The 115343-nt window shown below is 44.0% G+C and carries 97 protein-coding genes, 1 other RNA gene and 1 other annotated feature (1 of these 99 running past the window's edge); of the genes, 34 read left to right on the forward strand and 64 right to left on the reverse strand.

The window, feature by feature from the left end; genetic code table 11:
• Positions 1-96: 96 nt before the first annotated feature.
• The 3 genes from lysS to brnQ all read right to left on the reverse strand — a co-directional run bounded on the left by lysS (position 97) and on the right by brnQ (position 4266).
• Positions 97-1629, reverse strand: coding sequence for a lysine--tRNA ligase (gene lysS / locus ACRQQK_RS18615; RefSeq protein WP_042480297.1), 1533 nt, complete (start codon positions 1627-1629; stop codon positions 97-99).
• A 32-nt stretch (positions 1630-1661) separates the two neighbouring features.
• Positions 1662-2760, reverse strand: a protein-coding gene (gene prfB, locus ACRQQK_RS18620; protein ID WP_457513900.1) for a peptide chain release factor 2 whose coding sequence is annotated in 2 segments (ribosomal slippage) — positions 1662-2684 and positions 2686-2760 — 1098 coding nt in all. Because the reading frame shifts where the segments join, the coding sequence is not laid out codon by codon here.
• A 201-nt stretch (positions 2761-2961) separates the two neighbouring features.
• Entirely contained in the window at positions 2962-4266 is a 1305-nt protein-coding gene (brnQ, locus tag ACRQQK_RS18625) for a branched-chain amino acid transport system II carrier protein (protein ID WP_457513902.1), read from the reverse strand.
• A gap of 305 nt (positions 4267-4571) precedes the next feature.
• Between brnQ and ACRQQK_RS18630 the strand changes: the two genes are divergently transcribed.
• Both ACRQQK_RS18630 and srmB read left to right on the forward strand, forming a co-directional pair.
• On the forward strand, positions 4572-5309 hold the full coding sequence (locus ACRQQK_RS18630) for a tRNA1(Val) (adenine(37)-N6)-methyltransferase (RefSeq protein ID WP_457513904.1): 738 nt from the start codon (positions 4572-4574) through the stop codon (positions 5307-5309).
• Positions 5310-5426: 117 nt separating this feature from the next.
• On the forward strand, positions 5427-6680 hold the full coding sequence (gene srmB, locus ACRQQK_RS18635; RefSeq protein WP_457513906.1) for an ATP-dependent RNA helicase SrmB: 1254 nt from the start codon (positions 5427-5429) through the stop codon (positions 6678-6680).
• A gap of 214 nt (positions 6681-6894) precedes the next feature.
• On the opposite strand, the gene prfC is transcribed toward srmB, so the two are convergent.
• A complete protein-coding gene (gene prfC, locus ACRQQK_RS18640; protein ID WP_457513908.1) occupies positions 6895-8484 on the reverse strand; it encodes a peptide chain release factor 3 in 1590 nt (529 codons plus the stop codon).
• 480 nt (positions 8485-8964) lie between these two features.
• Here prfC and ACRQQK_RS18645 point away from each other — a divergent pair, with 480 nt between their 5' ends.
• Entirely contained in the window at positions 8965-11022 is a 2058-nt protein-coding gene (locus tag ACRQQK_RS18645; RefSeq protein ID WP_457513910.1) for a putative bifunctional diguanylate cyclase/phosphodiesterase, read from the forward strand.
• Between the two features lie 22 nt (positions 11023-11044).
• Here ACRQQK_RS18645 and rimI read toward each other — a convergent pair whose 3' ends face one another.
• From rimI to ubiT, 4 genes are all read right to left on the reverse strand, one after another.
• Complete coding sequence (gene rimI / locus ACRQQK_RS18650; RefSeq protein ID WP_457513912.1) at positions 11045-11494, reverse strand: ribosomal protein S18-alanine N-acetyltransferase; 450 nt, start codon at positions 11492-11494, stop codon at positions 11045-11047.
• Between the two features lie 4 nt (positions 11495-11498).
• Positions 11499-11903: a DNA polymerase III subunit psi gene (locus ACRQQK_RS18655; protein ID WP_457513914.1), complete on the reverse strand. Its 405-nt coding sequence runs from the start codon at positions 11901-11903 to the stop codon at positions 11499-11501.
• A 225-nt stretch (positions 11904-12128) separates the two neighbouring features.
• Positions 12129-12635 carry a GNAT family N-acetyltransferase gene (locus ACRQQK_RS18660; protein WP_457513916.1) on the reverse strand — a complete coding sequence of 169 codons (507 nt, stop codon included), beginning with the start codon at positions 12633-12635 and terminating at the stop codon, positions 12129-12131.
• Positions 12619-13146 carry a ubiquinone anaerobic biosynthesis accessory factor UbiT gene (gene ubiT / locus ACRQQK_RS18665; protein WP_457513918.1) on the reverse strand — a complete coding sequence of 176 codons (528 nt, stop codon included), beginning with the start codon at positions 13144-13146 and terminating at the stop codon, positions 12619-12621. Before ubiT ends, ACRQQK_RS18660 begins: the two co-directional genes overlap by 17 nt.
• 210 nt (positions 13147-13356) lie before the next feature.
• Between ubiT and ACRQQK_RS18670 the strand changes: the two genes are divergently transcribed.
• From ACRQQK_RS18670 to ACRQQK_RS18680, 3 genes are all read left to right on the forward strand, one after another.
• Positions 13357-15405 (forward strand): EAL domain-containing protein, encoded by a 2049-nt coding sequence (locus ACRQQK_RS18670; protein ID WP_457514167.1) that lies wholly within the window; start codon positions 13357-13359, stop codon positions 15403-15405.
• A 107-nt stretch (positions 15406-15512) separates the two neighbouring features.
• Positions 15513-16526, forward strand: a complete 1014-nt coding sequence (gene ubiU / locus ACRQQK_RS18675; protein ID WP_457513920.1) for a ubiquinone anaerobic biosynthesis protein UbiU — start codon at positions 15513-15515, stop codon at positions 16524-16526.
• 19 nt (positions 16527-16545) lie between these two features.
• Positions 16546-17424 carry a U32 family peptidase gene (locus tag ACRQQK_RS18680; protein WP_457513922.1) on the forward strand — a complete coding sequence of 293 codons (879 nt, stop codon included), beginning with the start codon at positions 16546-16548 and terminating at the stop codon, positions 17422-17424.
• A 70-nt stretch (positions 17425-17494) separates the two neighbouring features.
• On the opposite strand, the gene serB is transcribed toward ACRQQK_RS18680, so the two are convergent.
• Positions 17495-18478, reverse strand: coding sequence for a phosphoserine phosphatase (gene serB / locus ACRQQK_RS18685; protein WP_457513924.1), 984 nt, complete (start codon positions 18476-18478; stop codon positions 17495-17497).
• 91 nt (positions 18479-18569) lie between these two features.
• Here serB and ACRQQK_RS18690 point away from each other — a divergent pair, with 91 nt between their 5' ends.
• Positions 18570-19175 (forward strand): YtjB family periplasmic protein, encoded by a 606-nt coding sequence (locus ACRQQK_RS18690; RefSeq protein WP_042480329.1) that lies wholly within the window; start codon positions 18570-18572, stop codon positions 19173-19175.
• 108 nt (positions 19176-19283) lie between these two features.
• On the opposite strand, the gene deoD is transcribed toward ACRQQK_RS18690, so the two are convergent.
• From deoD to ACRQQK_RS18715, 5 genes are all read right to left on the reverse strand, one after another.
• Positions 19284-20009: a purine-nucleoside phosphorylase gene (gene deoD / locus ACRQQK_RS18695; RefSeq protein ID WP_102940435.1), complete on the reverse strand. Its 726-nt coding sequence runs from the start codon at positions 20007-20009 to the stop codon at positions 19284-19286.
• 108 nt (positions 20010-20117) lie between these two features.
• Entirely contained in the window at positions 20118-21338 is a 1221-nt protein-coding gene (locus ACRQQK_RS18700) for a phosphopentomutase (RefSeq protein ID WP_457513926.1), read from the reverse strand.
• A 32-nt stretch (positions 21339-21370) separates the two neighbouring features.
• Positions 21371-22699 (reverse strand): thymidine phosphorylase, encoded by a 1329-nt coding sequence (deoA, locus tag ACRQQK_RS18705; protein WP_457513928.1) that lies wholly within the window; start codon positions 22697-22699, stop codon positions 21371-21373.
• A 101-nt stretch (positions 22700-22800) separates the two neighbouring features.
• Complete coding sequence (deoC, locus tag ACRQQK_RS18710) at positions 22801-23580, reverse strand: deoxyribose-phosphate aldolase (protein WP_457513930.1); 780 nt, start codon at positions 23578-23580, stop codon at positions 22801-22803.
• Between the two features lie 579 nt (positions 23581-24159).
• Positions 24160-25434 (reverse strand): NupC/NupG family nucleoside CNT transporter, encoded by a 1275-nt coding sequence (locus ACRQQK_RS18715; RefSeq protein WP_457513932.1) that lies wholly within the window; start codon positions 25432-25434, stop codon positions 24160-24162.
• An 847-nt stretch (positions 25435-26281) separates the two neighbouring features.
• Between ACRQQK_RS18715 and ACRQQK_RS18720 the strand changes: the two genes are divergently transcribed.
• From ACRQQK_RS18720 to ACRQQK_RS18735, 4 genes are all read left to right on the forward strand, one after another.
• On the forward strand, positions 26282-27277 hold the full coding sequence (locus tag ACRQQK_RS18720; protein ID WP_457513934.1) for a BMP family lipoprotein: 996 nt from the start codon (positions 26282-26284) through the stop codon (positions 27275-27277).
• A gap of 116 nt (positions 27278-27393) precedes the next feature.
• On the forward strand, positions 27394-29007 hold the full coding sequence (locus tag ACRQQK_RS18725) for an ABC transporter ATP-binding protein (protein WP_457514169.1): 1614 nt from the start codon (positions 27394-27396) through the stop codon (positions 29005-29007).
• Positions 29004-30116 carry an ABC transporter permease gene (locus ACRQQK_RS18730; RefSeq protein ID WP_457513936.1) on the forward strand — a complete coding sequence of 371 codons (1113 nt, stop codon included), beginning with the start codon at positions 29004-29006 and terminating at the stop codon, positions 30114-30116. Before ACRQQK_RS18725 ends, ACRQQK_RS18730 begins: the two co-directional genes overlap by 4 nt.
• Positions 30117-30118: 2 nt before the next feature.
• Entirely contained in the window at positions 30119-31084 is a 966-nt protein-coding gene (locus ACRQQK_RS18735; protein ID WP_457513938.1) for an ABC transporter permease, read from the forward strand.
• Positions 31085-31148: 64 nt separating this feature from the next.
• Here the strand turns inward: ACRQQK_RS18735 and ACRQQK_RS18740 are convergent, their stop codons facing one another.
• The 4 genes from ACRQQK_RS18740 to ACRQQK_RS18755 form a co-directional block, all read right to left on the reverse strand.
• Complete coding sequence (locus tag ACRQQK_RS18740) at positions 31149-31946, reverse strand: TatD family hydrolase (RefSeq protein ID WP_457513940.1); 798 nt, start codon at positions 31944-31946, stop codon at positions 31149-31151.
• Complete coding sequence (locus ACRQQK_RS18745) at positions 31927-32094, reverse strand: DUF5363 family protein (protein ID WP_457513942.1); 168 nt, start codon at positions 32092-32094, stop codon at positions 31927-31929. The genes ACRQQK_RS18740 and ACRQQK_RS18745 overlap by 20 nt, the downstream gene beginning before the upstream one ends.
• 19 nt (positions 32095-32113) lie before the next feature.
• A complete protein-coding gene (gene yaaA / locus ACRQQK_RS18750) occupies positions 32114-32887 on the reverse strand; it encodes a peroxide stress protein YaaA (protein WP_457513944.1) in 774 nt (257 codons plus the stop codon).
• Positions 32888-33013: 126 nt separating this feature from the next.
• Entirely contained in the window at positions 33014-34453 is a 1440-nt protein-coding gene (locus ACRQQK_RS18755; protein WP_102954404.1) for an alanine/glycine:cation symporter family protein, read from the reverse strand.
• 676 nt (positions 34454-35129) lie between these two features.
• On the opposite strand from ACRQQK_RS18755, the gene ACRQQK_RS18760 reads away from it, so the two are divergent.
• Complete coding sequence (locus ACRQQK_RS18760) at positions 35130-35318, forward strand: DUF3545 family protein (protein WP_102954405.1); 189 nt, start codon at positions 35130-35132, stop codon at positions 35316-35318.
• A gap of 62 nt (positions 35319-35380) precedes the next feature.
• Here the strand turns inward: ACRQQK_RS18760 and ACRQQK_RS18765 are convergent, their stop codons facing one another.
• The 3 genes from ACRQQK_RS18765 to nfo form a co-directional block, all read right to left on the reverse strand.
• Positions 35381-35932 (reverse strand): hemerythrin domain-containing protein, encoded by a 552-nt coding sequence (locus ACRQQK_RS18765; RefSeq protein ID WP_102954406.1) that lies wholly within the window; start codon positions 35930-35932, stop codon positions 35381-35383.
• Positions 35933-36038: 106 nt separating this feature from the next.
• Positions 36039-36725 carry a uracil-DNA glycosylase gene (gene ung, locus ACRQQK_RS18770; protein WP_457513947.1) on the reverse strand — a complete coding sequence of 229 codons (687 nt, stop codon included), beginning with the start codon at positions 36723-36725 and terminating at the stop codon, positions 36039-36041.
• A 425-nt stretch (positions 36726-37150) separates the two neighbouring features.
• Positions 37151-38026: a deoxyribonuclease IV gene (gene nfo, locus ACRQQK_RS18775; protein ID WP_457513949.1), complete on the reverse strand. Its 876-nt coding sequence runs from the start codon at positions 38024-38026 to the stop codon at positions 37151-37153.
• Between the two features lie 338 nt (positions 38027-38364).
• Here nfo and grcA point away from each other — a divergent pair, with 338 nt between their 5' ends.
• The gene (gene grcA / locus ACRQQK_RS18780; RefSeq protein ID WP_457513951.1) at positions 38365-38742 is read left to right on the forward strand and encodes an autonomous glycyl radical cofactor GrcA; all 378 of its coding nucleotides are present in this window, start codon (positions 38365-38367) and stop codon (positions 38740-38742) included.
• Positions 38743-38846: 104 nt separating this feature from the next.
• Here the strand turns inward: grcA and thrC are convergent, their stop codons facing one another.
• Genes thrC through thrA form a run of 3 tightly spaced genes read right to left on the reverse strand, consistent with a single transcriptional unit; the run spans position 38847 to position 43564 of the window.
• A complete protein-coding gene (thrC, locus tag ACRQQK_RS18785; protein WP_457513953.1) occupies positions 38847-40133 on the reverse strand; it encodes a threonine synthase in 1287 nt (428 codons plus the stop codon).
• Positions 40130-41086, reverse strand: coding sequence for a homoserine kinase (gene thrB, locus ACRQQK_RS18790; protein ID WP_457514171.1), 957 nt, complete (start codon positions 41084-41086; stop codon positions 40130-40132). The genes thrC and thrB overlap by 4 nt, the downstream gene beginning before the upstream one ends.
• 18 nt (positions 41087-41104) lie before the next feature.
• Positions 41105-43564 carry a bifunctional aspartate kinase/homoserine dehydrogenase I gene (thrA, locus tag ACRQQK_RS18795; protein ID WP_457513954.1) on the reverse strand — a complete coding sequence of 820 codons (2460 nt, stop codon included), beginning with the start codon at positions 43562-43564 and terminating at the stop codon, positions 41105-41107.
• 31 nt (positions 43565-43595) lie between these two features.
• Positions 43596-43714, reverse strand: a sequence feature (Thr leader region).
• 287 nt (positions 43715-44001) lie between these two features.
• Here thrA and ACRQQK_RS18800 point away from each other — a divergent pair.
• Positions 44002-44472 (forward strand): DUF7840 domain-containing protein, encoded by a 471-nt coding sequence (locus tag ACRQQK_RS18800; protein WP_457513956.1) that lies wholly within the window; start codon positions 44002-44004, stop codon positions 44470-44472.
• Here the strand turns inward: ACRQQK_RS18800 and ACRQQK_RS18805 are convergent.
• Both ACRQQK_RS18805 and ACRQQK_RS18810 read right to left on the reverse strand, forming a co-directional pair.
• Positions 44469-44954: a putative 4-hydroxy-4-methyl-2-oxoglutarate aldolase gene (locus ACRQQK_RS18805; RefSeq protein WP_457513957.1), complete on the reverse strand. Its 486-nt coding sequence runs from the start codon at positions 44952-44954 to the stop codon at positions 44469-44471. The genes ACRQQK_RS18800 and ACRQQK_RS18805 overlap by 4 nt on opposite strands.
• Positions 44955-45026: 72 nt before the next feature.
• On the reverse strand, positions 45027-45413 hold the full coding sequence (locus ACRQQK_RS18810) for a DUF3293 domain-containing protein (RefSeq protein WP_457513959.1): 387 nt from the start codon (positions 45411-45413) through the stop codon (positions 45027-45029).
• 321 nt (positions 45414-45734) lie between these two features.
• On the opposite strand from ACRQQK_RS18810, the gene arcA reads away from it, so the two are divergent.
• Positions 45735-46451, forward strand: coding sequence for a two-component system response regulator ArcA (gene arcA, locus ACRQQK_RS18815; protein ID WP_042480376.1), 717 nt, complete (start codon positions 45735-45737; stop codon positions 46449-46451).
• A 141-nt stretch (positions 46452-46592) separates the two neighbouring features.
• Here arcA and ACRQQK_RS18820 read toward each other — a convergent pair whose 3' ends face one another.
• The 3 genes from ACRQQK_RS18820 to ACRQQK_RS18830 form a co-directional block, all read right to left on the reverse strand.
• The gene (locus tag ACRQQK_RS18820; protein ID WP_457513961.1) at positions 46593-47054 is read right to left on the reverse strand and encodes a hypothetical protein; all 462 of its coding nucleotides are present in this window, start codon (positions 47052-47054) and stop codon (positions 46593-46595) included.
• Position 47055: 1 nt separating this feature from the next.
• Complete coding sequence (arcB, locus tag ACRQQK_RS18825; RefSeq protein WP_457513963.1) at positions 47056-49401, reverse strand: aerobic respiration two-component sensor histidine kinase ArcB; 2346 nt, start codon at positions 49399-49401, stop codon at positions 47056-47058.
• A 146-nt stretch (positions 49402-49547) separates the two neighbouring features.
• Complete coding sequence (locus ACRQQK_RS18830; RefSeq protein ID WP_457513965.1) at positions 49548-50480, reverse strand: TIGR01212 family radical SAM protein; 933 nt, start codon at positions 50478-50480, stop codon at positions 49548-49550.
• Positions 50481-51014: 534 nt separating this feature from the next.
• Here ACRQQK_RS18830 and gltB (ACRQQK_RS18835) point away from each other — a divergent pair.
• From gltB (ACRQQK_RS18835) to ACRQQK_RS18875, 9 genes are all read left to right on the forward strand, one after another.
• On the forward strand, positions 51015-55553 hold the full coding sequence (gene gltB, locus ACRQQK_RS18835) for a glutamate synthase large subunit (RefSeq protein ID WP_457513967.1): 4539 nt from the start codon (positions 51015-51017) through the stop codon (positions 55551-55553).
• Positions 55553-57007: a glutamate synthase subunit beta gene (locus ACRQQK_RS18840; protein WP_457513969.1), complete on the forward strand. Its 1455-nt coding sequence runs from the start codon at positions 55553-55555 to the stop codon at positions 57005-57007. Before gltB (ACRQQK_RS18835) ends, ACRQQK_RS18840 begins: the two co-directional genes overlap by 1 nt.
• A 669-nt stretch (positions 57008-57676) precedes the next feature.
• Positions 57677-62140, forward strand: a complete 4464-nt coding sequence (gltB, locus tag ACRQQK_RS18845) for a glutamate synthase large subunit (RefSeq protein ID WP_457513971.1) — start codon at positions 57677-57679, stop codon at positions 62138-62140.
• Between the two features lie 18 nt (positions 62141-62158).
• Positions 62159-63571 (forward strand): FAD-dependent oxidoreductase, encoded by a 1413-nt coding sequence (locus ACRQQK_RS18850; RefSeq protein ID WP_457513972.1) that lies wholly within the window; start codon positions 62159-62161, stop codon positions 63569-63571.
• Positions 63572-63770: 199 nt separating this feature from the next.
• The gene (locus ACRQQK_RS18855) at positions 63771-64205 is read left to right on the forward strand and encodes a DUF1499 domain-containing protein (protein WP_457513974.1); all 435 of its coding nucleotides are present in this window, start codon (positions 63771-63773) and stop codon (positions 64203-64205) included.
• Positions 64206-64330: 125 nt separating this feature from the next.
• Complete coding sequence (gene mtnN / locus ACRQQK_RS18860; RefSeq protein ID WP_457513975.1) at positions 64331-65041, forward strand: 5'-methylthioadenosine/S-adenosylhomocysteine nucleosidase; 711 nt, start codon at positions 64331-64333, stop codon at positions 65039-65041.
• Positions 65042-65054: 13 nt separating this feature from the next.
• Entirely contained in the window at positions 65055-66008 is a 954-nt protein-coding gene (locus ACRQQK_RS18865) for a cobalamin biosynthesis family protein (RefSeq protein ID WP_457513977.1), read from the forward strand.
• On the forward strand, positions 66009-66833 hold the full coding sequence (gene btuF, locus ACRQQK_RS18870; RefSeq protein ID WP_457513979.1) for a vitamin B12 ABC transporter substrate-binding protein BtuF: 825 nt from the start codon (positions 66009-66011) through the stop codon (positions 66831-66833).
• Positions 66834-66899: 66 nt separating this feature from the next.
• On the forward strand, positions 66900-67520 hold the full coding sequence (locus ACRQQK_RS18875; RefSeq protein ID WP_457513980.1) for a TRIC cation channel family protein: 621 nt from the start codon (positions 66900-66902) through the stop codon (positions 67518-67520).
• Here ACRQQK_RS18875 and ACRQQK_RS18880 read toward each other — a convergent pair.
• From ACRQQK_RS18880 to secA, 6 genes are all read right to left on the reverse strand, one after another.
• Positions 67509-68291: a TSUP family transporter gene (locus tag ACRQQK_RS18880; RefSeq protein WP_457513982.1), complete on the reverse strand. Its 783-nt coding sequence runs from the start codon at positions 68289-68291 to the stop codon at positions 67509-67511. The two genes, ACRQQK_RS18875 and ACRQQK_RS18880, sit on opposite strands and share 12 nt — an antisense overlap.
• A gap of 153 nt (positions 68292-68444) precedes the next feature.
• Complete coding sequence (carB, locus tag ACRQQK_RS18885; RefSeq protein ID WP_457513984.1) at positions 68445-71675, reverse strand: carbamoyl-phosphate synthase large subunit; 3231 nt, start codon at positions 71673-71675, stop codon at positions 68445-68447.
• Positions 71676-71691: 16 nt separating this feature from the next.
• On the reverse strand, positions 71692-72831 hold the full coding sequence (gene carA, locus ACRQQK_RS18890) for a glutamine-hydrolyzing carbamoyl-phosphate synthase small subunit (protein WP_457513986.1): 1140 nt from the start codon (positions 72829-72831) through the stop codon (positions 71692-71694).
• A gap of 481 nt (positions 72832-73312) precedes the next feature.
• Positions 73313-74122 carry a 4-hydroxy-tetrahydrodipicolinate reductase gene (gene dapB / locus ACRQQK_RS18895; protein ID WP_457513987.1) on the reverse strand — a complete coding sequence of 270 codons (810 nt, stop codon included), beginning with the start codon at positions 74120-74122 and terminating at the stop codon, positions 73313-73315.
• A 99-nt stretch (positions 74123-74221) separates the two neighbouring features.
• The gene (gene mutT / locus ACRQQK_RS18900; RefSeq protein ID WP_457513989.1) at positions 74222-74620 is read right to left on the reverse strand and encodes an 8-oxo-dGTP diphosphatase MutT; all 399 of its coding nucleotides are present in this window, start codon (positions 74618-74620) and stop codon (positions 74222-74224) included.
• Between the two features lie 68 nt (positions 74621-74688).
• On the reverse strand, positions 74689-77382 hold the full coding sequence (gene secA, locus ACRQQK_RS18905; protein WP_457513991.1) for a preprotein translocase subunit SecA: 2694 nt from the start codon (positions 77380-77382) through the stop codon (positions 74689-74691).
• 332 nt (positions 77383-77714) lie between these two features.
• On the opposite strand from secA, the gene ACRQQK_RS18910 reads away from it, so the two are divergent.
• On the forward strand, positions 77715-78173 hold the full coding sequence (locus ACRQQK_RS18910; protein ID WP_457513993.1) for a DUF721 domain-containing protein: 459 nt from the start codon (positions 77715-77717) through the stop codon (positions 78171-78173).
• Between the two features lie 97 nt (positions 78174-78270).
• Here ACRQQK_RS18910 and lpxC read toward each other — a convergent pair whose 3' ends face one another.
• The 16 genes from lpxC to rsmI form a co-directional block, all read right to left on the reverse strand.
• The gene (lpxC, locus tag ACRQQK_RS18915) at positions 78271-79188 is read right to left on the reverse strand and encodes a UDP-3-O-acyl-N-acetylglucosamine deacetylase (RefSeq protein ID WP_102940466.1); all 918 of its coding nucleotides are present in this window, start codon (positions 79186-79188) and stop codon (positions 78271-78273) included.
• A 97-nt stretch (positions 79189-79285) separates the two neighbouring features.
• Positions 79286-80503: a cell division protein FtsZ gene (ftsZ, locus tag ACRQQK_RS18920; RefSeq protein ID WP_457513994.1), complete on the reverse strand. Its 1218-nt coding sequence runs from the start codon at positions 80501-80503 to the stop codon at positions 79286-79288.
• Positions 80504-80533: 30 nt separating this feature from the next.
• The gene (ftsA, locus tag ACRQQK_RS18925; protein ID WP_102940468.1) at positions 80534-81796 is read right to left on the reverse strand and encodes a cell division protein FtsA; all 1263 of its coding nucleotides are present in this window, start codon (positions 81794-81796) and stop codon (positions 80534-80536) included.
• Positions 81789-82538: a cell division protein FtsQ/DivIB gene (locus tag ACRQQK_RS18930; RefSeq protein WP_457513997.1), complete on the reverse strand. Its 750-nt coding sequence runs from the start codon at positions 82536-82538 to the stop codon at positions 81789-81791. Before ACRQQK_RS18930 ends, ftsA begins: the two co-directional genes overlap by 8 nt.
• 215 nt (positions 82539-82753) lie before the next feature.
• Entirely contained in the window at positions 82754-84214 is a 1461-nt protein-coding gene (gene murC, locus ACRQQK_RS18935) for a UDP-N-acetylmuramate--L-alanine ligase (protein WP_457513999.1), read from the reverse strand.
• Positions 84215-84224: 10 nt separating this feature from the next.
• The gene (gene murG, locus ACRQQK_RS18940) at positions 84225-85289 is read right to left on the reverse strand and encodes an undecaprenyldiphospho-muramoylpentapeptide beta-N-acetylglucosaminyltransferase (protein ID WP_457514001.1); all 1065 of its coding nucleotides are present in this window, start codon (positions 85287-85289) and stop codon (positions 84225-84227) included.
• Complete coding sequence (gene ftsW, locus ACRQQK_RS18945; RefSeq protein WP_457514002.1) at positions 85279-86469, reverse strand: cell division protein FtsW; 1191 nt, start codon at positions 86467-86469, stop codon at positions 85279-85281. Before ftsW ends, murG begins: the two co-directional genes overlap by 11 nt.
• A gap of 37 nt (positions 86470-86506) precedes the next feature.
• Positions 86507-87835, reverse strand: coding sequence for a UDP-N-acetylmuramoyl-L-alanine--D-glutamate ligase (murD, locus tag ACRQQK_RS18950; protein WP_457514004.1), 1329 nt, complete (start codon positions 87833-87835; stop codon positions 86507-86509).
• Positions 87836-87909: 74 nt separating this feature from the next.
• Positions 87910-88992, reverse strand: a complete 1083-nt coding sequence (gene mraY, locus ACRQQK_RS18955) for a phospho-N-acetylmuramoyl-pentapeptide-transferase (protein ID WP_042480455.1) — start codon at positions 88990-88992, stop codon at positions 87910-87912.
• Complete coding sequence (locus tag ACRQQK_RS18960) at positions 88989-90350, reverse strand: UDP-N-acetylmuramoyl-tripeptide--D-alanyl-D-alanine ligase (protein ID WP_457514006.1); 1362 nt, start codon at positions 90348-90350, stop codon at positions 88989-88991. The genes mraY and ACRQQK_RS18960 overlap by 4 nt, the downstream gene beginning before the upstream one ends.
• Complete coding sequence (murE, locus tag ACRQQK_RS18965; RefSeq protein WP_457514008.1) at positions 90347-91831, reverse strand: UDP-N-acetylmuramoyl-L-alanyl-D-glutamate--2,6-diaminopimelate ligase; 1485 nt, start codon at positions 91829-91831, stop codon at positions 90347-90349. Before murE ends, ACRQQK_RS18960 begins: the two co-directional genes overlap by 4 nt.
• Positions 91832-91851: 20 nt before the next feature.
• On the reverse strand, positions 91852-93609 hold the full coding sequence (locus tag ACRQQK_RS18970) for a penicillin-binding transpeptidase domain-containing protein (protein ID WP_457514010.1): 1758 nt from the start codon (positions 93607-93609) through the stop codon (positions 91852-91854).
• Positions 93606-93923, reverse strand: a complete 318-nt coding sequence (gene ftsL, locus ACRQQK_RS18975) for a cell division protein FtsL (RefSeq protein WP_457514012.1) — start codon at positions 93921-93923, stop codon at positions 93606-93608. The genes ACRQQK_RS18970 and ftsL overlap by 4 nt, the downstream gene beginning before the upstream one ends.
• Positions 93924-93930: 7 nt before the next feature.
• Positions 93931-94881 (reverse strand): 16S rRNA (cytosine(1402)-N(4))-methyltransferase RsmH, encoded by a 951-nt coding sequence (rsmH, locus tag ACRQQK_RS18980; protein ID WP_457514014.1) that lies wholly within the window; start codon positions 94879-94881, stop codon positions 93931-93933.
• Positions 94882-95067: 186 nt separating this feature from the next.
• Positions 95068-95497: RNase P RNA component class A (rnpB, locus tag ACRQQK_RS18985), an RNA gene on the reverse strand.
• Positions 95498-95588: 91 nt separating this feature from the next.
• Entirely contained in the window at positions 95589-96452 is an 864-nt protein-coding gene (rsmI, locus tag ACRQQK_RS18990) for a 16S rRNA (cytidine(1402)-2'-O)-methyltransferase (RefSeq protein ID WP_457514016.1), read from the reverse strand.
• A 70-nt stretch (positions 96453-96522) separates the two neighbouring features.
• Here rsmI and ACRQQK_RS18995 point away from each other — a divergent pair, with 70 nt between their 5' ends.
• Genes ACRQQK_RS18995 through ACRQQK_RS19010 form a run of 4 tightly spaced genes read left to right on the forward strand, consistent with a single transcriptional unit; the run spans position 96523 to position 99869 of the window.
• Positions 96523-98343 carry a penicillin-binding protein activator gene (locus ACRQQK_RS18995; protein WP_457514173.1) on the forward strand — a complete coding sequence of 607 codons (1821 nt, stop codon included), beginning with the start codon at positions 96523-96525 and terminating at the stop codon, positions 98341-98343.
• The gene (locus ACRQQK_RS19000; protein ID WP_457514018.1) at positions 98315-98686 is read left to right on the forward strand and encodes a YraN family protein; all 372 of its coding nucleotides are present in this window, start codon (positions 98315-98317) and stop codon (positions 98684-98686) included. Before ACRQQK_RS18995 ends, ACRQQK_RS19000 begins: the two co-directional genes overlap by 29 nt.
• Before the next feature lie 3 nt (positions 98687-98689).
• Positions 98690-99280, forward strand: coding sequence for a phosphoheptose isomerase (locus tag ACRQQK_RS19005; RefSeq protein WP_042480478.1), 591 nt, complete (start codon positions 98690-98692; stop codon positions 99278-99280).
• 16 nt (positions 99281-99296) lie between these two features.
• Entirely contained in the window at positions 99297-99869 is a 573-nt protein-coding gene (locus ACRQQK_RS19010; protein ID WP_457514020.1) for a BON domain-containing protein, read from the forward strand.
• Positions 99870-99938: 69 nt separating this feature from the next.
• Here ACRQQK_RS19010 and sspB read toward each other — a convergent pair whose 3' ends face one another.
• From sspB to zapE, 8 genes are all read right to left on the reverse strand, one after another.
• Entirely contained in the window at positions 99939-100409 is a 471-nt protein-coding gene (gene sspB, locus ACRQQK_RS19015; protein WP_457514022.1) for a ClpXP protease specificity-enhancing factor, read from the reverse strand.
• A gap of 12 nt (positions 100410-100421) precedes the next feature.
• A complete protein-coding gene (sspA, locus tag ACRQQK_RS19020; RefSeq protein WP_457514024.1) occupies positions 100422-101057 on the reverse strand; it encodes a stringent starvation protein SspA in 636 nt (211 codons plus the stop codon).
• 99 nt (positions 101058-101156) lie between these two features.
• Positions 101157-101894, reverse strand: a complete 738-nt coding sequence (locus ACRQQK_RS19025) for a cytochrome c1 (RefSeq protein WP_457514026.1) — start codon at positions 101892-101894, stop codon at positions 101157-101159.
• Entirely contained in the window at positions 101891-103156 is a 1266-nt protein-coding gene (locus ACRQQK_RS19030) for a cytochrome b (RefSeq protein ID WP_457514028.1), read from the reverse strand. The genes ACRQQK_RS19025 and ACRQQK_RS19030 overlap by 4 nt, the downstream gene beginning before the upstream one ends.
• The gene (gene petA, locus ACRQQK_RS19035) at positions 103156-103749 is read right to left on the reverse strand and encodes a ubiquinol-cytochrome c reductase iron-sulfur subunit (RefSeq protein WP_457514030.1); all 594 of its coding nucleotides are present in this window, start codon (positions 103747-103749) and stop codon (positions 103156-103158) included. The genes ACRQQK_RS19030 and petA overlap by 1 nt, the downstream gene beginning before the upstream one ends.
• A 332-nt stretch (positions 103750-104081) precedes the next feature.
• A complete protein-coding gene (gene rpsI / locus ACRQQK_RS19040; RefSeq protein WP_042480501.1) occupies positions 104082-104474 on the reverse strand; it encodes a 30S ribosomal protein S9 in 393 nt (130 codons plus the stop codon).
• A 15-nt stretch (positions 104475-104489) separates the two neighbouring features.
• The gene (gene rplM / locus ACRQQK_RS19045; RefSeq protein WP_042480504.1) at positions 104490-104918 is read right to left on the reverse strand and encodes a 50S ribosomal protein L13; all 429 of its coding nucleotides are present in this window, start codon (positions 104916-104918) and stop codon (positions 104490-104492) included.
• A gap of 212 nt (positions 104919-105130) precedes the next feature.
• Positions 105131-106234 (reverse strand): cell division protein ZapE, encoded by a 1104-nt coding sequence (gene zapE / locus ACRQQK_RS19050; RefSeq protein ID WP_457514032.1) that lies wholly within the window; start codon positions 106232-106234, stop codon positions 105131-105133.
• Positions 106235-106385: 151 nt separating this feature from the next.
• On the opposite strand from zapE, the gene zapG reads away from it, so the two are divergent.
• The 3 genes from zapG (at position 106386) to degS (ending at position 109706) form a co-directional block, all read left to right on the forward strand.
• Positions 106386-106826: a Z-ring associated protein ZapG gene (zapG, locus tag ACRQQK_RS19055; protein ID WP_457514034.1), complete on the forward strand. Its 441-nt coding sequence runs from the start codon at positions 106386-106388 to the stop codon at positions 106824-106826.
• A gap of 142 nt (positions 106827-106968) precedes the next feature.
• Positions 106969-108336 carry a Do family serine endopeptidase gene (locus ACRQQK_RS19060; protein WP_457514036.1) on the forward strand — a complete coding sequence of 456 codons (1368 nt, stop codon included), beginning with the start codon at positions 106969-106971 and terminating at the stop codon, positions 108334-108336.
• A 308-nt stretch (positions 108337-108644) separates the two neighbouring features.
• Positions 108645-109706, forward strand: a complete 1062-nt coding sequence (gene degS, locus ACRQQK_RS19065; RefSeq protein WP_457514038.1) for an outer membrane-stress sensor serine endopeptidase DegS — start codon at positions 108645-108647, stop codon at positions 109704-109706.
• Positions 109707-109800: 94 nt separating this feature from the next.
• Here the strand turns inward: degS and rplS are convergent, their stop codons facing one another.
• From rplS to ffh, 5 genes are all read right to left on the reverse strand, one after another.
• Complete coding sequence (rplS, locus tag ACRQQK_RS19070) at positions 109801-110154, reverse strand: 50S ribosomal protein L19 (protein WP_042480514.1); 354 nt, start codon at positions 110152-110154, stop codon at positions 109801-109803.
• A gap of 41 nt (positions 110155-110195) precedes the next feature.
• On the reverse strand, positions 110196-110942 hold the full coding sequence (trmD, locus tag ACRQQK_RS19075) for a tRNA (guanosine(37)-N1)-methyltransferase TrmD (RefSeq protein WP_457514040.1): 747 nt from the start codon (positions 110940-110942) through the stop codon (positions 110196-110198).
• Positions 110943-110967: 25 nt separating this feature from the next.
• Positions 110968-111522 carry a ribosome maturation factor RimM gene (rimM, locus tag ACRQQK_RS19080; protein ID WP_457514042.1) on the reverse strand — a complete coding sequence of 185 codons (555 nt, stop codon included), beginning with the start codon at positions 111520-111522 and terminating at the stop codon, positions 110968-110970.
• 27 nt (positions 111523-111549) lie between these two features.
• Positions 111550-111798, reverse strand: a complete 249-nt coding sequence (rpsP, locus tag ACRQQK_RS19085) for a 30S ribosomal protein S16 (RefSeq protein WP_042480523.1) — start codon at positions 111796-111798, stop codon at positions 111550-111552.
• A 252-nt stretch (positions 111799-112050) separates the two neighbouring features.
• Complete coding sequence (gene ffh, locus ACRQQK_RS19090) at positions 112051-113439, reverse strand: signal recognition particle protein (protein ID WP_457514044.1); 1389 nt, start codon at positions 113437-113439, stop codon at positions 112051-112053.
• 247 nt (positions 113440-113686) lie between these two features.
• Between ffh and ACRQQK_RS19095 the strand changes: the two genes are divergently transcribed.
• Together ACRQQK_RS19095 and ACRQQK_RS19100 are read left to right on the forward strand one after the other, a co-directional pair.
• On the forward strand, positions 113687-114481 hold the full coding sequence (locus ACRQQK_RS19095; RefSeq protein ID WP_457514046.1) for a cytochrome C assembly family protein: 795 nt from the start codon (positions 113687-113689) through the stop codon (positions 114479-114481).
• A gap of 100 nt (positions 114482-114581) precedes the next feature.
• Positions 114582-115343, forward strand: the 5' portion of a protein-coding gene (locus tag ACRQQK_RS19100; protein WP_457514048.1) for an HlyC/CorC family transporter. The gene runs 513 nt beyond the window's last position; the window shows 762 of its 1275 coding nt (coding positions 1-762); its start codon is at positions 114582-114584; the stop codon falls past the right edge of the window.

Here is a 115343-nt window from a genome sequence, read left to right on the forward strand (position 1 = left end):
CCTTAAAATACAAAACGCCCGATGAAGTACACCGAGCGTTTTAACTAAAATGTGTCAACCCATATCAGGACGGGTCAGACAATTGCAAGCAACAAATTATTGTTGCGGACGCATTGCTGGGAACAGAATGACGTCACGAATAGTGTGTGCGTTTGCAAACAGCATAGCTAAGCGGTCAATACCGATGCCTTGACCAGCTGTTGGTGGAAGACCGTGCTCAAGAGCAGTAATGTAGTCTGCATCGTAGAACATTGCTTCGTCGTCACCAGACTCTTTCGCATCAACCTGTGCTTTAAAGCGAGCATCTTGGTCTTCTGCATCGTTAAGCTCAGAGAAACCATTCGCAACTTCACGACCACCAATGAAGAACTCAAAACGGTCTGTAAAGAACGGGTTGCTATCACTACGACGAGCAAGTGGAGAGATATCCGCTGGGTAGCCAGTGATGAAAGTCGGCTGGATCAGTTTTGGTTCAGCCGTTTCACCAAAGATCTCTTCAAGAAGCTGACCACAAGTCCAGAAATCTTCTACTTCAACGTGAACTGATTTCGCGATAGAAATCATTAGGTCACGGTTTTGTAGATCTTCTTCAGTCAACGCTTGGATTTGAGCGTGGTTTGGATTGTAGTGCTTAATTGCTTCGAACATGCTCATGCGAGCGTATTTACCGCCGAACTCAACCATTTCGTCGCCATAAGGCATTGCTGTCGCACCAAGAACATTAATGGCTACGGTGCTTAACATCTCTTCAGTCAGATCCATTAAATCATTGTAGTCAGAGTACGCTTGGTAGAATTCCATCATAGTGAATTCTGGATTATGACGAGGAGAAAGACCTTCGTTACGGAAGTTACGGTTGATCTCAAACACACGATCAAAACCACCTACAACTAGGCGTTTTAGATATAGCTCAGGTGCAATACGTAGATACATATCGATATCTAATGCATTGTGGTGAGTCACGAACGGACGAGCTGTAGCGCCGCCTGGGATCACATGCATCATCGGAGTTTCAACTTCTAAGTAACCTTTAGAAGTCATGAAAGCACGAATTGCACTTACTAGCTTAGAACGGATGATAAACGTCTTACGTGAATCTTCGTTAACGATTAGGTCTACGTAACGCTGACGGTAACGCATCTCTTGGTCAGTCAGACCGTGGAATTTTTCTGGAAGTGGACGGAGCGCTTTAGTTAGCAACTCGTACTCATCCATGTTCACGTAAAGATCGCCTTTACCTGATTTGTGTAATGCACCTTTAACACCAATGATGTCGCCGATATCTAGACCTTGATATTTTTCTTTCAGCTCTTTTTGTACATCTTTAGATGCATAAGCTTGAATACGACCAGAAGTCTCCTGAATCACAAGGAAAGGACCACGTTTAGCCATTACACGACCTGCAATAGCAACGATATGGTTCAACTCTTCTAGCTCTTCTTTAGTCTTTTCACCGAACTCAGCTTGTAGATCACCAGCTAGGCTGTCACGACGGAAATCATTTGGATGACCATTCGCTTTGCAGCTCTTACGGATGTGCTCTAACTTGCTACGACGCTCTGCAATCAGCTTGTTTTCTTCTTGCGCGATTTGTTCTTGATTCATTTCGTTTTGAACAGCATCAGTCATTTTGCATGTACCCTGTATTGTCGGTAAAAAGCTTAAAGGCCAGATTTCAGGCTAGCTTCAATAAATTTGTCTAAGTCACCGTCTAAAACCGCTTGAGTATTACGGTTTTCAATGCCGGTGCGTAAATCTTTAATTCTAGAGTCATCTAGTACGTATGAACGAATTTGGCTACCCCAACCGATATCAGATTTCGCATCTTCATTCGCTTGTTTCTCAGCGTTTTGCTTCTGCAATTCAAGCTCAAACAGTTTCGCACGAAGCTGTTTCATCGCCTGATCTTTGTTTTTATGCTGAGAACGGTCATTCTGACACTGTACAACCGTATTGGTTGGAATGTGAGTAATACGTACCGCTGATTCGGTGGTGTTAACGTGCTGACCACCAGCACCCGATGCACGATATACGTCAATACGTAGATCAGCAGGGTTGATATCAATCGCAATGTTTTCATCCACTTCTGGATAGATAAACGCAGATGCAAACGAAGTATGACGACGACCGCCTGAATCGAATGGTGATTTACGAACTAAACGGTGAACGCCCGTTTCTGTACGTAACCAACCGTACGCGTAGTCACCAATGATGCGAACCGTTGCTGACTTAAGACCCGCGACTTCGCCTTCTGACACTTCAATCACTTCAGTTTTGAAGCCTTTCGCTTCAGCCCAACGCAAGTACATGCGTAGCATCATTGAAGTCCAGTCTTGCGCCTCTGTACCACCAGAACCAGATTGAAGGTCGATATAGCAGTCAGACGAATCGTGATCACCAGCAAACATGCGACGAAACTCAAGTTGCTCTAACTTAGTTTCTAATTCAGCTAATTCAGGACCGATTTCATCAAATGTCTCTTGATCTTCGGCTTCTACCGCCAGTTCAAGAAGTCCTTCAACATCATCGACACCTTGATCGAGTTGATTAATGGTTTCAACAACCAGTTCTAATGCTGAACGTTCTTTACCTAATGCTTGTGCACGCTCAGGTTCGTTCCATACATCTGGTTGTTCAAGTTCTGCGTTTACTTCTTCTAGACGCTCTTTCTTAGCGTCATAGTCAAAGGTACCCCCTCAGGATATTAGTGCGCTCAGACACATCCTGAATACGGTTTTTAATTGGATTGATTTCAAACATTTTTGCTTAAGCTTTATGAGTAGAATTTAACCGGAGAATTCTACTTAAAAATGTGATGAAGATACAGGAAAAATTGGGGATATTTTGATTAGAGGATGAGCTAAAAATTTGAGTTACGCCGAGCATTCAATGCTAATAAAAAAGAGGCGCTGACATCTGTTTAAAAACAGCATCAAGCGCCTCTTAAAAACAAAGTTAAAGCTATACCGTTTTTTGCTCTAACTCTGCTTTCGTTGAACCACCAACAAATGTCATTACGATCATCGCTGCAAATGTAGGTAGCAACCACCCCATACCAATTTCAAACAGTGGTAGGAAGTTGAAGAACGAAACGTCTAAACCAGACACTTTTGCTGCATCAATCAGAGCAAACAGTAGTGACACTAGAATCACCAAACGGTATGCCGCTTGAGGATTTGCCAACTTTGAGCGGATGAAAGTCAATGCAACCAACGCAATCGCTACTGGGTATAGTGCAAACAATACAGGAACAGAAAGAGCTATCAGTTGTGCCAGACCTACGTTTGCAACAACTGCACACGCAACACCGTTGAGAACTACCCAAGCTTTATATGAGATTGGCGTGTGTGTGCTGAAGAAATCAGAACAGGCAGAGATAAGACCAATTGCTGTAGTTAAACATGCAAGTAGTACAATCACAGATAATACTAACTGACCTTTATCACCAAACAGTGCGATAACGTATTGGCTTAGTACCACACCACCGTTGTCTGCATTGGCAGCAACAGAGGCACTGGTGGCACCCAGGTAGAACAGTGAAATGTAAACGAACGCCAAACCAGCTGCGGCAATTACAGCTGCACTGATAAGATATTTAGTTGTCGCTTTTTCTTCAGTGATACCTTTCGAGCGCAGAGCATCCACAATAAGGATACCGAACATCAGAGCCCCAAAGGTATCCATAGTGTTGTAGCCTTCTAGGAAGCCTTTTGTTAAGGGCTGTGTAGCATACTCGCCTTGCGCAGCAAGCATTTGTCCTTGTGGGTCGATGAAAACACCCAAAGCCAACACAATCAAACCAATGAATAACGCAGGAGTCAGTACTTTACCGATCACGTCGATTAGTTTGCCTTGCGACCATGAGAAGAACATCGCCACAGCAAAGAACAAAATTGAGAAAACCGTCAGGTTAAGATCAGCAAACAGTGGTTTTACCGCCATTTCATAAGCAACAAGACCTGTACGAGGTGCTGCAAATGCAGGGCCGATAATGATAAAGATAAGTGCTGCCATCACCAAAGACGCTTTCGCAGGTAGATGCTTGGTTAAGTGTTCCCAGCTACCACCTGAAATAGCAACGGCAATAATTGTCACTAACGGTAGACCTACCGCTGTTAAAAGGAAGCCACTCATTGCAGGAAGTAAATGATCACCCGCTAATTGACCTGCCAGAGGAGGAAAAATGATGTTACCAGCGCCCAAAAAGAACGCAAAAAGCATAAAGCCTAAAGCTATAATATCTGTTAATTTTAAAGTCTGTTTCACAGATACCCCTTAATAATTATTTGTTAATGTAATACATCCTTCGCTTGAAAAACGGCTTTCCAAAGCTCAAGAGAGGTGGCGAATAATGACGAAACTATCATCACTTAGCAACCCATGAGCCAAAAACGCCACATAAAACCATATTTAAAGCAAAAAACCAGTTGATAAAACCAACCAAGAAATAAAAATAAGAATAATTAACTATAAATTAAACAAATAAAATCAACACCGAATAGAACAAAAATCTATACATTTATGCAACACCAGCGTTAGTCACTTAAATTCCAACAAATATCGATATTTTCATGAAAAGTAGCACGTTAAACACTAAAGGCTTTAAATTTAAGCAATTTTCGATTAAAGGTGGTCATAGTGGCATGCCTGTCAGTACTGACGGAGTTCTTCTGGGAGCGTGGGCTTTCCAAGATTCTATATCTGACAATATTGCCCCATTGCATATCCTTGATATTGGAACTGGCACAGGTCTGCTGGCACTGATGTGCGCGCAACGATTTTCCAACGCTGAAATACATGCGATTGATATCGATCAGCACGCTTACCATGCCGCGAAAATCAATATCAGCCATTCTCCTTGGGCTAAGCGAATTGTTGTTGAACAAGCCGATATTTTAAATATTTCACAGAACAAAACTTTCGATGCGATTATCTGCAATCCGCCTTACTTTAACGATGGTGAACACTCGCAACACGCTCAACGGGCAACAGCTAGACACACGAAAACCTTAGAGCACAAGCAATTAATTCAGGTCTGTTACCAACTACTTTCTGAACATGGAACCGCCAGTTTTATTCTTCCAATAACGGAAGGTGAACTGTTTATAGCATTAGCGAAAGAGGTGGGCTTTCACCTCACACGGTTATGCAAAGTTAAACCGACTGCCAATAAGCCTGTCAGCCGTCTTTTATTTGAACTGCAGAAACAAGAAACGGGGACAGAGCATTCCGAGCTGATCATTCGTGATGAATTAGGCTACACTCAAGCCTTCACAGAGCTAACACGATCTTTTTATTTAAAGATGTAGAATTAAAGATGTGATCTGAGTGACGATCCATCTATAATGTGCGCCCCTAATTTTTACTGGTCAGCGATTGCTGATCGGCTTTGACTGCTCAGTCCGAGCGCTTGCGGAGTATTAACAGTGATCAAATCTTTTGCTGACTTAGAACTGGATCCAAACCTCGTTGAGGCCATTGAAGAGATGGGTTTTGAACGCCCTACTCAAGTTCAAGCTGAAGCAATTCCTCAAGCCCTCGACGGAAAAGATGTATTTGCATCCGCTCCAACAGGGACAGGCAAAACAGCCGCGTTTGTTATTCCGGCACTGCAATACCTACAAGATTTCCCACGTAAGAAAGCGGGACCTGCTCGCATTTTAATTCTGACGCCGACTCGTGAACTGGCATTGCAAATCACTGAACAAGCGAAAGCTCTAGCGAAATACACTCGCATGAATATCTTCAGTATCACGGGGGGAGTTCAGTACCAAGAACACGCTGACGTTTTAGCAACTACTCAAGATATCGTGATTGCAACACCTGGTCGTTTATTGGAATACATTGATGCAGAACGTTTTGACTGTCGTGCAATTGAGTGGCTGATTCTTGATGAAGCTGACCGCATGCTAGATATGGGCTTCGCACCTGTTGTTGATCGTCTCTCGGCAGAGTGTCGCTGGCGTAAACAGACCCTTCTTTTCTCTGCAACACTAGAAGGAAAAGGTGTCGATGGTTTTACTGCTGACTTGTTAAATGAACCTGCGATTGTCAATGCCGAGCCACCTCGCCGTGAACGTAAGAAGATCACCCAGTGGTATCACCGTGCAGACGACATGGCACACAAGCTTGAGCTACTGAAAAACATCTTAACTGAGCAATCAGAGCGTGCGATCGTATTCTTAAAAACTCGTGAACGCTTAGCAGAGCTTCGTGCGGAATTAGAACGCGCGCAGATCCCATGTGTTTGGATACAAGGTGAAATGCCACAGGATCGCCGTAACAATGCAATAACTCGCTTCCGTGACGGCTCAGTCAATATTCTGCTGGCGACTGACGTTGCTGCTCGTGGCATCGACATTCCAGACGTTAGCCATGTGATCAACTTTGATATGCCACGTACTGCAGATGTTTATCTTCACCGTATCGGCCGTACCGCTCGTGCGGGTAAGAAAGGTAACGCGATTTCTCTGGTTGAAGCACACGATCAACCAATGATTGAACGCGTTGCTCGCTATATCAAAGAAGAGATTAAAGAGCGTTACATCGAAGGCATGCGTCCTAAACATAAGAAAGCGGTATTTAAGAAGAAGAAACCTTCAGCTGTGAAAAAGAAAAAAGACACAACTAAGAAGAAAGACACCGCTAAAAAGAAAACTTCGGCTAAGAAAAGCAAATAATTCTGAGCGATGATTTCTGAACTATAAATAATTTCTGAACTATAAATAGTAAAAAGCCGATGCAATGCATCGGCTTTTTTACGTCTGACAGGGTCAATACAGATTGGGGATGGTGGAGCAAACAGACAAGGGCATCGAAGCCCTTGTCTAAGCAAACAGGATGTCTTGAGCGGTTTGCGGCATCATAACCCAATTAGACACAACTAAATGAACATTAATGTTCGCGTGTCGCGCGGAACTCAACTTCTGGTGAACGCTCTCGAGCCAGGTTCAGGTTAACCATAGTAGGCGCGATGTAAGTTAAGTTGTCACCACCATCTAACGCTAGGTTACTTTGGTTCTTACGTTTAAATTCTTCAAACTTCTTAGCATCTGAACAATCAACCCAACGAGCCGTTGCTACGTTCACGCCTTCGTAAATCGCTTCAACGTTATATTCAGATTTCAGACGTGCAACAACCACATCAAACTGAAGCACACCAACAGCACCAACGATCAAATCGTTGTTCTGCAATGGGCGGAATACCTGTACAGCACCTTCTTCAGAAAGCTGAACCAGACCTTTAAGCAGCTGTTTCTGCTTCAGTGGATCTCTTAGACGAATACGGCGGAACAATTCTGGAGCAAAGTTTGGAATACCCGAGAACTTCAGTTTTTCACCCTGAGTGAAAGTATCACCAATTTGGATCGTGCCGTGGTTGTGAAGGCCAATAATATCGCCAGCGTAAGCCTCTTCTGCGCGAGAGCGGTCACCAGCCATAAACGTCACAGCGTCAGAGATGCTCACCTGCTTACCGATACGCACGTGGTTCATCTTCATACCTTGTTTATAGGTACCCGATACAATACGCATGAACGCGATACGGTCACGGTGTTTAGGATCCATGTTCGCTTGAATCTTAAATACGAAACCTGTAAATGAATCTTCCGCGGCTTCCACAATGCGTTCGTTTGATTGGCGAGGTTGTGGAGCAGGAGCCCACTCCGTCAAACCATCAAGCATATGGTCGACACCAAAGTTACCTAATGCTGTACCGAAGAATACAGGTGTCAGTTCCCCTTTAAGGAACAGCTCAGAATCAAACTCATGAGAAGCTCCTAGCACAAGTTCAAGTTCTTCACGCATTTGCATTGCCAGATCTTCACCAATTGCAACATCCAACTCAGAGTTGTCGATACCTTTGATGATACGCTCTTCTTGAATGGTGTGACCGTGACCTGTTGAATACAGAATCGTTTCGTCACGGTGAATATGGTAAACGCCCTTGAACTCTTTACCACAGCCGATCGGCCAAGTCACAGGAGCACAAGCGATGTTTAGCTCATTTTCAACTTCATCTAACAATTCCATTGGGTCGCGGATATCACGGTCCAATTTGTTCATAAATGTGATGATTGGAGTATCGCGCAGACGAGTAACTTCCATCAGTTTACGCGTACGGTCTTCAACACCTTTTGCCGCATCGATAACCATCAAACATGAGTCAACAGCAGTCAGTGTACGGTAAGTATCTTCCGAGAAGTCTTCGTGTCCCGGAGTATCCAGTAGGTTCACCAACGCATCACGGTAAGGGAACTGCATTACAGAAGTTGTCACCGAGATACCACGTTCTTTTTCCATCTCCATCCAGTCAGATTTTGCGTGCTGAGATGAGCCACGTCCTTTTACTGAACCTGCGGTTTGGATTGCACGTCCGAATAACAACACCTTTTCAGTGATGGTTGTTTTACCAGCATCCGGGTGAGAGATAATCGCGAAAGTCCTACGTTTATTGACTTCGCTTAGAAAAATCGGGTCTGCCATTTGATCATTCTTTTCGTTTGAGCACGGATTCAGGGTACAAACAACCACCTGCAAGGTGTTACTCGCACAAATCCGTTAGTTAATCGTGATTGGCGGGTATTTTCGCTGATTCTGCCTCTATAAACAATCAAAGCTTATATAAAGTGGCATTAACTGCTCGTTCAGCTTTGAAATAAATACAAAAAATCTATTAATTTCAGTCAATTAAACCAAAACCTTAAAACAACTTCTCGCCGCTCAATCAGTTTTGAAACACCCATGTCAGATAATCAGATTATTTCTATTGAGAAGATTAACTAATTAACTTACTGTAATTTTTGATTTTATTTGTGAAGCAGGGACAGCACCGCAAAATGATGAGTCCTAAAGGGTTTCAAGATAAGTCAGCATTCAAAGTTAAACGAACACTCATTATTGGAAATTATATTATCAGCCAATATGGGCTATAACTTTAGAATAATAAAAGGACTTCTGGGCGAGATGGCTACAACAAGACAACTCAATTCATTGGCATTTAGGCAAGCCAAAACCGTTTTCTTGGTATCTGTGATACTGGGGATATGTTTTAGCTTTTATCAAATTCTCGTCGATCTTCATCAGGAACATAAAAAAGTAGAAGAAAGCTACCATTTCAAGCTGATGCAAAGTTATGCCAACGCCAGCCTTGCCGCATATCACTTAAATAACCTTCTTGCTGGCCAAGTCGCCACTAGTTTAATGGCCGACCCAGCTATTTATCGTGTAGAAATCATTGATGATTTCGGTGATACCTTGATTGTTAAGCAGCGCCCTATTCCGGATATGAACGAGTTTGTCAAACTACTTTCCCATTACTTCACCCCCGAGATTCCAACTTTCACCACCGATTTGCACAAACCGGAATCAAATGTATTAGTTGGCCGCTTGAGCTTTTCAGTTGACGGAACTTCACTTGCAACCGAATTTATTAATAAAACTACGCACGTATTGCTGTTTGATCTGCTAAGAAATGTTCTGTTGACTAGCATCTTGCTACTGTTCTTTTATCGAAAGCTCTCTTTGCCCATCATAAATTTAAATAAATGGGTCCGTTCACTAAAAGATAAGCAGCACATTTCACTGCCACCAGTTCAAGAACATAAAGACGAAATCAGCGAACTGGCTTTTACTTTTCACAAGCTATGGAAGGAAAGAGAAGACGCTGAAGTCAAGCTTAATCAACTCGCCTATTACGATACCTTAACTGGATTAGCCAATCGAAGCTTGTTACTACAAAATCTGTCAGAAGCTATTGATAAAGCAAGACTTCTCAAAACCATGGGAGTCCTTTTTTATATCGACATTGACCGCTTTAAAACCATCAATGATTCATTAGGACACACCATTGGTGACAAACTGCTGAAAGCGGTAGCTCTACGCATGGAAGCTTGGGCCAACCAAGGATATGTTCCGGCAAGAATCGGAGGCGACGAATTTGCTATTCTCAATCCAGATGTCGCCGCTAGAGACATCGAAAGTGCAGCCAAACAACTGCTTGCTTTGATTTCAAACCCCTATTTGATTGATGGACACCAGCTCTACTGTACAGTCAGTCTTGGCATTACCACCTTCCCAGAGAACGTCACCACAAATATTGACCTTCTGCGTCAAGCTGACACAGCCTTATACCGAGCCAAAGTGGGTGGACGAAATAATTATGTTTTTTACAGACCTGAGATGCAGGCGCAAATTGAATCGTTCTTAGCCATAGAAAAGGGTCTACATGAGGCGCTTTCAAATAATCAGCTTGAACTCTATTACCAACCTCAAGTCGACATTCACCATAATATCGTCGGTGTTGAAGCACTGATTCGCTGGAATCACCCTCAAAAAGGTCTGTTACCACCGGGATTATTTATGCCTATCGCGGAAGAAACCGGGCAGATTCTGCAAATTGGTAACTGGATTATTGAACAAGCTTGTTATCAATATGCACAGTGGAAAAAAGCAGGTGTGCTTCCGCCGCATTTCCGTCGATTAGCCATCAATATCAGCCCTTTACAATTTGCTCAGGACAGCTTTGTAGAGTTTATCAATGACATTTTGCAACAAGTGGAAATTTCAGGAGAACACATAGAACTTGAGATAACCGAAGGTCTGCTGCTAGAGAATGTCGAAAGCTCTATCGAGAAAATGGCAAAACTCAAACAAAACCACATCAACATCTCTATTGACGATTTTGGTACAGGTTACTCGTCGTTGCGCTACTTAAAACATCTCTCTGTCGACATGCTCAAAATCGACCGTTCTTTTGTGACTCAACTTCACTTGGATGAAAGTGATCAAGCGATTGTCGATACGATCCTGATGATGTCCCGAAGACTCAATTTGGAAGTAATAGCTGAAGGGGTAGAAAATATTGATGAACTCAATGCCCTAAAAGAACTAGGATGTGAGCAATTCCAGGGATTTCTGTTTGATAAACCTCTGCCAGTGAACGACATTGAGCTGCGTTTTCAAAGCAATAACTATAAAGAAATAGCCAACCACAGTGACGTTATTCGTCTCGGCAAAAAATAACCACCAGCCGCGGCGACTAGCGTCACGAGAAGAAGCAGTAGCTCATGATAATTGCGTCTTCTTTGCCTTTGTCTGTCGGATAGTAGTTAACCCGACGATCTATCTCGTTGAAACCGAGATTTTGGTAAAGATCAAACGCACGAGTATTACTTTCTCGTACTTCAAGCCAAATACTCTCCGCTTTAATTTCTTCACAATGAGTGAGGAGAAACTCAGCCAATTGCTTACCATAGCCTTTCCCCTGCACAGCAGGATCAATCGCGATATTCAATAAAGAAACTTCACCAACGATGTTTTGCGCGTAGAAATAGCCAATCACTTTATCATCTAGCAACATACAAAAATGGCAAGCACCTCGGCTGTCTAGCTGACGAATCATTGACTCTTTCCAAGGATGGCTGTGAGCCTGCTGCTCGATTTTCCACACAGAATCCAGATGCTGTTCTTCTATAGGTAAAAACTGAATCGACATAAGTTTAATTCGCCTCGTAAGAACATATCTGTTGCCATAAATCACGGCGGTGTTGGGTGTTACCATCTACTTCGGACAATGGTGGTGTGTGAAGTTTTTTGATACCGGAAATATTTGTGTCATCGCAACCAGCAAACCAGATCCACTCCAAGCTTGAGAGTTCTAAACTCGCCAGATGGTGTAAAAGCACATGTTGAGTTTGCTGCAATTCCACTTTGAAGCTCTTCAACACCCTTTCAAACAGTATCACTTCGCTTGGGGTTGGATAACTTTCACTGACCAGCAACAATTTACACTCTTTGTCTAAGCCGACTTTCGAAGCTTGATAACCTTGTAAACGCTCAGGATGAAGCAGTTCCCAGCTTTGAATTCCCATCGCTTGTAAGTATTGTTGCTCTTGATTAGGCATAGTAGTGATCAGTTCAGGCCTGTTGGCTATGTAAATGCGTGATGAATTAAGCGAATGCTAACAAACTTCCTATCGAATCACCACAGCTCATAGAGAGCACAAAGTCTATTACGCAATCAGACGAAATGGCTGGTTTACTAGGTGAACACTCAAATAAAAATATCTTGATAAATAAACAAAGGAAAAAGCTAAGAAGAAGCGGGCGCTTCTTCTTAATGGAACGATTTATGCGAGTTCATTAAACTCTGGGCAATACTCAATTAGCCCTTGGCGGTTATCGAGTTCGTTTTCCCACAATGCGACGATTTGAAATGCGTCCGTAGGTACTTCCCACTGGCATGTAAAGCCAAATTGATTGGCAGGTTTAAAACCAAAACGTTGGTAGTAATCAGGGTTACCAAGAACAACGCAGGCTGGATATCCCAGTTCACCAAGAGAAGCCAAACCTTCGTTAACTAACTCGGCACCAATGCCCTGTTTACGGTACTCTGCTTTCACAGCTAAAGGAGCCAGACCTTGCCAATTGAGGTGTTCACCAGCCAATGATACAGGGCTAAACATCGCGAACCCCACCACTTCGCCATCATCTTCACAGGCAACCAGTGACAGCGTGCGATTACCATTCTCGCGCAGAGCCATTACTAAGTTTGCTTCCGCTTCGGTATCAAATACCGATTTCAGTAATTGGTCTACAACCAGAATATCGGCTGGAGCCTCAGTTCGAATAAGCATTCACTACCTCTTTATGTGCGTTAGGTGCTTGCATGCCTTTATGCACAAAATCGGCCAGTTGGTGAAGTAAAATTTGCAAAGCTTTCGGTAATTGTTCCAAATCCACACTGTCCATCAAATTTTTGACTTCTAAGCCAAGTTCCGTGTCGCCTTCAATTGACAGTCTGCGTTGGAAAAATAACGTGTCTGGATCTTCTTTACGGCCAGCAATGAGAACCAGATCATTCAAGTTGCCGCTGAAACTCACATCTTCATCTTTAATGTTGTCTGCAACCACAAGCTTGTCATTTTCATAACTGACATACCAACACAAATTCATATCGCGAATTTCAACTTTTAACCACTTGCCTTCTAGGAATTCAAAATCACCATCTTCAAGCGCTTCATGGAAAGCCATTCTCATGCCATCAAGTAAGGCTTTTTTTTGCACAAACTTAGGCAATAAGTGGACTGGAGATCTCAAAATTGATGCTGCATTTTGAACTAGTTGAATACGAATGTTGTTAATCACGCCCTTTATCCGTTACCTTTGTCTTAGGAAAACTCATCATACGGGATGTGATAGTGGCGAACCCTGTTATGCATCAAGAAATTGTGCAACGCAGAGAAGCTTTTCTAACCGTGAAATCAACGTTATAGTTAGTACGTATCGCTCTTAAATAATTCTTATTGAACAAATAAGCGCTTAAACACAGTTGGTAGTTTCTTAATGCCGTCGCATATGCCTTCGCAACATTTACAGCACTGGTTTGCAAAAATAACGTCTAACAGTCCGTTCTTTTTTGCAGTTTTAGATGACCAACATAATTATGTCATGGTCAACGAAAGGTATTGTGATGTTTCTGGTTTAACCGCCACGGAACTGGTTGGGATGAATGATTCGCAAATTCTTGGCGAACAATTTTACAACCACCTCAAAGGCTATTACCAAAGAGCATTCGATGGCGAAACTCTAGAAGCAGAAATGACTCTCCATGATATCGACATGGAAATGAGTCTTCACTTCTCACTCTCTCCCATTTTCAGTGACAAAAAAGACGTGGAATACATTGTTTTCCATGCAATTGATACATCTGAAAAACAAATCCTCATCCGCTCTCTGGAAGATTCTGAAAACAAATTTTCGACTCTAACTACCTTATTACCGGATGGCTTACTTTTAGTAGAAGATGATTTCATTATTTCAGCCAACCCATCAGCGGCTCGCTTGCTGGGATTTGAAGACACCTCAGATTTGCTCGATGAAGAGCTTTCACGCTTATTTATTGATGAAAAAACCAAAGGTGTATTCAACGCTAAACTGGGTGAACTTTTAACAGACAACCCGCTGATATGTTTAACAGGTCCACGCTGTGGTTTTGAGCGCCGAGTACAACTGCATGCTGGTACAACTCAAATTCTGGGCAGCAATTCACAGCTGATTTTGATTCAGGATGCTTCTCAAGCTACCAAACAGCTTTCCGCTACCAGCCAAACCGATATCCATGTCGACTCATTAACGGGGTTGTACAACCGGTTGGGTTTCACTAAACGCCTAGAGCATTTAATTCAAAACGACACGCCACTGGTGATGTTGTATTTGGATATCGATAACTTTAAGAATATCAACGACTCACTGGGGCACCACATCGGCGACAAAGTGATTCAGGAAGTTTCGTCACGTTTGAAACGTTTATTGCCACAACAAGCGATTTTAGGCCACTTAGGCGGTGATGAATTTGGTCTGATTTTGCCAGAGCCAGAGCACAACCGCTCTGCGGAAATGCTGTCTGAACGCATTATCTCTTTGATCAACCAACCTTTTGATTTGCACCATTTCAGTAAGCGTCTAGCCTGTTCGATTGGTAGTGTGCAATATCCGGGTGACGGTAACGACGCACGTATTTTGCTACAAAACGCTGACACTGCGATGTATGAAGCGAAAGATCGCGGCCGTAACCGCCTTATCAAGTTCCATGATCAAATGAACAAAGAAGCGCGCATGCGCTTGTGGCTTGAGATCGAACTGCAAAAAGCCCTTCAGCAAAATGGCTTAGAAGTGTGGTATCAGCCAAAAGTGAATGCTCGTGATTTCAGCGTCAACGGTGCAGAGGCTCTGGTTCGCTGGAAACACCCTGTAGAAGGCTACATCAGTCCTGCGGCATTCATTCCTGTTGCGGAAAAAGCGGGTTTGATTGAACACCTTGGCCGCGTGGTCATGCGTGATGTCTTCGCCACAGTGAAACGTTGGAAACAACAAGGCATTCTTCCGGGACGAGTGGCTATCAACATATCTCCAGAGCAATTTGGTAACCCGCAATTAATCGACTATCTCGAGAAGCTACTGCGTACTACATCGCTTGATCCTAGCTGTATTACTTTCGAGCTGACGGAAAGTGCCGTGATGAGTGATAGTGAACACACGTTGCAAATGCTCAACGCGATTAAGAAACTGGGCTTTAACCTTTCTATCGACGATTTCGGTACAGGCTACTCATCGCTGGCATATCTAGCACGATTCCCTATTGATGAACTTAAGATTGACCGAGCTTTCATTACTGATATCGATACGCTACCTAAGCAGATTACGGTCATCGAAAACATCATTAACCTTGGTCGATCACTTAACTTATCTGTGGTTGCAGAAGGTGTTGAAACACAACAACAAGCAACCTTGCTCTCCAACCTGAATTGTCATTCTATTCAGGGATTCCATTTCCATCGCCCACAGCCTAAACATGAAGTCGAAGAACTGTTCGCTAAGCACCGTCGTCACCGTAAATCACTCTAAGTGAGTAAATTTTTCCTTATTCACTGAAACCTGCCTTACATCAAATTGATATCCATTGTTTATTCTTAAAATATGGTCACTTTTTCATAAAAATAAGTAACCGAGCAATGGAACTTCTCTGTCCAGCTGGTAATTTACCCGCTCTAAAAACAGCCATTGATTGTGGTGCAGATGCCGTGTACATCGGCTTCAAAGACGACACCAATGCCCGCCACTTTGCAGGGTTGAATTTCACAGGCAACAAACTGAACAAAGCCGTTCAATATACTCACGATCATGGAAAGAAAATCCATGTCGCATTAAACACTTTCGCTCATCCTGATGGTTTCGAACGATGGACTAACGCTGTTGATCAGGCTGCGGATCTTGGTATTGATGCCTTGATCGTGGCTGACGTTGCGATTCTTGATTACGCTGCGAACAAATACCCAGATTTGGAACTACACCTTTCGGTTCAAGCGTCCGCCACTAACGTCAAAGCGGTGGAGTTTTACCACAACAATTTCAACGTTAAACGAGTGGTATTGCCTCGCGTACTCTCTATCCATCAGGTAAAACAGCTTTCACGTAACATCCCTGAAGGCGTAGACCTTGAAGTGTTCGCGTTTGGTAGCTTATGCATTATGTCGGAAGGTCGCTGTTACCTCTCCTCTTACATGACGGGTGAGTCGCCAAATACGGTCGGCGCGTGTTCTCCTGCGAAATATGTCCGCTGGCAAGAAACTGAGTCAGGCTTAGAGTCTCGACTGAATGAAATTCTTATCGACAAGTACGCTGCAGGCGAAAATGCGGGTTACCCAACCTTATGTAAAGGTCGCTTTATGGCTGAAATTGATGGTGAAGAAAAACGCTACCATGCATTAGAGGAACCAACCAGTCTGAATACGCTTTCGCTGTTACCTGAGCTTTTCGCCGCGAATGTTGCCTCGGTAAAAATTGAAGGCCGCCAGCGCAGCCCTGCATATGTAGAACAAGTGACACGCACTTGGCGCGCAGCGATTGATCGCTACCTTGCTAATCCTCAAAGCTATCACGTAGAAAGTGCTTGGGATGCCACGCTCGCAAACGTATCTGAAGGTACGCAAACCACGCTCGGTGCATACCACCGAAAATGGCAGTAATCAGTAGTAAGGGGAAATTATGAAATACGCACTAGGCCCGCTACTTTATTTCTGGCCAAAACAAGATGTCGAAAACTTTTACCAACAAGCCAAAGAGAGCAGCGCTGATATTATTTATCTGGGCGAAACGGTTTGTTCCAAACGTCGAGAGATGAAACCACAACACTGGTTTGATATTGCTAAAGAGCTCTCTTCTGCCGGCAAACAAGTGGTTCTTTCGACAATGGCGCTATTTGAAGCGCCAAGCGAAATCAACGTACTAAAGAAGTATATTGATAATGGTGACTTCGCGATTGAAGCCAATGACGTTTCCGCGATTCAGATGGCTCATGAGAAAGGAATACCTTTCATTGTGGGGCCAGCTGTGAATACCTATAACGCTTACGCATTACAGATCTTTCTAAAGCAAGGTATGACTCGCTGGTGTATGCCTGTTGAACTATCACGTGACTGGCTTAACAACGTTTTGCTTCAGTGTGAAAAAATCGGTATTCGCAATCAATTTGAAGTGGAAGTTTTTAGTCACGGCTATCTCCCTCTCGCCTATTCAGCTCGCTGTTTTACTGCTCGCGCAGAGAACAGAGCCAAAGATGAATGCGAAACCTGCTGTATCAAGTATCCAACCGGTATTCAAGTCAGCAGTCAGGAAGGTCAATCCGTTTTCAACTTGAACGGTATTCAAACTCAATCTGGCTATTGTTATAACCTGATGAACGACTTACCGAGCATGGAAGGTTTAGTGGACGTGGTTCGTTTAAGCCCTCTGGGGGTCGAAACCTTCCAGCACTTAGACAAGTTCAAACAAAACGAACATGGTCGACATCCAACCACGTTAGAGAGTCAGCAATGTAATGGTTACTGGCATCAACTGGCAGGTCTAGAAGTAAAAAACATCTAGTTGAGTGACATTAAAAAAAGCGAGGTATCAACCTCGCTTTTCTCTATTTCAAATTAGAATCGGACAGTTCTTACGGCTTACTTTGCCAACTAATTTTCTGATGCTTCACAAGACCAGCTGAAAGAATACACAGCACACCACCAAGGCCAGCGTAACGCACCGCAGTTTGCGCTTTGGCTTCGACTTTTGGTTTGGCATGGAACGCAACGCCAAGGCCAGCTGCTTCCATCATCACAAGGTCATTAGCACCATCACCAACAGCAACGGTATTGTGCATTTCAATATCAAACTGAGTTGCGAGTTCTTCTACGATATCCGCTTTAGTTTGAGCCGTAACCACATCTCCCAGAACCTTGCCGGTCAGCTTGCCATCGATAATTTCTAAGGTATTTGATTGAGCGTGATCTAAGTTGAGCATCGCTTTCAAATGATCTGAGAAGTAGGTAAAACCACCAGACGCAATCGCTGTTTTCCAACCAAATGCTTGTAGCGTTTCAACCAGCTCTTGAAGTTCTTCCATCAAAGGCAGTGTTGAACGGACTGACTCTAAAATAGATTCATCGGCATCACTGAGTTTTCCCACACGCTGACGCAGACTTTGTTCGAAATCGAGTTCACCTTGCATCGCACGTTCTGTTACTTCTGCGACTTCATCACCAACACCAGCAAGCTTGGCAATTTCATCAATACACTCAATCTTGATTGCTGTAGAGTCCATATCCATCACAATCAAACCCGGTTTTGATAAATCAGGCACCTCATTGATGCGAGCGTAATCTAAACCTAAACCCTGTAAGATCTTCTCATGTTCGCCCGTCAGCTCACCGGACATTAAAGCGACTTCATAAGGGCCGACTTTCCACGCATCTATGATGGCGTTGTAATAACCGGTAAAGAAATCAATATCTTCAAACTGCTGTGCAGTTAAAAAGTTGCCAAAAACAATCCAGTTGGCTTTGCTTTTGTCTAGTTGAAGAGATAAACGAGTTTCAGGCAGACGATTGATAAGAGACGTATGTTTTTTAATAGCGAGCATAATAGTTAAGGCATCCATGTCTTCGTATAAGCAGACGTTACCCTATTGCAATTTAAAAACGCAAGTCTCAATATGTGCAAAGTCTGATTTTCTTTGGATTAACTCGATTATGGACGGTTCTTTGTTCTCGTTTCGTATGGTTATTCGCCTACTAACCTTACTGCTGTTGATTGGCATGTTCGTTATCACAATTAAAAATAGTGTTGTGATCAGTAAAGGTAACGAACGTATTCAAGCAAACCAGCTAGAAACACTCACGAAGGTATTGATTACTCAAGCCTCGCTAACCGCAGGCAGAAGTATCGCAGAGCAGGATCAAGAACGCCTGCTCAATCTCACCAATCAACTTGCCCAAGACCGCTTAGTATTTGATGCAACGATTTATGATTCTGAGGGTGTAAAACTCGCCTCCAGTGATTCAGCACTGAGCGTAAGAGAAGTTCTTGGTTTGGATACACCTTTGCAAACGGCAAGTATTGGTCGTCAGCAACTTGTAGAGCCTGTGATGCATGATGGTAACCTGATCGGTTTTGTTCGCATTACGTTTGAGACTGGTAAGGTGACAGCGATTTCCGATCATCACTACCGTAAAAGTGATCGCTACATGTACCTGATGGTTATCATGAGCTTTATCAGTGGCGTGTTGTTCACTCTGCTACTGAAACGTAAGCCTAAGTCGAAAGGTGAAAACCTGCTGCTACAGAACGCGGAATAGAGTTTTAGTTGAGAACGTTAGCTAAAACCCTTCATATAAACAAAAACCTCAGCCGAAGCTGAGGTTTTTTCTTTCATTCAAAATCAATAAGCGAATCGATAAGAAAGCTTAGTAACCTTCTTGATCACCAATCAATACTGAATCTAATGCGATAAGCATCATGTCGTTAAACGTGGTTTGACGCTCTTCAGACGTGGTCGCTTCGCCTGTTTTGATGTGGTCAGATACAGTACAGATAGTCAGCGCTTTTGCACCGTATTCAGCAGCAACACCGTAGATACCCGCCGCTTCCATTTCAACACCAACGATACCGTACTTGTCCATTACGTCAAACATAGATGGATCTGGCGTGTAGAACAGTTCAGCAGAGAATAGGTTACCTACTTTTACGTCGATACCGCGTGCTTTTGCTGCTTCTTCTGCCGCTTTCACCATTTTGTAGTCTGCGATTGCAGCAAAGTCATGGTCTTTGAAGCGAATACGGTTCACTTTAGAATCCGTACATGCGCCCATGCCGATAACGACATCACGGACTTTGATATCTTCGTTAACAGCACCACAGCTGCCCACGCGAATCACTTTCTTCACACCGTAATCTTTGATTAGCTCGGTTACGTAAATAGAACATGATGGGATACCCATACCGTGGCCCATAACAGAGATCTTACGGCCTTTGTAAGTACCAGTGAAACCGTACATATTACGTACGTCACACACTTGAACCACGTCTTCTAGGAAAGTTTCAGCGATGTATTTCGCACGTAGTGGATCACCCGGCATCAGTACAACGTCTGCGAATGCACCCATTTCAGCATTAATATGAGGAGTAGCCATTATATTGTTCCTTATGATGTTAGGTGCTCGAAGTGCACCTTTACCAAACTGATAATTGGGGCTCAATGCTATCCTATTCACTAAGACAGAGACTAAGCCCCAAAGAAATTACAAAAAGTTCTTACCGTAATCCATTGGCGAAATGCCAAAGTAGCTTGCCAGGCTTTGACCGATATCGGCGAATGTTTCGCGACAGCCTAATGAACCCGGAGCCACTTTCTTACCGTAAACAATCACTGGGATATGTTCACGAGTATGGTCAGTACCTTGCCATGTTGGGTCACAACCATGATCAGCCGTTAGAATCAACACATCATCTTCTTGCATTATTTCTAGAACTTCCGGCAAACGCTTATCGAAATATTCTAGAGCTGCTGCGTAACCCGCTACATCACGACGGTGACCGTAAGCTGAGTCAAAATCAACAAAGTTAGTGAAGACGATAGTATCATCACCTGCTTGTTGAATTTGCTCTAGTGTTGCTTCAAACAGTGCAGGAATACCCGTTGCTTTCACTTTCTTAGTGATACCGCAATTCGCGTAGATATCTGCAATCTTACCGATTGACACTACATTGCCCTGCTTCTCTTCCACTAACTTTTGTAGAACTGTTACTGAAGGCGGTTCAACCGAAAGATCACGACGGTTACCCGTACGCTCAAATTGACCTTTACCAGCACCAACGAATGGACGCGCAATAACACGACCAATGTTGTAATCCGCTAATTCTTCACGGGCAATTTGGCAAAGCTCAAGTAAGCGATCTAGACCAAAAGTCTCTTCGTGACAGGCGATTTGGAATACTGAGTCAGCAGAAGTATAGAAGATAGGCTTGCCCGTCTTCATATGCTCTTCACCTAAATCATCCAGAACCTGCGTACCAGAAGCGTGGCAGTTACCTAGAAAATCATCCAGACCTGCGCGAGCAAGAATGCGATCAGTCAGCTCTTTAGGGAAACTGTTTTGTTTGTCAGTGAAATAGCCCCAGTCAAACAGAACAGGAACACCTGCAATTTCCCAGTGGCCAGACGGAGTATCTTTACCAGAAGACAGCTCAGCCGCATGACCATAAGCACCGATGATGTCAGCTTGTTCATCAAGTCCAGGCGCGAAACGGCCTGTAGACTCTTTGTGAGCCATAGCAAGACCAAGCTTAGATAGGTTTGGTAATGTAAGTGGACCTTTACGATCAGCGTTATCCGCTAAACCTTGTGCACATTGATCAGCAATGTGACCGAGAGTATCTGCGCCAACGTCACCAAAATCTTTAGCATCGGCCGTTTCACCGATACCGAATGAATCTAAAACTAAAATAAATGCTCTTTTCATAAATGTTTCCTCACCAATCTTTCCTGAGCGAACTACACGTCTTCTGCACGAATCTGACGGTAAACATCAGGTGTTGGGACGTATTCACCACCGACTTTAATCGCATTTTGTAGTGCGTTTGCCGCTTCTTGCCACTGATCTTCACTACGAGCGTGAATGAACGCTAACGGCTTGTTGCTATCTGCCACTTCACCAAGGCGAATGAAGTTATCAAAGCCTACTGCGTAATCGATAGTATCTGTTGCTACACGACGACCACCGCCCATACCAACCACAGCCATACCAATCGCGCGAGTATCCATAGCCGATACCACACCCGACTGCGCTGCATAAACCGGTTTGATGATTTGAGCTTTATCTAAGTAGTTTTCGTAGTTTTCAACGAAGTCTGCTGGACCACCAAGTCCTGCAACCATCTTACCAAAGCGCTCTGCTGCTTGGCCGTTGTCCAATACTGCTTGCAGTTTTTGACGAGCTTCAACACTGTCTTTGGCAAGTTTTCCTAGCACCAACATTTCAGCACAAGAAGCCATAGTAACTTCAAGTAGACGAGGGTTACGGTATTCGCCCGTTAGGAAACGAACCGCTTCACGTACTTCAACAGCGTTACCCGCAGAAGAAGCCAATACTTGGTTCATATCCGTTAAAATTGCTGTTGTTTTGGTACCAGCACCATTCGCAACCGCAACGATAGATTTTGCTAGTTCTTCTGACGCTTCATAAGTTGGCATAAATGCGCCAGAACCAACTTTCACGTCCATCACTAATGATTCAAGACCTGCGGCTAATTTCTTCGAAAGAATAGAAGCAGTGATCAGCGAGATATTATCAACGGTTGCTGTGATATCACGTGTTGCGTACACGCGTTTATCTGCTGGCGCTAAATCACCAGTCTGACCGATAATCGCCACGCCTGCTTGCTTGGTCACTTGACCAAACACGTCATTCGTTGGAGTGATGTTATAGCCAGGGATAGACTCTAATTTATCAAGAGTACCGCCAGTGTGGCCTAATCCACGACCAGAGATCATAGGAACATAACCACCGCAAGCCGCAACCATAGCGCCTAGCATCAGTGAAGTTACGTCACCCACACCACCTGTCGAGTGTTTATCAACAATCGGGCCATCAAAGTTCATATGGCTCCAATCGATAACCATGCCTGAATCGCGCATTGCACACGTCAGTGCGATACGCTCTGGCATAGTCATTTCACGGAAGAATACAGCCATTGCGAAAGCTGCAATTTGTCCTTCAGAAACCGTGTTTTTAGCCACACCTTGGATGAAGAAGTTGATCTCTTCTGTGGTCAGGATTTCTCCATCACGTTTTCTTCTGATTATTTCTTGAGGTAAATACATTAGTGCCTCCCTAGCCCCGAACCAATTGAATGGGTAGCTATGGTTTTTTTACTATTTAGAAATGAAGATGGCGCTGTGCGCCATCTTATAAAACAGAACGATTAGTAAGCCGCTGGATCAGCTTTCTCGTTTGTTACTTCTAATGTATTTAGTAGATTGGTTAGCAGGCTTGACGCACCGAAACGGTAGTGACGGCTGTCCACCCACTTGTCACCTAGGATTTCGTCAGCCATCGCTAGGTAATCACGAGCATCTTCAGCTGTACGCACACCACCTGCAGGTTTAAAACCTACAGTTTCAGCAACGTTCATGTCACGAATTACTTCTAACATCATACGTGCGTATTCAGGCGTTGCGTTCACAGGCACTTTACCTGTTGAGGTTTTGATGAAGTCTGCGCCCGCTTCGATACAGATTTGTGAAGCTTTCTTGATTAGTGCTTCTTCTTTTAGTTCGCCAGTTTCGATGATCACTTTAAGAAGAACATCAGAACCACACGCTTCTTTACATTGCTTAACTAGGTCAAAACCCACTTTCTCGTCACCAGCGATTAGAGCACGGTAAGGGAAAACGACGTCTACTTCGTCAGCGCCGTATGCTACTGCTGCTTTCGTTTCAGCGACTGCAATTTCCACATCGTCATTACCGTGTGGGAAGTTAGTTACTGTTGCAATGCGAACTTCTGGGGTGCCTTGCTCACGAAGGGTCTTCTTAGCAATAGGAATAAAGCGAGGGTAAATACAGATTGCAGCAGTGTTGCCGACTGGGCTTTTCGCATCGTGACAAAGCTGGATTACTTTCGCATCCGTGTCATCATCATTCAGTGTAGTTAAATCCATCAGTTTAAGTGCACGTAGTGCTGCTGCTTTTAAATCGCTCATTTCTAACTCCGATCAATATATTCAATTAGTTCACTACCAAAGCGACTGTCATACGTCTATTTTGATAGCCACAAATGAACGGACTTGGTTCCTTGAAGACTCGGTGACTGTTTAAAGTTCACCAATTGCTATCCTTGTCACCGCACAGTACCCATTTGGGTCTATGGCACAACAATCTGTGATTGCGGTGTCTTACAGTTTCAGTTTCAGGCAGTGTCAGTTTTAGACATGATCTGTTTTAGACATGATCTGTTTTAGACATTAGCTGCCTTTCAAAACGCCGTAGTGGTTAACCGATCCAATTGGCTTCACTACGTGGCTTTGATATTCGCTTACTTCCTTCGGCAAGTGAATACAGTATAGATATTTATCACAAAACTGTAGTCCCATTCGAAGAGCAAACGGTTTGTATCTCAAAAATGGTCAATTTCTGACATCCTTGAGACACAAGGCTTTTCAATGCAATCCATTACAAAAAAGCACTCTTTGTCATGCCCTGAAAAGCAAAAACACCCCGCAGCAATATTCTTGCTACGGGGTGAGATTAAACGGCGTCTATATATCGTTCTCTAATTCAAATTAGAAAGAGATAAAGAAACCAGCAATTGTTGCAGCCATCAAGTTAGATAGCGTACCAGCAATAACTGCTTTGATACCCATACGAGCGATGTCGTGACGACGAGTCGGAGCTAGACCACCCAGACCACCTAGTAGAATCGCGATAGAAGATAGGTTAGCGAAACCACATAGAGCGAATGAGATGATTGCTTGAGTCTTCTCAGACATTACTTGACCAGTTGCAGCAATAACTTGTGCGTTATCACCCACATAAGGTACAAAGTTTAGATAAGCTACGAATTCGTTTACAACTGTCTTCTGACCGATGAATGAACCAGCAATTGTTGCTTCTTCCCATGGCACACCGATTACGAATGCTAGAGGAGCGAAGATCCAACCTAGAAGAAGTTCTAGAGTTAGTTCAGGCATACCGAACCAACCACCAACACCACCTAAAAGACCGTTTAGAAGCGCGATTAGACCAATGAATGCGATTAGCATTGCACCAACGTTCAGAGCAAGTTGTAGACCTGCTGCTGCACCGCCAGCTGCTGCGTCGATAACGTTAGCTGGTTTGTCGTCGCCACCGTCAAGAGCATCTTCAATGTTCTCTTGTGGTTGATCAACTTCAGGGAATAGGAGCTTAGCGAACAGTAGACCACCAGGTGCTGCCATAAATGATGCGGCAACTAGGTACTCTAGTGGAACACCCATTGATGCGTAACCCGCAAGTACACCACCAGCAACAGAAGCCAAACCACCACACATTACTGCGAACAGCTCAGATTGAGTCATTTTTGGAACAAATGGGCGAACAACAAGTGGAGCCTCAGTTTGACCAACGAAAATGTTAGCTGCTGCAGACATAGATTCTGCACGAGATGTACCTAGAGCTTTCTGCAGACCACCACCTAGAATCTTAATTACCCATTGCATAATGCCTAGGTAGTAAAGAACTGAGATTAGAGCAGAGAAGAAAATCAGTGTTGGAAGAACACGGAAAGCGAAGATGAAACCGCCGCCACCGAACACTTCGAACATCTTGTCTGAAACAAGACCACCGAATAGGAAAGAAGTACCGTCATTACCGTAGTTAATAACGTTAGATACCCCGTTAGAGAAACCAGCAAGTAAATCGCGGCCCCATGGGACATAAAGTACAAATGCACCTAGTGCAAATTGGATAGCAAATGCGCCACCCACGGTTCTTAAGTTAATAGCTTTGCGGTTATTTGAAAGTAATACTGCGATAGCAAGTAGAACGACCATACCGACTAGGCTCATAAACGTACTCATAGTTTATGGCTTCCTTATAGTTTAATTTGGCGTGTTAAACATTGGGTTGTTTTCGGGGTGCGATTATACGCATCTCTCACAACAAAAAGTAATATATGCATCACGCATTTTTAGGTAATGAGTCAACATTACATTCAAAAACAAGAAGCAAGTCACAATAAAACCCCGAAACAGCGGTAATTTGACCTTATCCGAAACATATAGCCAACACATTGTAGTCCAGACTCTAAAAAATGCTGCAACCGTTTGCTCATAAAAGAAGCTGTCAATATTTTAACTTTTACCTTCAACTTCTCGACATTTAACACCCAGTTTAACGACAAACATTGTTTTTATATCAAGTCAAAACATGAGCACTCCATCACACTTGAATGTTACATTTTTCACTCAACCACACTACAAATTTGTATTCAAACGCACATTTAATAGCGTGCTAATTAGAAACAGATTTATCCATACATACGACCAATAAGTTGGCTTACCATTTGCTTAATGAGTCGAACGCTAGAAAAACAGCGTTTAATAAAGTAACTACATCGTCAATTTGCACTATTTTGGTGATTAAAATCACAATTTTGGTGAGTCTAATTTCTTGTAAACACTCGGAATTAACAAATAAACATACATTTATGGTTAATTAGTTTATTCCTTTACAAAAAAATGTGATTTGGTGTGAGGTATTCGACTTTTTTTTGCAGCGCAAACGATAAACTTATACACGATCAAACTAGCTCACCAATAATTCATTCAAACTATTGATATTTTGTTTTTTGGGTTTGTTGGACTTTTGTTAAAGGTCAGCAGTCTCTCGTCTAGTACAGTGGTATTGCAACATAGGTATATAACAGTGAAAAAATCTATTATAAAAATCTCAGCACTTGCTTTAGCGGTTTCTTCATTTCACGTTTTCGCAGAAGCAAAACCAGCCGTAATTTATGATACAGCGGGTAAATTCGATAAATCGTTCAACGAAGCGGTATATCAAAATGGTGTAAAAGTGATGGCAGCGGAAGGTACTGAAGTTCGCGAATTTGAACCTCAGAACGAGGCGCAACGTGAACAAGGTCTTCGTCGCTTAGCAAGCCGCGGTTTTAGCCCTATTGTTGCAGTAGGCTTTAATATGGCATCAGCTGTAGAAAAAGTGGCAACAGAGTTCCCAGATATTCACTTCACCATTCTTGATTCAGTTGTTGATAAGCCAAACGTTCAATCAATCGTATTTAAAGAGCACGAAGGTTCATTCCTAGTGGGTGCACTTGCTGCGAAAGCGTCAAAATCAGGCGTAGTTGGCTTCGTTGGCGGAATGGACATTCCTCTTATCCGTAAATTCCAATGTGGTTATGAGCAAGGTGCTAAATACACTAACCCAAGCATCACTGTTCTACAAAACATGACTGGTTCAACTCCAGCAGCGTTTGCTGACCCTGCAAAAGGTTCAGAGCTTGCTAAATCTCAATTCTCTAAAGGTGTTGACGTTGTTTACGCGGCAGCTGGCGGTACTGGTTTAGGTGTTTACCAAGCAGCGAAAGATGCAGGCAAACTAGCGATCGGTGTTGACTCAAACCAAAACCACCTACAACCAGGCACAATGCTAACGTCAATGGTTAAACTTGTAGGCGCGGCTTCAGTTGAATCTTGGAAAGAAGAGATGAACGGTACTTGGCAACCTGGTATCAAAGCTCTTGGTCTTAAAGAGAACGCTGTTGATTGGGCATACGATGACAACAACAAGTCTCTGATCACTGACGAAATGAAAGCTTACATGGATACTCTAAAAGCGGACATTATCGCTGGCAAAATTAAAATTCACGACTACATGTCTAACAATAAGTGTGAGTACTAATTTAGTTCTTAATACTTAGTTAAAACAATACGTTCCGTTTGGAAATGCCATACGCCGCTGCTTGCTCAGCGGCGTATGGTTTATTTGGCTGCTCGATTAAGCGCATCCATTTGAATATGGCCTTAGGGTCTGTTGACCTCACTAGTTCAGGAAGTTTTTACGTGACGCAATCTCAAAACTATGCCATCGAGCTTAAAAAAATCGATAAACGCTTTGGTGCCGTTCACGCGAATAAAGCTATCGATTTAAAAGTTCCAGCAGGTACGATTCACGGCATTATCGGTGAAAATGGCGCTGGTAAATCCACCTTGATGAGCATCATCTACGGTTTTTATACACCAAACTCAGGTGAGATGTTTGTCGATGGTAAACCATATACCCCTAACAACTCTCAAGAAGCGATAGCCGCAGGAATAGGCATGGTTCACCAACATTTTATGTTGGTTGATACCTTCACGGTTCTTGAAAACGTCGTTCTCGGCGCTGAATCTGGCTGGAAACTAGAAGACAGCTTAAAAGCTGCAAGAAAGAAACTGCACCAAATAGAAAAAGACTACGGTTTAGACGTCCCTCTCGATAAATTGGTTGGAGACTTACCTGTAGGCTTGCAACAACGAGTAGAAATTCTTAAAGCTCTCTACCGCGATGCAAAACTGCTTATTCTTGATGAACCAACTGGCGTGTTAACTCCTCAAGAAGCGGATCACTTATTCGCGATTCTGGACAAACTTCGTAGTCAAGGCACAACGGTTATCATCATCACTCATAAACTGCGTGAAGTACTGGCTATTACCGATAACATTTCAGTTATGCGTCAAGGTCAGATGGTTGCCGATGTAAAAACCTCAGACACCAACCGCGAAGAGCTTGCAGAGCTGATGGTAGGCCGCAAAGTTCGCTTAAAAGTTGATAAGTCTGAAGCCAAACCAGCGAAAGAGTTACTGAAGGTAAACAAATTAGGCTATGTCGATCACAGCGGAGTTAAACGCGTGAAAGACATCAGTTTCTCTGTCCGTGCAGGCGAACTTGTCGGTATTGCTGGAGTATCCGGCAATGGTCAATCAGAGATCCTGTCTCTGCTGTCTGGCATCTTAAAGCCAACATCAGGCAGCTTTGAACTGAATGGTCACACGATTTCTGTCGATAAACCGGCAGATCCACAACAAGTGAGAGCTATGGGTGTGGGTCATATTCCAGAAGATCGCCATAAGCAAGGTTTGATCAATAAATTTGAAGCTCAAGAAGCTTACATCTTGGGCTATCACAATCTGCCAAAATACAACAAAGGCTTACTGCAAGACAAAGCCGCTATTTCGAAGATTTGCCAAGAGAGCATGGATAAATGGGACGTTCGCCCGAATGATATCCACCTAAAAACGGCAAACTTCTCTGGTGGTAACCAGCAAAAACTGGTGATTGCCCGAGAAATGGAAGAGAACCCAGACGTCCTTCTAATTGGCCAACCCACTCGTGGGGTGGACATAGGCGCAATTGAGTATATCCACCAGCAAATTGTTGCTAGCCGAGATGCAGGAAAAGCCGTGCTATTAGTCTCGGTTGAATTGGATGAAATTCTTAGCCTTGCCGACCGGATATTGGTTGTATTTGATGGGGCGATTGTCGGTGAACTGCAAGCTCATCAGGCTGATGAGAAAACATTAGGTCTTATGATGGCGAACATCATTCCAGACCACATAAAAGAGAGTATTGCCCAAGGAGAGACGGCATGAGTCAGGCAAAAGTGCCCGCTTGGGTAACCATTGCGCTGTTACCTGCAATTAACGTTTTGGTCGCATTTTTAGTTTCAGCTTTGTTATTTATTTATATTGATATCAACCCATTAGACGCCATCAAAGTCATGTGGACAGGGGCATTCGGTTACGCAGAAGGCTTCGGTTACACTCTTTACTATACCACTGGTTTTATCTTTACAGGTTTAGCCGTTGCGGTGGCTTATCACGCAGGGCTATTCAACATCGGTGTGGAAGGTCAGGCATATATTGGTGGTCTGGGTGTCGGGATAATCTGTTTAACCCTCGGCGAGTACGCCCCTTGGTATGTGGTATTTCCTGTAGCGGTTATCGCTGGCGGCATTTTTGGTGCGGCTTGGGCATTTATTCCTGCTTACTTACAGGCAAAACGGGGTTCTCATATCGTTATTACAACGATCATGTTTAACTTCATTGCAGCTTCGCTTATGGCATACCTTCTAGTCGACATTCTGAAGCCAGAAACCACAATGGCAACAGAAAGCCGAGTATTTGCACAAGGTAGCTGGCTACCTAAAATGCACGAACTGTTTGCTATGTTTGGTATTAATGTTGCGCCAAGCCCACTAAACATCAGTTTCATTTTTGCTCTATTGTGCAGTGTGTTTGTATGGCTGTTCATTTGGCACTCTCGCTGGGGCTACGAGATTCGCTCTATTGGCGCTAATGCGTCAGCTGCATCTTATGCAGGAATTAACTACCTGAAGATAATCGTCATTACTATGATGCTTTCGGGCATGTTGGCAGGCTTCTTTGGTATTAACGTGCTGCAAGGTGAGCTTCATCAGATCAAATTGAACTTCGTAGAAGGATTCGGCTTCACAGGTATTGCTGTTGCTCTGATGGGACGAAACCACCCTGTAGGTGTTGTACTAGCAAGTTTACTGTTTGGCTTCCTCTATCAAGGTGGTGCAGAGCTGAGCTTCGATTACGGTGTTGACCGTAACATTGTTGTGGTACTGCAAGGTCTGGTCATCTTATTCTCTGGTGCGCTTGAGTACATGTTCAAACCTTCAATTGAACGCATTTATGTGCGCTTATTTGGCAAACAAGAACATGGAGTTGCGTAAACATGTTTGAAACCTTCATTTTAATGGCTGATGCCACAATTCGTGTTGCCACCCCTCTAATTCTTGCCGCTCTAGCCGGTATGTTTAGTGAACGTTCAGGTGTAGTAAACATTGCCCTAGAAGGTAAACTGTTGGCAGCGGCTTTCGCAGGTGCAGCGACAGCTTACATAACAGGTTCGGCTTGGCTGGGTGTTTGTGCTGGGGTGCTGGTGTCTATTCTGCTAGCTTTACTTCACGGCTTTGCTTCAATTACACACCGTGGCGACCAAGTGGTCAGCGGTATGGCAATCAATATTCTGGCGACAGGTTTAACTGTAACTCTAGGACGTTACTGGTTCAATCAAGGCGGTCAAACACCGGCGCTTTCTGGTGATGGTCGCTTTGCACCAATAACGTTACCGGGCGCTGATGCCTTGCAAGATGTTCCGGTTGTTGGGCTCATTTATTCTGAGCTAATCAGCGGTCACTCGATTATTGAGTATGTGGCTTTAGCGGCAGTACCTTTGTCTTGGTACGTATTGTTCAAAACTCGCTTCGGCTTACGCTTAAGGGCGGTAGGTGATTCTCCTGCGGCAGTGGATACAGCCGGTATTTCGGTTGCTGGCATGCGTTATAGTGCAATGGTCATCTGTGGCTTATTGGTGGGTTTGGCTGGCGTGTACCTCTCTGTAGGCCAAACTGCGCAGTTCATTCCTAACATGAGTGCAGGTAAAGGCTATATGGCACTGGCAGCCCTTATCTTTGGTAAGTGGCGCCCTGTGACAGCTATGGCAGCCTGTTTGCTGTTCGGCTTCCTTGATGCGCTCGCTATTCGTCTGCAAGGCGTGAGCGTTGGTGACTTCCCTATTCCGGTTCAAGCCATTGAAGCGTTGCCATATGTCTTGACGGTATTTCTACTTGCAGGATTTATTGGTAAAGCGGTTGCGCCAAAAGCAATTGGTGTTCCGTACACCAAAGAGCGCGAATAACGATTTAATCTGTTACCTAAAACACTTTACTAAAGACAAAGGGAGCGAATTTCGCTCCCTTTTGCTATTCATTTATCCGAAACAGTTCGATACTGTTTGCCCAAAGCTGTGATGCCAGTTGTTCTTTATTGGTGTCTCTCAGCTCCGCCAACTCTTCTAAGACATGAATTAAGTACTTAGGATGATTCGCCTCGCCTTGCCTGCCGGATAATGGCATGTCCGGTGCATCGGTTTCTAAAACCAGAGACTCTATTGGTAATTGGCTGATCGCTTGTCGAGTTTTATTTGCTCGTGGGTAAGTAATCACTCCGCCTACACCGATTTTAAATCCAAGGTCTATAAATTGCTTTGCCTGTTGTTCACTGCCGGAAAAAGCATGTAACACACCACCTTGAGTAAAGCGATGTTGTTTAATAAATTGCAGCAACCGGTTATGCGTTTTGCGGCTATGCAGAATTACCGGAAGATGGGCGTGTTCCGCCATGACTAGTTGGGCGATGAAAACACGTTCTTGCAGCGAGGCATTAACCTCAACCATAGCGTCTAATCCACATTCGCCAACGGCAACACAAGCGCTTTCTCGCAGTGCTAATTCATCTTCTAACAGCTGCAACTGTTCATTAGCAAAGTGCTCAAGAAAATAAGGATGGAAACCGAGGGCATATCGAAGAGTTGCTGGGTATTGTGCCGCGAGATTTTTCACTCGCAGCCAATTAAAAACACCAACCGATGGAATAAGGATTTTATCTACCTGAGCATGCGTTGCGGCGGATATTTGCTCCGGAAACGATGCGTCAAACTCATCAAAATCAAAGTGGCAATGAGTGTCAAACAGCCGCAGCTTATGGCTTATCTTTGTCATGAATCAGGTCTTTGCCATGCGTCGGCGCTTTATCATGAATCGGATCTTTACGATAAGGAACGCAACAACGCTTTTGATCTGGCGTTAATCCCATGCTTTGACACCAATCATCATAGCGTGCCAGCCATTTTTTAAACCAAGTTAGCATAACAACCTCATCTATAGGCTTATTGTTCTTCTCGCTTGAATACAAGCTCTGTTGCTGTTGATTCAGTGGCACAGTAGTAGTAGCCAGCAATGTCAAAAGATTCTAACTGCTTCACCGACTCAATACGGTTTTCAATAATATAGCGCGCCATCATGCCACGAGCTTTTTTAGCAAAGAAGCTGATCACTTTATACTGACCATTTTTGCAGTCTTTAAACACCGGAGTGATCACTTGAGCCTCTAAAGCTTTCGGTTTAACGGCTTTAAAGTACTCATTAGAAGCCAGATTGATCAGCACGTTGTCTTCTTGTGCCTTAATCGCTTCATTTAGCTTATCGGTAATGATATTGCCCCAGAACTGATAGAGATTGCTGCCACGTTCATTGCCCAGCTTAGTACCCATTTCGAGACGGTAAGGCTGCATAAGATCGAGAGGCTTCAACAAACCGTATAAGCCTGACAGCATACGCAGATGAGTTTGCGCATAATCTAAATCCGCTTCAGACAACGTTTCTGCTTCGAGACCAGTATAGACATCACCTTTGAAAGCAAAAATCGCAGGGCGAGAATTATCAGGTGTGAAAGTTTCGGTCCACTGCTCAAAGCGTGCCACGTTCAAACCAGCAATTTTGTCACTGACTTTCATTAAGTCGGCAATATCTTGTGGCGTTAGTGTACGGCACACTTTAATTAATTCCGCTGAATGCGAAGTCAACTCTGGCTGGGTAAAGCGCGTTGTTGGCAATGGAGATTCATAATCCAATGTTTTTGCTGGAGAGACCACGATAAGCATAAGGTTTCCTTTATAAATTCTGTTGAGCTGACTTTTATTGCTTTTGAACGATAGCTTACAAAAAAAGCCATGCAGTGTCTGCATGGCTTTTCCAATCTATAACATCGGTACTATCTATTAGTGTACTTAGTTTGCTTTAGTCGACTTCGATTGATCCCAGATTCCATCTTCTAGTTGAGTTTTTAGTTCAGGGTAGTCATTGGCATTGAAAGTCGGTACTTTGCCCGCGTCTAGCTGACGGTTGTAGTCTTTCGCAAGCTTAATTACGGTTCCAGACAGAAGCAGAATCGCAATCAAGTTAACAATCGCCATCAAGCCCATAGAAACATCGGCCATAGCCCAAACCGTAGGCAGTGTCGCTAACGCACCAAACATCACCATACTTAAGAAAATCAGACGAAATACGACTAAACCTTTCTTGTTATTGTGCTCAAGGAATATCAGGTTCGTTTCCGCATACGAATAGTTCGCAATGATTGAGGTGAAGGCAAAGAAGAAAATCGCCATCGCAATAAACACGCCGCCCCAATCACCAACTTGTGAGCTTAGTGCACGTTGTGTTAGTTCGATACCTGTAATTTCACCGTGCGGAACATATTCACCAGACACTAAGATGATCGCCATAGTCGCTGAACAGATCACGATAGTATCTACGAATACGCCCAGCATTTGCACATAACCTTGAGACGCAGGGTGTGGAGGATAAGGCGTTGCAGAAGCCGCCGCATTCGGCGCAGAACCCATACCCGCTTCGTTTGAGAACAATCCACGTTTAACACCGTTGATCATTGCCTGTGCAATCGCATAACCAAGGCCACCAGCGGCAGCCTGTTCAAAACCAAAAGCACTTTTAATGATCAGAGAGAACACAGCAGGCACTTTCTCAATGTTCATGAACACGACCACAAGCGCAATTGCTAGGTAGGCGATAGCCATAAATGGGACGATAAGTTCAGCGGTTCGTGCAATTTTACGAATACCACCAAAAATTACGAAGGCAGTTAGTAGCACAATACCAATACCCACCATCATCGGATCAAAACCAAATGCATTATTCATCGCATTTGAAATCGAGTTAGCTTGTACTGCATTGAACACCAAGCCAAACGCAATGATAAGGAAGATTGAGAAAATCACCCCCATCCAGCGCATACCCAAGCCTTTTTCCATGTAATAAGCAGGGCCACCACGGTAGTTGCCATCCTTATCACGTGATTTGTAAAGCTGAGCAAGAGTACTTTCTGCGAATGAAGTCGCCATGCCTAGCATCGCTGTCATCCACATCCAGAAAATCGCACCAGGGCCACCAACGGTTAATGCAACCGCAACACCAGCCATGTTACCTGTACCTACACGCGCAGCAAGACTGGTACAAAGAGCTTGAAAAGAAGAAATACCAGCATTGTCAGCTTTACGGCTGTTTCTCAGCACACTGAACATGTGCCCAAAATGGCGAAATTGGATAAAGCCTAAACGCAAGGTGAAATAAATACCGACACCAACAAGGAGATACACCAGTATCGATCCCCAAAGCAGGTCGTTCATTAAGTTAATTAAGTCTGTCACAAAAACCTCTAAAAAGAGTAAGTATTAGAACCTGAAAATAAAAGTTAGCACTTTAACTACACGCTCGCTGGCTGCGATTTGCTTTTATAATGGTGTGTAGTTCAGGAGAATGAAGACACCTTATCGGTTTAGGTATCTATATGATGGGCGAGAATAATGCAGGCAGGGTTGTTAAAAATCAATATGAGTTAAGTTGCATTTATGAGAATCCGTAAGCGCTATTCGTAGAAACAACACCAAGTAAAAATCACACAAACAAAACATTACTATTACATTAATAAAACATTACCTCCCACACCAAACTTATGTCATGCACAATAAGTTGAAGTCACATTCAGCCTTATAGCTCTATATGCTCCATCACAAAATGATTTCTAATTGCGGAACTTGAAACATTTAGAAACCTAGCGGCCAAATATTAATCAACCGGCAATCCCACGGCCTAGATTAGTAACCTTTCATTAACATCAGCCAATTATCAATAAATAAGAAACTTGGTATCCAACCGGTTAAATAACAACCACCCCAATGCTAACAAAGTTTATATTCCTAGAAGAAATCCATAAAAATTTCATATCAATGAAACAAATGAGAAATAAATCATAGTTATTGTCCTTAAAAATATGATATTTAGAAAAAACTCCAGGAAAGGAGACAACCAGAAAGAGGCTTGCTTATGGACGACTTGCACTTTGATGAACTGTTAGATGCACAAATCGCAAAGCTCCGCTCAAATGCGAGTAGCAGAGCGAAACCTGCTAAAAGGATGTGGCGTGAGATAGAAGCTATACGAGATCGAAAACGGTTGGAAAGAGAGTTATTGGAAATGGATGTCTGTCTAGAACTCGATGACCTCAAATTATAAATAGAAGAGGCGCCTTTGTTGGCGCCTCTTCTATTTCTACACTTTGACTTTGTACATTTTTCCTAATTGCACTCTGTTTCGCTTTTTCTTACTCGACGAGCAAGCTGAGCGTATCTTTCCGCAATGGTTGAACCAAATACTGGATCTTCTTCACTACAATTCCACTCAGATTCCACCTGTTGCCAATCTGCAACGCTAAAAGTTCGATTAATCAGCGGTAAAACGGTTTGCTCTTCCATTTCTAAATGTTGACGCTGTGAATTAATGAATTGTTCTAGCTGTTCCATAAATACATCTTGAGGAACAACCGCATCATTTAGGATCATCTCCACCGTGTTCAAAAACTCATGTGTCGATTTGGATAACAGTGCATGTTCTTTTTCTAAATCCGAGACTTCTTCATGCTCGCCATAATGCTTCATGTAATGCCGATAAAGAATGTCTTCTTTGGGGTGATGGACACTTTCAGAATGCCTTGAAAGATAATCCACAATCTCCTTAACGAGGCTGTAGTTAATCGGTTTTTCGTCTTTAAGAAGCTGTAGCTTTCCGCGCAAAATAGCCAACAGTCGAGTCATGTACCCATGCTCACGTCTGATTCTTTCAATCATCATTGTGCGTCTCCATTACACAGTCTTGTAGGTAAAGTCTATATAAGGAATGACTAATTCGCTTTGATTTTGGTCGAAAAAACAGCAATACAAACAATCATTCATCACATCATTGATTCGAATCAAGAGTTGGTTGCCAATCAATTGGCATTTGCCTTAATTGTTTGAGTATCTGATTTGTTTGCGAAAAATGCTTACAACCTAAGAAACCACGATGAGCTGATAACGGCGAAGGATGCGGAGCCATAAGTACATGATGCTTACTTCTATCTATCATCTGCCCCTTTTTTTGAGCATGAGATCCCCAGAGAAGGAAGATCACGCCTTGACGATGCTGGTTTAGCGCATCAATAACACGGTCAGTGAACATTTCCCAACCAGCTTTGGCATGTGAATGTGCCTTACCCTGCTCTACCGTTAAAACAGTATTGAGCAACAGAACGCCCTGATCCGCCCAGCTTTTTAAATAGCCATGATTCGGGATTTGAAACCCTTCGATATCTTGAGCCAATTCTTTATACATATTCACTAGAGAAGGAGGAGTTTTTACTCCTGGTAGGACAGAAAAACACAAACCATGTGCTTGATTAGGGCCGTGATAAGGGTCTTGTCCAAGAATAACCACTTTGACATCGTCGAATTCAGTAAAGCGAAACGCATTAAATACATCTTTAGCAGGCGGGAAGATGACTTTACCAGCGGCACGCTCATCCTCTACGAATTTTAGTGTTTGCTGGAAATATTTTTGTTCTTTCTCTAGACCGATGACGTCGTGCCAAGTCAAAGAATGGCTCATAACAGCTCCTGAGTATAAAAATAATTTCTTTATCTTATACCCATGAAAACAAAGTTGCAGCCAGACAGCACTCGTAAATTCGAATACGACAACTCATGACATATCTGAAACCTCAGATATTGTTCAAAATTGTCGTAAACGACTCACAAATGTCATCAACACAACAACCAAGATATCAAGCTTCCAACAAACAGAGGCTCTCATCAGTAAGCCTTACTTACAATGAGGTTTACTTGGTTGTGGCGAACGATGGTGCCCTCGACCTGTTACATGCCGATTAGGCACTGGCATACGAGCAGCAGGCCGAGCACTGAATGATGAGATAACACAAACTGAAGAGAACATAATTAGGCATCCTTCTTTACAACGTTTCATGAAAACGTCATGAGAAAAGCATGCCAATATCGTGATCTCAGACTAATAATTTATACGCTTAAATGGTGATCACGCATTGTTTGAATTTCTAAATGCCAAATATCAGGATCAATTGTTTCTAAAATCAATGGGATATTATCAAAGCGAGCATCTTTAGATATGTATTCGAAACAATCCCAACCAATCTCACCCTTGCCTAATGAATGGTGGCGATCCAGCTTACTGCCTAACCCGCCTTTTGAATCATTAATATGCATTGCTCTCAAATAGTGCATACCAACAATACGATCAAATTCAGCAAAGGTCGCTTCACAAGCTTCAAAGCTACTTAAATCGTAGCCAGCGGCAAATGTGTGGCAAGTATCGAGGCAAACGCCGACACGAGATTTGTCTTCAACTTGATCAATGATTGCCGCCAAATGTTCAAAGCGCCAACCTAAGTTCGTTCCTTGCCCTGCTGTATTTTCGATGACAGCAATCACATCCGATACAGCTTTATGAGCAAGGTTGATTGACTCAGCAATAGTCGCAAGGCACTGCTCTTCAGACACCAGTTTTAAATGGCTACCCGGATGGAAGTTGAGTAGTTTCAACCCAAGTTGATTGCAACGCTCCATCTCATCGATAAACGCAGCTCGAGATTTTTCCAACTTCTCTTCTTCAGGCGCACCCAAATTAATTAAGTATGAGTCGTGAGGCAAAATATGATCAGCAGAGAAACCTAAACGCTGACATTGCTCTTTAAAGCGCCTTATTGTTGACGCCTCTAAAGGTTTAGCAACCCATTGACGCTGGTTTTTCGTGAAGATAGCAAACGCGTTTGCCCCAATCTCTTTTGCTCTTAATGGCGCCTGATCGACACCACCAGCAGCTGAAACATGAGCACCAATATATTTGTTGCCAAGAGGCTTTACTTCTTTTGTCATTTAATCACTTTCTACTTTCAAATTGGCTTTTATAACTTACTGATTTGTTCTAGTTTGCTTGTTCTAGCACGTCAAAATGTAGTTTTATTACCACAATAAGAACAAAACTTAACCATAAAATATTTTTTAATAGTTAAAATTTAATTGAATAATTATATTTATTAAACACTTATTGATTAACATCAATTTATTTACCTTAAACTAATTAAGGTTTTATGTTGTTTTTTGACCTATATCAATACTATAATCATGGATATAAAATATATAATACGAAGCTCAACAAAAATTACGAAATTTAACACCAATAAATACCACTCAAAGTGGACTAGGAGATATTGATGATCCAAGGTATCCAAATCACTAAAGCAGCTAATGATGACCTACTTAACTCTATTTGGCTAATCGACAGTGAAACAAACGAAGCTCGTTGTGTTGCAGCTACTGGTAGCTATTCAGAAGATCAAGTTGTTCCAGTATCTGACCTTGGCGAGTACGAAAGCCGTGAAGTGGCAATTGAAACTCCAGCAAAAATCGAAGGTGGACAACACCTAAACGTTAATGTTCTTAAACGTGAAACGCTAGAAGATGCAGTAGCGCACCCAGAGAAGTACCCTCAGCTAACTATCCGTGTATCGGGTTATGCTGTTCGCTTTAACTCTCTAACTCAAGAACAACAACGCGACGTTATCGCTCGTACTTTTACTGAATCTCTATAATTCAGTCTCGCAGATTAAAAAAAGCGGTGCTCTTACTGTAAAAGTAGCACCGCTTTTTTATGCTTTACTGGTAGAGAATCAATCATGATTCTCTACTCACTCTGTTATTCGCCACGAACCTTGATTAAAAGCTCTCTCAATGCTGCGAAGTCAACATCCATCTCGTCAGACAGCAGATCCAGAACCGCATGTTTAGCCAAGGGCGCTGGTAATTCGATGTCGGTACCTAAAATATCATCAACCACTTCTTTGAACTTCGCTGGGTGAGCAGTACATAAGAACAGCCCTGTTTCACCTTGTTTTAACTGCTGATCAAGTACGCGGTAAGCGATAGCACCGTGTGGCTCACACAGATAACCCAATGCGCTCAATTTTTTCACTGATTCAGCACTTTCGTTATCAAGAACCGCACCTTTACCTAAGGTTTCCAAGCCCCAATCTTTTATCTTGCATAGCTCTTCAATACGTGGCCAGTTGTTTGGTTGGCTTACGTCCATCGCATTTGAAGTGGTTGCTACTGTAGGTTTTGGATCCCATTTACCGGTTTCTAGGTAACGAGGCACAGTATCGTTTGCGTTAGTAGCAGCGATAAAACGTTTAATAGGTAAACCCAATGCTTTAGCCAGTAAACCAGCCGTTAGGTTACCAAAGTTACCACTTGGAACTGAAACGACGAGATTTTCGCGCTCTGCTTTGCTCATTTGCGCTGCAGCTTCGAAGTAATAACAAATTTGCGCCATCAGACGGCTAATGTTAATTGAGTTAGCTGAGTTAAGACCCACTTTCTCACGCAGTTCAGCATCATCAAAAGCGTTTTTAACTAATGCTTGGCAAGCATCAAAATCGCCATTGACCGCGACAGTGTGAATATTCTTACCTAGTGTACAAAACAGCTTCTCTTGAAGTGGACTGATTTTGCCTTTTGGATAAAGGATCACGACGTTGATGTCTTCCATGCCGTAGAAAGCATGAGCAACTGCAGCACCTGTATCGCCAGATGTTGCTGTTAGAATCGTGATTTTTCCGCCATTAGATACCGCAGCAAGTGACTGAGCCATAAAGCGACCACCAAAGTCTTTAAACGCAAGCGTTGGACCATGGAACAGTTCAAGAGCATAAACGCCATCTTTTACTGATTTGATTGGCGCAGGGAATTGGAACGCAGATGCCACCATCTCATTCACTTTCTCGCTTGGCAGTTCATCACCAATCAAAGCAGATAGGATTTTAGTGCTGCGCGATACGAAATCTTCCGCTAATAGCGCATCGATATCATCAAACTTTGGTAATTCCGACGGGAAAAATAGACCTTGGTTACGGCCTAACCCTTGGCGCACGGCTTGGCCAAAGGATACTTGTTCATCATTTTCTTTTATGTTGTAAAGCTTCATAGCTCACTTCCTGTAACTTTTGAACCGTTTTTGTCTAAGCGACAAACGTGAACGAATCCTTCTTCGTTTTGTACATAGTTTTGTTCCAGCCAACGCGCAACACGTTCGGCAACGTCTTTCTCTTTGCATACGCTAAATAGTGTTGGACCACTACCAGAGATACCAGTTGCAAGCGCACCAGCAGAGAGCGCATATTGGCGAGCCTTCGCAAAACCAGGCAGCAGTTTCTCACGATAAGGTTCTGCGATCACGTCTTTGATCATTTTCGCAGCTAACTCAGGCTGATTGGTGTGGCAGGCATGAATAAAGCCTGCCAAATAACGACCATGAGCGATGATATCTTGGCGGCGATACTGAGACGGCAAGATAGCTCGCGCTTCAGCCGTTGAAACCTTAATACCCGGATAAGCCATTACCCAGTACCAATCATCAAAACACGGCACCTCTTGGCTGATAATGCCAAGCTCTTCCAACATCAGTTGGACGCCACCAAGGTAACAAGGTGCTACGTTGTCATAGTGAATGCCACCAGAGATCTTTCCTTCCATTTCACCCATCAGTGCCAACAGTTCAGTTTCGTTTAATGGTTGATCATGGAATCGGTTGAGCGCATCGAGTGCAGCCACAATTGAACAAGCACTTGAGCCTAGACCAGAACCGATAGGCATGTTCTTCTCTAGCGTCATTTCAAGAGGCCTAGGCGCTACCTGTTTTTTCTCTAACTCACGAGCAAACACTATCCAGCAATCGTAAACGATGTTTTCTTTCGGGTTTTCAGGAAGCTTCGAAACAAAGCTGCCTGCGGTTTTAAGTGTAAAAGGCTCTGAGCCTGCTTTTACATGAACTCGGTCACCAAGCAGTGTTCCATCAATCGGTGAAACCGCAGCACCCAATACATCGAAACCAACACTCACGTTACCGATAGAAGCTGGGGCGTAAACGACTACGCCCATGTCACTTGAACTCATTGATTAAATCCCTAATTTCCAGCCAAGCGTACGCATGACATCCGAGAATACACCTGCAGCAGTTACTTCAGTACCTGCACCGTAACCGCGTAGTACTAGCGGAATTGGCTGATAGTAGCGGCTGTAGAATGCCAGAGCGTTCTCGCCATCTTTAATTTTGAACATTGGGCCATTCTCATCGACCATAGCGATGTGCACTCGGCATTCACCTTCCGCGATCTCACCCACGTAACGAAGCACTTTCCCTTCTTCTGCTGCTTTGGCTGACAATTCTTGGAAATATTCATCCGCTTGAGGCAAGCGAGCCATGAAATCATCAACACTACCTGATGCATCAAAGCCCGGTGGAAGCGCTTGTTCCACTTTAATATCTTCTAGCTCTAATACCATTCCCGCTTCACGAGCAAGAATAAGTAGCTTACGAGCCACATCCATACCTGACAAATCATCACGGGGATCAGGCTCAGTGAAACCTTTATCTTTAGCAATCGTTGTCGCTTGGCTCAATGTCAGACCTTCATCTAACTTACCGAAGATAAAAGAGAGAGAGCCAGATAAGATACCGTTGAACTTCTCCAGTTCATCGCCTGCAGCAATTAGGTTTTGCAGGTTTTCAATCACTGGTAGACCCGCACCAACAGTTGTTTCATACATCAATTTACGACGAGAGTGACGAGCCACTTCGCGCAACTGATGGTAATACGCCATGCTTGCTGTGTTTGCTTTCTTGTTTGGTGTGACAACGTGGAAGCCTGCCGCTAAGAAATCTGTATATTGATTCGCGATAGCTTCACTCGAAGTACAGTCTACCAATACAGGGTTGATGATGTGGTTACGTTGGACCAAAGCAATCAAGCGAGCTAATGAGAATTCTTCAGAAGCTCCGCCCATGCGGTCACGCCAGTTATCCAGAGGCAGACCTTCACTATCAAGCAACAAACCCTTGCTGTTCGCCAGACCGCATACACGAATCACGATACCTTTTTCTGCCAGTTTCGCTTGTTGACGGTTAATTTGATCAACCAGCTCACCACCAACACCACCAACACCGACAACGAATACGTCGAGGAAGTGCTTAGAGTTAAATAGGTTTTCGTGGCACGCTTTAATTGCTGAAGACACTTTGTCTTCTGGAATAACCGCTGAAATCGCACGCTCTGATGAACCTTGAGCAATAGCGACAATGTTGACATGCGCTTCTGTTAACGAAGCAAAAAACTGAGAAGCAACACCGCGCGACGTGCGCATACCATCACCAACAAGAGTGATGATCGAAAGGTCTTCCATAAACTCTACTGGCTCCAACAAGCCATCTTTCAGTTCGAGTTCGAATGCTTCAGACAATGCTTGTTGAGCGAGCACTTTGTGCTCTGCTTCAATACAGAAACTGATGCTGTATTCAGAAGAGGATTGAGTAATCAGAACAATAGAAACGCCTGAAGCGGACATCGCACCAAACACTCGGCTCGCCATACCCACCATGCCTTTCATGCCAGGACCTGAAACGTTGACCATCGTTAGGTTGTTAAGCGTTGTAATACCTTTGATCGCCAGATTGTCTTCACCGGTATCAAGGCCAATCAAAGTGCCAGGGCCTTGAGGATTAAAACTATTTTTGATTAGGCAAGGAATGTGGAATTGAGCAATAGGAGCGATAGTTTTGGGATGGAGAACTGAAGCACCAAAGTAAGACAGTTCCATTGCTTCTTGATAACTTAGAGACTTAAGTAAACGAGCATCGTCAACTAAACGCGGGTCACAGTTATAAACACCATCCACATCAGTCCAAATCTCACAGCACTCTGCACGTAAACATGCGGCTAAGACCGCTGCGGAATAGTCAGAACCATTACGGCCTAGACAAACCAATTCGCCTTTTTTATTACCAGCCGTAAAGCCCGGCATAATGTGAACATGTTTTTCTGGAAGAGGATTTGACTTGAAGTTTTGAGTGGATACTTCCACATCTACCATCGCTTCTAAATAGTCACCTTTCGCTAGCAGATATTTTACTGGGTCAATCAGGTTAGCGGCTAATCCTTTCGCTTCCATTACCGCTTTCATAAGCTGAATAGAAACACGCTCACCTTTACTGATAATGCGAGCATTTACGTTATCAGGACACATGCCTAATAGGCTGATTCCGTGCACAAACTGACGTAGTTGTGACATTGAGGTTTTAACTTGGTTGTCAAACGCAGCACCATCGATGTTTGGCAATACTGCTTTTATATCTTCAAACAAAGTGTTGAACGAAGATTCCAACTCTTTAATCTGTAGTTCGGCTTCTCCATTACGCATCGCGCTATCGATCACTGCAACAAGTTTATTTGTCGTTTTACCCGGTGCAGAAAGAACAACGGCAACGTCTTCCTGCTGAGCGTTATTGGCAATGATGTCTGCTGCCCGTAATAAACGGTCAGCATCAGCTAACGATGAACCTCCAAACTTTAGAACTCGCATCCCTTTACTCCAAGTCATTAAAAATAGGTATAAAAAAAAGGCCTGTATCGGTGGGGATACAGGCCTTTTTTTGAAAATTTTACGCTTAGCAGCCTGCCCCAACACGCGTAATGTCGGTAATAATAATGGTGGTTGTCATCATTACTAGGCTGTTATTAAACATAGAAATCTTACTTCGTTTGTGTGTTTGCTTACCCTACGTTTAACCTATTTTTTATCGCGTAGTCAACGAAAAAGTAGTTTTTTTTTATGTTTCATTCTGATTAGTTAGCTAAGTCTCTAAAAAATCAACAATCATTATTTGAACAAACAAAACGGACTAAGTAAATAACCAAATACTCTAACAACACATCTGCCGACTCTGCTTTTTGTGCATAGACTTTGTAAAGCGCAGTGGAAAAGTTATTTAAAAAATTTACAACTACAAGGGAGATATCATGAGATTTAGTCTTGGTATTACCTGCATGCTCATTGTTTTTAATGCTCAGTCCGAACAACTTCCAACTCTGCCTTCAATGCAGAAGGATTCCCCACATCGATTATTCTTAACAAGTGAACAAGATGACGTTGGAAATTGGAATATCAACATTGATGGTGGATACGCCTATGCAATATTCAACGATATTGATGTTTATGTCGGAGCTCGCATAAACCAATCTTACTCAGAGAATGGTAATTTAAGCGAAAACGGATTGCTCAGTGGCGTTAGCTACCAACTCACTGAAAAAGTGACATTAAGCAGCTCCGTTCAATCCTATTTTTCTGATAAAAATAGTGAGAGAACTTCAAATATCGGCGCAGAATTGTCCAGTCGATTACAGCTTTCTGATGATTTAGATTTGCATGCCACCCTTGGCTATCAAGAGTGGCAACAAGATGTTGAAGTGGGTTTAGGATTCCGTTTTTAGCTCAAATCAAGCGCTTGCTTAGAGAGCAAGATTCCATTCCAGTCGGCATAGATATAATCACCCGGCAACACCATTTGATTAAGCATCGTCAGAGCTACATTTACTTTACCTACGCCTCGTTTTTCAGTTTTAAATGGGCAAGCATCTAATGCTTTTATCCCCAAATCCATTTGCGATAGTGCGACAACGTCTCGAATAGCCCCATAGATAATCACGCCTTCCCAACCGTTATCAATCGCCATCATTGCGACCTGATCTCCCATCAATGCTTTGCGGCGAGATCCGTGACCATCAACCACCAGTACTTTTCCTTTGCCATTTTGACTCAAGACTTCACGAACTTTTGAATTATCGTGATAGCAACGAACTGTCACTATCTCTCCCCAAAAACTGCTTCTCATACCGTAATTTTGCAAAGGTAAGTCGAGTAAAGTCACCTGTGACTCGTAGCGATCACATATATCCGGTGTGATATCTTTCATCGTTCCTCCATGATTCTCGTAATTGTAATTTCAAAAATAATTAGGCTCTAAAGGGGAATAACCTCATATGGGTTACAATTGGAATAAATTAATATCCCCTAAACACTCCCGTAGTTCTCCCTTACAGGAATGTAAATAAAGCATGTTGTTACACACGTAATAGATGGCATTCTGTTTATATGCTCTGCCGAGTTCTAACCCCTTATTCAAAGGCATATTCACGGCAAAACTTTCTTCAAACCAATGAAACTCTGGATCACCAACGCGAACAGAAAACCAATCATAACCAATCAGCTCATTCTGTAAACGTTGATTATTTACGCAATTCTCATATTCTGACAACTTATCACTTTCAGGGTTCCATGCGGTAATAATGGCGTAGTTTTCAAAGGCTATTTTATGTTTAAGATCAAATTTGACTTTGGAATAAGCTTGCCAAAGGTTTGCATTTATTTTCATGAGGTTAGTGGTGTTACATCTCGTCATTAGTTTTAATATCTGTTACATTCTAACAATTGATGTAAATCAACAAAGTGATTGGAATTAACATTTGGCCGTTGTTAGCATGCTGTTAACATTATAGAATCCGGCTCAAAGACTAGTAGAACCAAAGAGGTATTGGATTCCTCATAAGCTAGTATTCCACGGATGGCGGGCAACCCGAGAGTAGATTTTTTACATAAATTAAGTTTTATTGTTAACATCAAATTACCCTATGTTATGTTTTTGCCTAGAATGAGTTCTATTAGCACAAATTTTTCACAAGTTTAGGTACCGCCAATGCAAACCCCGCAGATTCTTATTGTTGAAGATGAGCAAGTTACTCGTAACACTCTAAAGAGTATTTTTGAAGCCGAGGGATACGATGTTTTTGAAGCTAGTAACGGTGAAGAAATGCACCACGAACTATCTGACAACAACATCAACCTAGTGATCATGGATATCAACTTACCGGGCAAAAACGGTTTGTTGCTAGCTCGTGAGCTTCGTGAGCAAGCTGATGTTGCTCTAATGTTTTTGACTGGTCGCGACAACGAAGTAGATAAAATCCTTGGTCTAGAAATCGGTGCAGATGATTACATCACTAAACCATTCAACCCTCGTGAACTTACTATTCGTGCTCGTAACCTACTAAGCCGTTCGATGAACACAGGCGTAACTCAAGATGAGAAACGCTCTGTTGAGAAATACGAATTCAACGGTTGGGTACTAGACATTAATAGCCGTTCACTGGTTAGTCCAAGTGGTGATGGTTACAAACTGCCTCGTTCAGAATTCCGTGCACTACTGCATTTCTGTGAAAACCCAGGCAAGATCCAAACTCGTGCTGATCTTCTTAAGAAGATGACTGGTCGTGAATTGAAACCACATGACCGTACTGTAGACGTAACGATTCGTCGTATCCGTAAACACTTTGAGTCAGTGTCTGGTACTCCAGAAATCATCGCAACTATTCACGGTGAAGGTTACCGTTTCTGTGGCGATTTAGAAGAATAAGCTCACGCTGTTCTTACTACTAAAGAATGCAAAAAAGCCCCTATCTGGGGCTTTTTTATTGTGTCTTGGATTGGCAATTTGGCTTTTATTCACAATGGAAAATTCTGTGAATCGACCTTATCGAACGCTAGGTTTTATCGTTCAGTAGACCTTATCAATCGTGACATTACGTTCCACCAGCCAAACATCACCGTTGTTATCACTAAGCTCTAAAGCGACGTGAACGCTCTTTTCAACATCCACAGGGATCTCCGTAGCAAACACCACTTCCCAAAGATTTTCACTCAATGTTCTCAGTTCAGTCTCATCGCCTTGAATGACCCAAGTATTGTCTTTCTGCTTAATAACCACCATTTCAACAACAAGTTCCGCAGACAGTTCACCAGAGGTGTCTAACATCAAAGTACCGTTAAGTGGTTGGCTCTCTGGTGTACCATCAACTTTAGGCATCTTGTCTGTCCACAAATTACTTTTAAGCTGAATATCAGTCTCAGATAAAGCGGCAAGATTACCTTGTTTCCAGTTAATATTTTCGTGATTAGAAGTCTGAGAAGTACATGCTGCCATCGTCAGAGCTAATAAAGCGAGAGCAAGTTTTTTCATTTTATTTCCTTTGTTCCAACCACTGTTTGAGTACTTCAATATCGTTGAGGTATTCGTTTTTAATTTCCTCAACCCAATCTGTTATGTTTTCCCACCAAGCAGGTGCTTCTGGCGATTGTGCTTTTTGCGCCACACTTTGAATATGTTTTAAACCTATAGACCCTGCCGCGCCTTTTATCTTATGAGCTTCAGATACAATACCGTCTTGATCTTTCGCCACCATGTTCGAATCCAAGAGTTCAATATAACTTGGCATCATCTCTTCAAACATTTTGATGCTATCAAGCACAGGCTTCTGTCCCACGATATCAACGTAAGAAGTCAGCATATCGAGATCAAGCAGTCGAACATAAAGATCGTCGTTGCCTTCAATGTGTTTTTCCATTGGTTTCATCTCCTCTATTGTTTGTTGAGGATTCATTGTGACCTTGCCTATCACATCCTGAACGGCTGAAACGGAAAGTGGCTTACTTATCGCATCATCCATTCCCTTTTCAAAATATTCAGAACGATCTTTCAGAACGTTGGCTGTCAGCGCCACCAAAGGGGGAAGATCTTGATAGTGGCTGCGGTAATACTGCGCAATATCAAATCCCGTCATATCAGGAAGCTGAATATCCAAGAAGACCAGGTCATATAATTCAGGTTTAAAAGTATCAATCGCGGCTTGTCCTGTCATGGCGACAGTAACCTTATGTCCAAGGCTTTCAAGTAACGAACGGGCAACCGTGACGTTCAGTTCAATATCTTCCACCATGAAGATATTCAAGCTACGCTGAACGGCTTCCGGAGCTTTCTTCATTGCAGATGCTTCGACAAGAGGAACGCTGATCGATACGGTGAAGGTGCTACCAAAGCCTTCTTCACTGCTCACGATAATATCGCCGCCCATCAAATTAACGAGCTGACGTGATACCGCAAGACCGATACCTGTACCTACTGCGTGTAAGTTGTCCTCGCCAGACTTCACCTGGTAATACATGGCGAAAATCTTATCGAGTTCCGATTCAGGAATCCCGATGCCTGTATCTTCAATATCCATGGTGATATGTGCCATATCGTCTTCGATATCTGCGCTAACGTTCATCACCACTCCACCTTCTTTAGTGAATTTCATTGCGTTACTGATCAAGTTCCACAGTACTTGGCGAAGTCGTGTTGCATCCACACTAACAAGTTCAGGTAAATCCGTTAATCGTTCTAAATCGAAACGCAGACCTTTCTGCTCGGCCATCAGAGCCGACAAGCTTTCTAGCTCGACAACAAATTCTTCGAAGTTCAAAGGTGCAGGGAATAACTCGAGCTTGCGACGGTCAAATTTATCCATATCGATTATATCGTTAAAGATATTACCCAAGGTAACAGCGCTGACGTTGATGGTTTGCATGTGCTTACGCTGCTCAGGTGTCATGGGCGTATCTAACAGCATTCGGCTTAAACCAACAATGCCATTGAGCGGAGTACGCAACTCATGACTGATGGTCGAGATAAACGTGGTTTTATCACGGCTGGCTTTTTCCAGTGACTCTTCATGACGTTTGCGCTCGGTGATATCACGACCAAAGCCAACAAGACCTAAGTGACGACCTTCTTTACTGTAGAACGGCACTTTACGTAGCTCAAAATAGTTTTTGTGACCATCAGGATATTCAAGCCACTGCTCATAAGTGATGGCACGATTGTCTTTGAATACGCGTTGATCAGTCTCAACAATCGACTGGGCAATCTCTTTGCGGTAAACATCCCATGGCGTTAAACCAACCAGCTCGCTTTCTCTTTTACCGGTCAGCTCTTCCATAGCTCGGTTACAACCCGAGAACTCACCTTTTGCATTCCGGTAATAGATCAAGTCAGGAGAAGCATCAATGAATGAACGTAACAAAGCTGTGCGTTCAGCCAATTCAACCTGTGTTTTTTCACGTTGAAAAACCTCGGTTTCCAAATCCACCATGGCTTCTTCACGTGCTTCTTCCGCTTTAATACGCTCTTCAATCTCTTGATTCAGCTTAACAATGTTCTGCTGAAGCTTTTGGTTCAGCTCTTGATCTCGTGAACGCATGTCTTTGAGTTTGGAAACCAGCTTAGAGAGACGCTGACGTGATTCTTCCAACTGATCAACGACCACGGATAGGAAGTACACTGCCCAAGGGGTGATGATAAGGCCAAAGAACACCGATCTGAGAATATCGATGTCATCAACATAGCCATTTAGGGCCAGAGTGATACCGACCTGAACGACTACGGCCAGAGCAACTAAAGCAAGCGCCAGTAAAATAGAGAAACGCAAAATACCCAGTTTAACTAGCAGATCTACGTAGTACTGGGCGAGATTTTTCATCGGTTTCATCCATAACTCCACAGGAATGAATTAGCCGTAGTCTAGCCTGTTTCGATACCAAGAGTCAGCCAAAGAAGTCACTCGTCTTTGAAGAATTTGAACTAATCAAGGGTTACTGATAAAAGTTCGGCTCTTTTCCTCAGTGATGAGGGAAATTAACGCACAGTTTGATAATGAAAAGGTTGACCGACAAGAGAGCCTTGCGCCCCCTCTTTATCTAATTCTTTGCCAATCTCGGTCATCGCGAGCCAACGGTTTTCACACCACAACGGAGAGAGCAAGGTTGGTCTACGTGCTGCGGAAGATACCCGGTGATAAACCACATCAGGCGGTGTTAAGCGAATCATTTCACTGGCAATAGAAACATACTGTTCCAACGTTGGCGCTTCTAATCTTCCGGCGCGCCATGCTTTCGCCATTGTGCTGCCTTCGACAATATGCAAACCATGCAATTTGATGCCGTCAGTACCCACTTCCACAACTTTTTTCAGGGTTTCAATATTGTCGTCACGGGTCTCTTTTGGCAGGCCAACAATTAAGTGAGTACAGACTTTAATCCCCAAAGCTCGTGCTCGCTCAGTGATCTGCGCATAACATTCAAAGTCATGGCCTCGATTGATCTGTTTCAAGGTTTGGTTATTCGCGGTTTGTAAGCCAAGTTCCAACCAAATTTCATACCCTTTCTGCACATAACCTGCGAGCAGTTCAAGCACAGCATCAGGTACGCAATCCGGTCGAGTACCCACACATAAGCCGACAATATCCGCAGCTTTTAACGCCTGTTCGTACATGCTCTTCAAGGTTTGAACTTCAGCATAAGTGCTGGTATACGCCTGAAAATAAGCAAGATATTTACGAGCACGATGGATTTCGCCGGCACGGTCTTTCAGTTGTTCTTCAATACTTTGGATTTGCGTCTCTTCATCCGCAAACGAGGCTACATTGCAGAATGTGCAGCCCCCTCGGCCAATAGTTCCATCACGGTTAGGGCAACTGAAACCACCATGCAAAGTCAGCTTATGAACGCGCTCTCCGTAGCGTCGTTGAAGATCCTGACCGATGGTATTAACTAACTCGTGTAACTGCATATGGGTACCAAAAATAGATGCAAATAATTCTCAATGCGATCTTTGTAATTAAATTACAAAACCACAAAAAAATGGTAGCCAATTGTAAATATCCAGAACTTGCCAAGACCCAACCAAAATCAATAAACATTCATAAAATAAGCATTTAATGTCCATTGTTATTCATTTGTTAAAGTTATTATGCATTTTGCAACAAAAAAATGACCTATAAAGTAGAGTTTTCGTTGGAATTTCGTGCAACAAAAATGTAGGATATTTACAGTTTTGCGCTGATTTTGTTTATTTTATTACACAAAACCCTGTGAAACATCTGTGATTATCCGAGCCCACCTATATAAATCACTACAAAAGTGATCAAGAAAAATGGATATCACTATGGATTGTTTTTCTCACAAAATTTTTCCGTGAGAGACCGAAAGGAAGCGAACCAACTAGCACTGGTTGGTTTAGATTCATTAAATATAAAAGGACTGGACGCAATGCTATGGCATGCCCTAGGCAAATTGCGTCTGCTTGAACTGGAAGGAAGTATCTATGGTAGATAGACAGCAAAATTCGCAAGGTCTCTATACTCCTGAGCTGGAGCATGATGCATGCGGTATCGGTTTTGTTGCTCACCTAAAGAACCGCAAGTCGCATCACGTTGTGACACAGGCTCTGGACATGCTCGCGCGTATGGAACACCGCGGCGGCCAAGGTTGTGACCCATGCAGTGGTGACGGTGCCGGTATTTTATTGCAAAAACCACACGAATTTTTACTCGAAGAAGCGGTAAAGCTTGGTATTAAATTGCCATCTTTCGAAAAGTATGGCGTTGGTGTCATGCTGTTCCCGAAAGACGAGTACAAACGTGCACAATGTCGTGACATTCTTGAACGCAATGCTCGCCGTCTAGATCTGGACGTGATTGGCTACCGCGTTCTGCCAACAGACAACTCAATGTTGGGTGCAGATCCGTTAAGCACCGAACCTCAGTTTGAACACGTATTTATCTCAGCAGCACCTGGCGTTACTCCTGAAGAACTTGAGCGTAAGCTATATGTTCTACGTAACTACACAATCCGTGTTTGCTTGGAAAGTGTTTCAAATATCAAAGACGAATTCTACATTAACTCAATGTCTTATAAGACATTGGTTTATAAAGGTCAGTTGACCACAGAGCAAGTACCTCAGTACTTTTTGGATTTACAGAATCCATCAATGGTTACAGCACTGGCGCTTGTACACTCACGCTTTTCGACCAACACATTCCCAAGATGGCGTCTGGCTCAGCCTTTCCGCTACATTGCCCACAACGGTGAAATCAACACAGTTCGCGGCAACTTGAACTGGATGAAAGCGCGTGAAGCGATTCTGCAATCAGATCTATTTACTCAAGTTGAAATCGATATGCTGCTGCCTATCTGTCAAGAAGGCATGTCAGACTCAGCAAACTTCGATATGGCGCTAGAACTGCTTGTTCTTTCAGGCCGTAGCTTGCCACATGCTCTAATGATGATGATCCCTGAAGCATGGCAAGAAAACAAAACCATGGATCCAACTCGCCGTGCGTTCTACCGTTACCATGCAAACATCATGGAACCGTGGGATGGCCCAGCGTCTGTTTGTTTCACCGACGGCGTTCAGGTAGGTGCAACTCTTGACCGTAACGGTCTTCGCCCTTCTCGCTACACAGTGACGAAAGATGACTTCCTTGTGATGGCGTCTGAATCAGGTGTAGTAGAAATCGCACCAGAAAACGTGGAGTTCCGTGGTCGTTTGCAACCGGGTCGTATCTTTGTTGCTGACCTAGAGCAAGGTCGCATTATTTCTGATGAAGAAGTAAAAGACAGCATCGCTACAGCTCAACCTTACGAAAAATGGGTTGAAGACAACCTTCTAAGCCTGAAGAAACTTCCTGAAGCAGACAACGCACACAGCCAACCAAACCCAGAGCGTTTACTGCATCGCCAACAAGCATTTGGTGTCAGCACTGAAGAAGTGAACGACATCATCGTGCCTATGGCAAATGACGGTAAAGAGCCTCTTTCTGCAATGGGTGCAGACTGGCCGTTAGCGATTCTTTCGCACCAGTCACAGCATTTATCTAACTACTTTAAGCAGTTATTTGCGCAGGTAACCAACCCGCCGATCGACCCGATCCGTGAGCGTATGGTTATGTCACTCAATACCTATATTGGTAAAGATCAAAACCTGCTTGCTGAATCACCTCAGCACTGCCGTAAAGTGGAACTTGAATCGCCAGTTATTTCTAACGCTGAGTTAGAGAAACTACGTGCGATTGATAACGAGCACTTACAAGCAAAAACACTGGATATCGTATTCCAAGCTAGTGAAGATGCCGGCAAGCTTGAGCGCGCACTGAAACGTATCTGCCAATATGCAGAAGACGCTGTGATCGATGGTTACTCCATTATCCTGTTGACTGATCGTGCAGTGAACTCAAACCATGCTGCAATTCCAGCCATGCTCGCTGTGGGCGCAGTTCACCACCACCTAATTCGTAAAGGTCTTCGTGCACGTTGTGGCATCGTGGTCGAAACGGGTGATGCACGTGAAACTCACCACTTCGCAACGCTACTTGGCTATGGTGCAAACGCAGTTAACCCATACCTAGTATCGGAAACACTGGTTGATCTGCAACGCCGTAAGAAACTGAACCCAGAAACGCCGGTTGAAAAGCTGTTCGACAACTACCGTAAAGCAGTAAACGGCGGCTTATTGAAGATTTTCTCTAAGATGGGGATCTCAACACTTCAGTCATACCACGGTGCACAGATCTTTGAGGCGCTGGGTATCCACAAGTCTGTGGTTGATAAGTACTTCACTGGTACCGTTTCACGTATCCAAGGTTTGACTCTGGATGATATCGCAAAAGAAGTGATCGTTCGTCACCGCGTGGGTTACCCAACTCGCGAAGTGCCAATTCGTATGCTTGATGTGGGCGGTGTTTACCAGTGGAAACAGCGTGGTGAAAAACACCTGTTCAACCCAGAAACCATCAGTCTGTTGCAACAATCAACGCGTAATAAAGATTACGCGCAGTTCAAGCAATACGCTGCTGCGGTTGATAAGCAGGGCGATGACGCAGTAACACTACGTAGCCAGCTAGAATTCATTAAGAATCCATCAGGTTCGATCCCGATTGAACAAGTGGAACCTATTGAAAGCATCGTTAAACGCTTTGCAACGGGTGCTATGTCATTCGGTTCTATCTCTCACGAAGCTCACTCAACACTTGCGATTGCGATGAACCGCTTAGGCGCCAAATCCAACTCTGGTGAAGGTGGTGAGGATCCAATCCGTTTTGAACGTAAAGAGAATGGCGACTGGGAACGCTCTGCAATCAAGCAGGTAGCATCAGGTCGCTTCGGTGTGACTTCATACTATCTGACCAACGCAGAAGAGCTTCAAATAAAGATGGCTCAAGGTGCGAAACCAGGTGAAGGTGGTCAGCTACCTGGCGATAAAGTCGATGACTGGATCGGTGCAACTCGTCACTCTACTCCTGGGGTTGGCTTGATTTCTCCACCGCCACACCACGATATCTACTCAATCGAAGACTTAGCACAGCTTATCTTCGACCTGAAGAACGCGAACCGTGCGGGTCGTGTAAACGTGAAGCTAGTTTCAGAAGCGGGTGTTGGTACTATCGCATCGGGCGTTGCGAAAGCAAAAGCGGATGTGGTTCTTATCGCTGGTTTCGATGGTGGTACAGGTGCTTCACCAATGTCTTCAATTCGCCATACCGGTCTTCCTTGGGAACTTGGCTTGGCGGAAACTCACCAAACGTTACTGAAGAACGGCCTGCGTAACCGTATCGTTGTTCAGGCTGATGGTCAGATGAAAACACCTCGTGACCTTGCAATCGCAACGTTACTAGGTGCTGAAGAATGGGGCGTAGCGACAGCAGCTTTGGTTGTTGAAGGCTGTATAATGATGCGTAAGTGTCATAAGAACACCTGTCCTGTTGGTATCGCAACACAGAACAAAACTCTGCGTGAACGCTTTGATGGCCGCGTAGAAGACGTCATAACCTTCTTCCAATATATGGCTCAAGGTTTACGTGAAATCATGGCGGAGCTAGGCTTCCGCACTATCGATGCAATGGTTGGTCAAGGTCAGAAACTGAAACCTCGACAAGACGTTGCACACTGGAAATATAAGAACCTCGATCTGTCGCCTGTTCTTCACATTGAACAAGCACGTGCAGAAGATGGTATCTACAACCAGACACAGCAAAACCACAACTTAGACAACGTGTTAGACCGCACTTTGATCAAGATTGCTGCTCCTGCGCTAGAGCGAGGCGAAGCAATTCATGCAGAGTTGCCAATCATCAACACTGACCGCTCTGTAGGTACTATGCTGTCGAACGAAATTTCGAAAGTCTACAAAGACCAAGGCCTACCTCAACCTATGAATGTGAAATTCACAGGCTCTGCGGGTCAGTCATTTGGTGCTTTCCTTGCGAAAGGCGTGACATTCGAAGTGGAAGGCGATGCGAATGACTATTGGGGCAAAGGTCTGTCAGGCGGTACGTTGATTCTTTACCCAGATTCGAAATCGACCATAGTTCCAGAAGACAACATTGTTGTCGGTAACGTATGTTTCTACGGCGCAACCTCTGGTGAGTCTTACATTCGCGGTATGGCTGGTGAACGTTTCTGTGTTCGTAACTCAGGCGCGAAAGTGGTTGTAGAAGGCATCGGTGATCACGGTTGTGAGTACATGACTGGCGGTATTGCGGTTGTTCTTGGCTCTACAGGCCGTAACTTTGCTGCCGGTATGAGTGGTGGTATCGCTTACGTTTGGGACAAGTCTGGTGACTTCGAATCCAAACTGAACTCTGAATTGGTCGACCTTGATCCTATCGAGCAAGAAGACAGAGAGCTACTACTGGATATGTTGACTAAGCATGTTCAATTCACAGGAAGTGAAGTCGCTAAGTCGTTCCTTGACAACTTTGAAGCAAGCCTAACCTCGATGGTTAAGGTTATGCCGCGTGATTACAAAGCGGTACTTCAAAAACGTAAGGCACTGGCACAACAGACAGAAGCGGAGGCAGTGTAATGGGTAAGCCTACTGGATTTTTAGAGCATGGTCGTGAGCTTCCGAAAAAGATTGCACCGGCTGAGCGCATCAAAAACAACAAAGAGTTCGTTCTAAACGAAGAGTTTGGCAGCAAAATTAGCACTCAAGCTTCTCGTTGTATGGATTGTGGTGTGCCGTTTTGTCATAACGGCTGCCCTATCGGTAACATCATTCCTGAGTTCAACGATGCGGTTTATCGCGATAGTTGGGAAGAAGCGTGGAACATTTTAAGTTCGACCAACAATTTCCCAGAATTTACAGGTCGTGTTTGCCCTGCGCCATGTGAAAGTGCATGTGTACTAGGCATCAACCAAGATCCAATCACCATCTGTAACATTGAGAAAACCATCGTTGAAACTGCGTATCGTGAAGGTTATGCAAAGCCGAAAACACCACGCTCACGCACTGGAAAAAAGATAGCGATTATCGGTTCTGGCCCTGCGGGCTTAGCTGCGGCAGAGCAATTGAACAGTGCTGGTCACACAGTGACGGTTTACGAACGTGATGAAAAAGTGGGTGGCTTGTTACGTTTCGGTATTCCTGATTTCAAACTCAGCATGGAAGTGATTGATCGCAAAATCAATTTGATGGCCGAAGCCGGTGTTCAGTTTGAAGTGAACGCGCATGTGGGTGTGGATATTAACGCTCAGCAACTACGCCAAGAATACGATGCGGTGCTACTAACAGGTGGTTCAACGGTTCCTCGTAACCTGCCTATTCCGGGGCGTGAATTGAATGGCGTGTACTTCGCGATGCAATTCCTAGCTCAGAACAACCGCCGTGCAAACGGCATGGATCTTAAAACTGAAGAGATCCATGCAAAAGGTAAGCACGTAGTGGTTATCGGTGGTGGTGATACTGGCTCTGACTGTGTCGGTACTTCTAACCGTCACGGAGCAGCGAGTATCACTCAGGTTGAGATCATGCCTATGCCGGCAGACAAACGTCCAGCTAATATGCCTTGGCCGCAATACCCAATGATTCTTCGTACTTCAACTTCTCATGAAGAAGGCTGTGAGCGTCATTGGAATATCCTGACCAAAGAATTTATCGGCAACGATAAAGGCGAAGTAATAGGTTTACGTGTTGCAGACATCGTGTGGAATGATTCTCGTAACTTTACTGAAGTTGCAGGAAGTGAACGTGTCATTCCTTGTGATATGGCGTTTTTGGCAATGGGCTTCTTACACCCAGAACCACATGGCGTATTAGCTCAACTTGATATTGCCTTAGATGAGCGTGGTAATGTAGCAACCAAAGATTTCGCTACTAGCCAAGAAGGCGTATTTGCTGCAGGTGATATGCGTACAGGCCAGTCTTTGGTTGTACGTTGTATCAACGAAGGCCGCGAGTGTGCTCGTTCAATCGACGAATACTTAATGGGTAATACCAATCTAGAAGCAAAAGCGGATTCATTAATGCTTTCAGCATAATGATTCATAACAAAAGGTTTTTATAGTTTGATACTCTAGAAACCTTTTCTATTCAAATTTAAAATTTCTTATAGACCTTCCATTTGGCTAGCATACACTGCTAGCCTTTTTTATTCTTTTCTCATATCTTGAGATTTATATGTTAAAAATTTGTGATAACAAATAATTTATCATATTGAATTTTATGAACTATTTCAGAGTAATCAGTGGTAAATCGCACTCAAAGATGATTTTAGTCCAACAACTTGACCTTTTGCACAATTAGCTATAGGTTGTGAACTCACTGAAAACAAACTGCTCAAAATTGTTAAATTTTTAGTCAATTCTTAGTAATAAATATCCAAATAATAACAACAATATCCAAACAACTTGCAGTGGCAAAAGGCGACAAGTGAATGACCTCCCATGCCCATGAAAACCTTCAGTTCTCATGCAAAGGAGACAAATACTTAGTCGGCAAAGCTGTCACTAAAAGCCGGAAGGGTATATAAGAATAGTTATACCCAAACTACTTGAAGTTGCAGGTAGGCGGCAAGTGAGTGAATCCCCATGACCACAAATTACCATGCGTGATTGGGGTGAACGAACGTAGCCAACACCGTTGCGACTTCAAATAGGAAGGGAATAGTCATTTACTGTCTTGTAGACAGAAGCAAAGGGAGAATTGCAATGGCTCTATACGATCCTAGTCTTGAGAAAGACAACTGTGGATTCGGCTTGATTGCGCACATGGAAGGTCAAGCTAGTCATAAATTGGTTCGCACAGCGATTTCTGCACTCGATCGCATGACACACCGTGGCGGCATCGCAGCCGATGGAAAAACCGGTGATGGTTGTGGTCTTCTACTGCAAAAGCCTGATTCTTATCTGCGTTTAATTGCCGAAGAACAAGGTTGGAACCTTGGTAAGCAATACGCTATTGGTATGGTATTTCTCAGCCAAGATCCGGTAAAAGCCCAAGCGGCTCGTGACGTCATCAACAAAGAGCTATCGAAAGAAACTCTGACGGTATCAGGTTGGCGCGTTGTTCCGACCAATCCAAAAGTACTGGGACCAATCGCGAACGATTCTGTTCCAGATATCCAACAGATCTTTATAACGGCACCTGCAGGTTGGCGTGAACGCGATATTGAGCGTCGTCTGTACATTGCTCGTCGCCGTATCGAAAAACAAATTACCGACGATTCAGATTTCTACATTTGTTCTCTTTCTACACAAGTTATTGTTTATAAAGGCTTGTGTATGCCAGCAGATCTACCACGTTTCTATCTGGATCTTGCTGATTTACGTATGGAATCGGCTATCTGTCTGTTCCACCAGCGTTTTTCTACCAATACTCAGCCTCGTTGGCCTCTGGCTCAGCCTTTCCGTTATCTTGCCCACAATGGTGAAATCAATACGATTGATGGTAACCGCCAATGGGCTCGTGCGCGCGCATACAAATTTGCCTCGCCACTGCTACCCGATCTCAGCACTGCGGCACCATTCGTTAACGAAACCGGCTCTGACTCATCAAGCCTAGATAACATGCTGGATCTTTTCCTTTCAGGCGGCATGGATCTGTTTCGTGCAATGCGTATGCTGGTTCCGCCAGCGTGGCAAAATCACCCTGATATGGATGAAGATCTCCGCGCCTTCTACGATTTCAACTCAAAACACATGGAACCATGGGATGGTCCGGCTGGTATCGTTTTATCTGATGGTCGTTACGCTGCGTGTAACTTAGACCGTAACGGTCTGCGCCCTGCTCGCTACGTGATCACCAAAGACAAACTGATCACACTTGCGTCTGAAGTGGGTATCTGGAACTACGCGCCTGATGAAGTGGCAGAGAAAGGTCGTGTTGGACCGGGTGAGCTACTGGTTATTGATACTCGCAAAGGCAAATTGTGGCAATCAAGCGAGATCGACAACGATCTTAAGAGCCGCCATCCATACCGCGAGTGGATGAAAAATAACGTCTACAAACTGAAATCTTTTGCTCAGCTGCCAGATGATCAAGTTGGTGAGCGTAGCTTTGATGAAACGCTACTTAAGACTTACCAAAAGCAGTTTGCGATGACCAACGAAGAAGTAGATCAAGTTCTTCGAGTTCTTGGTGACATGGGACAAGAAGCCGTTGGCTCAATGGGTGATGACACCCCGATGGCTGTCCTCTCTTCTAAAGAGCGCTTGATCACTGACTACTTCCGTCAGAAATTTGCACAGGTGACTAACCCACCTATCGATCCATTACGTGAAAAGCACGTGATGTCGTTGGCGACCAGCATAGGTCAAGAGATGAACGTGTTCAACGAGACTGATGGTCACGCTTACCGTGTGACTTTCGATTCTCCAGTTCTGCTCTACTCTGACATGCAGCAACTACTGACTCTGAGTGATCAGCACTACCGTAATACCATTTTGGACATTAACTTCGATCCACAACAATCAACATTGCAACAAGCGGTGATCGACTTGTGTGATAAAGCGGTAGAAGTGGTTCGTGGCGGCACAGTTCTGTTGGTACTCTCTGACCGCGCACTCACCAAAGACAAGCTGCCTATTCCTGCGGCTATGGCTGTAGGAGCTATACACGCTCGTCTGGTTGAAGAGAATCTACGTTGTGATGCCAACATCATTGTAGAGACAGCGACAGCGCGTGATCCTCACCAGTTTGCCGTTCTAATTGGCTTTGGTGCGACAGCTATTTATCCATACCTAGCTTATGAAGTTCTGGGCAAGATGGTCGATGAAGGTGCGATTGACAAGAGCTACCGCGATGTAATGCAGAACTATCAATACGGCATCAACAAAGGTCTATATAAGATCATGTCGAAAATGGGTATTTCTACTGTTGCATCGTACCGCTGTTCACAGCTGTTTGAAGCTGTAGGTCTACATACTGACGTAGTCGATCTTTGCTTTAAAGGCGTGAAAACACGCATTCAAGGTGCAAGTTTTGAAGATTTCCAACAAGACCTGTTCAACCTATCACGCAAAGCTTGGGCTACTCGCAAATCAATAGAACACGGTGGTTTACTGAAATATGTTCATGGTGGCGAATACCATGCTTACAACCCAGATGTAGTAGGAACTCTGCAGAAAGCCGTGAAGTCGGGCGAAAGCACTGACTATCAAAGCTTTGCTAAACAGGTTAACGAAAGACCAGCCGCGATGCTGCGTGACCTAATGAAGCTGAAAAAAACAGATAATCCACTACCGCTTGAGCAAATTGAACCAGCAACCGAGCTGTTCAAACGCTTTGACTCTGCGGCGATGTCTATCGGTGCTCTGAGCCCAGAAGCGCACGAAGCGCTAGCAACTGCGATGAACCGTCTAGGTGGTTTCTCTAACTCAGGTGAAGGTGGTGAAGATCCTCGTCGTTTTGGTACTGAACGTAACTCACGTATCAAACAAGTAGCATCGGGTCGTTTTGGTGTAACACCACACTACTTAACCAATGCGGACGTATTACAGATCAAAGTCGCTCAAGGTGCGAAGCCGGGTGAAGGTGGTCAGCTCCCAGGTCACAAAGTAACCGCTGAAATAGCCAAACTTCGTCACTCGGTACAAGGTGTAACCCTGATTTCACCACCACCACACCACGATATTTATTCTATCGAAGACTTAGCTCAGCTTATCTTTGACCTGAAGCAAGTGAACCCGAAAGCACTGGTATCAGTAAAACTTGTTTCTGAACCGGGTGTTGGCACTATCGCGACAGGTGTAGCGAAAGCTTACGCTGACTTAATTACTATCTCAGGTTATGACGGTGGTACAGCAGCGAGTCCGCTAACATCAGTGAAATACGCGGGTAGCCCGTGGGAACTTGGTCTTGCTGAAACGCAGCAGGCGCTGGTTGCCAACGGTCTGCGTCATAAGATCCGTCTACAAGTCGATGGCGGTTTGAAAACTGGTCTGGACGTGATCAAAGGAGCGATCTTAGGTGCGGAAAGCTTCGGCTTTGGTACTGGTCCTATGGTTGCAATGGGCTGTAAGTTCCTGCGTATCTGTCACCTAAACAACTGTGCGACTGGTGTAGCAACACAAGACGAAACCCTGCGTAAAGACTACTTCAAAGGTCTGCCAGAAATGGTGATCAACTACTTCACCGGTATTGCTGAAGAAGTACGCGGATACTTAGCAGAACTCGGGGTTGAAAAACTCACAGATCTGATTGGTCGTACTGACCTGCTAGAAGCGGTTCAAGGTTTAACAGCGAAGCAAAGCAAGCTTGATTTGTCTGGCATTCTAGAAGCTCCGGTGTCACCTCAAGGACTACCTCTAAGCTGCACAGAACCAAACACACCGTTTGATAAAGGCGTAATGAACCAGAAAATCGTCGAAGATGCGATTGACGCGGTAGAGAAACAGCAATCTATCGAGCTTTACTATGATGTGATCAACACTGACCGCTCTGTGGGTGCTCGTCTGTCGGGTGAAATTGCTAAACGTTATGGTAACTCTGGTCTGGCTGGCACACCAATCAAAGTGGTACTAGACGGTACTGCGGGTCAATCTTTCGGCGTGTGGAACGCTGGCGGTGTAGAACTGTATCTCACTGGTGATGCGAACGACTACGTAGGTAAAGGCATGGCTGGCGGTAAGATTGTTATCAAACCGCATTTAGGTACAGCATTTAGCTGTAACGAAGCCACTATTATCGGTAACACCTGTTTATACGGCGCGACAGGCGGAAAACTGTTTGCTGCGGGTAAAGCTGGTGAACGTTTCGCAGTACGTAACTCAGGCACTATCAGCGTAATTGAAGGCGCTGGTGACAACGCTTGTGAATATATGACAGGTGGTATCGTTGCGATTCTTGGTGCAACAGGCGTGAACTTTGGCGCTGGTATGACAGGCGGTTTTGCTTATGTTCTTGATGAGAACGGTGATTTCCAAGGTCGTGTCAACGAGGAATCTGTTGAAGCATTATCACTGAAAGATCTCTATATCCATCAAGAGCATTTGCGTGGACTTATCGCGGAGCACTTAGAAGAGACAGGTTCTGCTCACGCAGAAAACATTTTAGCGAACTTTGATGAATGGATTCCGAAGTTCTACTTGATTAAACCGATGGCTGCGGATCTTCAAACCCTATTGGGTCACCAAAGCCGTAGCGCTGCAGAACTACGTGTTCAAGCACAATAATTGGAAGGAGCCAGTTTTATGAGCCAGAACGTATACCAATTTATTGATGTTAACCGTGTTGATCCGGCAAAGAAACCGCTCAACATCCGTAAAATTGAATTCGTAGAAATTTACGAACCTTTCACTAAGCAACAGGCAACGGCGCAAGCTGACCGTTGCTTGGATTGTGGTAACCCATATTGTGAGTGGAAGTGTCCGGTTCACAACTACATTCCACAATGGCTGAAACTTGCCAATGAAGGTCGCATTATGGAAGCCGCTGACCTTGCGCACCAAACCAACAGCTTGCCTGAAGTGTGTGGCCGCGTGTGTCCGCAAGACCGTTTATGTGAAGGGTCATGTACTCTGAACGACGATTTCGGCGCAGTAACAATCGGTAATATTGAAAAATACATCACCGATACCGCGTTTGAAATGGGTTGGAAACCGGATATGTCGCACGTTGAGTGGACAGACAAAAAAGTAGCCATCATAGGTGCAGGTCCGGCAGGCCTTGCCGCCGCTGATATTTTAGTGCGTAACGGTGTGAAACCTGTGGTGTTTGACCGTTACCCTGAAATTGGTGGCTTGCTGACTTTCGGTATTCCTTCTTTCAAACTGGAAAAAGGGGTAATGGAAAACCGCCGCCGCGTGTTCACTGAAATGGGCGTTGAGTTCCGCATGAATGTGGAAGTAGGCAAAGATGTTCAATTGCAAGATCTGATCAACGAATACGATGCAGTATTCCTTGGTGTTGGTACTTACAAATACATGCGTGCAGGCTTAGAAAACGAAGATGCACAAGGTGTATTCGACGCACTGCCTTTCCTAATTTCAAACACTTACAAAGTAATGAACTTAGATAGCAGCGATCCATTTATCGATATGCAAGGTAAGAAGGTGGTTGTTCTAGGTGGTGGTGACACCGCGATGGACTGTGTACGAACTTCAATTCGTCAAAATGCTTCACGCGTTATCTGTGCTTACCGTCGTGATGAAGAGAACATGCCAGGCTCTCGCCGCGAAGTGAAAAATGCCAAAGAGGAAGGTGTGGAATTCATGTTCAACCTTCAACCTCTCGGTATTGAAGTGGACGCATCTGGAAAAGTAACCGGCGTAAAAGTGGTTCAAACTGCTTTAGGTGAGCCTGACAATGCGGGGCGTCGTCGTCCAGAGCCAGTAGCTGGTAGTGAACATGTGCTTGAAGCTGATGCTGTCATCATGGCGTTTGGTTTCCAACCTCATCAAATGAGTTGGCTAGAACCACACGGCGTAGAGCTGGATCAATGGGGCCGAATCAAAGCACCTTCAGAGCAATCTTTTAAGTTCCAAACAACGAACGAGAAGATCTTTGCCGGCGGTGACGCTGTTCGAGGCTCAGACCTAGTGGTAACTGCCATCGATGAAGGTCGAAAAGCCGCTGATGGCATTCTCGATTACTTGAATGTTTAAGTAATCTGATTCACAACAAAAAGGATCCTTCTCACATGGGTCCTTTTTTATTTATATAATCGCAAATTATTGTTCAATAGCCGTTCATAAGCCTCAAAACGAAACGGCATGAATGAGTCTAATATGTAGAATTGCTTCCCCCCGCTGAGCTAGGAGAGTACGATCCAGTTATTGGGGAAAAGATGAATAGGTTTTGCAGATGTATAAAGTTCTAATTGTTATTCTTTCCACTGTACTACTGAGTGCTTGTAGCAAGGGAATTCCTCCGATGGTCGATCGCACACATACTCCATGTGGCAGCAAACCCAATTGTGTTTCAACGGTTGAAACACGAGAGAAATATACGCTCGCCCCCTTCATATTACGCTCAGGTGTAACTCTGGATCAGGTTGAACGAGTAGCTTTAACGCTTTCGGGTGCTCAAACCGCAGAGAAAACTGATGATTATCTACGAATCGAATGCACCTCGAGTATCATGCGCTTTGTTGATGATCTTGAGCTGAAAATTGAAGATGGTCATTTGTTGGTACGTTCAGAATCCCGCGTAGGTTACAGTGATTTTGGGGTAAACCGTCGTAGAGCAGCCGAACTAAGAGAAAAGCTCAACCTAGCAGGTCTAATATTCGAGCCATAGAACTTAGCTACTGAGTTGAAATCAGAGTTCGATAAGATACGCAGCTGAATCTCGATAAATTGTCTAATCTCATGATAAACTTCAGGCAATTTTTACACTTAATAACTTTTAAAAAGAGATACCTCATGAAAATTGGCATCATCGGTGCGATGCAACAAGAAGTCGCTATTCTAAAAGACGCTCTTGAGCAATGTCAGGAAGTCAGCAAAGGCGGCTGTACTTATTACTCAGGTAATATTCACGGCGTTGATGTCGTTTTACTTCAATCTGGTATCGGTAAAGTCGCCGCTGCGATTGGCACCACGATTCTTTTAGACGAATACCAACCAGATGTTGTTATTAACACAGGTTCTGCGGGTGGATTTGACTCAAGCCTAACTATGGGTGATGTGGTTATTTCAACAGAAGTTCGCCATCACGATGCAGACGTAACCGCATTTGGTTATGAAATGGGACAGATGGCAGGCCAGCCTGCAGCATTTGCGGCAGACGAAAAACTGATGGCTGTGGCAGAGAAAGCGCTTGAATCTATCTCTAACGAAACCAACACAGACAAACATGCTGTACGTGGTTTGATTTGTACTGGTGATGCTTTCGTTTGTACTGCTGAGCGCCAAGACTTTATCCGTAAACACTTCCCTTCTGTTATTGCCGTTGAAATGGAAGCTTCTGCCATTGCTCAAACCTGTCACCAATTCCAGGTACCATTTGTTGTGGTTCGCGCAATTTCTGACGTAGCAGACAAAGAATCGCCAATGTCATTTGACGAGTTCCTGCCACTAGCAGCGCAAAGCTCATCAGAAATGGTGTTAAAAATGGTTGAGTTATTAAAGTAACCAACTCATATCCATGAACGAAATCATTTCGACCGTTTATGCTGAAGGTGCGCTCCTCATTATGTGGGGCGCACTTTTGCTGCATTACATATTACCTATTCCTAGAGCTTCTCACCCTGCAATTTTGTGGCACAAATTTGCCGAAGTTCTCGCTGATAAAGTCAACACCAACAACAGTTACTCTCAAAGCATCATTTCCGGCACACTAGCTTGGCTGCTAATGATCATTCCTGCACTGTTGTTCTGTATCGCATTAAAACCTCTTGTCTGGCAGCCACAACTTTATGAATTAGCAATGTTAATTCTGGCATTAGACTGGCGTAACAACGGCCAGCTCGCCAGCAAACTAGGCAAAGCGTTGGCAAAAGAGGACAAAGCAAGTGCACGTAAACTGCTTGAACCGTTCGTAAATAGAGAAACCAGCACCTTATCTACTGTAGGATTGGGCAAAGCAGGTGCTGAGACCATTATTATGGGGTTTGGACGTAACGTTGCTGTGGTGCTTTTTTGGTACGCTTTATTCGGCGCAACGGGTGCTTTTATCTATCGATTAATGGCTGAGCTGGCTCGCGCTTGGTCACCTTCTCGTTCTCAGTTCAATCCTTTTGGGCTGCCGATCGTCCGAGCTATCGCAATACTAGAATTTTTACCTCTGAGGCTGTTTAGCTTGTTCGTTACGTTAGGCAATAACTCAGGGAAAGCTCTGCAAACCATCAAGAACCAAAGCCGTTCTTGGCCACTACCGGGCCCTGCTTGGCTACTGTGTGCAATCGGTGGAAAACTCGAATTGGCTTTGGGTGGCCCCGCCATCTATGGCGAACAAAAAGTTGTGCGAGCCAAAATTGGTGGTCGCATTGTTCCTTCTGCACTGCACCTGTCTCAAATACATAGCTTGCTAGCATGGAGACTCTTTCTGTGGATTTTCATCGAAAGTCTTCTGCTTCTTATCATTCATAAAGGGATATAAATGCGTTTTTGGGCATTCGTCTTAACTACTTTATTACTTTTACCATCAGCTCAAGCAGACCAATCGATTCAGCGCATTATCAGTCTGGCACCACATGCGACAGAGTTAGCCTTTGCTGCTGGTTTGGGCAATAAGCTTGTAGGCGTAACGGATTACAGTGATTATCCAGAGGAAGCTAAAAGTATAGAGCGAGTAGCGAACTATCAGGGTATTAAGCTAGAGCGAATCATAGCGCTTAAACCAGACCTGATTATCGCTTGGCCGAAAGGTAATCCCGCGAAAGAAATAGCCAAACTTAAGCAGCTCGGTTTCAAGTTTTACAATTCCCAAGTCAATACACTTGACGATATTGCCTCCAATATTGAAGCTCTCAGTCAATACGCAGATGACCCACAACAAGGGAAACAGGCAGCTAATGCATTCCGTGAACGTTTGAATACGCTGACGTCTGAACTCTCAGGAGCCACACCTGTTCGCTATTTTTATCAGCTCAGTGAAAAACCAATCATCACTTTGGCACAAGGCAGTTGGCCAAGTGAGGTATTTCGTTTCTGTGGTGGTGAGAATATCTTTGAGCACAGTTCGACACCATATCCTCAGGTGGGGATCGAGCAAGTGCTGGTCGCTCAACCAGATGTTATTTTCACCTCTGCACACGCCATTGCTAACGGAAACATGTGGCTACATTGGAAAGATGAAATTCCAGCAGTCAAACAGGGGCATGTTTGGTCTCTCAATTCAGACTGGATCAATCGCTCAACGCCTCGCACACTCAACGCGATTGAAGAAGTTTGTCACTACTTTGAGCAAGTAAGAAACAATTAACAGCTCGATAAAAAAGTCTTACAATCCACCACCTTTTCGATAAACCTATACTCGGTAGCACATAAATTGGATACCTCATTACTCTACTTAATCGATATGTTTGGCACGGCTATTTTCGCTATTTCAGGTGTATTGCTCGCTGGTCGTTTAAAAATGGATCCTTTCGGCGTCACTGTATTGGCGAGTGTTACCGCGATTGGCGGTGGAACTATCCGAGATATGGCTCTTGGTGCGACACCGGTGTTCTGGATAAAAGATACAACTTATATCTGGGTCATTATCGTTACTTGTATTTTAACCATGCTATTAGTGCGCAGACCAAAACGTATTCCTTGGTGGGTTCTGCCGGTTTGCGATGCTGTCGGCTTGGCTTTTTTCGTTGGTATCGGTGTTGAAAAGGCACTGATGTATCAAGATTCAGCCGTGATCGCCATCATTATGGGGGTAATTACTGGCTGTGGCGGTGGCATTATCCGCGATGTACTGGCAAGAGAAATCCCGATGGTGCTACGCAGTGAAGTATATGCAACCGCATGTATCGTGGGCGGTGTATTCCATACAACAGCATTAGCGATGGGTTATGACAACTCTGTTGCTCTACTTTCTGGTGTTGCATCAACATTAATCATACGCCTTGGTGCTATCCGTTGGCATTTATCGCTGCCTACTTTTGCACTAGCTAAGTAGGTTTAAAAGCCATTTTGAGTGTTGCTGCCACAGTAGTTTTGTTGCCATCGACATCGACATAAGAATAACTAAAGGTCGTATCCATTTCTGGCCTTTAGTTACGACTACCTTCGCACCTAAGCGTGCACCAAAAAACTGTCCACAGGCCATTACCAAGCCAAGTTCCCAAATCGGTAAACCAGCAATTACGAAGAACAGAAGTGCTGCAATATTAGAAGTGAAATTGAGAATTTTTGTTCGTGCCGTTGCATCGACTAATGAAAAATGTCCAAGTACGACAAAACAGACAGTGAAGATTGAACCCGTTCCCGGACCAAAAAAGCCATCATAAAACCCGACACAAGTACCGACACTGAATGCAAATGCCGACTCTGACAAAGGTTTCTTCCCCGAATCGGCTTTGGTTTGTGGTGCAAACAAGAAATAAAGCGAGATACTGACCAATAACAACGGTATTAAACTGGTAAGCAGAGAAGTATCAAACTGTTGTACTAACTCCGCCCCTGTTGCCGCACCGGTGAACGTACACAAGATAGCTAGACGCATCTCTTTTAGATTCACAATTCCACGGCGAACAAAATACAAACTGGCAGAAAAGCTACCAAATGAGCTTTGTAGCTTGTTGGTGGCTAAAGCTTGTGTGGGAGGAACACCTGCGGCTAATAACGCGGGTAATGTTAACAGCCCACCGCCACCAGCCATAGCATCAATAAAACCAGCAGCTCCTGCCACAAGAAACAAGAGGGCCAGTATTTCGAATGAAACTTCCATGATTTCCCAGAACTATGATATCGAACGCACAAAGTATCACTAACTCACTGTTTTAGAAATTAAAATCATGTTGTTAAACCATAAAAAAGCCCGCTCAAATGAGCGGGCAATGAGGTTGTCAGATAAACCTTAGGTTTATCAATTTATTATTCATTACGCTAAGCTAGCTTTCACTTTAGCGTGAAGTTCTTGAACTGATGTTACTGATGCTTTCGCGTCAGCAGTGTGAGACATACAGGTTGCGAACGCTGCATTTAGCGTTGTTGTGTAGTTCACTTTCTCAGCCAAAGCACCGCGGCGTAGTACTTTAGAGTCTTCAATTGCTTGACGACCTGACGCCGTGTTCACGATGTAGGTGTATTCATTGTTCTTGATACGGTCCAGAATGTGTGGACGGCCTTCATGAACTTTGTTTACCAAGCGTGGGTTGATACCAGCTTCACCTAGAATCACAGCAGTACCGTGAGTTGCATCTAGTTGGTAGCCCAGTTTCACTAGTTTAGACGCTAGGTCAACAACGCGCTCTTTATCACCTTCACGTACTGAAAGTAGTGCACGGCCACCTTCTGGATAAACAGAGCCACAGCCTAGCTCAGCTTTCGCGTATGCTTCAGCAAACGTTGCACCAACACCCATAACCTCACCAGTAGAGCGCATTTCTGGGCCTAATAGTGGGTCAACGCCAGGGAACTTGTTGAACGGCAGTACCACTTCTTTTACTGAGTAGTATGGTGGGATGATCTCTTTCGTGAAACCTTGTTGCTCAAGAGTTTGACCAGCCATAACACGCGCAGCGATTTTCGCTAGTGGTGCACCTGTCGCTTTAGATACAAATGGTACAGTACGTGCAGCACGTGGGTTTACTTCGATGAGGTAAACTTCGTTATCTTTCACAGCAAACTGAGTATTCATCAGACCGCGTACACCAAGTTCGAAAGCCAGTTTCTCTACTTGTTCACGCATCTTGTCCTGAATTTCTTGGCTTAGCGTGTACGCTGGAAGCGAACATGCTGAGTCACCTGAGTGAACACCTGCTTGTTCGATGTGTTCCATGATACCGCCGATAACCACTCGCTCACCGTCACAGATAGCGTCGATATCCACTTCTGTAGCGTCATCTAGGAAACGGTCTAGCAGAACTGGAGACTCATTTGACACACTTACTGCTTCGTTGAAGTAACGACGTAGGTCTTGCTCGTCATAAACGATTTCCATCGCACGACCACCTAGAACGTACGAAGGACGTACAACTAATGGGAAACCAATTTCTTTCGATTTCTCAATAGCTTGTTCCATCGTTGTAACTGTCGCGTTTTCAGGTTGTAGTAAACCTAGGCGCTCAACAGCAGCTTGGAAGCGTTCACGATCTTCCGCGCGGTCGATTGCATCAGGGCTAGTACCGATAATTGGCACACCCGCTGCTTCTAGAGCACGAGCCAGTTTCAGTGGAGTTTGACCACCGTACTGAACGATCACGCCTTTCGGTTTCTCAACACGTACGATTGCTAGCACATCTTCCAAAGTTACTGGTTCGAAGTACAGACGATCAGAAGTGTCGTAGTCTGTTGATACTGTCTCAGGGTTACAGTTAACCATGATAGTTTCGTAGCCATCTTCGCGAAGTGCTAGAGATGCGTGTACACAACAGTAGTCAAATTCGATACCTTGACCGATACGGTTTGGACCGCCGCCAAGAACCATAATCTTGTCTTTGTCTGTTGGGTTCGCTTCACACTCTTCATCGTAAGATGAGTACATGTAAGCTGTATCTGAAGAAAATTCAGCAGCACAGGTATCAACACGCTTGTAGACTGGGTGAATATCGAACTGGTCGCGTAGACGACGAATTTCGCTTTCAGCAACACCTAGCAGCTTAGACAGACGAGCGTCAGCGAAGCCTTTACGCTTCATCTGTTTTAGCACATCTTTAGTTAAACCAGCGAAACCGCCCGCTTTCACTTCAGCTTCCAATTTCACTAGTTCTTCAATTTGAACTAGGAACCAACGGTCTACGTTTGTCAGGTTGAATACGCCATCAACAGACATACCAGCACGGAATGCGTCTGCGATGTACCAAATACGCTCTGCACCAGCTTCTTTTAGCTCGTGTCGGATTTTAGTCAACGCATCTGGTGCATCTAAATCAACCATTTCATCCAAGCCGTTCGCACCTACTTCTAGGCCACGAAGTGCTTTTTGTAGCGACTCTTGTTGGTTACGACCGATTGCCATTACCTCACCAACAGACTTCATCTGTGTCGTTAGACGGCTATTTGCACCAGCAAATTTCTCGAAGTTAAAGCGAGGAATCTTAGTCACAACGTAGTCGATGGTTGGTTCGAATGATGCTGGTGTTGCGCCACCTGTGATGTCGTTCATTAGCTCATCAAGAGTGAAACCAACTGCCAGTTTCGCTGCGATTTTCGCGATTGGGAAACCTGTTGCTTTAGAAGCAAGAGCAGAAGAACGAGATACACGTGGGTTCATCTCGATGATAACCATACGGCCATCTTTCGGGTTGATACCAAACTGAACGTTTGAACCACCAGTCTCAACGCCGATTTCACGCAGTACTGCTAGCGATGCATTACGCATTAGCTGGTACTCTTTATCCGTTAGCGTTTGAGCTGGTGCTACCGTGATTGAGTCACCTGTGTGAATACCCATTGGGTCAAAGTTTTCAATCGCACAAACGATGATACAGTTGTCGTTCTTATCACGAACAACTTCCATCTCGTACTCTTTCCAACCAATTAGAGATTCATCGATAAGCAGCTCATTAGTTGGAGAAAGATCCAAACCACGGCGACAGATTTCTTCGAACTCTTCTTTGTTATAAGCGATACCACCACCAGTACCACCCATAGTGAATGAAGGACGGATGATACATGGGAAACCAACCATATCTAGGACACGGTAAGCATCTTCCATTGTTTTAGCAGTATCAGCGCGTGGACATTCTAAACCAATAGACTTCATTGCTTTATCAAAGCGAGAACGGTCTTCAGCTTTGTCGATTGCATCTGCAGTCGCACCAATCATCTCTACGCCGAACTCTTTAAGAACGCCATTTGCTTCTAGAGCAAGTGCACAGTTAAGAGCCGTCTGACCACCCATTGTTGGAAGAATCGCATCTGGGCGCTCTTTCTCGATGATCTTACGTACAACTTCCCAGTGGATTGGCTCGATATATGTTGCATCAGCCATTTCTGGGTCAGTCATGATAGTTGCAGGATTTGAGTTCACAAGAATAACTCGATAGCCCTCTTCGCGTAGTGCTTTACACGCTTGAGCGCCAGAGTAGTCAAACTCACAAGCCTGACCGATAACAATTGGACCTGCACCTAAAATAAGAATGCTCTGAATGTCAGTACGTTTTGGCATTATCTACTACTCCAAATTAAGCGCGGTGTTGTTTAATCAATTCAATGAAGTGGTCAAATAGCGGTGCAGCATCGTGCGGACCTGGGCTCGCTTCTGGGTGACCCTGGAAGCTGAATGCCGGTTTGTCCGTACGGTGAATACCTTGTAGAGAACCGTCAAATAGAGATTTGTGCGTTGCACGTAGGTTCTCAGGTAGCGTTGCTTCGTCCGCAGCAAAACCGTGGTTTTGAGAAGTAATCATAACCACATCACGGTCAATATCTTTAACTGGGTGGTTTGCACCATGGTGACCAAACTTCATTTTTATTGTTTTAGCACCAGAAGCCAACGCTAGGATTTGGTGACCTAAACAGATACCAAATACCGGAAGAGCTTTATCAAGGAACATCTTCGTTGCTTCAATCGCGTAAGTACATGGTTCTGGGTCACCTGGGCCATTCGATAGGAATACCCCATCTGGGTTCATCGCTAGTACTTCTTCAGCTGAAGTTTCTGCAGGTACTACAGTTAGACGACAACCACGGTCAACTAACATACGTAGGATATTGCGTTTCGCACCAAAATCGTAAGCCACTACATGGTATGGTAACTCACTGTCATCTTTAGGTTCAGGTAGACCACCTTCCAATGTCCACGAACCTTGTTTCCATTCATACGCTTCTTTAGTCGTTACAACTTTCGCTAAGTCCATACCTTTAAGGCCTGGGAACTCTTTAGCTTTAACCAACGCAAGTGCTTCATCTAGGTTATCGCCCGCCATGATGCAACCATTCTGAGCGCCTTTCTCACGTAAAATGCGCGTAAGTTTACGCGTATCGATATCAGCAATACCGACGATATTTTGTGATTTAAGGTAATCAGAAAGAGATTGTTCACTACGGAAGTTAGAAGCGATAAGAGGAAGATCGCGAATCACAAGGCCTTGTGCATGAATTGAAGAAGACTCTTCATCTTCGGTATTAGTGCCGGTATTGCCAATGTGAGGGTAAGTTAGTGTAACGATTTGCTGAGAATAGGAAGGATCAGTGAGGATTTCTTGGTACCCCGTCATCGAGGTATTAAAAACGACTTCACCAACGGATGAACCATCTGCCCCAATGGACACTCCGCGGAACACTGTCCCATCTTCTAGGACTAACAGTGCTGATTTACTCAAGACAACCTCCAGAATAAAAATGCATAAAATTTAAATTAAATTGCAAATTTGCCTTCCTGTTCGCGTGAAAATCATGCTCTAGGCTAATTTTGACAAATTGGCGATATTCTAGAGATCGCTGTGACCCATGTCAACGTTAGCAGATAAATTAAACGCAAATTTATTACCTTAGAGCTAAAAAATAGCTCAAACCCATCAAAAAACTATGTTTTACTCATTAAAAAACAATAATTATGAGGTTTTGACTTTAAAATAGGCAAAATTTGTTTGTTAACAATCGAAATTAGCGTAAAAAAAATAAGCAAACGTTAATATTATTTTTTTATTGTCAAAAATAGAGTGAAGTTGGATGAATCAACCTCAACATAACAAAAGCACTTAAAAAGTTAAAGGATAAGCCAAATTATAGGAAAGAAAATTTGATTAAGAAATGTTAGAGAAATGCTTATGCGCCAAGCGAACCTGACGCATAATTATGTAATTACAGTTCGTTCAAACCAAGTACATCAGTCATGGTGTAAAAACCCGCTGATTTTTGATTCAACCATACTGCAGCACGAATAGCGCCGTTGGCGAATGTCATTCGGTCTGTCGCTTTATGCGTGATCTCTACTCGTTCACCAATATCAGCAAACATTGCAGTGTGCTCACCGACAATGTCGCCAGCGCGAATAGTAGCAAAACCAATTTCATCTCTGGTGCGTTCACCTGTGATACCTTCACGAGCGTAAACAGCTACGTCATTGAGTTTGTTACCCATAGCACCAGCAATAGCTTCACCCATGCCAATAGCTGTACCCGATGGAGCATCCACTTTGTGTCTGTGGTGCGCTTCGATAATTTCAATATCGCAGTAATCCCCCATGACTTTGGCGGCCTTCTCTAGCAGCTTGAATACAAGGTTCACACCTACACTGTAGTTTGGAGCCATAACAATAGGGATAACTTTCGCGGCTTCATTGATCAGCTCACGCTCTTCATCGGTAAAGCCAGTAGTACCAATGATCAGCTTCTTGCCATGCTTCTTACACAGTTCAATATTTGCTAGTGTGCTTGCCGGTGCAGTGAAATCCACGATGACATCAAAGTGATCTACTGCTAACTCCAGATTATCCACCAAAGCGACATCAAATCGACCAACACCACATAACTCACCAACATCCACTCCGACAAGAGATGATTCTGGGCGTTCAGATCCTGCACCCAATGTTGATTCTGAATTGTGATGTGCTGCTTTGACCAGATTGCGGCCCATACGTCCAGCTGCGCCTGCAATTGCAATTCTTACCATTGCAAATTTCTCCATTTACTCGTGACTACGCAGTCCTGCATAGTGTTATTCCGATTTACGCTTTTTAAACTACCAACTATCGAGGTTGATAGCTAGCACTTAAGAAAACTCTTTAATAACACGTTCGAGGATTGGTACATTGGCTTCTGGAAACTGGTAATTTGCGAGTTCTGCAATGTCTACCCAAAGTCCTTTTTGACCTTCTTTGCCGTATGGTTCGTTGTTGAAACTACTGATGACGATGAAATCAAACTTCAGTGATTTTTCTGGGTAATCGTATTCCAGATGCTCGAACAAATGCTGCTCTGTCACTTCAATACCAATTTCTTCCTCAAGCTCACGAGTCATGGCTTGTTCTACGCTTTCACCTTCTTCAACTTTGCCCCCAGGAAATTCCCAGAAACCACCTTTGTGCAAATTGTCTGGGCGCTTAGTGATAAAGATTTGCGATTTATCTTGATTGAAGATAATACCCGCCACGATATGAATTCGTTTCATCTGTGTTCCTTTGTCTTTCTTTACTTAAAAAAAGAGCCGCCTAAGCGACTCTTTTCTATTTGTTTCTATTAGGCGATCTTGCCGTGGCACTGCTTATACTTCTTGCCAGATCCACATGGACAAGGCTCATTACGACCCACTTTACGTTCAGCTTGAGACTCTGACTCTTCACCATTCGCATCGGCGTGCTGAGCTTGGCTCATACGAGCCGCTTGCTCTGCTTGAGCACGGCGTTGCTCCTCCATACGCTCAACTTCTTCTTGCTGCTGAACTCGTACTTTAGAAAGAATAGAGATTACGTCTGATTTCAGTGACTCAAGAAGTTCTTCGAACAGCTCAAACGATTCACGCTTGTACTCTTGTTTCGGGTTCTTCTGTGCATAACCACGTAAGTGAATACCTTGACGCAGATGGTCCATAGCAGCAAGGTGCTCTTTCCATAGCGTATCAAGAGTCTGTAGCATTACAGATTTCTCAAAGTTACGCATCACTGAGGCGCCAACCACTTCTTCTTTGTTCTTATAAACCGTTACCGAGTTTTCAAGAATACGTTCGCGAAGTGCTTCTTCATACAGTTTGTCGTCTTCATCTAACCAAGACTGAATAGGTAACTCAAGATCGAAATCGTGCTTCAATCGATCTTGTAGACCAGCAATATCCCACATGTCATCAAGGGATTGTGGCGGAATGTATTGATCGATCACCGATGTGATAACGTCAGCACGGTTTTGCTCGATCATTTCGCTGATATCGTCAGTGCTCATCAACTCATCACGAAGTTCGTAAACGACGCGACGCTGATCGTTGGCAACGTCATCATATTCAAGAAGCTGTTTACGAATGTCGAAGTTACGACCTTCAACTTTACGCTGAGCTTTTTCAATTGAGCGAGAAAGCATCTTAGATTCGATCGCTTCGCCTTCTTCCATACCGCTTTGAATCAAGCTTGCCATGCGATCAGATGTGAAAATACGTAGCAGTGTATCTTCCATTGACAGATAGAAACGAGAAGAACCCGCGTCCCCCTGACGACCTGAACGACCACGTAGCTGGTTATCGATACGGCGAGATTCGTGACGCTCAGTACCAATGATATGTAAACCACCCGCTTCTAAAACTTGATCGTGAACTTTGCGCCATTCGGCTTTAATGGTGTCGATTTGTTCTTGAGTAGGATTGTTTAGCGATTCAACTTGCATCTGCCAGCTGCCACCAAGCACGATATCTGTACCACGACCAGCCATATTAGTCGCGATAGTGACTGCGCCTGGCGTACCAGCTTCAGCAACGATTTCGGCTTCTCTTTCATGGAACTTAGCATTCAGTACGCTGTGTTTGATTTTTGCCTTCTTCAGTGCATTAGACAGCAATTCAGATTTTTCAATCGAAACCGTACCAACCAGTACAGGCTGACCTTTTTCAACACAAATTTTGATGTCTTCGATGATAGCAGCAAACTTTTCAGCTTCTGTACGGTACACCATATCCGGCATATCGTTACGAATCATAGGCTTGTTAGTTGGAATAACCACCGTTTCCAAACCATAGATTTGTTGGAATTCGAATGCTTCTGTATCAGCTGTACCTGTCATACCTGACAGTTTTTCGTATAAACGGAAGTAGTTCTGGAAAGTAATCGATGCCAGAGTTTGGTTCTCGTTCTGGATCTTAACGCCTTCTTTTGCTTCAACAGCTTGATGCAAACCATCAGACCAACGACGACCAGGCATAGTACGGCCAGTGTGTTCATCAACGATGACCACTTCACCTTCTTCCGTCACAATGTAGTCGACGTTTTTCTCAAACAGAACGTGAGCTCGAAGTGCAGCGTTCACATGGTGAAGAAGACTGATATTAGCAGGAGAGTAAAGTGTATCTCCTTCTTGCATTAAGCCATTCTTAACCAGCAACTCTTCAACAAATTCCTGACCAGTCTCAGTGAGGTAAACCTGCTTAGATTTCTCGTCAACAGTGTAGTGACCATCACCGCGGTACTCTTCAGAATCTTCTTTATCTTGAAGTTGAAGAGACGGGATTAGGATATTGATACGAGTGTAAAGCTCTGAACTGTCTTCAGCTGGACCTGAGATAATTAATGGTGTGCGCGCTTCATCGATAAGAATTGAGTCAACCTCATCGACTACAGCAAAGAAACGCTCGCGTTGCACACGGTCTTCAGGGCGAAATGCCATGTTGTCACGCAAGTAATCAAAGCCAAACTCGTTGTTTGTTCCGTAAAGAATATCGGCTTGGTAAGCTTCTTTTTTCGCTGGTGGTGACATGTTAGGTACGTTGATACCAACTGTCAGACCTAGGAATTCAAATAATGGGCGGTTTGTTTCTGCGTCACGCTTCGCTAGGTAGTCGTTCACTGTAACAATGTGAACACCTTTGCTTGGCAAAGCATTTAGGTACGCTGGAAGCGTTGCAGTCAGTGTTTTACCTTCACCTGTACGCATCTCTGCGATTTGACCAGAGTTCAGTACCATACCGCCGATAAGCTGTACGTCGAAATGACGCATACCAAATACACGCTTAGAAGCTTCGCGAACAGTAGCAAATGCTTCTGGTAGTAATTGGTCTAATTTCTCACCTTGCTCAAGACGTTGACGAAACTCTACCGTTTTAGCCTTTAGCTCTTCATCGGACAGAGCTTCAAATGCAGGCTCATAATTATTAATTTCTTTTACAATTTTTCTTAGACGGCGAAGTGTTCTGTCGTTACGACTGCCGACCACTTTTGTCAGTAGCTTAGTTATCATTTGTTGTGAATCTCTCTTTGCTTAGATCGTCCGCGATCTCTTAATGCCTTCAGTCTCTACCTGTTTTCAACTAAGGATACTGAGATAAATCATGTATCTTCTGATATTGTGATGATGACGTTTATTTTCAAGACACTAGTGGCGCATAGTTTAAGTAATTTTTCGTTCAACAACCAATAACATTAAGACTTGTTTGCTTTGAGCTTTGTATTTTGTGCACTAAGCCCAATGTTTTAGGCTATAAGGCACTAAAGAATACATCTTCAATCGCTCATTTCAGTCAGCAAAGAAACGTTATAGAATGCTGCAGAACTTTATAAAAGGAGTGCGGAATGCGAGATCATCGCCCCACATCTACAGACGAATTGATTGAGTCATCTCGGCTGAGTAAGTTACAACAGCACGCGAAAGAGATCATCCAGATCAACCTAATATTGCAAACTCTGTTACCTAAAGGCATTGAACCACACATAAGAGCGGCAAATGTTCGCGGTGGACATTTAGTTTTGGAAGCTGCTAGTGCATCAATCAAAATGAAAGTGGACTATGATCGGCTAAATATTCTCAACCAGTTAAGAAATCAGGGGTTCGGCAAACTGATCAGTATCGAAATAAAGATCAACCCTGCTATTTATCGCACCCCAAAAGGTTCAAATAAGGATCAAAAAGAGGCAATTCCTCGCCCCCCACTTTCAGAGAATGCCGCTTCATCATTGTTAATGCTAGCTCAAAACGCCAACCCTAAGGTTAAACAACGATTGGAAAACATCGCAAAACTTGCGAAAAAGTAACTTACCGAAAGCTAGCGTCGTTTTACCAACGATAGGTAATAAAACGATAGGTATAAAAAAAGCCAGACTTAGTCTGGCTTTTTAAAATCTTGATGTTTTACGCTAGAACCATGTTTGGGTCTGCAAACGCTACTGGTGAACCAACTTCCTCTTCGAAAGTAGCCCATTCCCAAGCTTCTTGATCTGCCAATACTTTACGTAGTAATTGGTTATTCAGACCATGACCTGATTTGTAAGCACTGAACTCACCAACAATGGCATGACCACACATGTACAAGTCACCAATTGCATCAAGTACTTTGTGAGTCACAAATTCGTTAGCGAAACGGAGGCCTTCTTCGTTAAGAATGCGGTAATCATCCAAAACGATAGCACAGTCAAAGCTGCCACCTAAACATAGGTTTTGCGATTGCAAGTACTCGATATCACGCATGAAACCGAAAGTACGAGCGCGAGAAATCTCTTTGATAAAGCCTTGAGTTGAAAAATCAAACACTAAACGTTGATCGTCACCATCGATTGCTGGGTGGTCAAACTCAATTTGGAAATCCATTTTGAAACCGTTATGTGGACGCATTTCAGCCCACTTATCACCATCTTCAAAACGAACAGGCTTTTTAATACGGATGAATCGCTTAGGCGCGTTTTGAGTCTCGATACCAGCTTGTTGAAGTAGGTATACAAACGGACTCGCACTACCATCCATAATTGGAATTTCTGGTGCATCCACTTCGATAATGACGTTATCAATACCCATACCAGCAAGAGCGGCACTTAAGTGCTCTACAGTAGAGATACGAATGCCTTCATCGTTAACTAATGCAGTACACAGCATAGTGTCGCGTACAGATTCTGGGTCAGCTGGAAAATCAACTGGTGGATTTACGTCAGTACGACGGTAAATAATACCTGTGTTTGCAGCGGCTGGGCGAAGAGTAAGCGTGACTTTACGACCAGAGTGGAGACCCACACCAGTTGTTTTCACTATCTCTTTCAGAGTACGTTGTCTGATCATCTGTTTGCCTCTAAATCATTGCCACAAAGCTCGGCCGGTAACTTTACCGACCGACATATTACCAAAATTTTGAACACTGTCAAATTGTGGCGGTATTTTAATCAGCCTGACGACGTAAAAATGCAGGTATATCCAGATATCCACTCTCTTTTTCTGGCTTAGGTGCAACATTCTGCCCTTGGCTAGAACTAGAAGAAGAAACATTTGACGTCGGTGAAGGCTGTGCTTTCACTTCTGTCTTTTCATGCAAAGGCTGTGCCGGTTTCTCTTCCACTTTTGCTGCTACTGCAACTTGTGGTTGAGCGACTGCTGCAACTTTCGCTTTACCGCCTGCGACTAGAGTAATATCTGGCTTTCTTTCGTTACCAATACCTGTAGCTACAACCGTTACGCGAATTTCATCAGCCATATCTGGATCTAACGATGTACCGATAACGACAGTTGCATTGTCAGAAGCAAACGCTTTAACAGTGTTACCAACCGTTTCGAATTCATCAAGACGCATATCCAGACCGGCAGTGATGTTGACCAATACGCCGCGAGCACCAGCAAGATCAATGTCTTCTAGTAGAGGACTTGAAATTGCCATTTCAGCTGCTTCTTCAGCGCGGTCTTCACCTTTGGCAATACCACTACCCATCATAGCGTGGCCCATTTCAGACATTACTGTGCGTACGTCTGCAAAGTCCACGTTAATCATGCCAGGGCGAGTGATTAGCTCTGCAATCCCTTGTACTGCATTCTTAAGTACGTCATTCGCGCTAGCAAAGGCTTCAAGTAAAGTGATACCACGACCAAGTACTTTCAACAGTTTTTCATTTGGAATAGTAATTAAAGAGTCAACATGTTTAGAAAGCTCTTCAATTCCTTGTTCAGCAAACGCAAGACGTTTTTTACCTTCAAAGCTAAATGGTTTAGTCACTACAGCAACGGTTAAGATGCCAAGTTCTTTTGCCACTTCAGCAATCACAGGAGCAGCACCGGTACCGGTACCGCCGCCCATACCAGCTGCGATAAACACCATATCGGCACCAGCTAGTAATTCTTTAATTCGTTCTCGGCTTTCTAGAGCTGCATCACGTCCCACTTGAGGATTCGCACCCGCGCCCAAACCTTTAGTGATATCACCACCGATTTGAATGACGCTGCTTACGCTGGTTTTGCGAAGTGCTTGTGCATCCGTGTTGATACTGATGAATTCCACGCCTTCAATGGACTCACGCACCATATGTTCTACAGCGTTACCGCCGCCGCCACCAACTCCAACAACTTTAATTACCGCGTCGTCAGACATTTCCATCATCGGTTCAAACATGTGTTATCTCCGTTTTTCCTGCAACTCAGGTTAAAACTCTTTTTGTATCCAATTACGCAAACGACCAAATACACTAGACACTGATTGGCGCTTAGGCTCTTGAAACTCAATGTCGTCATTAATTTGACTGTCTTTCGCATAATGAAGTAAACCAACTGCCGTAGAATGATACGGCTCTTTAACGTAATCAGTAAGTCCACTCACTTCGAGAGGCTTACCTACCCTAACTTGATTGCGGAATACACGCTCTGCACATTCCACTAAACCTTCAATTTGCGAAGCACCACCAGTTAAAACTACACCCGCAGCTAAATGGTGTTTAATGCCTTCTTTTCGCAAATTCTCTTGGACAGTATCGATAGTCTGGTTAACTAAGCCCATTAATTCAGTGTAGCGAGGCTCAATCACTTCCGACAAGGTTTGACGCTGTAAACTTCGTGATGGTCTTCCGCCAACACTTGGTACATTTACCGTATCATCCTTACTCACCAACTCACTTAACGCGCAGCCGTACTTAACTTTTATCTCTTCAGCATCGTTAACTGGGGTGCCAAAAGCAAACGCTATATCGCTTGTAACCGCATTGCCCGCATATGAGAATACTTCTGTATGTCTTAGCGCACCACCAGTCCAAATAGCGATATCCATCGTACCTGCACCAATGTCAATAACACACACACCAAGCTCTCGTTCGTCTTCAGTGATAACCGCATTACTTGCTGCTAACCCTGAATACACTAACTGCTCAACTTTCAATCCGCAACGTTCAACAGCTTTAATAATGTTTCTCGCCATATCGCTATGGCAGGTAATCAAGTGCACGCTAACTTCCATGCGTACTCCGGATAATCCTAGCGGATTTTTTATACCTTCCTGATAATCAATCGTAAATTCTTGAGGAATGACATGCAAAATACGCTGTTCCTCACTAATTTTAATCGACTTCGCGGTATGAATAGCACGATCCATATCTTCTTGAGAAACTTCGCCCTCAGAAATAGTTCCCATGCCTTTTTCAATTCTACTTGTAATATGTCGACCAGAGATCGATAAAAACACATTACTGATTTGGCACTCAGCCATCAATTCAGCTTGGTCAATTGCACGCTGAACCGATTTAACCACCGACTCTAGATCATTTACGCCGCCTTTATCCATTCCTCTGGAAGGGCTGGTACCTGCGCCAATGATATTAATTTGACCGTCAGGGAGTAGTTCACCAACTAAGGCTGAAACGGTGGCTGTGCCTATATCGAGACCAACAATTAATTTGTCATCAGCTGTTTTACTCATCTGTGCTCTCTTGCGCTAATTCTTGATCAGGAAACCAACCAACGGCCGCTCCGGTATCGTATCTGAGATCGATATAACTCACTCGGTCAGCATCATTACCTAGCTGCTTGTAGAGTAAAAAGAAACGGTTAATTCGCTCTTCTAAAGACTCTTTTCCTAATTCTAAGCGAATTCCATTGTCTAAAATAATTTGCCAAGCTCGACGCTCGTTTAATACCAGAGAGGATATATTTAAGCCTATCTGCTGAAATTTAGGGCTGTATTGTTTCCAGACATTTAAAACTTCAGGTGCACTGCCATCAGGACCATAGAGTTTTACGTGTTCCTCATTTACTTGAGCAATATCGCCATTAAAGACAACACCTTTATCATCAAGTAACGAATTACCATTCCAAATAGCTTTAACCTGATATTCAGTTAAAAATACTTTTATTGTGTCTGGCCACTGTTTGCGGATTGAAGCATGAGATACCCAAGGAATTGACTGAGCACTGGATTGAAGCTCGTTAATATCCTGCGACATAAATGTGCCAATATGATCAAGTTGACCAAATGCACGCTGAACATCAAACGCGGATACGTATTGTAAGTCACCTTGCAAAACTATCTTTGAGAGCGGCAGCCTCTCTTCATCCCACATCCAACTGATAGTTGAATACAGCAAAATACCAACCAACAACAACACCATAAGCAAAAAGCTAGCACCAACTATGTGCTCTCTAACTAATGGTGAACGGGACATAATACGACCTTGAGAAAATGTACTACTTATCAAAGTTCGTTGTTCCTGTTGACGACTGGCAATTTAATTCCCTATTTCAATGTACAATAGAGGCAAAAGCAATAACTTTAACCTAAGGATTATACTGAGGACACTAAAAGTATCAAACACTCAAATAAATAAAACTGGTAGGAGTACCACCAATATCACGAATGGGACACCCATAAGCAACGAATTTAATATTTTTGCATCTTTTCAATATTCAATTGTAACGATTGTAAGTGTTTGGCTACTTTGCCCACATCACCAGCCCCTTGAGTCAGGACTAAGTCACCATCTTGTAATACATTAGCTAACACTGCAGGCAAAGTCTTACTATCTGAAACGAAGATAGGATCTACTTTTCCTCGACTGCGAATGGTTCGACAAAGTGAACGGCCATCTGCACCTGCAATTGGCTTTTCACCAGCAGAATAAACATCCAGCATAATCAGTACATCGACTTGCTCTAGCACATTCGCAAAATCGTCATAGAGATCGCGAGTACGGGTATAACGGTGTGGTTGGAATATCATCACGAGACGCTTATCTGTCCAGCCGCTACGAGCAGCTTTTATGGTAACGTCCACTTCTGTTGGGTGGTGACCGTAGTCGTCCACCAGCATTGCAACACCATTCCCCGTTTCGAACTCACCTAGATGGTCAAAACGACGGCCTGTCCCTTGCGTACTAATCAATGCTTTGAGAATAGCTTCATCGCTGATGTCATCTTCCGTCGCAACCGCTATTGCTGCTGAAGCATTAAGAGCATTGTGGCGACCAGGGATATTCAGCGTAATATCTAAATTCTCTTTTCCTTTACGAACAACGGTGAATTGACCTTGTTGTCCTTGCTGGCGGTAGTTTTCAATACGCACATCCGCATCGTCAGAGAAACCATAAGTGATAACCTGACGACTAACTCGTGGAATTAGTTCGCGGACCACTGGATCATCAATGCATAAAATGGCTTGACCGTAAAATGGCAAATTGTGCATGAAGTCGACGAACGTCTGCTTCAAAGTTTCAAAATCGCCACCATAGGTATCCATATGATCGGCTTCGATATTCGTTACAATTGTTGCCATAGGCTGCAAGTGCAAGAATGATGCATCACTCTCATCCGCTTCAGCAATTAGTACGCGGCTTGAACCTAAGCGAGCATTGGTGCCCGCACTTTTCACCAAGCCACCGTTGACAAACGTCGGATCCATACCCGCTTCTGAATAGATTTGAGTCACTAGAGCGGTTGTAGTTGTTTTGCCGTGCGTACCCGCAACTGCGATACCATGACGGAATCGCATCAACTCAGCTAACATTTCAGCTCGACGTACAATTGGAATACGCTTTTCACGAGCCGCCTGAATTTCTGGGTTTTGTTCATTAATCGCCGTTGATACAACCACTACACTTGCTTGGTCAACATTCGACTCTTGATGACCAATAAATACCATCGCGCCGATACTTTCTAAACGTTCGGTTACCGCATTAGTCGCGATATCAGAGCCTGTGATCTGATAACCTTCATTCAGCAACACTTCCGCTATACCGCTCATACCTGCACCACCTATGCCGATAAAGTGTATGCATTTAACTCGGCGCATTTCAGGCACCATTGCTCGGATTTGAGCTAAGTCTTGAGTATGTTTGATCTTCATGAATAGGTTCTCATTTCTCAGTAATAGCGATAATGGCATCAGCAACCACTTGGTCTGCATCTAATTTTGCTGCTTGACGAGCTTTGTTAGCCATATCTAATAATTGGGTACGTTCGAGTTGAGCAATAGTTTGACTGAGCTTTTCAACCGTCAATTGCGGTTGTTCTATCATTTTAGCGGCACCACACTCTACTAAATGGTCTGCATTCAGTGCTTGCTGTCTGTCTTTGTGCATGAACGGAATGAAAATAGCAGCAACGCCCGCTGCTGAAACTTCTGAAACCGTTAACGCTCCGGAGCGGCAAACTAACAAATCCGCCCATGCGTAAGCTTGCGCTACATCATCGATAAATTCGGTAACTTGAAAATTCTTCGCACCAGCAACTTGGTAAGTTTGCTCAACTTCCGCTTGATTGTCTTTACCAGCCTGGTGACGCACTTCATAGCCTTCGCCTAATTTCGCCATCACTTCCGGTAATGTTTGATTGAGAATTCTTGCACCTTGGCTGCCCCCCATGACCAGAACACGAATAGGGCCGCTACGTTCAGAAAAACGTTGAGTCGGTTCAGGGAGCTCAACGACATCCGTGCGAACAGGATTTCCGACCACAGGCGCATTCGGAAACGCACCATTAAAAGCCTGAAACACTCGTGATGCAATTTTCGATAACCATTGATTAGTTAAGCCTGCGACCGCATTTTGTTCATGCAGAATAACGGGAATACCTTGCAACCAAGCTGCGATCCCCCCCGGTCCGCTGACGTATCCGCCCATACCAAGTACAGCGTCAGGTTGCCAAGCTTTCATATGGCGTCTGGCTTGCAAAATAGCGTTGATGATTTGAAAAGGCGCTTTAATCAAACGAGCAATACCTTGCCCACGCAACCCTTTTACACGAATAAAATCAATCTCAATACCATGCTTGGGTACTAAGTCGGCTTCCATACGGTCAGCCGTACCTAACCAGCGAATATCCCAGCCTTGCTGTTGTAGCTTCTTCGCTACGGCCAATCCCGGAAAAACGTGACCGCCAGTACCACCAGCCATCACCATTAAACGTTTCTTATTCTTCATCCGTATTTTCTTCTATCTGTCGAACTCGTTCTACTCGGCATTCATGGTCAATACGAAGCAAAATAGATACTGCCACCGACATAACAATTAAACTGGAACCACCGTAACTAATCAGGGGTAAAGTAAGACCTTTGGTTGGCACCATACCAGCTGCGGCACCAACGTTAACCAACGTTTGGAAAGCAAACCAGATACCGATACTTAGAGCCAGATAGCCACCAAATTGGTGATCATGTTCAAATGCCTTCTTACCGATGAAAGCCGCTTTTAGAACCAGACTAAATATCAGCATTAAAATCAGTACTACGCCAACAAAACCAAGCTCTTCACCCACAACTGCAAATACAAAGTCTGTATGCGCTTCAGGAAGGTATTCCAGCTTCTGAATGGAATTACCTAGCCCCTGGCCAAACCACTCACCACGACCAAACGCCATCAATGACTGAGTTAGCTGATAACCACTTCCGAACGGGTCATCCCAAGGGTCAAGGAATGAGGTTACGCGGCGAATACGATAAGGTTCTGCGGCAATGAGTCCGACAATAACCAAGATACCCGCCACCATTAATGCGAGGAACTGAGACAACTTCGCACCAGCAATAAACAACATGCCGAACAAAGTCACCAGCATCACAACCACAGTACCTAAGTCCGGTTGCAACAGTAGTAATACCGCTAAAGCCATGAACACTAGAATCGGTTTGATGAAACCGCCAAAGAAAGTCTCTCTAACTTCATCCTGCTTACGAACCAAGTAACCCGACATAAAGATGAACAGAGTCAGCTTTGCTACCTCAGCTGGCTGTAAGTTAAATAGCCCTAAAGGAATCCAGCGAGATGCACCGTTAACCGATTTACCACCAATTAATACCACCACCAGTAACAAGAAAGAGACCGCCAGTAATACAGAGCTATATTTAGACCAGCGCTGGATAGGTATTTGCAAAATGACCGATGAGGTAATGATTGCGAGTAACAAGAACAGAGCGTGACGAAACATAAAGTGGAAAGGTTGATCTGTTAACCTTGAACTAATCGGAAACGATGCAGATGTCACCATCACAAGACCAATCAACATTAAACCTAATGCTATCCAGACGAGCTGACGATCAAACAAAGCCTCTGGGGAAGGTGTTCGTAGCCATTTATGAATAGAATTTATTGGTTTAAATCGTCCCAAAACATTACCTTTCGATTACTTGACTCTTAGGCGCAAGTTACTTGTCTGCAAATTGTTTAGCTAGAGCGGCAAACTGCTCGCCTCGGTCCATAAAGTTTTTAAACTGATCCATGCTGGCACAAGCGGGTGACAGTAACACCATATCACCTTGTTTTAGCTCAGAATGAATGGTTTTAACTACCTGCGCCATTGTGTCAAATCGACGTGCAGATGGGTGAAGGGAGATAAACTGATCGCCATCTGTGCCAAAACAACAAAGTTGGAGAGGTAAAGTTGCGAATACGTGCTTGAGCGAAGAAAAATCAGCACCTTTACCGAGTCCGCCGACCAACAGATACAAACGCCCATCCAGAGATAAGCCTGATAGCGCCGCTAGCGTGCTTGCTACGTTTGTGGCTTTCGAGTCATTTACCCACTTAACACCATTTTTGTCTTCAACCACCTGACAACGATGCGTCAATCCGGTGTAAGACTTCAATGCACTGAGCAGTGAGTCACTGTAATCAATACCAGCCGCTTTAAGTAACACCAGAACAGTTAATACATTGGCTACATTGTGACGCCCGACTAAGCTCAGCTCTGCCGATGGTAATACAGCTTCATCAACAGCCATTAGCCACTCTTGCCCTTGGTTCTCTTTAGTGTAGAAATCCGCAGGATTATCTAAGCCAAAACTCACCAGATTAGCGCTGTTTGAATCTGGATAGGTTTGACGATCATCGGCGTTCACAACTAAGGTTTCAGCATGTTCAAAGATGCGTAATTTAGCTTGGCGGTAAGATTCCATACCGTCATAGCGATCCATATGATCTTCAGAAAGATTTAAAAATGCTGCCGCTTTAAGCTTTAGGCTGGAAGTCGTTTCAAGTTGAAAACTCGACAGTTCAAGAACATAAAGATCAGAATCATCAGAGAGCAAATCGAGCGCTGGAACACCGATATTGCCACCAATCGAAGTTTTAATCCCAGCCGCATTGCCTAGCACACCCATGAGGTCGGTAACTGTACTTTTACCATTGGAGCCCGTAATTGCGACTACTGGTTTTTGCACTTGCCAAGCAAACAGTTCGATATCACCTACTACAGGAATATTGGTGGCAATAGCTTGTTGAATCTGCGGTGTCGCTAAAGCAATCCCCGGATTTGCCACGATCAAATCTGCGGCCAACAACCAATCCATATTCCAGCCGCCGCTATGTAAAGCAACGCCTGCCGGAAGCTGTTCTTTGCTAGGCGGATTTTCACGAGTATCAATCACTTTCACCTCAATTTGAGGATGAAACTTTCGCAGATAATTAACGACAGAGAGCCCGGTAATACCGAGCCCTACGACCACAACATGCTGAATGCCTTGCCAACGGTCCATTTTAAATCCATATCCTTTGGGGATGTTCCCCAATCATTATTTCTGTTTAGCTCGTAACTAACGTACCTTAGCGATTAACGTACTTTAAGTGTTGCTAAGCCAATTAAAACTAACACAATCGAGATGATCCAAAAACGCACGATTACGCGTGGCTCTGGCCAACCTTTTAGTTCATAGTGGTGATGAATTGGAGCCATACGGAAAATACGTTGACCACGTAGTTTGTATGAACCCACCTGTAGGATCACGGAAATAGTTTCCATGACGAATACACCACCCATGATAACCAACACAAATTCTTGGCGAACCAGTACCGCGATGGTGCCTAGAGCGCCACCAAGAGCCAGAGAACCGACATCGCCCATAAACACTTGTGCTGGGTAAGTGTTAAACCATAAGAAACCTAAGCCAGCACCAACAATAGCGGTACACACAACCACCAGCTCTGAAGTGTAAGGGATGTATGGAATATGAAGGTAACTTGCAAAGTTAACGTTACCCGTTGCCCATGCGATTACACCAAATCCAGCCGATACAAGCACCGTAGGCATAATAGCAAGGCCATCTAAACCATCTGTAAGGTTTACGGCGTTACTGGTACCGACAATGACAAAATAAGTCAGAACAATGTAGAGCATTCCCAACTGAGGCATGATGTCTTTGAAGAAAGGCACAACCAATTGAGTCGCAGCTGTATCTTTACCATGTGCATACAAGGCAAAAGCGACAACCAGAGCAATGGCTGATTGCCAGAAGTATTTCCAGCGAGCGATCAAACCATCAGTGTTTTTACGCACGACTTTACGATAGTCATCAACAAATCCGACAGCGCCATAACCGCCAAGAACCGCTAATACTGCCCAAACGTAAGGGTTGGAAAGATCCGCCCAAAGCAGAACCGTGGCAAAAATAGACGCTAAGATCATCACACCGCCCATAGTCGGTGTGCCACGCTTACTAAAGTGAGATTCAGGCCCGTCATTACGAACAACTTGACCAATTTGCAGAAGTTGTAAGCGCTTAATTAAGTGAGGTCCCATCCATAACGACAGTGCAAGTGCCGTCAAAATGCTCACAATTGCTCGAAATGATAGGTATTCGAACAAACGAAAAAACGAAAAATATGGCTGGAGTAACTCCGCTAGCCAAATAATCATGAGTAATTCTCCTTAAGAGCAGCAGCAATCTTACTCATACCTGCACTATTAGCGCCTTTGACTAACAGCACATGAGAACGATTCTGTTGTTGTTCTAGAACCTGCTCGATGAAACTGATCATCTCTTGATGACTTTCAAAATGCTTACCATGACAAACATCGCTAATCACTTTCGCATCAGCGCCATAGGTCAAGACAAATTCAAAATTGAATGGTGCAGCATGTTCTCCGACTTGTTGGTGAAGTGCAAGACTTTCATCACCCAACTCAGCCATATTGCCTAAAATTAACCAACGGCTGTCAGAAAAACTCGCCAGCAAGTCAACCGCAGCTTTCATAGCCGGAACGCTCGCGTTATAACTGTCATCAATTAAGGTGATGTTATTGGTTAACTTTTGCACATCCACTCGGCCTTTTACCTTAGGTAAATGAGACAAACCAAATTGAATTTCGTTTAACGTCGCGCCCATTTCAATTGCCAGAGTCGATGCCGCTAGCGCATTCGACACGTTGTGCTGGCCAACGATGTTTAAAGAAATATTGACCTCACCGACTGGTGTCACCATATCAAATGAGGCTTGACCGGCTGAATCCAGTTGAACGTTCTTAGCATGAAAATCTGCACTCGTGTTCAGCGCTGAAAAGGTTTTCACCGTTTTGTCTGCCAATACAGATTGCCACAGTTCGCCACCATTGCTTTCAAGATTGACTATCGCCGTACTTGCAGCTTTTAAACCTTGATAAATTTCACCTTTGGCACGTTTCACGCCGTCAATAGAGCCAAAGCCTTCCAAGTGTGCAGCAGCCACATTGTTCACTAGGGCTACGTCTGGTTGAACAAGTTTGGTGGTATAAGCGATTTCACCAATGTGGTTTGCACCTAGTTCGATGACTGCGTAATCATCTTGCTCCGTCGAACGAAGCAGAGTCAGAGGCACACCAATGTCATTGTTAAAGTTACCTGAAGTGAAAAGTACCTGCCCTTTGGAAGACAAAATACTCGCCACCATCTCTTTGACGGTGGTTTTACCGCAACTACCAGTAATCGCTACTGTCGGGGTAGAGCACATTTTGTGAACCCATGCACCGAGCTTACCCAATGCTAATTTGCTATTGGCAACAATTAACTGCGGTAAAGCAATATCTAACTCTCGTTCCACCACAAGAGCACAAGCGCCATTATCCAAAGCTTGCTGGGCAAAGTCGTGCGCATCAAAACGCTCACCGACCAAAGCAACAAATAGCGCCTTCTCTGGCACCTGACGAGTGTCAGTAGTCACCGCTTCGATATTGCAGTCTTGACCGACTAAACGCGCACTTAAAACTTCACTTAACTGGGATAAAGATGTCTTAATCATAATGCTAACCCCAATAAGGTTTGAGCAGACTCTCGGTCTGAATAATGAACGGTTTCATGCGCCAGTACTTGGTAATCTTCATGGCCTTTTCCGGCCAGCAGGATGATGTCATCCGCTTGTGCATTATCAACCGCAAATTTTGCTGCCAGATAACGGCTGTGCTCAACCTGAGCTTCATTCGGTTTGTCTAAGCCTGCCAGCATATCTTGTACAATCGCGGCTGGATCTTCACTACGCGGATTGTCATCAGTGAGGATGACACGATCGGCAAACTTTTCAGCAATTGAAGCCATCATAGGGCGTTTGCCCTTATCTCGGTCACCACCACAGCCAACAATTGCCCAAAGCTTACCGCTGCAATGCACTCGAAGCGCCAGCAGCGCTTTCTCTAATGCGTCAGGAGTATGGGCATAATCCACCACAACTTTTGCTTTATTCGGCACTTGGAACAGTTCCATGCGGCCAAGCACTGGTTTTAATTGTGGCGCGGTTTTGATTAGCTCGTCTTTTGCAAAACCCAGCGATAACATCGTCGCAAAAGCTTGCATGACATTCGAAGCGTTAAACTCACCAATCAAAGGAACGTGCAGTTCGCCAGCGCCCCAACTACCGTCAAAACTAAGGATAATCCCCGTTTCTGCATAATTAACTTGTGTTGTCCAAAGCGCTCGCTCTGTATTAGGTTTTGATTTCAGAGAAATGCCAACAGCGTGAGGTAGCTTAGCGCTCCACTCCAAGCCAACTGCATCATCAACATTGATGATCGCATTTTTACATTGGTGTTCGGTAAAGAGAGAGAATTTAGCTTTCGCATATTCTTCCATGGTGCCGTGATAATCCAGATGATCACGACTTAGGTTCGAAAATACGCCGACATCAAAATTGAGCTTTTTCACTCGCCCTTGCACCAAACCATGGGAAGAGACTTCTAAAGCGGTGAAGTCTGCACCCTGCTTAGCTAGATGATGCAACTGAGCCTGAATCTCAATCGCGCTGCCAGTGGTGTTTGCTGCAGGAGCTAAATTAGCAAGGAAACCATTACCTGTTGTTCCCATCACCGCCGCTTTTTGCCCCAATAAATCAATCCATTGTGCGATGAGCTGAGTGATGGTGGTTTTACCATTGGTTCCGGTAACGCCCACTAAACGACTTTGGTGAGAACCATACAGATTTCCAGCCAGTTGGGACAGATGCTGATCAAGCTGATCAATATAGATAACTGGAACATCCGATTTCCATTCAACATAGCCGTGATTGTTGAGCGAACACGCTTGAGCTAACACGGCATTCGCGCCACGTTCTATGGCAGTATCTATAAATTTTCTACCATCAACGGCATGGCCAACGATGGCAACAAAAGTATCACCAGCCTGAATTTTACGGCTGTCGAGATCTAAACGAGTAACAGATATATTGGCCCAAGCTGGGTTTGCTTGAAGCCAAGGAGAGATAAGTTCAGATAAAGCCTTACTAGTGTTCATACGGATTCTCACACTAATTGTTATTCTTGAAATTTGTTTTCGTCAGGGACAATGTTCAGAATTTGCAATGCCCCTTTCATGATCTCTGAGAAAACAGGACCCGCTACTGCGCCGCCGTAGTAGGAATCACCTTGCGGTTCATTGACCATCACCACCAGCGAAATTCTCGGATCGCTAACTGGAGCAACACCAGCTGTGTAAGCAAAGTATTCATCACTATAGCCACCAGCAATAGCTTTACGCGATGTTCCTGATTTTGCTGCAATACGATACCCCGGAACCGCAGCCTTAACCGCTGTACCACCAGGTTGAGTCACTGTTTCTAACATTTCCAACACTTGTTTTGCGTACTTAGCGTCTACCACGCGATGAGACAAATCCTGTTGATTGTTCTCGATAATATGAATAGGTTGGTAAACCCCGAAATTACCTAAAGTGGCATAAGCATGTGCTAATTGGATTGGGGTAATTGCTAGGCCGTAACCAAAAGCAAGTGTGGCAATTTCAAATTGCGACCAACGATTACGGCTTGGGAAAATACCTGCGGTTTCACCAACAAGGTTTAGCCCCGACATTTCTCCGAGGCCAACAGAGTTATACATGCCCAAAAGCGCTTCGAGAGGCATTTGAAGAGCAAGTTTAGTCACACCAACATTGCTCGACTTCTTCAAAATCATTTGCAGATTAGCTTTGCCGACTTTTGATGTATCACGCACACGGCTACCGCCGATCTGCAGCACGCCATCACCGGTATCAATAATGGTGTTTTTATCTGCAATACCATTCGCCAGAGCAGCAAGAACAACAAAAGGCTTCACTGTTGACCCCGGTTCAAACGCATCCGTAATCACACGGTTACGCATTTTGAAACTTTGCCAGTCGTTACGGTTATTCGGGTTGTATGAAGGTGCATTCACCATCGCCAATACGGCACCGGTTTTTACATCTAACATCACAGCAGAGGCGGATGTTGCGCGGTAGTCGGCCATCGCCTGTTTCACCGCACGGAAAGCGATCGCTTGCAGACGTTGGTCAACAGTGAGTTGTAGTGGTTTCCCTTCCTCACTTTCTTCTAGAGAGATGTTTTCCACTACGCGACCATATCTGTCTTTACGAATAATGCTTTTACCTGATTCACCAGTCAGCCACTTATCGTAGCTGCGCTCAGCACCTTCCAGACCATGACCATCAATCCCTGTTACACCAATGAGATGAGCACTGACTTCACCCGCCGGATAATAGCGACGAGATTCGGCTTTTAGACCAACGCCATTGAGTTTTAGCTCACGAATGTATTTCGCCATAGCGGGGCTGACTTGGCGTTGCAAGTAGATAAAACGGCGAGAGCTGTTGTCTGAGATTTTTTTCAACAGTGCGTTACGGTCTAATCCCAAAACATCAGCAAGTGCATGCCAGCGATCTTTTTCCTGTAAACCACCGTGTTTAAAGATGGCTACCGGATCTGCCCAGACCGCTTCCACGGGAACACTAACAGCGATAGCTTCACCATTTCTGTCTGAGATAATACCGCGCGCCGAGTGCAATTCTTTTGCACGAATAGAGCGCATGTCCCCTTCGCGGATTAAGTTGTCAGGCTCGATAACTTGGATAAAAGCGACTCGGCCGATAAGCGCGGTCATAGCAGCCAAAAGAAAGAAAATAAGCAAATAGAAACGCCAGCGGATGAAAACTTGAGCTGGCATCGCTTCTTTGGATGGAACAGGTTTAGTGGCTGATTTATTCGATTTAGCTTTTGCTTGAACTGGCTTTTTTTTCATTTCAGGTTAACCACAACTTCCTTATCCGCATCCGGACGTTTCATTTCCAGATCTTTTTGAGCCAGTTCCTGCACACGGCTATGTTCGGCAAGGGCCGTTTCTTCAATGATCAAATTTCGCCATTCACTATCTAATCTATCCCTTTCCATAAACGCCTGATCTTTTTCAGAAATAGCTTGGCGAGTGTGATGGGTGGTAAATACCACACCCATTGCACTCGCAAAGATCAAGATTAATAACACTAACGGCACCCGACCCACAGTAAACAGGTCAACGACGATCAGTTTGGCAAGGTTAGTTTTAGATTGATGCATAAATAAATCAAAGTTTCTCAGCAATACGCAGAACCGAACTGCGTGAGCGTGGATTCATTTCAACTTCTTCTTTCGAAGGCATAATAGCTTTGCCTATCGCTTTTAAATTTGCGCTACCCAAAGCTTTGATTTGGTCTTGAGTAAGAGGAATACCATGAGGAACTTCCGGTCCTTTGCTTTCTTTACGAATAAAGCGTTTCACCATGCGATCTTCTAACGAGTGAAAGCTTATCACCGATAAACGGCCTTCAGGAGCCAGAATTGATGCCGCACCTTTTAATGCCGTATCAATTTCTTCCAGTTCGCTGTTGATGTAAATACGAAATGCTTGGAAAGCGCGAGTTGCTGGGTGCTTTTTCTCTTTGAAACTTTTCGGAGCAGCTTCAGAAATTAACTTTGCTAGTTGACTGGTACGCGTTAGCGGCTCGCTCTCTTCGTCTTCACGATAAGCAACAATCGCTTTAGCGATACGGCGAGCATGCTTGTCTTCACCAAACTCACGAATAACCCAAGTAATGTCATCAAGGTCAGCTTCCATCAACCACTGGGAAACAGAGATACCTGACGTTGGGTCCATACGCATATCCAGCGGGCCGTCTTTCATAAAGCTGAAGCCTCGTTCTGCGTCATCAAGTTGTGGCGACGATACACCTAAGTCAAACAGCACACCATCGACTTTTCCAACCAAATCATAACGTTCAGCGTACTCAGCGATACCAGAGAATGGGCCATGTACGATAGTGAAACGAGGGTCATCAATCTTCTGAGCTTCTGCGATGGCTTGTGGATCGCGGTCAATGCTATATAGACGACCGTTTTCACCCAGTTTAGATAGAATGGTACGACTGTGGCCACCACGGCCAAAAGTTCCATCAATATAGATACCATCAGGTTTGATAGCTAAGCCATCAATTGATTCATGAAGAAGTACAGAAATATGTTGGAAAGTGTCAGTCATAAGTTTCTCGTTCTGCGGGCCAGCCCGTACATAATCATCCTGTAGTGTACCGAATTCTTACACTACTGCTACCCATAAGCGCTTACAGGGCGTGACATTGTACTAAGTTTAGTGGTTTTGCTATCAACTAAGTCAATATAAAGCAAAAAACCCATCATAACGAGGTAGTTATGATGGGTCTGAAATAGGTGGAGTCGACGTATAAGCCGGGTTCTGTTCCGCTTGCGCGGCAGTAGCCATTCGTCTAGGCCAGCAATCACTCACTGGCTCAAGCAACCTACCCGCCTCCTTACGCGAGCAACGCAATGTGGAGGCCTATTTGGTCTTGCTCCGGGTGGAGTTTACCTTGCTACGAACTGTTGCCAGTCGCACGGTGCGCTCTTACCGCACCCTTTCACCCTTACCTGATCCCTTACGGGCCATCGGCGGTCTTCTCTCTGCTGCACTTGTCGTAGGCTTGCGCCCCCCAGGCGTTACCTGGCACCCTGCTCTATGGAGCCCGGACTTTCCTCCCCTTTGTCAGTCTCCCGAAGGACGTCAGCGTCAGTCTCCCAAAGGACTTCAACGCCAGTCTCCCGAAGGACATCAACAAAGCAGCGACTACCCAGTCAACTCCGAGCGCGAATTCTATAGATAACTCAACGCAGTGTCTAGGAAGAATGCCTTTTACTCGGTAATTAACACTCAGGTGCTTAAAATCCAGACGATTAATCCAGATTTTCCAATCCCCACTTATAAAGTGCATTTTTCTTCAAGTTGTAGATTTCAGCAGCAAGCGCTGCCGCTTTCTTTAGAGGTAATTCTTTAGTCAAAATGGCTAGAGTACGCAATGCTTCATCAGGGAGAGCTTCGTCTGCTTGCTCTCTGTGTCCATGGATAAGCAGCACCATTTCACCACGTTTGCGGTTTTCGTCTTCTTCAATCCATTCAATCAACTCGCCAAGCGGCATGCCTTGAATCGTTTCAAAAGTTTTCGTCAACTCACGAGCCAATACCACTTCTCTATCTGGACCAAGAACGGACAGCATATCTTGCAGCGATTCCGTAATACGATGCGGAGATTCATAGAAGATACAAGTGCGTTCAACTTTTGCAATTTGCATAAATTTATCTTTACGACCTTTGCTTTTAGCCGGCAAGAAGCCTTCAAAGCTAAAGCGGTCTGACGGCAGACCAGAGGCACTTAACGCTGTAATTACCGCACACGCACCAGGAAGTGGCACAACTTTAACTCCAACCTGACGACATTGCGTCACCAAGTGGTATCCTGGGTCACTGATAAGTGGTGTTCCAGCATCTGAAACCAATGCAATTGATTCCCCAGCTAACAATTTTTCAACTAATACTTGAGCTTTTTGTTGTTCGTTGTGATCATGCAAAGCGAAGGTTTTGGTTTGGATATTAAAGTGAGAAAGTAATTTGCCAGTATGGCGAGTATCTTCTGCTGCGATAACATCAACACTTGAGAGCACGTCTAAGGCGCGCTGGGTAATATCCCCTAAATTGCCTATCGGAGTAGGAACAATGTATAAAGTTGGGACCTCTGCCGGCAAGGTTTTGTTATCTGTCATTTGTTTACCATCACTTCAACGATTAATATAGAGACAATTTCACTCGGGATAATGAAAAGAACTCATGGCTATAAATAACCATCAGAGAATCAGTGTACCACGCTTACTCGCTCCAGTTGCATTAGCAATAACGTTAGCAGCTTGTTCGTCTAAACCTTCAGCACCTCAATACGTTGATATCACCGCTGAAGCGAACCAGCCGACACAAAATTATCTTATGAAAGCAGACAGTAGTCAGGGTAGCTTGCAAAACGACTGGTTAATTATGGCCATGAAAGCGGCTATCGCGAGTAACAACACAGAGCAAGCTCAGTTACTCATTTACCGACTGTCAAAACAGAATCTTAGTGAAGTACAACAAGCTGAATGGCAAATGGGCAAAGCTCAGCTTTCTATGAATGCTGAACAGTATAGCCAAGCGCTGAATCAGCTTAACTTTAACGCTCAATGGACGTTAGCGGATTCTCAATGGGTTCAATACCATCAAATGAGAGCAGATATTTTCACCGCGCTTGATCGTCCGTTTGATACTAGCCGCGAGTTGTCTGCACTTTATGGTCTGATCCCGAGTGATCAAGAAGAAGCCATATCTGATCAAATTTGGGCTAATTTACAACGCTATTCAGGTCAAACCATCACTCAACTGACGACGCAACCGGAAGAAGAAATTTTAGACGGCTGGTTACAACTGGCTATCTACGTGAAGACGTTTGGCAACGATATTCCACAACTAAAGAACACCCTTGAGAAATGGCTGGCAGAAAATGCTAACCATCCTGCAGCAACATATAGGCCTAAATCGATTACCGACATCTTAAGTCTTACCATTATCCAACCAGTGAACACGGCGTTACTGCTGCCACTTACAGGAAAATTTGATAAACAGGCTCAGTTAATTCGTGATGGTTTCATTATGGCGATGATGAATGACGAAAAACGTGAAGATAACGCAACACTAACTATTATCGACACCAACACTGAGTCTTTAGATGCAATAAAAGCTAAAGTCCAAGAGAAACAGATTGATTTCATTGTTGGTCCTCTGCTTAAAGAAAATATCGCACAGATGCAGCAGCAACACAGGACTGAAGAGCGCACGATCCCAAGTCTTGCGTTGAATATTCCAGATGAATTGATCGAAGGCACTGATATTTGTTACCTCGCACTGTCTCCTGAGCAGGAAGTTGCACAAGCGGCTAAACACCTAGCAGCTGAAGGCGCGCAATATCCTCTGATTCTTGCGCCTCAAAGTAGTTATGGCGAACGCGTTGTTGAAGCTTTCAATGATGAATGGCGTAAATACAGTAACAACAAAGTCGCTGTGAACCTGTTTGGTGACAAACGCCAGCTTCAACGCAGTATAAACAATGTATTTGGTTTGCAAGATAGCCAGCAGAACATTGCTCAGATGGAAGGATTACTCAACATCAAACTTGAGAGCCAGCCTCGTAGCCGTCGCGATATCGATGCGGTATACATTTTTGCAAGCAGTGATGAACTCACTCTGATTAAGCCATTTATTGAAGTGGCGATTAACCCTGACACTCGCCCACCAAAACTTTACTCAAATTCAAAAAGTAACGGTGGTGGTCGTCAGTATGAAGACTTAACTGGCGTCAGCTACAGCGATATTCCTCTTCTCATTCATCCTCAGCCAGAAATCTCTGAACAAATGGAGCGCTTGTGGCCTAAAGACTCAAACGCAGAACGCCGATTACAGGCTCTGGGTATGGATGCTTATCGTTTAATGGTTGAACTTCCACAGATGAAAACCGTCGAAGGATATACCATTGATGGTCAGACAGGTGTACTCAGTATTGATGACCAATGTGTAGTGCAGCGCGAAATCAGTTGGGCAGAGCATGGCGCTACTTCTGAGCAAGCGCAGTAAAGGCGAGCAGTTTGAACAGATGGCGGCGGAACATCTACGCCGCCAAGGTTTATCTCTAATTGATAAAAACTTCCTTGCACGAGGTGGTGAGTTAGACCTGATAATGAAAGAAAACAGCACCATCGTTTTTGTCGAGGTTAAGTATCGCGCCAGTCAGGCTTATGGTCACGCAGCGGAAAGTGTGACCCGACAAAAACAGCACCGCTTGATCAAAGCGGCTAATTGGTGGATGCTCAAGCAAGGCTTAAATGCTGATGCTACAGATTTTAGATTTGATGTGGTCGCTATTCACAATAATGGTAATCATATCGAGTGGATAAAAAACGCAATTACCGAAGGATAATCAATGCTAGAAAGCATTAAAGACAGTTTCACTGAAAGTATTCAGATTCAAATAGCAGCAGCGGAAGCACTGCCAGATGCTATTTTACATGCCTCACAAGCGATTGTTGCTAGCCTTTTGAACGGCAGCAAAATTCTCTGCTGTGGTAATGGTGGTTCTTCTTCTAACGCTCAGCAGTTTGTCTCATGTTTACTTAACCGTTTTGAAACTGAGCGTCCTAGTTTACCTGCCATGGCCTTAACTGCAGATATAACAACTCTTACAGCAGTGGCTAATGACTACCACTACCAAGAAGTGTTCTCTAAACAAGTTCGTGCATTCGGTCAGCCGGGCGATATCTTACTCGCTATTTCAACCAGCGGTAACAGTAAGAACATCATCAAAGCAATGGAGGCGGCGGTAACTCGTGATATGACGATCATTGCCCTGACTGGCAAAGATGGTGGCGAAATGGCGGGGTTGCTGGGAGAGAATGATGTGGAAATTCGTATTCCTTCTCACCGAACTGCACGCATTCACGAAGTCCATATGCTTACGCTGCACTGCTTGTGTGATTTGGTTGATCAGGTTCTCTTCCCATCCCACGAAGAATAACAGTAGAAGGTTTGTTATGAAGTCTCTCCGCCTAGCTTTAATATTAAGTGCCACAATGAGTTTGTCAGGGTGTGCCGGGTTATTTGTCGCTGGCGCTGCTACAACCGCAAATTTGGTCACTGATCCTCGCACGACACAGCAGATTTGGAACGATAACCAAATTGAGTTTGAGGTAGCAGGTCTTGGTAACAAAGCACCTTACAGAGGTGCCGCTCGCTTTATCGCTAGTTCATATCAAGGAACCGTCGTTCTTCTCGGCCAAGCGAGAAACGCCGAACTGTTAGACCAATTTATTGCCCAAGCACAGAAAGTTAAAGGTGTAAAAACGCTGCATAATCAGGTCAAAATTGCTGAGCCTTTGTCTGTGAGTGCGATCAGTAACGACAGCTGGATCACGACCAAAGTAAAATCTGCTCTGATAGCAGATTCAGACCTTAACGGTACAAAGATTAAAGTCATTACAGAAGCGAGAGAAGTGTATCTGTTTGGCTACGTATCTCGTGAGAATGCGGATAAAGCGACGGAGATTGCGCGTAACATCTCTGGCGTAAAACAGGTCATCAGAGCCTTCGAATATGGCACTGAGTAAGAGCAGATAAGAATCTCATAAAGAAAAAGCAGCTCATTGAGCTGCTTTTTAGTATTACTTCACGACTTGTTATTTCACAACACGCAAACTTGGTTTGCCTTTAGGACGAGGGGGCTCATCATCTGACGGGCCATCATCAACAGAAGCTTCAGCTTCGATGTTTTCGCCTGTGACATCTTCCACAATCATATCTGAATCAAGTTCTTGCTCATAAGCTGGCTCTGGATCAAACATGGTTCCAGCACCGTTTTCACGAGCATAAATTGCTTGTACAGCATACAACGGAACAACAACAACTTGTGGGCGGCCACCAAAACGAGCATTAAATGTAACGTCATCGTTACCCAGCTCTAAGTTGCCGACCGCACGAGGTGCCACATTGAGGATGATTTGCCCATCTTGTACGTATTCCATAGGAACTCGAACGCCACGCATTGTCGCGTCTACAACAAGATGAGGAGTTAATTCGTTTTCTAGCAACCAATCATAAAATGCTCGCAGCATATATGGTCGGCGAGGTGTCATTTGATCAATATCCATCAAATACAGCCATTAACGAGCAAGACGCATCTCGCGTTCTGCTTCAGTTAGAGAAGCTAGGAATGAATCGCGCTCAAATACTCGGTTCATATAAACTTTAAGTTCTTTCGAACCTGGGCCAACTAGCTCGATACCCAGAACTGGTAGACGCCATAACAGCGGAGCTAAGTAACAATCAATTAGGCTGAACTCTTCACTCATGAAGTATTCATATTCAGCAAATACTGGTGCTAGAGTTAGCAAGTCGTTACGTAGTTTGTTACGTGCCGATTCCGCTTCCTCACCCTTGCCATTTATTACTTTCTCAGCAAGTGAATACCAGTTTCTTTCGATACGATAGATCATCAAACGGCTATTACCACGAGCCACCGGATATACAGGCATTAGTGGTGGATGCGGAAAACGTTCATCAAGGTATTCCATGATGATTTTTGAATCATAAAGCGCAAGCTCACGATCGACTAAAGTAGGTACCGTTTTGTATGGGTTAAGCTCAACTAGATCAGCTGGTAAGTTATCTTCATCAACCAACTCAACCTCAACACTGACACCTTTTTCAGCCAGCACAATACGAACCTGATGGCTATACATATCAGATGCACTTGAAAATAGAGTCATCACAGAACGTTTATTGGCAGCTACAGCCATGGAGCCCTCCAGCACACTTACACAGACACAAAAAACAATGGAGGCTAAGCCCCCATTGCAGAATTAAATACTAGGATTTAGCGCGACATAATAGCACAATTAGTGCACATCACGCCAATATTCTTTCTTAAGTGCTACGACTACGATAGTGAACACAACTAAGAATGCGAATACCCACCAACCCATAGCTTGGCGTTCCAATTTAACAGGTTCGCCCGAGTACTCGAGGAAGTTAACCAAATCCAATACAGCTTGGTCATACTCCCCAGAACTTAACTCACCATTGCCTTGAGACTTAGTACCAACTACAACCTTAACTTCTTCACCATCAACGACATGAGTATCGAAGACCGGTTCCGGAGTACCTTGCAGCTCTTCAAGCACATGTGGCATACCAACGCTTGGGAAAACGATATTGTTTACACCAAATGGGCGACTTGGGTCCGCATAGAATGAACGCAAGTAGGTATACAGCCAATCAGCGCCACGTACGCGTGCGACTAGAGTCAAATCTGGCGGTGGAGCGCCAAACCATTTTGCAGCTGATTTGTCAGGAATCGCATTTTCCATCAACTCACCAATCTTAGTGGTTGGGTTGAAAATAAGATTCTCTTTCATTAAATCAGCCGGAATGCCTAAATCCGTCGCAACACGCTCATAACGTTGGTATTGAGTAGAGTGACATCCAAAACAGTAGTTCATGAATAACTTAGCACCACGTTGTAAAGATGCTTGATCAGTTAAATCATTTTCTGCTTTATCTAAATGTACATTTCCACCTGCTGCCATCACCAGTGAAGGCAACAATGCAAACAAAATTACAATCCATTTTTTCATTTGAATGTCACCCTCTTTGGTAGTGGCTTGGTTGCTTCATTTTTGCTGTAGAAGAACAACAATACGAAGAACATGAAGTAACCTAAACTAAAGATTCGAGCTAGTAAGGTATAAGTTGCCGTCGCTGGTAGCGCACCAAGGATACCTAAAGCAATGAAACAAATGGTGAATTGAATAATGTTGATTAAATGCAACTTACTGCGATAGCGGTAAGAACGAACTTTACAACGATCCAACCAAGGCAATAGGAATAGCACGACAATCGATGCACCCATCGCAACAACACCAATTAGCTTATCCGGAACCGCACGTAAAATCGCATAGAACGGAGTGAAGTACCAAACTGGCGCGATGTGCGCTGGTGTTTTCAGTGGGTTTGCAGCTTCAAAGTTAGGCGGCTCAAGGAAGTATCCACCCATTTCTGGGTTAAAGAACAACACGTAGCAGAACAAGAACAAGAAGCCCGCAACACCAACCATATCTTTTACCGTTCCATAAGGGTGGAAAGGAATAGAGTCGATGATGTCGTATTTCTTCGAGTAGTAATCGTGGAACTTGAACTGTGATTGGTAATCGTCACCCATAGAGCCTTTAGGCAGTTTAGTTTCGATACCATCAGGGTTGTTTGAGCCCACTTCATGCAAAGCAAGAATGTGCAAAACAATTAACAGCAGTAACACGATTGGTAAAGCGATTACGTGTAGTGCGAAGAAACGGTTCAACGTTGCACCAGAGATTACGTAGTCACCACGAATCCATAGTGTTAAGTCATCACCAATGACTGGAATCGCACCAAACAGAGAAATGATTACCTGTGCACCCCAGTAAGACATTTGTCCCCAAGGTAGCAAGTAACCCATAAACGCTTCAGCCATCAGCACTAAGAAAATTAGCATGCCGAACAGCCAAAGAAGTTCACGAGGCTTTTGGTATGAACCGTAGATTAGGCCACGGAACATATGCAGATACACAACCACGAAGAATGCAGAAGCGCCCGTTGAGTGCATATAACGTAGCAACCAACCGAACTCCACATCACGCATGATGTATTCAACAGAAGCAAAGGCACCTTCACCAGAAGGAACGTAGTTCATCGTCAACCAAATGCCCGTTAGGATCTGGTTTACAAGCACCAGCATCGCCAAGGAACCAAAAAGGTACCAAAAGTTGAAGTTCTTTGGCATTGGATATTCAGAAAGGTGCTTTTTATACGCGTTCATCGCGGGTAGACGTTTTTCTACCCAATCAAGTAGAGCTTGCATTATGCCTCCCCTGTTTCATCGAGACCGATGACAATTCTTGTATCGCTTAAATACATATGCTTCGGAATGACCAGGTTCAGTGGTGCAGGAACGCCCTGGAACACTCTTCCAGCCATGTCAAACTTCGAACCGTGACAAGGACAGAAGAAACCTGACTTAACGCCTTGGACTTGCTCGCTGAAAGAATCAGGCAAATAGCTTGGTGAACAACCTAAGTGCGTACAGATACCCACAGCAATGAAATATTCAGGCTTAATTGAGCGATAAGTGTTTTGAGCGTAACCCGGCTGTTGCTCTTCACCAGAGTTCGGATCACGTAATTGATTATCGTGCTCTTTAAGAGCATCAACAATAGTTTGCGAACGACGAACAACCCATACAGGTTTACCTCGCCACTCAACACGAACCATTTGCCCTTCCTCGAGTTTGCTTACATCAACCTCGACAGGGGCGCCGGCCGCTTTTGCTTTCGCACTTGGGTTCCAAGATTTTATAAAAGGTACAGCAACTGCCGCCGCTCCTAACCCACCGACAACCGCAGTTGTCGCAGTTAAGAAACGTCTGCGACTGTTGTTCAAAGGCGCATTGCTCATCCAGACATTCTCCCATTTGCTCCTTTTGGATTGCTGTTATTCCGCTTAAGAGCATGGCTAACAAAATACTAATTTAGTTGTATTTATTTGACGGCAAATGATAAATAAAACCCTACTTTTTGACAAGATAAAGCTACCTTTTTGTAACATTCGTGAAGCAAACCCTAAGTTGCGTCACAAAAGGGAGTCAGGCTGCAAAAGTTTCGGAAGTGATTATTGATAAATGAAATTTTTCATAAGCTAAGAAAAACAAAAAGCCCGGCATAAGCCGAGCTTTTTTTGTCCCAATCCAGTAAAAACTGGACCAACGAACATCTTCCAATAAAGAAAGATTAACGTTTTGAGAACTGTGGACGACGACGTGCTTTACGTAGACCAACTTTCTTACGTTCAACGCAACGAGCGTCACGAGTAACGTAGCCAGCCGCACGTAGTGCAGGACGTAGTGATTCATCGTATTCCATAAGAGCGCGAGTGATACCGTGACGGATAGCACCTGCTTGACCAGAAATACCACCACCTTTAACAGTGATGTATAGATCTAGTTTCTCTACCATCTCAACTAGCTCAAGAGGTTGTTTAACAACCATACGAGAAGTTGGACGACCGAAGTATTCATCAAGGCTACGCTTGTTGATTACGATGTTGCCGCTGCCTGGTTTAATAAAAACGCGTGCAGCTGAGCTTTTGCGACGGCCAGTGCCGTAGTATTGATTCTCTGCCATTTCCGATATCCCCAATTAGATGTCTAGTACTTTAGGTTGTTGAGCAGCGTGGTTGTGCTCAGCGCCTGCGTAAACTTTAAGCTTACGGTACATAGCACGGCCTAGAGGACCTTTTGGAAGCATACCTTTAACCGCTAGCTCAAGTACCATCTCAGGCTTACGCTCGATCAGCTTCTCGAAGCTGAAAGATTTTAGGCCACCTGGGAATTCAGTGTGACGGTAGTACATTTTGTCTTTAGCTTTGTTACCAGTTACAGCAACTTTCTCCGCGTTAACAACGATGATGTAATCACCAGTGTCTACGTGTGGAGTGTATTCAGCTTTGTGCTTGCCACGTAGGCGAGATGCAATTTCACTTGCTAGACGGCCTAGAGTTTTACCTTCAGCGTCTACAACATACCAGTCGCGTTTTACAGTTTCTGGTTTAGCAACGAATGTTTTCATGCTAATAATAACCCGTTAATTAAAATTTACACTTAAAGGAGCAAATTGCTCCCACTGTCTAAGAGCCCAGACAACACCCCTTCGAGTGGGTGGTACTCCCGGCCTAAAAAGACCTGCAGTAACGGTGGGTCGCAGGATTATAAAGAAGAGTGAAGGAAAAATCACCTCTTTTTATACAAAAAAGTTATTTTTCCTTATCACTTTGGTGAGACTTACGCTAAGTGCTCCTGAGCTAAGTAATCATGGCTTTGCATCTCAATTAAACGAGACTGACAACGCTTAAATTCAAACTCCAGCTGACCTTGTGTATAAAGTTGTTCTAACGGTACTTCCGCTGAAACAATAAGCTTCACATTTCTCTCATAAAACTCATCAACCAACGCGATAAAGCGTCTCGCCGCATCTTCAATGGTGCGATCCATCTGTTTAACTTCAGCAAGTAAAACCGTGTGGTAGAGTTTTGACAGCTCGATATAATCATTCTGACTCCGAGCCGTCTGACACAGCTGCTCAAATGATGCATAGAGCAAACCGTCGTTGGCTTCAATCACATCAATAGTGCGGTGGTTAATCTCTATTTGATGCTGTTTCGGCTTTTCGCTTCCAACAAGTTGTTCATAATATTTATTCAGGTTCTCAGAAGCTTTAGCATCGAGCGGATAGTGATAAATTTCAGCTTGTTGCAATGTTCTTAGACGGTAATCAACACCACTATCGACATTTAAGATATGACAGTATTTTTCAATCAGAGCGATAGCTGGTAAGAAACGAGCACGCTGCAAACCATTTCTATAAAGGTCATGGGGCGGGATATTTGACGTTGCAACCAAGACAACACCTCGCTGGAACAGGGCTTGAAATAACGTTCCCAAAATCATTGCATCGGTAATATCAGATACAAAAAACTCATCAAAACAGATAATCACGGCTTCTTTACTGAATTTATCAGCAATAAGCTCCAGTGGATCGCTGACATGTTCAAGAAGTTTTAATTCGTCATGTACTCGATACATAAAACGATGGAAATGCACCCGCATTTTTTTATCTATTGGCAAAGCATCAAAAAACGTATCCATCAGATACGTTTTACCGCGCCCTACTCCTCCCCAAAAATACAAACCTTTAGGGAGTTCAGGTTTCTCTTCTTTCTTTCCCAATAGTTTTTGCCAACGAGATGGTTTGACCACTGGTGTATTCAGATAATCAATTAGCTGATGATAAAGGTTATCCAGGGCATTTACAGCCATAGCTTGCGCTTCATCTTGTTGAAAATCCGACCTTTTTAAATCTTGTTCGTATCGCTGCTTCGGAGTCATGACTATCTGCTCAAAGAAAGAGGGGAAGAAACTGCAATGTAGAGCACATGCTTTTTGCTTTATCCATTCGGGGAGTCATAGTACCATGAGACATACGCATGTGTAACCAGCTGGTAAAAAACATGTTAAATAACAACAATAAGGAGCTGTTATGCCTTGGATTTATGCGATTGTTGGATTGTTAGTCGGCCTCGTTGCTGGCGTTGTGATTTCTCGTTTAACCACGCCTCAATATAAGGCGCAGAAATCCTTACAAAAAGATTTAGACGGTGCGAAGTACGCTCTTGAGCAACAACGTCAAGAACTCGCAGATCATTTTGCCCAAACTGCAGAAATGCTCGATACACTTGGTAAAGACTACACTAAGCTTTATCAGCATATGTCTAAGACCTCTAGTGAGTTACTTCCAAATCTTCCTGAGCAAGATAACCCGTTTGTTAAACAAATTGCTCAACAAAAAGATGAAAGCACCACCGACGATACCCTTGAAGAGCAACCAAAAGATTACGCTTTAGGTGCTACGGGGCTATTAAAGAATGAAGAAAAAACCATTCTCCGTTCTTCAGATGTTATTGATGTCAAAGCGAGCTAATTGACACTCATATTGATAACAATCAATCTCTAGTGAACTTTAAAAAGGTTTTTGAGTCATAACTCTCACTGAGTCTGTTGAAGTTTAATATTTAGCACAAATATTAATCACGACCAGATACTTATCAATGAGGAGTTTCATGATGAAAAAACCTTTGCTTGCTTTAACGGTCCTATCCTTAAGCTTAAGTTCTATCATTGCACCAATGCCTGCTACTGCAGCACTGCCTTTATCTGTGAACGGAGAGCAAATGCCCAGCTTGGCGCCAATGCTCGAGAAAGTCACACCAGCAGTGGTAAGCATTGCCGTAGAAGGTACTCAAGTCTCTAGACAAAGAGTTCCAGAACAGTTCCGATTTTTCTTTGGTCCCGACTTCCCCGTAGAACAAATGCAAGAGCGCCCATTTAGAGCGCTAGGTTCTGGTGTTATTATTGATGCGGGTAAAGGTTATGTTGTGACTAACTACCACGTCATCAACAATGCAGAAAAAATTCGCGTCAAGCTGCATGATGGCAGAGAACTGAATGCAGAGCTTGTTGGCGGTGATGAAATGTCTGACATTGCTTTACTGAAACTAGAAAAAGCAGAAAACCTAACGCAAATTAAGATTGCAGATTCGGATCAATTGCGCGTCGGCGATTTCGCGGTAGCGATCGGTAACCCATTTGGTCTTGGTCAAACAGTTACCTCCGGTATTGTTTCAGCTCTTGGTCGAAGTGGTTTGAATATTGAAAACTTCGAAAACTTCATTCAAACCGATGCGGCGATCAACAGCGGTAACTCCGGTGGCGCACTAGTAAACCTCAATGGTGAACTGATTGGTATTAACACTGCGATTCTTGGTCCTAACGGCGGAAACGTGGGCATTGGTTTCTCCATTCCGTCTAATATGATGAAGAACCTCACCAGTCAAATTCTTGAATTTGGCGAAGTGAAACGCGGCATGCTTGGTGTTCAAGGTGGAGAAGTCACATCTGAGCTCGCTGAAGCTATGGGCTATTCATCGACTAAAGGCGCTTTCGTAAGCCAAGTAGTGCCCGGCAGTGCGGCAGACAAAGCAGGCCTTAAAGCGGGTGATATTGTTGTTTCGGTAAATGGTAAGAAGATAGAAACCTTTTCTGAGTTACGCGCTAAAGTAGCAACGTTGGGAGCAGGAAAAACCATTAAACTGGGTGTCATTCGTGAAGGTAAAGAAAAAACTTACGAAGTGACGCTAGGCGAAGCAACCAACGCGAAAACTAAGGCAGACAATCTACACCATGGGTTACAAGGTGCTGAATTAAGTAACACTACAGCAAGTGATCCTATCGAGGGTGTAAAAGTAACAAGTGTTGCGAAAGACTCTCCAGCAGCAAGTTATCAACTTCAGACCGATGACATCATTATTGGTGTGAATAGACAACGTGTAAAAAATATCGCGGATTTACGAGCAATTATGGATAAAAATCCAAGTATCCTTGCTCTGAATATTCAACGAGGTGATCGCACAATCTACCTAGTTGTTAGATAAGAAGTTGTTCGATAAAACCTAAAGATCAACTTTTAATACAATACTTACAAGGACCACAATTTGATGTGGTCCTTTTGTTATTTAGTCTGGTAATGCTATTCTTCGTTTCTAGATCACGAACCCAAACATCTTGGGATACAACTATTTAAACTCACTCGATTATAACCAAAGAACTTGATATTGCAGGTACGCAGCAAGCAAAGATTCCCTAATCACATAAACCATAATGTTATCGGGAAAATGAACATAGTTAGCACCACTGTACATTCAAGAAACAAGGATATAGCTGCGTTGATTTTGGGGAATTTATGCTTAAAGTTCTGCTTCGTTCTGTTGTGATAGGCTTGGCTACTGCTGCTATCATTATCTCTGCAATGCCATCTTTACGAGAAAATATTCTTCCTAAACACAGCAATGCATCCGCTGACATTACTTCATTACAAATCTCATTTAATAGTGCTGTAAGTAAAGCTGCACCAGCGGTGGTCAATATCTATAGTCGTAAATACTCAGAGAATGACCGCAACAAGTTGTCAACTCAGGGGTTGGGTTCAGGTGTTATCGTCAGTGAGAAAGGCTATATCGTTACCAACTATCACGTAGTCGCTCAAGCCGATCAAATCATTGTTGCTCTGCAAGATGGACGAGTAGCAGCAGCTCAGTTGGTTGGTAAAGACAGAAGAACCGATATCGCTGTATTACGCGTTGAAGGCAATAACCTTCCGGTTATTCCCCTTAATCCTAACTATCAAGCTAAAGTTGGCGATGTTGTTCTGGCTATTGGCAACCCATACAACCTAGGGCAAACCACTACATTTGGTATTATCTCTGCTACTGGTCGCTCTTCAATCAGTGCTGATGGTCGACAAGCTTTCATCCAAACAGACGCAGCTATCAATAAAGGTAACTCAGGTGGTGCTCTTGTTAACACTCAGGGTGAACTAGTCGGTATCAATACCGCGTCTTTCCAACAAGCTACAGATTTAGAAACCTACGGTATTTCATTTGCCATACCCTATGCGCTTGCCAATACCATCATGGAAAAGATCATTGCAGATGGACGTGTAATACGCGGCTATATAGGTGTTGATGGGCAAGACATTAACTCTGTTACCTCGCGTTTACTGGGAAGTGAGCATATTGGCGGAATCATCATTTTGGCTGTAGATCCTAATGGCCCAGCTGCAAAAGCAGGCTTTGAACCACGCGATATCATCTTAAAAATTGACGATCACAAAATCAATGGCCGCCAAAGCGTAATGGATCTCGTCACCAACCTGAGACCGGGCACAGTTGCGAACTTTACATTATTACGTAAAGGTGAAGAAATTACCGTACCAGTAACAATTTCGGAAGACACTCGTGAATAGCGAAGTCTCGATGTGTTTTGGCTTTTAGGATTTGAGATATAAAAAAGCGGAGCCAATTGGCTCCGCTTTTTCTATGAGAATGCGATATGAAGTATTACTTCTTAGCAAGTTTCTCTTTAATACGAGCAGACTTACCAGAACGCTCACGCAGGTAGTACAACTTGGCACGACGTACTGCACCGCGACGTTTAACTTCAATTCCGCCGATAGCAGGAGAGTGAGTTTGGAACGTACGCTCAACACCTTCACCGTTAGAAATCTTACGTACAGTGAATGCAGAGTGTAGACCACGGTTACGGATAGCGATTACAACACCTTCGAATGCCTGTAGACGCTCACGTTCACCTTCTTTTACCTTAACTTGAACTACAACAGTGTCACCTGGTGCAAATTTAGGTAGGTCTTGTTTCATTTGCTCTTGCTCAAGAGCTTTGATGATGTTACTCATTTTTTAAATTCCTAGAATAAACTGATACTAAATTTAATAGGTTACCGGTTATTCCGAGTTTCTTTAATGAACTCAGCCAGCAATTGTTCCTGTTCGTCAGTCAGAGCTAGGTTTTCCAGGAGCTCCGGACGTCTTAACCAAGTTCGGCCTAGCGACGATTTCAGTCGCCAGCGACGAATGTCCTCGTGATTGCCAGATTTCAGTACCATAGGTACTTCTTTTCCGTCTAACACTTCAGGACGCGTATAGTGTGGACAATCTAACAAGCCATTGGCAAAAGAATCTTCTTCTGCTGACGCGAAATCTCCAAGTACCCCCGGAATAAACCGAGATACAGAATCAATCAACGTCATGGCTGGGATTTCCCCACCCGTCATTACAAAATCACCGATTGACCATTCTTCGTCAACTTCAGATTCAATAATGCGTTCATCTACCCCTTCATAACGACCACAGATAAGAACAAGATTCTTATTTGTAGCGAGCTCTTCAACTCCTTGCTGGTCGAGTTTTCGACCTTGAGGAGAAAGATAAATGACTTTCGCCTTTCCCGGTGCGGCTTGTTTGGCAGCATGAATAGCATCGCGCAAAGGCTGTACCATCATTAACATGCCAGGACCACCACCGTAGGGTTTATCATCGACAGTGCGACGTTTGTCTTGAGTGAAATCTCGAGGATTCCATGTATCAACAGACAACAACCCTTTTTTAACCGCTTGGCCTGTGACTCCAAAATCTGTAATGCTGCGGAACATTTCAGGAAATAGGCTTATAACGCCAACCCACATGTGTTCTTTGCCTTATATTTTAGAGTTAAAACGCTGGATCCCAGTCAACTTCGATCCGTTGAGCAGTGCGATCAATATTCTTGATCACTTGCTCTTCAAGGAACGGGATTAATCGTTCCTTTTGTCCGAAAGCATCTTTCAGATTTGCTTTAACTACGAGAACATCGTTCGAGCCTGTTTCTAACATGTCAGTAACTTTACCAAGGTCGTAGCCTCGAGTGGTTACCACTTGCATGCCGAACAATTCACGCCAGTAGAATTCATCTTCTGGCAATTCTGGTAGTACTGCAGGATCAATTGAAATTTCAAAGTTAGTCAGTAGATGCGCGTCTTCACGAATATCAAGACCTTCTAGTTTTGCTACAAGACCTTTGTTGTGGCGCTTCCAGCCTTCTACTTTGTATTCAACTGACTCACCCTTGTGGTTAACAAACCAAGGGGCGTAATCAAAAATACTTTCCGGATTGTCTGTATAGGAAAAAACCTTAAGCCAACCACGAATGCCGTAAGTAGCTCCAAACTTGCCTACAACAATTCTCTCGTTTTGTTTGCTCATTGCTTCTTTACCTTTCATCGACATAAACTAGTTACTCACTAAATGTAAGAATTAAGCCGCTTTTTGAGCGTCTTTAACTAGTTTAGCTACGCGGTCAGATACAGTAGCGCCTTGTGATACCCAGTGGTTCACACGGTCTAGATCTAGACGTAGGCCTTCTTCTTGACCAGTAGCAGTAGGGTTAAAGAAACCTACTTTCTCGATGAAGCGGCCAGTAGCTGCGTTGCGGCTGTCTGCAACAACGATTTGATAGAATGGACGCTTTTTAGCGCCGTGACGTGCCAAACGAATGGTTACCATGTCGTCCTCTTTGCTTTCTCAAAAATAAAATTAACCCCAGTAACCGTCTTAGATAAAACAGCTTGGGGTCTCGTGCCAAAATAAAGCCCCGGAATTTTACTCTTATTCCGAGGCATTGCAAGGTTTTTAGCTAAATTTTCACCACCAAAAGCAGGGGTAAATTACTGTGACCTTGATAACACTTTGAAAAGTTGAGAACGTTTTTTGAACAAACAATATTCTCAACTTAACAAATAGAGGTCTGGGTTTAGATTAGCGACCGAAGAAACCGCCACCGCCTCCGCCCATACCTCCCATTCCGCCCATCATGCCTTGCATGTTGCGCATCATGCCTTTCATGCCGCCTTTCTGCATTTTTTTCATCATTTTTTGCATTTGAGTGAATTGCTTTAATAGGCGGTTAACGTCTTGTACCTGTGTACCAGAACCTGACGCAATACGTTTCTTACGAGAACCTTTGATCAAATCAGGGTTACGACGTTCTTTCATTGTCATGGAGCTAATGATGGCTTCCATTTGCTTAAACATACCGTCATCGACTTTGTCTTTAACACCAGCAGGAAGCTGAGACATACCCGGAAGCTTATCCAGCATTCCCATCATACCGCCCATGTTTTTCATTTGGCCAAGTTGTTCACGGAAGTCTTCTAGGTCGAAGCCTTTTTTCTCTTTAAACTTCTTAGCTAGCTTTTCCGCTTTATCTTGGTCAACATTACGTTGTAAGTCTTCAATCAGTGACAGTACGTCACCCATACCTAAAATACGGGAAGCAACACGATCTGGATGGAACGGCTCTAGAGCGTCAGTTTTTTCACCCACACCCAAGAATTTAATTGGTTTTCCTGTGATATGGCGTACAGACAACGCGGCACCACCACGAGCATCACCATCCACTTTGGTCAGAATTACACCTGTTAGTGGTAGAGTATCACCAAATGCTTTAGCCGTATTTGCAGCATCTTGACCTGTCATCGCATCGACAACAAACAGCGTTTCAACAGGGTCGATCGCTTTATGAAGGTCTTTGATTTCCGACATCATTTGTTCATCGATAGCAAGACGACCTGCAGTATCGACAATCAATACGTCGTAGAATTTTTTCTTCGCATGATCGATAGCCGTATTCGCGATATCAATTGGCTTTTGGTCAGCTGAAGACGGGAAGAAATCAACACCAAGATCGGTGGCCAAAGTTTCTAACTGTTTAATCGCCGCAGGGCGATAAACGTCGGCGGAAACCACCAGCACTTTCTTCTTATCACGCTCTTTTAATAGCTTCGACAGTTTACCAACGCTGGTTGTTTTACCTGCACCTTGCAAACCTGCCATGAGAATAACAGCCGGTGGCTGAGCGGCTAAGTTAAGCGCTTCATTAGATTCACCCATAACCTTCTCAAGTTCGCTACGTACGATCTTGATGAATTCTTGTCCTGGGGTCAGCGATTTAGAAACTTCGACACCTACCGCGCTCTCTTTAACACGGTTTACGAAATCACGAACTACAGGAAGTGCAACGTCAGCTTCCAATAGCGCCATGCGAACTTCACGCAGGGTCTCTTTAATATTGTCTTCTGTAAGACGTCCTTTGCCGCTGATATTTTTCAGCGTCTTGGATAGTCGATCCGTTAAATTCTCAAACATCTTTATTCTCTTCGCGGTACGGCGATTAATTGTTGTGAGTATACATTAGCCAAGTCCATAGTCATACCCTATTCCCCACTACGGGGAGGTGCAGACATCTCTATAACTGGGAACACTGAGGTTTGTCTTCTAGATTGGGTTAACTTTGTGAGATCTCAACTATCAAAAATCAATCAAGATCCACCGTAGCTCATTAGGGTTATGCAATGTATAATTCGTTAATTCAGCAGCCATTTATGTGAGAAGTATGGATAACTTAATCGCTATCGTTGCCACTCTAATGTACGTTTTATCTATCGCAACCATAGTGCCTAGTCTAGTCAACCACACAGGTATAAGAGCAAAGTCCGTTTTTATTTCTGCTTTCTTAGCACTTGTTTTTCATGCTTGGCTGCTTGGAGATCTTATTATCAATGCCTCTGGGCAGAACTTGAGTATGCTCAACGTTGCTTCACTGATCAGTTTTATTATCTCTCTAGTCATGAGCGTAGCGATGTTTAAAACTCGGTTATGGTTCTTATTGCCTGTTGTTTATAGCTTCTCAGCCATTAATGTATCGGCCGCAACGTTCCTACCAAGCACGTTCATTACGCACTTGGAAAACGATCCTAAATTGCTCGTTCATATATCACTGGCTCTGTTCTCGTACTCGACACTGTCTATTGGTGCTCTTTATGCGTTGCAACTGGCTTGGCTTGATTACAAATTGAAAAAGAAAAAAGCTTTAGCAATTAACCCTAATTTGCCACCATTGCTCATGGTTGAACGCCAATTGTTTAAGATAATTCTGATTGGTAACTTGCTGCTAACTGGTACTCTTATTACTGGTTGGTTTTTTGTTCAGGATATGTTTGCTCAAGGCAAGGCTCATAAAGCGATCCTTTCTTTTATTGCTTGGGTGGTCTACTCCATCTTACTTTGGGGTCATTACCAAAAAGGCTGGCGAGGAAGAAAAGTGACTTGGTTTGCAGTTGCTGGAGCAACATTGCTGACTCTGGCTTACTTTGGAAGCCGATTTGTCAGAGAAATAATCCTGAGCTGAGTAAACATTCGCGAGTTGTCTTGATTGACTTCCGGCTTATCATAATCCATTAATTACTAAATTTTATTTACCTAAATCTGTTATAAGGAAAAAGATCGTTTTGGACGATATCTCTACGGGTATTTTATTTGCGCTGCTTGCGTGTCTTATTGTTATTTCTGCCTATTTTTCTGGTTCTGAGACAGGCATGATGTCTCTCAACCGTTATCGTTTAAAGCACCTCGCCAACACAGGGCATAAAGGCGCAAAACGAGTTGAGAAATTACTTAGTCGTCCAGATCGTCTTATTGGCCTAATTCTTATCGGTAATAACCTCGTCAACATTCTCGCTTCCGCGATTGCGACGATTATCGGTATGCGTCTATACGGTGACTACGGAGTTGCAATCGCAACAGGTGTGTTAACTCTTGTGGTACTTGTCTTTGCTGAAGTCACGCCTAAGACATTAGCCGCGCTATTCCCTGAGAAAGTGTCTTACGCAAGCAGTGTATTGCTGTCAATACTGATGAAAGTCTTCGCGCCATTAGTTGTGTTCGTCAACTTCATTACCAACGGTTTTATTCGCTTATTGGGCGTAAAGAACTTAAGCAGTGGTGATGATCACCTCAGTTCTGAAGAGCTCCGTACAGTCGTAAATGAAGCGGGCGGACTCATTCCTCGTCGTCACCAAGATATGCTGCTGTCGATTCTTGACCTTGAGCACGTAACAGTGAATGACATTATGATTCCACGTAATGAAATTACGGGAATCAACATTAATGATGACTGGAAATCAATTGTTCGTCAGCTTACTCACTCTCCGCATGGCCGTGTAGTCTTGTATCGAGACCAAATAGACGAAGCTGTCGGTATCCTACGTTTA

This window comes from Vibrio sp. C8 (assembly GCF_054051265.1).

Coding starts and splice junctions, on each gene's coding strand:
- ACRQQK_RS18810 (WP_457513959.1), bottom strand. CDS start 45,413: ATGAAAATAAATGCAAACCTTTGGCAAGCTTATTCCAAAGTCAAATTT.
- ftsL (WP_457514012.1), bottom strand. CDS start 93,923: ATGCATCAATCTAAAACTAACCTTGCCAAACTGATCGTCGTTGACCTG.
- yaaA (WP_457513944.1), bottom strand. CDS start 32,887: ATGCTTATCGTGGTCTCTCCAGCAAAAACATTGGATTATGAATCTCCA.
- ACRQQK_RS18765 (WP_102954406.1), bottom strand. CDS start 35,932: ATGATGATTGAAAGAATCAGACGTGAGCATGGGTACATGACTCGACTG.
- mraY (WP_042480455.1), bottom strand. CDS start 88,992: ATGATTATTTGGCTAGCGGAGTTACTCCAGCCATATTTTTCGTTTTTT.
- ACRQQK_RS18630 (WP_457513904.1), top strand. CDS start 4,572: ATGAAAAGTAGCACGTTAAACACTAAAGGCTTTAAATTTAAGCAATTT.
- serB (WP_457513924.1), bottom strand. CDS start 18,478: ATGGATGCCTTAACTATTATGCTCGCTATTAAAAAACATACGTCTCTT.
- ACRQQK_RS18760 (WP_102954405.1), top strand. CDS start 35,130: ATGGACGACTTGCACTTTGATGAACTGTTAGATGCACAAATCGCAAAG.
- degS (WP_457514038.1), top strand. CDS start 108,645: ATGCTTAAAGTTCTGCTTCGTTCTGTTGTGATAGGCTTGGCTACTGCT.
- gltB (WP_457513967.1), top strand. CDS start 51,015: ATGGTAGATAGACAGCAAAATTCGCAAGGTCTCTATACTCCTGAGCTG.
- ACRQQK_RS18735 (WP_457513938.1), top strand. CDS start 30,119: ATGTTTGAAACCTTCATTTTAATGGCTGATGCCACAATTCGTGTTGCC.
- thrB (WP_457514171.1), bottom strand. CDS start 41,086: ATGGGCGTAGTCGTTTACGCCCCAGCTTCTATCGGTAACGTGAGTGTT.
- rpsP (WP_042480523.1), bottom strand. CDS start 111,798: ATGGTAACCATTCGTTTGGCACGTCACGGCGCTAAAAAGCGTCCATTC.
- ACRQQK_RS19000 (WP_457514018.1), top strand. CDS start 98,315: ATGGCGCTACTTCTGAGCAAGCGCAGTAAAGGCGAGCAGTTTGAACAG.
- murE (WP_457514008.1), bottom strand. CDS start 91,831: ATGAACACTAGTAAGGCTTTATCTGAACTTATCTCTCCTTGGCTTCAA.
- ACRQQK_RS18930 (WP_457513997.1), bottom strand. CDS start 82,538: ATGTCCCGTTCACCATTAGTTAGAGAGCACATAGTTGGTGCTAGCTTT.
- ACRQQK_RS18880 (WP_457513982.1), bottom strand. CDS start 68,291: ATGGAAGTTTCATTCGAAATACTGGCCCTCTTGTTTCTTGTGGCAGGA.
- rpsI (WP_042480501.1), bottom strand. CDS start 104,474: ATGGCAGAGAATCAATACTACGGCACTGGCCGTCGCAAAAGCTCAGCT.
- ftsA (WP_102940468.1), bottom strand. CDS start 81,796: ATGAGTAAAACAGCTGATGACAAATTAATTGTTGGTCTCGATATAGGC.
- ACRQQK_RS18745 (WP_457513942.1), bottom strand. CDS start 32,094: ATGCTAACTTGGTTTAAAAAATGGCTGGCACGCTATGATGATTGGTGT.
- btuF (WP_457513979.1), top strand. CDS start 66,009: ATGCGTTTTTGGGCATTCGTCTTAACTACTTTATTACTTTTACCATCA.
- deoC (WP_457513930.1), bottom strand. CDS start 23,580: ATGAGCGATTTAAAAGCAGCAGCACTACGTGCACTTAAACTGATGGAT.
- ACRQQK_RS18800 (WP_457513956.1), top strand. CDS start 44,002: ATGAGATTTAGTCTTGGTATTACCTGCATGCTCATTGTTTTTAATGCT.
- murD (WP_457514004.1), bottom strand. CDS start 87,835: ATGGACCGTTGGCAAGGCATTCAGCATGTTGTGGTCGTAGGGCTCGGT.
- deoD (WP_102940435.1), bottom strand. CDS start 20,009: ATGGCTACTCCTCATATTAATGCTGAAATGGGTGCATTCGCAGACGTT.
- gltB (WP_457513971.1), top strand. CDS start 57,677: ATGGCTCTATACGATCCTAGTCTTGAGAAAGACAACTGTGGATTCGGC.
- ACRQQK_RS18830 (WP_457513965.1), bottom strand. CDS start 50,480: ATGCAGTTACACGAGTTAGTTAATACCATCGGTCAGGATCTTCAACGA.
- ACRQQK_RS19060 (WP_457514036.1), top strand. CDS start 106,969: ATGAAAAAACCTTTGCTTGCTTTAACGGTCCTATCCTTAAGCTTAAGT.
- prfC (WP_457513908.1), bottom strand. CDS start 8,484: ATGGCAGACCCGATTTTTCTAAGCGAAGTCAATAAACGTAGGACTTTC.
- ACRQQK_RS18840 (WP_457513969.1), top strand. CDS start 55,553: ATGGGTAAGCCTACTGGATTTTTAGAGCATGGTCGTGAGCTTCCGAAA.
- ACRQQK_RS18820 (WP_457513961.1), bottom strand. CDS start 47,054: ATGAAAAAACTTGCTCTCGCTTTATTAGCTCTGACGATGGCAGCATGT.
- trmD (WP_457514040.1), bottom strand. CDS start 110,942: ATGTGGGTTGGCGTTATAAGCCTATTTCCTGAAATGTTCCGCAGCATT.
- nfo (WP_457513949.1), bottom strand. CDS start 38,026: ATGACAAAAGAAGTAAAGCCTCTTGGCAACAAATATATTGGTGCTCAT.
- ftsZ (WP_457513994.1), bottom strand. CDS start 80,503: ATGTTTGAACCGATGATGGAAATGTCTGACGACGCGGTAATTAAAGTT.
- ACRQQK_RS18865 (WP_457513977.1), top strand. CDS start 65,055: ATGAACGAAATCATTTCGACCGTTTATGCTGAAGGTGCGCTCCTCATT.
- ACRQQK_RS18910 (WP_457513993.1), top strand. CDS start 77,715: ATGCGAGATCATCGCCCCACATCTACAGACGAATTGATTGAGTCATCT.
- ACRQQK_RS18970 (WP_457514010.1), bottom strand. CDS start 93,609: ATGAAAAAAAAGCCAGTTCAAGCAAAAGCTAAATCGAATAAATCAGCC.
- ACRQQK_RS19030 (WP_457514028.1), bottom strand. CDS start 103,156: ATGCAAGCTCTACTTGATTGGGTAGAAAAACGTCTACCCGCGATGAAC.
- ACRQQK_RS19010 (WP_457514020.1), top strand. CDS start 99,297: ATGAAGTCTCTCCGCCTAGCTTTAATATTAAGTGCCACAATGAGTTTG.
- ACRQQK_RS18960 (WP_457514006.1), bottom strand. CDS start 90,350: ATGATTAAGACATCTTTATCCCAGTTAAGTGAAGTTTTAAGTGCGCGT.
- arcB (WP_457513963.1), bottom strand. CDS start 49,401: ATGAAACCGATGAAAAATCTCGCCCAGTACTACGTAGATCTGCTAGTT.
- rsmH (WP_457514014.1), bottom strand. CDS start 94,881: ATGACTGACACTTTCCAACATATTTCTGTACTTCTTCATGAATCAATT.
- ACRQQK_RS18805 (WP_457513957.1), bottom strand. CDS start 44,954: ATGAAAGATATCACACCGGATATATGTGATCGCTACGAGTCACAGGTG.
- lpxC (WP_102940466.1), bottom strand. CDS start 79,188: ATGATCAGACAACGTACTCTGAAAGAGATAGTGAAAACAACTGGTGTG.
- ubiU (WP_457513920.1), top strand. CDS start 15,513: ATGGAACTTCTCTGTCCAGCTGGTAATTTACCCGCTCTAAAAACAGCC.
- mutT (WP_457513989.1), bottom strand. CDS start 74,620: ATGAAACGAATTCATATCGTGGCGGGTATTATCTTCAATCAAGATAAA.
- ACRQQK_RS18700 (WP_457513926.1), bottom strand. CDS start 21,338: ATGAAAAGAGCATTTATTTTAGTTTTAGATTCATTCGGTATCGGTGAA.
- ACRQQK_RS18660 (WP_457513916.1), bottom strand. CDS start 12,635: ATGCTTATTCGAACTGAGGCTCCAGCCGATATTCTGGTTGTAGACCAA.
- deoA (WP_457513928.1), bottom strand. CDS start 22,699: ATGTATTTACCTCAAGAAATAATCAGAAGAAAACGTGATGGAGAAATC.
- ung (WP_457513947.1), bottom strand. CDS start 36,725: ATGAGCCATTCTTTGACTTGGCACGACGTCATCGGTCTAGAGAAAGAA.
- arcA (WP_042480376.1), top strand. CDS start 45,735: ATGCAAACCCCGCAGATTCTTATTGTTGAAGATGAGCAAGTTACTCGT.
- thrC (WP_457513953.1), bottom strand. CDS start 40,133: ATGAAGCTTTACAACATAAAAGAAAATGATGAACAAGTATCCTTTGGC.
- grcA (WP_457513951.1), top strand. CDS start 38,365: ATGATCCAAGGTATCCAAATCACTAAAGCAGCTAATGATGACCTACTT.
- ACRQQK_RS18725 (WP_457514169.1), top strand. CDS start 27,394: ATGGCCTTAGGGTCTGTTGACCTCACTAGTTCAGGAAGTTTTTACGTG.
- murC (WP_457513999.1), bottom strand. CDS start 84,214: ATGAAGATCAAACATACTCAAGACTTAGCTCAAATCCGAGCAATGGTG.
- dapB (WP_457513987.1), bottom strand. CDS start 74,122: ATGGTAAGAATTGCAATTGCAGGCGCAGCTGGACGTATGGGCCGCAAT.
- ACRQQK_RS18655 (WP_457513914.1), bottom strand. CDS start 11,903: ATGCCTAATCAAGAGCAACAATACTTACAAGCGATGGGAATTCAAAGC.
- rsmI (WP_457514016.1), bottom strand. CDS start 96,452: ATGACAGATAACAAAACCTTGCCGGCAGAGGTCCCAACTTTATACATT.
- sspB (WP_457514022.1), bottom strand. CDS start 100,409: ATGGATATTGATCAAATGACACCTCGCCGACCATATATGCTGCGAGCA.
- ACRQQK_RS18690 (WP_042480329.1), top strand. CDS start 18,570: ATGGACGGTTCTTTGTTCTCGTTTCGTATGGTTATTCGCCTACTAACC.
- ACRQQK_RS18680 (WP_457513922.1), top strand. CDS start 16,546: ATGAAATACGCACTAGGCCCGCTACTTTATTTCTGGCCAAAACAAGAT.
- thrA (WP_457513954.1), bottom strand. CDS start 43,564: ATGCGAGTTCTAAAGTTTGGAGGTTCATCGTTAGCTGATGCTGACCGT.
- rimI (WP_457513912.1), bottom strand. CDS start 11,494: ATGTCGATTCAGTTTTTACCTATAGAAGAACAGCATCTGGATTCTGTG.
- ffh (WP_457514044.1), bottom strand. CDS start 113,439: ATGTTTGAGAATTTAACGGATCGACTATCCAAGACGCTGAAAAATATC.
- ACRQQK_RS18740 (WP_457513940.1), bottom strand. CDS start 31,946: ATGACAAAGATAAGCCATAAGCTGCGGCTGTTTGACACTCATTGCCAC.
- ACRQQK_RS19005 (WP_042480478.1), top strand. CDS start 98,690: ATGCTAGAAAGCATTAAAGACAGTTTCACTGAAAGTATTCAGATTCAA.
- ACRQQK_RS19095 (WP_457514046.1), top strand. CDS start 113,687: ATGGATAACTTAATCGCTATCGTTGCCACTCTAATGTACGTTTTATCT.
- petA (WP_457514030.1), bottom strand. CDS start 103,749: ATGAGCAATGCGCCTTTGAACAACAGTCGCAGACGTTTCTTAACTGCG.
- sspA (WP_457514024.1), bottom strand. CDS start 101,057: ATGGCTGTAGCTGCCAATAAACGTTCTGTGATGACTCTATTTTCAAGT.
- ACRQQK_RS18715 (WP_457513932.1), bottom strand. CDS start 25,434: ATGAGTACGTTTATGAGCCTAGTCGGTATGGTCGTTCTACTTGCTATC.
- zapG (WP_457514034.1), top strand. CDS start 106,386: ATGCCTTGGATTTATGCGATTGTTGGATTGTTAGTCGGCCTCGTTGCT.
- ACRQQK_RS18670 (WP_457514167.1), top strand. CDS start 13,357: ATGCCTTCGCAACATTTACAGCACTGGTTTGCAAAAATAACGTCTAAC.
- lysS (WP_042480297.1), bottom strand. CDS start 1,629: ATGACTGATGCTGTTCAAAACGAAATGAATCAAGAACAAATCGCGCAA.
- rplS (WP_042480514.1), bottom strand. CDS start 110,154: ATGAGTAACATCATCAAAGCTCTTGAGCAAGAGCAAATGAAACAAGAC.
- ACRQQK_RS18850 (WP_457513972.1), top strand. CDS start 62,159: ATGAGCCAGAACGTATACCAATTTATTGATGTTAACCGTGTTGATCCG.
- mtnN (WP_457513975.1), top strand. CDS start 64,331: ATGAAAATTGGCATCATCGGTGCGATGCAACAAGAAGTCGCTATTCTA.
- ACRQQK_RS18730 (WP_457513936.1), top strand. CDS start 29,004: ATGAGTCAGGCAAAAGTGCCCGCTTGGGTAACCATTGCGCTGTTACCT.
- rplM (WP_042480504.1), bottom strand. CDS start 104,918: ATGAAAACATTCGTTGCTAAACCAGAAACTGTAAAACGCGACTGGTAT.
- secA (WP_457513991.1), bottom strand. CDS start 77,382: ATGATAACTAAGCTACTGACAAAAGTGGTCGGCAGTCGTAACGACAGA.
- murG (WP_457514001.1), bottom strand. CDS start 85,289: ATGAAGAATAAGAAACGTTTAATGGTGATGGCTGGTGGTACTGGCGGT.
- ACRQQK_RS18645 (WP_457513910.1), top strand. CDS start 8,965: ATGGCTACAACAAGACAACTCAATTCATTGGCATTTAGGCAAGCCAAA.
- carB (WP_457513984.1), bottom strand. CDS start 71,675: ATGCCAAAACGTACTGACATTCAGAGCATTCTTATTTTAGGTGCAGGT.
- ACRQQK_RS19025 (WP_457514026.1), bottom strand. CDS start 101,894: ATGAAAAAATGGATTGTAATTTTGTTTGCATTGTTGCCTTCACTGGTG.
- rimM (WP_457514042.1), bottom strand. CDS start 111,522: ATGTCGATGAAAGGTAAAGAAGCAATGAGCAAACAAAACGAGAGAATT.
- ACRQQK_RS18855 (WP_457513974.1), top strand. CDS start 63,771: ATGTATAAAGTTCTAATTGTTATTCTTTCCACTGTACTACTGAGTGCT.
- zapE (WP_457514032.1), bottom strand. CDS start 106,234: ATGACTCCGAAGCAGCGATACGAACAAGATTTAAAAAGGTCGGATTTT.